This window comes from Parahoeflea halophila (assembly GCF_900220985.1).
GTDB classification, from domain to species: domain Bacteria; phylum Pseudomonadota; class Alphaproteobacteria; order Rhizobiales; family Rhizobiaceae; genus Hoeflea; species Hoeflea halophila.
In genome coordinates this window covers 185,674-300,513 of record NZ_OCPC01000006.1, presented here as the reverse complement: position 1 = coordinate 300,513, position 114,840 = coordinate 185,674, and the positions used below count along the sequence as shown (strand labels likewise).

Below are 114,840 nucleotides of genomic sequence, written 5' to 3'. Positions count from 1 at the left end.
TCGAACAGGGCAAAACGGTCGACCGTTCCCTCAGCGTCGAACAACACGGTTTCGAGTGACATTTGCTCGATCGATGCACCGGTCTTGTTGCTTGCGACGAAGACCAGCCGGCAGGCTTGCTCGACCTGTTCGAGTGCATTCAGATCGATGGAAAGCGACGGCTGGCTCTGGTCTTGCGCGGAGGCAGCCGTCGCGGCAAGCGAAAGCCCGAGAACGAGTGACAGAATTACAGGTTTTGGGCTTGCGAATGCCATTTCTTGGTCTCCTTGGGTGTTACCAGCCGAACTGCTTGGCCAGGGTGACCTTGAAGGTCCGGCCCTTGCCGTTGTCGTTAGACAGGAAGTCGCGATACTTGGTGTCAAAGACGTTTTCGACACGGAACGATGCTTCCCAGCCATTGAACTGGCTGTCCTGTTCCGGGCGCCAGTTGACGTAGAGATCGTGGGTGTTGAACGACGCGCGCCTGAGCGCTTCTGCGGCGAAATCGGTGGTGGCCGCCGTTGGGGTCGGGACCCGGGTTTTTGCGAACACGAAGCGGCCTTCCCAGCCGAAGGTCACGCCGCGATTGGGCAGCCGGTAACCTGCACCGATGTTGATTTCGGCCGGTGCAACTTCCGTCAGGGCGGTGTTGTTAGTCAGATCGTTGCCGACGGTCAGACCGAGGCCCGCATCGGCAAAGAAGTTGTAGCTTTCGTAGCCAGCCTCGTACTCCAGACCGTAGATCTCCGCCTGGCCGACATTGACATATTGCGGATACATGTTGCGCTGGCGGACGATGAGATCGTTGATCTTGTTGTAAAATGCCGTGGTCTTGAAATCGAAGCTGTCGCCTTCCTGGACCAGGTTGTTGGTCGTGACGACGAAGCCCATTTCATAGTTGTTGGACTTCTCCTTTTTCAGACCAAGGCTGTAATTTGGCCTGACACCGGCGCCGTAATCGTTGGAATAGATCTCGTCGATGGAGGGGAATCTTGCGGTGTGGGCGTATGAGCCGAAGACCGAGAATTTGTCGCTGAACTTGTAGAGCGCCGCCAGTTTCGGAGAGAACGCGGTGTCCGACTTGTCACCGGGGGTTGCACCGCCGTTGAGAGTGCTGACTGAATCGGCACTGCTCAGCTTCTGGTAGTCGAGGCGCACACCCGGAATGAGCGTCAGGCGGTCGTTCCAGATGAACTCGTTCTGGACAAAGATCCCGGCCTGAGAGTCGGTCCCTTCCGGGTGATGACCGAGAGGGGTGGCGGTGCCGGTGGTGCGGTTCTGACGGATCAGCTGGCCGCCTACGGTGAGATAGTTTTCGTAGCTATCGCCGCTCCACTCAAAGGTGTTCTGGGCCAGCAACTGGTAGCTCTCGTAGCCATAGGTCGAATCCTGACCGATCGAGCTGGACGCCCCCAGCGATGCGTTCGTCTGCTTGTTGGTGATGTCGTTGTAGGAGAGCGTGACCTTGAGATCCAGCCACGGGTTGTCGGTCGCCGCGTCTTCGTAGGAGATCTGTGCCTGGCGGTTGTTGACCACCCGGTCGACGGTTCCAAAGAAGCCGGTAGGCTGAAGCTGGGAATAGGCCTGGTTATCCTGGTCGCTGTTGAAGTGGCTGTAGCTAAGCTGGACTTTGCGTTCCTTCGCCTCGTCGAGATAGAAGGTTCCCTTTGCCAGGCCGTTCGGCGTGGTGAATTCGGAGCCCTGGACCTCGTTGCCCGCACCATCGGTAAAGGCGTTTGCCGTCCGGTAATTGCCGGTCAGCAGCACTTCCGCATAATCGCTCAGCCGAAGCGCCAGAATGGCGCTTGTCAGATAGCCATTGGGGTTGGAATCGTAGCTGCCCTTGAGCTTGAGCGAACCGCGTTCACCTTCCGCCAGAAAGTCCGATGCGTCCTTGGTGGTGAAATTGACGACGCCGCCCAGGGCGCCAGAGCCGTAAAGGGTGGACGATGCGGGTCCACGCAGCACCTCGACGCGCTCGAAAAGTTCCGGGTCGTTGAAGAACCCGCCCATGCGGTACTGTTCGAAGAACTGCGGCACGCCGTCGACATTGACCAGGATGCGGCCTTCGTCCGACGCCGATTCGCCCTTGCCGATACCGCGGATGTTGAAGGACTGGCCGAGGGCACGGTTGGCGCCGCCGACCACGCTGACATTGGGGATGTCCTTGAGAAGGTCGGTGACGGTCGCGGCCTGCTTGTCGTCGATGTTTTCCTGTTCGAGGGCCGTAACAGCCTGTGGCGTTTCCGTTGCCACCTTGGCGCGGCCGGCCCCGATGACAAGGCGCTGAAGCAAGGTGAAGCCGGTCTGCGGCTCGGATTCTTTCTGGGCCTGGGCCACAGGTACCGCCGTGAGGGCGGTTGTCGTGCACAGCGCCAAAGTCACCGCGGTGCGAGTCATGGTTGTTCTGATAGCAGTCATAACGCTCTTACCTGATCCATTTTTTGTTGAATGGCTGGCTGGCGTACCGCTTGCTTGCCCCCCTGGTGGTGCTGTCTCAATTTGACACCAACATCAAACTTGACATCTCCACTCAGCTTATGCGAGAGACCAACTACTAAATCTGGAGCTTTTTAGTCAAGTTAATTCGCACAGCAATTCACGCCAAGCCAGCTCGCTGCCAGCCAGGCCAACAAATGGATGTTGACTTTGGAAAAGAATCCAGCCGCACACCGCGCGCCCAATCCCCAGTTTGAGCCCCCCCACGACGATCGTGTGATCGAATCGCGGGACCTGTTCGGTGAGAGCAGGGAGGTTGCCATCGAGCATGATGGGGCCCTCTACCGCTTGAAAATCACCAAGCAGGGCAAATTGATACTCAACAAGTGAGCAGGCGCATGAACAGCACAAAACCCGACGCGGCAGCGATCAAGAACGTACGTCGCGACAATCCCAAGATGCGTGAACGTGACCTGGCTAATCAGCTGGGGATATCGGAAGCCGAATTCCTCGACGCTTTCGTCGGCGACCATGTCGAGCGTATCGAACCCTTGATCGACGTCTTTTTCCCCATGCTCAAGGATGCGGGTGTGGTGATGGCGCTCTCGCGCAATGCCAACGCAGTGCATGAAAAGACGGGGGTGTATGAGAATTATTCTGCCGGCAAACATGCCTCGATGGTGCTGGGACAGGACATTGACCTGCGCATTTTTCCCAAGCACTGGCAGCATGCCTATCACGTGACCAATCCGATGGGCGACGGTTCCACGCTGCAAAGCTTCCAGTTCTTCGATGCCCGCGGCGACGCCGTCCACAAGGTGTTCACCCGGGACGCGACGGACGTGGAGACATGGAACCTGATCCGGCAAAGGCTGCAGAAGGACACGCTGGGCCCGGCCTTCAAGGAAGCGACAGCCTGCAAGCCGGCCGCGCAGCCGAGCGCCGAAGTTTTGGCGGCACTGCGCGAGAGCTGGGCAAAGATGGAGGACACCCACCAGTTCCTGTCCATGCTGCGCAAGAGCAAGATTTCGCGCCATGACGCCATCCGCCTGGTTGGCGAGGATTATGCGCAGCCTCTGTCCTCCGAGGCAGCCGATCTGTTGTTTGAGCAACTGGCTGCGCAGGGCGTGCCGATCATGGCCTTCGTCCGCAATCCCGGCATTCTCCAGATCCATTCGGGTCCGGTGCGCAACATCAAACAGGTGGGCCCATGGCTTAACGTGCTGGACAGCGGGTTTCATCTGCATCTGCGCAAGGACCGCTTTGCCGCGATCTGGCTGGTGCGCAAACCCACCAGCAGCGGCGACATCCATTCAATCGAGATCTTTGACGACAACGATGACCAGATCATCCTGATCAATGGCGACCGTCGCGGGGGCGATCTGTCCGACTCCGTCGCGCAATGGGATGCGCTGGTTCAGGCCCTGCCGCGGGCCGAGTCCGCACCGGTCATGGAGCCAGCACAATGACACAGACGATGATGAAGAAGCCTCGCGGCCTCAAGCGCCGGTTCCTGCTTCAGTCCGCACTCGTTGCACTGCTGTCCTCGCCGCTTGCGACGTATTTGACCCATGCCGAGGGCACGGAGGCCAAAAGGGTGCTGGCGATCGGTGGCGCGGTGACCGAAATTGTCTATGCGCTTGGCGAACAGGACCGGCTCGTGGGCCGGGATTCGACCTCCAGCTATCCGCCCGAAGCCACCGCTCTGCCCGATGTCGGCTATATCCGTGCGCTGTCACCGGAGGGCGTGCTGTCGGTCAAGCCGGATCTCATCCTGGCGCGCGAGAACAATGGACCGCCCGAGGCCGTGGAAGTGCTCAGAAGCACCGGTGTCCGCTGGGTCGACGTTGCCGATGACTTCACACTCGCGGGGATCTCTGAAAACATCGCCATCATCGCCGCAGAACTGGGTGTGCCGGAGAAGGGCGAGGCCCTGAAGAAGAAGGTCGCCGCCGACATAGCCAGGGCCCGCGCGAAACTCGCCTCCATCGAGCGCAGGCACAAGGTGATGTTCGTGCTGGCGCTGACCGACGACAAGGTCAACGCGGCGGGCAAGAACACGGCCGCCGGCAACATCGTCGAGCTTGCCGGAGGCGACAATGTGATCACCGAATTCTCCGGCTACAAGCAGATCAGCAATGAAGCCGTGATCGAGGCCGCGCCCGAAGTCATCGTGATGATGAACGGGCGTGGAGACTCCGGAGATCACCAATCACCCAACGCGCTGCTTGAGGCGCACCCGGCGCTCTCGATGACACCGGCAGTCAGGAACGGACGCATCATCCGTATGGACGGGCTGTTGTTGCTTGGGTTCGGGCCACGCACGGGCGAGGCGATTTCGAAACTGGCGGACGCGTTCTACGGCCATGAGCATTAGTCTCGACGCGGTTGCTACACAGCGGGCGGGGTCGGATGCGGGCGACCGGTCGGTTTTTGCGCGCCGGATCATTCTTGTGCTGGCGGTCACCCTGTTGCTCACCGCCGTGCTGAGCCTGGCTTCGGGCGCCACCGACACCTCGGCTGTGTCGGTCGTCTGGGCATTGCTCACAGGCCAGGACGACCTTGTCAGCGCCGTCGAGCGCGTGGTGATCCTCGATATCCGCATGCCGCGCACCTTGCTCGGCATGATGATCGGTGCCTCTCTGGCGGTATCGGGGGCGACCATGCAGGGGCTGTTCCGCAATCCGCTGGCCGATCCGGGCATTGTCGGCGTTTCCGCGGGCGCGGGGCTGGGAGCGGTGACCTTCATCGTGCTTGGCGGCAGCGTGTTGGCGCCGGTGGCAGCACTTTTCGGGATCTACCACGTCCCCTTCGCAGCGTTTCTCGGCGGGCTGGCTTTCACCTTCGCGCTCTACCGGATTTCCACCAGCAATGGCCGCACCTCGGTTGCGACCATGCTGCTTGCGGGCATCGCGCTCGGTGCGATGGCTGGAGCCTTTATCGGCCTGTTGGTCTTCTGGGCCGATGACGAGCAGCTGAGGGATCTGACCTTCTGGGGTCTGGGTTCGGTGGCCGGGGCGACCTGGCCCAAAGTGCTGGCGGTGGCGCCGATCATCGTGCCGATCCTGGTCTTTGCTCCGTTCATGGCGCGCGGCTTGAACGCTATGACACTGGGCGAGGCAACGGCGCAGCATCTCGGGATTCACGTCCAGGTGTTCAAGCGCGTCGCCATCGTCATGGTCGCGGCGGCCACCGGGGCGGCTGTCGCGGTGTCAGGCGGCATCGGCTTTGTCGGCATCGTGGTGCCGCATCTGTTGCGGCTGTCGATCGGGCCGGATCATCGCTACCTGCTGCCTGCGTGCGCGCTGCTCGGCGCGATCATGCTGTTGTTTGCCGATGCGGTTGCGCGCCAGATCGTGGCGCCGGCCGAACTTCCGATCGGCATCGTGACGGCAACCGTCGGTGCGCCGTTCTTCTTGTGGATCCTGCTGCGCAGACGCGGATTGATGGATATCTGACATGCTCACGGCAAGAAACATTTACGTGCGGCTGGGAAAAAGCGAAATCCTGCACGGCATCGACATGCAAGCATCGCGGAACCAGTTCAGCGTCATCATCGGTCCTAACGGGTCAGGCAAGACAACCCTGCTACGCGCGCTGACTGGCGAGATCGCCTTCTCGGGCGATGTGCGTCTTAACGGCGTCGACATCGCCCGCGCGCGTCCGGCCGAGCTCGCCAGCCTGCGCGGGGTGCTGCCGCAAACGGCCAATCTGTCGTTTCCCTTCACCGTGCACGAGGTTGTCCGGCTCGGCCTGACGACGGGGATTCAGACCGGAACCAATGGTTCGGTACGGATCGCGCAGGCACTGGCAGCGGTGGATTTGGAAGGCTATGGCGCACGGCTTTATCAGGAGCTTTCCGGCGGCGAACAGCAGCGGGTTCAGCTCGCCCGGGTGCTGGCGCAGGTCTGGGAACCGGTGCTTGAGGGCATGCCGCGCTGCCTGTTTCTGGATGAACCGATCTCAAGCCTCGATATAAAGCACCAGCTGCAGATCATGCAAATCGCCCGCCGCTATGCCGATGCCGGCGGCGGCGTGGTGGCGATCCTGCACGATCTGAATCTGACCGCGCATTATGCAGACCATGTGGTGTTGATGCATCAGGGCAGGGTTCACGCCTGCGGCGCACCACGGCAGGTGCTGACACCGGACAATCTGGAAACTGTCTATGGCTGCCCGATGGCCGTCGGGCAGGTGCCGCACGGCATGGATTTCTTCGTTTTGCCGCTGATCGAAGCAGCGCATCAGGGAATACCTACGCCAAAACTGGCGGTTTCGAGTTAGACGGTGCTGCACTTCGACAATTCCTTGCGTTGAACGATTGCTCCCGGCGTCACCGCGCGATAGCTTCCGCGCGAATGACAAAAGGACCTCTCATGACTGCAGCGCCTCACCTGTTTCAACCGCTCACCCTTCGCGGCATCACCACCCGCAACCGGGTGGTGATTTCACCGATGTGCCAGTATTCGGCGCATGAGGGTCATATGGATGACTGGCATCTGACTCATCTCGGGCGCTTTGCCATCGGCGGGGCAGGGATCGTCTTCACCGAAGCCACGGCCGTGCAGAAACAGGGCCGCATCACCCATGGCTGCCCGGGCCTGTGGACCGACAGTCAGGTACCCGGCCATGCAAGGGTTGCGCAATTTGCGCTCAGGCACGGCGCCATTCCGGCAATCCAGCTCGGGCATGCCGGCCGGAAGGGGGGCATGCAGCGCCCCTGGTACGGCAACGGCCCGCTCAACGAGGCTGATTTTGCCCGCGGCGACATGCCGTGGACGCCGGTCGGGGCGTCAGCCATTCCAGTGGCAGAGGGCTGGCCGGTACCGCATGAGTTGACAGTGGAAGAGATCGCCGCGCTGCTGGACGACTACGAAGCTGCTGCAAGGCGGGCGCTTCTGGCGGGCTACAGGATTGCAGAAATCCATGGCGCGCATGGTTATCTGGTGCACAGTTTCCTGTCGCCATTGTCGAACCGGCGCACAGACCGGTACGGCGGAGATCTCGCCGGGCGAATGCAGCTGGCGCTGGAGATTGCCGAGAGGGTCCGTGCGGTCTGGCCCGAGGAACTGCCGCTGTTCTTCAGAACTTCCGCGGTTGATGGGGTGCCAGATGGCTGGACATTGGAGGACACTGTGGTGCTCGCGGGCGAACTCAAGCGTCGCGGTGTCGATGTCATGGATTGCTCGTCCAGCGGCATCGCCGGAGCGGCAACGGCGAGCGGCGGCCAGAAGCGCCAGCCCGGGTATCAAGTCGGCTATGCCGAGCGGGTGCGCAAGGATGTAGACATGAAGACCATGGCGGTGGGTCTGATCACCCATGCCGAGCAGGCGGAAGCCATCCTCCAAGGCGGCCAGGCCGATCTGATCGCCATCGGCCGTGAAGCGCTGGTCGACCCGAACTGGGCGCAGCACGCAGCACGCCATCTGGGCCATGACACAGCTTTCGAGACCTGGCCGCTGCAGGCCGGCTGGTGGCTTGCAGGCCGCGAGAGAACCTCGGATTTCTATCAGCCGAAAAACTGATGCCGCTGCCTGCAGCAATGTTCGTTCTGGCTTAGGCGGGCAGCGGTATACAGAACACCAGACACACGGAGCTTTTCTGGATGGCGGACAACAGGGTGATGATCGCTGGCGGCGGCATTGGCGGGCTGGCTCTTGCGCTGACCCTGCACCAGATCGGTGTCGACTGCGTGGTGTTCGAAGCGGTCAACGAACTCAAGCCACTGGGCGTCGGCATCAATATCCAGCCAAACGCCGTTCGTGAACTTCTCGATCTCGGCTTCACCACCGATGAACTCGACACCATCGGGGTGCCGGCGAAGGAGTGGGCGCTGGTCGGCAGAAAGGGCCAAGAGATCTATTCCGAACCGCGCGGCCTGCTGGCGGGTTACAACTGGCCGCAATACGCCATGCACCGGGGCGAATTTCACATGGCGCTCTACCGTCGCCTGCTCGAGCTGGCAGGTCCCGATGCGGTCCGGCTCGGGTGCCGTGCCAAGGGTTATGCGGTCAATGCCGATGGCCGCGTCACCGCAACGCTCGAAACCAGGACCGGCGAGTTCCAGGAAACCGGCAGCCTGCTGATCGGGGCGGACGGGATCCATTCGGCTATCCGGGCGCAGATGCATCCCGATCAGCCGCCCATTCACTGGGGCGGAGTGTTGATGTGGCGCGGCACTTCGCTTGCAAAGCCGATCCGTACCGGATCCTCCTTCATCGGGCTCGGCACGCACCGGCACCGGATGGTGATCTATCCGATATCGGCGCCGGATCCCGAAACCGGATTGGCGCTGATCAACTGGATTGCCGAGGTCACCTGTGACGATCCGTCTGCGCGCGAGACCACGGGCTGGTTCCGCCCGGTCGGCATCGACGATTTCCTCCATCATTTCGAGGACTGGACCTATGACTGGCTGGATGTGCCGGCGCTGATCCGCAGTGCCGACATTGCTTTCGAGAACCCCATGATCGACCGCGACCCGGTCCCGACCTGGGTGGACGGGCCGGTGGCGCTGATCGGCGACGCCGCGCATGCGATGTATCCGACCGGTTCGAACGGTGCCAGCCAGGCGATCATGGACGCGCGCATTCTGGGGGCCAAGTTGCTCGCGCACGGCGTGTCCCCGGAAGCACTCGCGGCGTTCGATGCCGAATTGTGCGAGCCGATTTCGGCGCTGATCCTGTGCAACCGGGGCGCGGGGCCGTTCGGGCTGCTGACCATGGTTGACGAGCGCTGCGGCGGCGAGTTCGACGATATCGACAGCATCATTCCCGCGGCTGAACGGGCCGAATTCATGGGCAAGTACAAGGCCGCTGCCGGGTTTGCCCGCGACACGCTCAATACGGCACCGCCAACGATTGCACTCCGCAGCCAACCGCAATGAGTGCGGGCATCTCAAGCCGCCGGATCGCGTTCCTATTGCAATGGCGGTTCAACGAACAAGTGACGCCGGTTGAAGCGGCCGAGATCGACAAAGCCAGCCTCCAGCCGGTCTTTCAGGCGCGGTATGTCGTGGCTGTAGACCGCGAGGGCATCCCGGACATCATTCGACTTCAAGGCCTCGAGCGTGGCTGAATCCGCAATGTAACGCAGGCGGCCTTGCGTATAAAACTCGGCGGAGTAGCTGCGATCACCCCAGTAATTGATCGCGATGTCAGGAGAGGTTTCCAGCGCCTTTTGCACCAGCTCCCGTTCCGATCTGACATTGAGGGTGTTGGGGAAGAAGAAGGCCACCGTCGTCAGGCCGAAAACAACAACCGCCACACCGATCATGGACACTGCCACCCACGCACGCGTCTTCCGGCCCGGTTGTCCGAAGATCCCAGCCCAGACAGATACCAGCAGGATTGCAGCGGCGGGAATTCCGGGCAGAACATAGGCGGGAAGAATGTTGGCAGCCGGCGTAAACAGAATCAAGGGTGACAGGGTCCAGGCCAGCAGGTAGCTGTGCCAACCGGTTCGATCCTTGCGGAAGATCTCCAGCACCTGCCTGCCTCTCGTCGCCAGTGCGGGAGCGAACAGGACCCAGGGCAGGAATGCAATGAAGCCATAGACCCAGATCATCCCCTTTGCACGCGCGTGAGCCGAGCCGTACAAATCACCCTGCCAGCCGGTTTCCAGGAACCTCTTGTAGTGTTCTCCGATGATGAAGTAGTTGAGAAAGCCTGGCGTCTTCGCTTCGGCCAGCAGATACCAGGGCAGGGCGATCAGACCCGTCAGCAGCGTCCCGGTAATCCATGGAAGACGCAGCAGCTGCCGCCAGCGATTGCCGATGACGACCCAGAGGAAAATCGGAATCCCCGTCAACACCACCGCGACCGGCCCCTTTGCCAAAAGGCCCACTGCCAGGCCGGCAAAGAACAGATAGCCCCATACGCGGTGAGAGGATTTGTCAGCGAGACAGGCGTAGAACCCGGCCATGCTCATGGTCGTTCCGAGCACCATTGCCATGTCGGTGACCACAAATGCCGAAGCCCCGTAAAACAATCCGGCTGATGCCATGACGGCGATGGCGACCAGGGCCAGGTCGTGGCCGCGCAGCTTGCGGACCCAGACGTAGCAGACAGCCAACAGGCCAAGTGATGCAATCAAGAAGAGGAACCGGGCGCCAAAATGGCTTACCCCGAATATCTTCATGCCAAGCGCGGACATCCATGTGTGCAATGGCGGCTTGCCCCAGAACGGGACGCCGTAGTCGAACTGAGGGGTTATCCAGTCACCCGTCTCCAGCATCTTGCGCGCGATCTCTGCGTATCGGGCTTCTGTCGAGTCGACGAAAGGATACCAGAACATGGCCAGGATGCGCACAGCCAGCAATGCGCAGAGGATCGTCAGCAAGGCCCGGCGTTCGGCGGGCTTGAGTGAAAAACCCGACATCTTCCGCACAGCACTCTCGGGCTCAAAGCCGGTTGCCTCAGGCTCTATCGCTGCCATTTTCAGTCTCGTTCCTTTTCACACATGCAAACGATTCGGACCCTAGAACATCTCGATGAGGCCGAACATATGATTCCGCTCAATCGACGCAGGGGGCTATGGCAGCTCGAACGTGCTGGAAGGACTTGGATGACCGGCCACGGGAGAGATCCGCAAGATCCGGGAGCATACGCGTCGAGCGCGCTGCGCAAATCATCGTATCGTTTGACCCAAGCAACAATTCCGAGAGGTGCGGGCGTAAGTTCATGGAGCCGTTCTTTTAACCGTAACTCGCGCGATACATTGCAGTTCTAGCCGCCGAGACAGAGACAGGTTTGGAACTCATTCCTTCGACACAACCGAAACCGAGCCATTCCGCTCGATATATGCGCGTGGCACGTCTTGAACCCGTGCAAAACCCTGCCCACGGAGCTTTTGTTCAAGATCGCGGCGCCCCATTTGCGCACGGCGGAGGACCGCTTCGTCGACGTTGCCATCTCGTATGACTTCGAGTGGACGTCCTTTCACGATACGAGAAACCAGGTCGTTGTGAATCGCAAGCCAGCCCATAGCAACCCAAAGCCCTGCGAGGGTAAGACAGCCCACCATGACTGGCCACATGGGGGCATTCCCCGTTAAAGTGCGGCTCAAACTCGAACCAATCAGTACTGTGAGCACCACATCAATTACCGAAGTGTTGGCTAAAGATTTTCGAGGCAGCAGTCGAAACAAGCCAACCGCGAAACAAAAGACCACGGCTGCACGCAAGGCGAGCTGTAAAGCGGTGAGATCTGTGGAGGTGTCCCCCAACAAGTCCGGAAAATTCATAGGGCGTTCCTTTTTTGACCGGCGTTTGGCATCAAAGGATAGTCCGCCACCTCCCGGCCGGCTACCGACCCTGGGAAAACCGGCTGCGGGCAGAGAGTGCCGCAACATGCCGTGCAGGCCGCTGTCCGCTTTGCCGCATGGCCATTCGGAGGGCAGTCTGACAGTTCTCGCCCCCTTTGAGCCATCAATTGGGTACGCGACAAATGACGCCTGCATGTTCCTATGCTGGCTCGCCATGCCAGAGGATACAGCAAGTACCACAGACGCCCGGCGAATCCGTTTCGGACGCTGCAGGATGTCGGACGCGACCAGCGGGAGGTGACTGGACGCCTGTTAACGAGCATATTTCGATAGAGCGGGCTGCCCAGCCATTAGGCGGAGTAAGACGGTTTTTGCTGCCCTCGTTGCGATAGACGCTGCTTGGTTTTCTATCGCTGGTCATACTTCCGTTGCCGGAAATGCCAACACCTGGCCTATACCAGCCAGGCCCAGGATGTGTGTGATTGTGCTTTTGCTAAGACCGTGGCTGAAATCTCGCGCAGTTGCTTACTATGCGCTCACCAATCGCGCTGATAGAGGCAGGAATAGCTGCTACGTCATTGATTTCGTGGTGAGAGCGCAGGGGTTCGAACCCTGGACCTACTGATTAAAAGAAAATTTATAGGGCGATTTTTTGATAATGAAATCAAAAGTCTGATAGATAATAATACTATGTAATCAATATTTTGCGCGGTATATGGTGATACTGGCTGATATTTGACATACCCGCAAGATACGCATATTCCGTGCATTGAGAGGACCCAATGCACGGAGACTAACCCCCGCCATGCCAATGCAGAAAATTAGCGACAGATGGCTTGCCAGTGTGCAGCCTCAGCCGAAGCAGATCGAATATTTCGACGCCGCGCCGGGCCACAAGGGGCTTAGCATCATGGTCGGCAAGTCAGGCTCGAAAGCTTGGTTCTTGAATTACACCGGCCCGAAGGATGGCAAACGCAAGCGCTACAAGATCGGCGCGTATCCGGGGGTAGGGCTTGCCAAGGCGCGGACTGAGGCGGCGAGGTTGCGCGCAGACATAGGTGAGGGCGCTGATCCGCTCGATAGCCGCCGCGCCGAAACTGTAGCCGCCAACGAGGCCCGCGCCGACACGTTTGCCAAGCTGGTCGAGGCGTACCTGCAAAGCTCAAAATTCAAAAGCACAAGCGCCAGCAACCGGCGTGACATTGAGCGCACCATGCGCAAGGACGTGTTGTCTTTGATTGGTGAGACGCCGCTCAGTGAGCTATCACGGCGCACCCTGCAAAAGCCGGTCGAGGCGAAGATCAATTCAGGTGCGCAGCGCATGGGTGAGGCGATCTTCCGCTACCTCAAGGTAGTCCTGAATTGGGGTGCTGACATGGGGTATATTGAGGCCAACCCGCTGCCGCGCCGCAACCCGAATGCAACGCCAATGGAGAACCGCGAGCGTGTCCTGACCAATGCTGAAATCAGCGCGTTGTGGAATGAGTTTCCAAATTGGACGGCAGGGCCGCGCCTCGTGGCGATCTATCGCTTGATAGTGTTGACGGGTCAGCGGTCAAATGAGGTTGCGGGCCTGATGCGCGACGAGATAGACACCACTGCCGCAATCTGGGCGTTGCCGCGTGAGCGCGCGAAGAATGGAAAGCCGAACATTGTGCCGCTGTCCGCGCCAGCCTTGGCGATTGTCCGCGAGGCGATGGCTGCCACCAACGGCGATCACCTATTCCCTACGGATGGCGGTGAGAAGCGCGCCCATATCGGCAATGACACAATCAGCAATACAATCCGCAAATGGCAAGAGGGCCGGGGCGTTGCCGACAGATGGACGCCGCACGATCTCCGCCGCACCGCCGCAACCCGGATGAACGAAATCGGAGTGCAGCCGCATATCGTGGAGGCGATCCTCAATCACGTATCAGGCGCAAAGGCTGGCGTTGCTGGCGTCTATAACCGGGCCGATTACATTGAGCAAAAGCGCGCGGCGCTGGACGCATGGGCGGCTGAACTTGGGCGGATCGTGGGATAGGGGGATCATTGGGAGCGCCCCGGCGATGAAAGCAGGGAGTAACCGGGGCGCTCAACCAACTAGGAGAGGCGGCATGAGCGAAATGCAGCCTGATCACTATGTAAGCCGCCGCGAGAGCCTGACAATCCCGCACGGAAAAGTGTCAAACTACCAATCGGGGGTTGACAAGTGTCAATACAGATGGTAAGGGGTGCAACATTGAAAAAATTGTAGCAACCGCCCGTGTGGCGGTTTTTTTGTGCCCGCTTGGCTTCCGCCCGGCGGGCTTTTGCATGGAGAAAACGAATGGCCGAAGCTGACAACCTGACAACCGAAGAGTTCGCCGCCCTCGCTGGCGTCCACCCCAACCACCTCACTTTGAACAAAGACCTATACCCGCCCCGCCATCGCGGCACCGGTCGCGGCTTCCGGTATGCCAAGGCCGACATCGCGATCTGGCAGAAGTTCAAAGGCGCGCTCCGCAGCGTCGATGAATACGAGGCGGCGATGGCGCATGAGCGCGCATCCGGTCGCGGCTAATCAATCCGGCGCTGGCATGTCTGCGTCTAGCGCCGCGCCCGGCGCGCTTTCTTCAAGGGGGGGAGGTGCGTCGGGTATTTTTTTGGACCTCACCTCTTGCGGGTATGGCACTCCAAACCATCTATTCACTTAGCTGCAAAAATGCACCCTTTTGAAAGGTGATGCATAGCATCGCACGAAACCGCACCCGCCCGGCACCCGCCGTTGGCGGGTTTTTTTATGGGGAAATCACCATGAGCGAAAGAGTATTCCTTACCCGCGCTGAAGTCTGTGAGCGGGCGGGCGTCAGCCATTCCTACTACACCAAAAACCTCGACAAGATGCCTGAGGAAACCCGCTTTGCTGAGGGCGGTAAAGCGTGGGTTCATATCGCAGACTTCACCGCATGGCATGAAAGCCGAGGCAAGCATCGGTCGGCAGCGGAGGCCGAACGGGCCGGGGCGTAACACCATGTTGCTTCCAACTCTCCCCGATCTGCCGTCCGAAACGGAGCGAATAAGCCCTGCCGACTTGAAAATGATTGCCGCGCCGTTTGCGCGCAACATCGCAACCGAATTGTGTGGCGAGCCGAACCGCCGCATGTCTAACGCTACCTGCCTTCGGTTTGGTCGGCGTGGTAGCCTCAGCGTTGACATTCGCCCCGCGACGGCTGGCGTCTGGTGCGACCATGAAGCGGGCGAGGGTGGCAGCATCATCGACCTTGCCGCCCGGCAATTGGGCCTCAGCTTCCCCGCCGCGTGCGACTGGATCGCCAATCGGTGCGGGGTTGGTGATGGCGCAATCGACGCCGACGACCTTGCTCGCCGCCGCGCCGAAATGGCCGCGCTCGCCGCCCTGCAAGACGCCGAGATTGCGCGAGAGCGCGCGGCGCGGGTGGATGCAGCATGGGCGATCTGGCAAGCCTCAGCGCCGCCCGGAGGCACCTTGGCGCAAGTGTACCTTACTGCCCGGCGGTGCTGGCACCCGTGGCTCGGCACCGGCCACGCGGTGCGGTTCACTCCGGCATGTCCGATGGACGACGGCGGAACCTATCCGGCCATGGTCGCCGCGATGACGGACGCGCTGACCGGCGAATTTACCGGCATCCATCGGACCCACCTCGCACCGGATGGCAGCGGCAAGGGCGCGAGGGAAAAGCGTATGCTCGGTACGGCGCGGGGCGCTGTCGTGCGGTTGCGGGATGAGCCGGGGTCGGCGGCATGTTTCGCAGAGGGGATTGAAACCACCCTCAGCACACCGGCCTTGATTGGGGCGTTGCCGCCGAAGGTGATTGCCACCTTGTCAGCCGGAACCATGCGCACCTTGCCAGCCATGCAAGGTGTCGAGAATGCCGTGATCATGGCGGACATGGATGAGGCCGGATTGGACGCCGCCGCGATGATGGCGGGCCGGTATGCCGACGCTGGCAAGTTTTGGAGCGTTTATGGCCCGCCGCAAGGTTTCAAAGATGCAAACGATGCTCTGACGGGATGCGGGCAAGAAAAAGCCCCGCCGAAAGCGGGGCATATCAAATGAAAGCAAAGGCATAATAAATGAATAATAGTCAAGTGTCAAGTGAAAACAACGAAACCGGCCAGAATATCCGGGCACAGTTGCTTGCTGGTGCGGGACATGTTGTCGCGTTGCAGGGGGTTAATGTTTCGGAGCAGGGGAAAAAATGCATCCATGACACAATAGAACTGCCGATTATTGATGAGACTGACAGGTTTCCTATCGAATATCTTCCGCCGATCATGGCCGATGCGATCCACGATGCAGCACAGATGACGCAGACCTCAACCGCGATGGCGGGCATGGTGGCGCTGACAACCGCCGCGTTTTGCGTCCAAGCCCACGCCAATGTCCGCCACTATAGAGGGCACAAGGATGATGTCACGTCGCTCTATTCGATGACGCTTGGCGAGACAGCGGCGGGAAAATCCGAAGTCTTTGGTTTGTTCATGGGGCCGATCCGCGAGCAGGTCAAAAGCAAGGCGGATGAGTTGCGCCACCAGCGGAAAATCTGGAAGGCGGCAAAAGAACTTGCCGACCACAATGAGGCGCAACGCCGCGCCCGTGGCGAGACGGTACCGGAAGACGAAGCCTTTACCGATCCTATGCCGTGGATGGCGAGCGGCGAGGTATCCGACGCTACGCTTGAGGCGCTGATCATGGGTTTGCACAGAAACCGCCCGTCAATGATCCTAGCAAACGATGAGGCAGGGGCTTTCTTTTCCGGCTACAGCATGACCGCAGAACAGCGCAACCGAACGCGGAGCGTCTACACAACCCTATGGGGTGGCGGCTCCTACACCTACAGCACAGTTAAGGGCGGTGAGACTGATTTGATCGATCGCCGCTTGACTTTGATGCTCGCCGGTCAGCCGGAAGTGATTGTGCCGGAACTCCGCAGGCGGGGCGATATGGCGCAAGGCTTCTTCCCGCGTATGCTTTTGGCGGTCCCGCCTTCAATGCGTGGCAAGCGGGATATGTCGGCATCCTATGAAATGACACTGCCGATCACCGAGTTTGCGAACCGGCTTGGCGCGATCTTTGAAGCGCCATCCGCGACGGATAGCACCGGTTTCCAGCTAAGACCATGCATTATCGAATGGAGTGACGAGGCGCGAGAGAAAGCGAAGGAAGTTGCGCAGGCAATTGAGGACCGGCAGGAGGAAGGGCGCGATTTGTGCGCTTACGGCGATATTGTCTCCCGCGTAATCCAAAACGCAGCACGGATTGCTGGCATCGTTCGCTTCATCCAAAGCGGGCAGTATGTCCACCTGAACATGAACGGGCAGGCGGGGCCGATCATGGGGATGAAGTGCGATCACCCGATAACGATCGATGACTTCCGCGCCGGTCTTGAGGTGGCGTGGTATTCGTTTCAGCAATGGCGGAGTGTTTTGGTCGGCGCTATCGATACGGCGCAACACCGTGACGCCATGAAGACGCTGAAAAAGATGAAGGACGCCTATGCGCGAGAGCGGGGCCGTGACCGCACGCCGGGCGCTAGCTTGCCGCCTGAGTATCATGGTCGCTTTACGTGGGGCGGCCTGAAACGTATCCACGTTCTCCGCGACCTCAAGGGCGCTCCCGCCGAAGGCGAGACGGAGTATGTTCTTGAGACCGTTCTCCCGTACCTTGTGGAGCGTGGCCGGTTGGCGGTTGGAAAGCAGCCAAGCGGCAAACAGGAATGGTCGCTGACCGAGGTTGATTAGATGGCCGACAGCCCCGGATTTTTGCACACCGAAGTGTGCAACGGTGTGCAAAGTGTGCAAACGGCACCGGTTTTGCACATCGTTTTGCACACGTTGCACACCGTTGTGCAACGGCGTGTGCAAAATATTCGGTGGTTAACCTATTGATAAATAAGGGTTTGGCGTGGTGAAATGGCAGTTTTGCACATTTGCACACATTCCCCGCGTTTGCACAGATTGTTCAGTAAAATCTTAATACAGCTATTTATTGTATTTGGAGTAGATATAGCCTGAAATGCAACCTATAATTTGCATTACCTATGCGCACCCCGAAGAATGTGTGCAAATGTGCAAAATCCCAAAATCAACCACCAAACCACACCCCGCCCCGGAACATGCGCAGCCGGGCGGCGGGCAATCTGATCAATATGGGGCGCTGGTCAAGATGATGATCCCTGTCCGCGCGGCACCGCTCCACTTACAGCGATCTGTAACAACCCCGGCCCGCAAACACCACCCGGCGCAAGATCGCGCCTGACGGGCTTCTCAGGCGCTACGCGAACAAACGGCTCTAAGCGCCCAACTTTTTTTGTCAAACTACCATTCGGGGCTTGACATTGACACACCAATGTGGTACGCAGTCCACAATGCAATAAATGCGTAACCCGCCCGGCAATGCCGCTGGCGGGTTTTTCATTTGCACCATCCCAAACAATCCAGATCGGCACCCGGCGCACCGCGCGCCGCCGGGGAGCGAAGCCGTGTTTGCGCGCGATGAAAGCAGGAACATCAATGAGCGAAGAATTTGAAAATATCGGAATGCGCCGCAGGCCGGTGATCAAGCCGGGCGAAGCCGTGATCGTGAGCGGCGATTGGACCGCAAAGGAAATCATTGCCGCCGGGGCGCTGGACACCATCAACCAGCGGATCGAGGAACCGGCGCTGCCGTTTATCCCCGTGTCGGCGCTGCACTACATTTACGATGACCTCCGCGAGAACGAAATGATCGCAACCGGCGTCCACAAACAAGCCGGGCGGCGTTGGGGTATGATCCGCGAGACACGCGGCCTGCAAACGCACGAGCTTCCGCACCGCGCCTTGAATTGGGACTTCATCGAGAAGGCGCTGATGGTTGCCAAGCCCGGCGAACTGATCCTGTTTGCCCGCACCTCGGCGGTCGGTGACAGCCTCGCCGAAGCCGCCGATCAGCTTCATATGCTGGCGCTGGACAGCGGGGCTGCCGTGGTCGCGATCAACGATTTTGAGCGGCAGCCGTTGCCCGGCAACGTCCGAAACCTGACGTGGTTTCGCCAATCGCCGCTGCATGTCTCCCGCGAGGGGCAGCTTTATGAGGGCAATCGCCTGATCTTCACAACCGCCGCCCGGATGATGGAGGCCGCGTGATGAGCAAACTCAAGAAGATCGACCGGGCGCTTGAGCGCATAGAGAAGGGGTCGCACAACTTCGCATGGCGCGTGATGCCTTTCAGCATCATGGCAATCATCGTTTTGGTGGTGCTGCTATGATCGCCAATTTCGTAGCCGCCGCCATAGGCGCGTTTGCTGCACTCCCCCTTATCGCGCTTGCTGCCATTCTAATCTGAGGAAATCGAAATGAACTACATGCTTGAACGCACCAACCCTGACGGGAACGTCGAAATCCCGATTGCCATCGCTGAGCTTCGCCGTATCTGGCGTGCCGAGGAAACCCCGCTGCCCGTCATCCGCGCCATGCTGGAACGGCAAGGGCTGCCGGTGATCGGTGTTGATGATGATGGCCGCGAAGTTGTTTGCGGCACATATCCGCCCGTCAGCACCGAACTGCACTGAGAGAGAGAAAATGAGAGACACTGTTACAATTCTATCACCGGTTCGGATCATCATCGATGATCGCCACACCATCGAATTCAAGCCCGGCGAACATCGCCAAGTGACATCAGCCGTGCGCCGGGCGCTGCTCGACGCTCAAGCTGCGAGCGACGACTGGCGGGCAAAGGTAAATGGAGATAACGAGCGCCGCCCTATGGTCGAGCTTTCCGGTTTTTCGCTGGACGAACTCAGCACCGACCGCGACGGGATGCGCCTTTGCTTTTTGAGCCGCCGGGCCTCGGTGAAGTACCACACCCCCGGCAAGCCCGCCGGGTTCGGCGCGTTCGAGGATCTCGGACGGTTTTCGCCGAACCACCCTGTTTGGCTCTCGCCGGAAGTCCACAAGTTGGCCCGCAAGGCGAAGATTGCGCACCTCGCCCCGCTCGGCGTCCGCAACTATCACTATTTCAGCGACGCCACCCGCGCCCCGCATTTGGAACTCGGATGGGCACCCCTCCCGGCCTCGAAACAGGTTGGGGACAGCACCGACGACGACATGGCGGCTTAAGCCGCCTTTTTCTTGAAAGGAACACGAATGCTTATCCGCACTCTTGCGCCGCTGGTTATCCAGATAGGCAGCTTCAACACAACGCTGCCCGCTGGCGACATCGAGCGTGCGCCGCCCGCCATCGGTAGGGCGCTGGTCAATGCCGGGCACGCAACGCGTGAACTGGAAGTGCCCGCCGGGTGGGCTGGCGACAAGCCCGCGCCGGTCACGATTACCGATCTGGCGCTTGAAGACGCCAGCGCATTCGGTGATAGCGTCAGGATCGCAGCAAGCCGTCGCGTCACTGCATCGACATACACAATCGGCACTGCGCCAACGCTGGCGAACCAGCGCGATTTGATCCGGCTTTCCAGTCGGGCCGAGTGGGTTCCGGTAACGGTCGCCGCCGAAATAATCGCGGCGGGCGCTGGCGAGAGGGTTCCATGGTTTGTTGACAAGGCAACCGCCTTCGATCACGCCGCCGATCCTGTAGAGGTATGGGCTGAGGACACGCCGACTGACCCGCACCGGGCGCGCCTTGGCAATGATCCGGCGGCGTCGGTGCACCCTTGGAGCGCGGACAATGGCGAGTTTGTTTGATCGCGCCGAAGCCCGCGCCAGCGTTGCTTTGGATCGGGTCTTTGCGGAACTTGTGACCCTGCAAGCCTTGATCAGCGGCGCAAATAGCCGCCCCCGGCCCGACACCTCCCGGCGGGATCAAACGGTCTATTGCGTTTTTATCGAGCAGCAAGACCGCGAGGCCGGGGAGGATGCGCGCCCCGGCGACAAAAAGCTGGACGCCATCGGCGCGGCGCATTGGCTCAGCATTGACCTTCGCAGCCTCACGCTTCCGATCAAACGCGGTGATCAATTGTTCAGGCATAAAACCGGGCACCGATACCGTGTCAAAGCTATAAATCCCGATGGTGAAGGACGTTTGAAATTTTACTTGCAGTTGCTTTCAGGTGAGGCTTTGTAAATTGTAATTACAAAATCAGTTGTGGCAAACGTAAATGATGCAACGATCATCAAGATTGCCGCAACTATACATCACGCGACCCCGGCGCAGTAGGTACCTTACTAGGGTTTTACTGCTTGCGGGGAACGCAGCCCCCGATTTCTGGCTAAATGACAGATTTTGCGAACGGGGTTGCGGTCGGAGCCGCCGGGAAAGCCTGTCCGAAACATAGGCAAAAATCCACAGAATAACAAGGGGATAGCGCAATGCCGCGAATAACACCGGATGGTCAATCGACCATCGGGCCGGGCGCGCTCGCCATCCTGCTCGGCATATCTGAAGCGAAGATCAGAGACTTGAATGGGCGCGGCATCATAACCCGCCCGGAAGGCGCAAGGGAATACCCGATGATCGCCGCCGTCAACGAGTACACGGCGCACATTCGGGAGCAGGCGGCGGGCCGCAACCTGCCCGAAGAAATGATGACGGCGAAGCTGGCGAAGGCCAAAGCCGACGCCGCCAAGGCGCAAATGATTGCTGCACGGATGCAGGGGACATTGATCTTCGCCGACAAGATCGAGACGCGATGGAACGCCGCCGGGCGCGTGATCCGGGCATCCATGCTGTCCCTTTCATCCCGCCTTGCGCAGCGGCTCAACCTCGGCCCGGAAGCGGCGGCAATCGTCAAAGAAGAAATCGTGGAGGCGCTGACCGCATTGGCCGACAACGGCGCGGATCAAGCGCACGCCGAAGAAGTCAGAGAGGCGGTCGAGAATGCCCGCAGTGATTGAAACAGATGCGCTTGCGAAGGCGATGCACGGATTTTTCGGGGCGCTTAGGCCGCCGCCAAATGTCCCGCCGTCAACCTTTGCTGAGCAGACCATACACCTTGACGAGACGCTGACAGCAACGCCGGGCCGCATGAAACTGCTGCCCTACCAAAAGGCGATGCTGGACATCATGACGGAGCCGGGAATTGAGCGGGTGACGTTCAAAAAATCGGCCCGCCTTGGCATGTCCACCGTCATTCAAGCGGCGGTCGCGCATTTCATTGAGAACGATCCTTGCCCGGTGCTTTGTGTGTTGCCGCGTGAGAGCGATGCGCGGACCTTTGCTGTTGCGCTTGAACGCCTGTTTGATGCCTCGCCGATGCTTGCCGGGATGCTGGCCTATCAGCGCAACGATACTGAAAACCGATCCAACCTGTTGACCCGCTACATACCCGGCGGATCAACCTTGCGGCTGGTCGGCGCGAACGCGCCTGCAAACTTGCGAGCCGTCACCGCCCGCGTGCTTTTCGCAGACGAGGTTTCCGCTTTCGGAACCACGGTTGAAGGCGACCCGATGGCGCTCGCCACCATGCGAACCGCATCGTTTCCGAACCGCCTGATTGTTGCTTGCTCGACGCCGACCGATGAACTGACGTGCGGGATCACGGCGCTTTACGATCAATCGGACAAACGGGTTTGGCAAGTGCCTTGCCAGCATTGCGGCGAACACTGGCAAATCCAGTGGGGTGATATGCGCTGGACGGATGGCGATCCAGACACGGCTCACGTGGTTTGCCCGTCATGCGGCGGCATCCACAGCGAAGCCGATAAGCTGGAAATGGTGTTGCATGGCCGCTGGCACGCGACAGCGCCGGAAGTCAAAGGGCACGCCGGGTTTCATATCAACAGCCTTGCCAGCCTTTTGCCTTCTGCGCGATGGCCGACGCTTGTGCGGGAGTTCCTAAAAGCCAAACAGGACACCGCCTTGCTGCAAGCGTTCGTCAACACCGTTCTCGGCGAGACGTGGCGCGAGCAGTCTGATGGTGACATCGATCCGGCAAGCCTTGAGGCCCGCCGGGAGCCGTTCGGTGAGGATGACTTGCCGCCGGAAGTGCTGGCGCTGACAGCCGGTGTTGACGTGCAGCGTGACCGCCTTGAGCGCACCATCATGGGTCACACCGAGAACGGCGTGCCGGTCATTATCGACCATACAGTCTTGTGGGGCGATCCGCTGCAAGATGAAGTCTGGCGCGATCTGCAAGACGATCTGAAACGCACATTCCCGCACCCCGGCGGCGGCAAGCTGCCTATCATGGGCGCGGCGCTGGACGCTGGCGATGGCGGCACGATGGCGGCGGTGATCAACTTCGCCGGGCCGCATTGGCGGCGGCATTGGTATGCGATCAAGGGCATGGGCGGCACGGGGCGATTGCCTTTCGATCTGCCGCGCAAGTCCAAGGGCAAAGCGCGCCTCGCGATCATCGGCGTCGATACCGTGAAGACCGAAGTCATCCGGGCTTACAGCAAGCCGGAAGGTGAGGCGGGCGCGATGCGGTTTTCAGACCGTCTGGACGGCGATTGGTTTGACCAGTTGACCGCTGAGCGCCGCGTGGTGCGGATGAAAGCGGGCCGCCCGGTCATTGCGTTTGAGCAGGTCAAGAAACGCAACGAAGCGCTTGATTGCGCGGGCTATGCGCTCGCCGTCTGGCACTTCCTGAAACCCCGCGTGAATTGGGATCGGCAACGTGAACAGGCAATCGCCACCGCCGAACCCGCAAAATGCAAAAAGCCAAGCTGGCAAGACAATCTCGCCGCGCTCGGCAATCTGTAAATAAGGAAATCCAAAAATGTTTGAACGTATGAAGGCCGCGCTCGGCATGGGCGGCGGCGGTGGTGAAGCCGTGGTAACGCCGGGCGCGAACCTGTCACGCGGGCCGGAAATCCCGGCAGGTAGCTTTGCAGGTGGCATTGAGACGGCGCACATCGACGGTATTTTCCGCGATACCGGCGATGCAGTGATGGACGCCGCGCCGCTGACCAACGCCCGCGCGGTTCGCGCCCTGTTTGACAGTGACCTCGGCGGCGCGGTTGACGTTGCTTTGGGGCAGATAGTCGGCACCGGCTTGCGCCCGAATGTCCAGCCGGTCATTGAACTGACTGGCATGACGCAGCGGGAGGCGGACGCTTGGGCGCGGCGCGTCGAACGCCTGTTCGCGCTTTGGGCTTCCGATCCCCGCGAGTGTGACGCCGCCGGGTCGCGGAGTTTTGGTCAGATGCAGCGCACCGCCGGGCGAGCCTATTTCGGACCCGGTGAAATCCTCGCCACGTTCCCGACGAAACGCCGCACAGGCAACTTGTTCTCGGCAAAGGTTTCACTTCTCGACGCGCACCGGCTCGCCGAAAACGGGATTGATGAGAGCGACCGGCACGGGTTGCGGTTTGCAGGCGGTGAGCCGGTCGGCGTGCGCATCCGCGACCGTGATCCGGCAACCGGCATGGAAGACTTTTCCGCCCGGTTTGTGCCGTTTCGCAGCCGGTCGGGTCGCCCGCTGAGCGCGTTGCTTTATGATCACGTCGCGCCGGTACAGTGGCGCGGTTTGTCGCCGCTGACGGCGGCGCTCAAGCCGCACTTCCAATACGGCAAGCTCGCAGACGCCACGCTGGCGACAAGCATTCTGCAAACCGTCCTCGCCGCCGTGGTGACATCAAACGCCACAAGCGAGGAAGTCATGCAGATGTTCTCGCATGGCGATGTCGATCAAACCGCGATGGACGCATACACCGCCACAAAAGTTGGCTGGTACCGCCAGAACAGCCTCAAAGGGCTGCCGAACGTCATCCATGCGCTGCCCGGCGAGCAGGTTGATTTCAAGTCTCCGACAACCGATCCCGGCGACCTTGGCACGTTTGCCCGGTTGTTGAAGCTGGAAAGCGCGCGCGCCCTTGGCATCGGGTATTCGGCAGCGACCGGCGATTACAGCGGGGCGACTTATTCCAGTGTGCGGATGGAAACGGCGGTCAATTGGCCGATTGTTTTGCAGCGCCGGGGCATCATCGGGCGGTTTTGCCAGCTTGTGTTTGAAGCATGGCTGGAAAACGCGATCCTCGACGGCACCGTGCCCGTGCCCGGGGGGTATCTTGCGTTTCTGGCGATGCGGCCCGCATGGACGCGTTGCGAGTGGCGCGGCCCGTCAATGCCGCAGGCGGATGAGAACAAATCGGCTTCCGCCGCCGCCAAGCGGCTTGAAACCGGCACCACGAGCCTTGCAACCGAATGCGAAGCCCTCGGCCTTGATTGGCAAGACGTTCTCGCTCAGCGCGCCCGTGAGAAGGAAATGGCGTCAAACCTTGGTTTGCCTGACCCGCATGTCGCGGACCCGAAGGCGGCACCGGCAGCACCGGCCCGCGCTACCCCGCAAGTCACGCTCGCCAGCGGCGAAGCAATGGATTTCACCGCAGCCGTCGAGCGCCTTGAACAGCTTGAGGCAAACCAGCCGCAGCGGGTGCGGACCGGCAGGGCTGAGGACGCCAAGGCCCGCCGGGCGAGGGACGCCGCACACAAGGCCGCAATAAACAAATGGAACGCCGAAAGGGCGGACCTTGAAGCCGCGCTTGCAGCGGCGCAGGAGTAACAGAAATGGCAAATCGCAACTTTGAAATTAGCGGATTGGACGGGCCGCTGACCATCATGGCGTCGGGCTTCATCAATGAAGCTGACAGCACAGTCACAGGACGCGTCACGCGGATTGATAGTGACACGCTGGCTGTGGAGACGGCGTCAATCACCGGCACCGTCACAGGCAGCGCGCCGGAAACGCTGGCGTTTGCCAGCATCGCGGCAACGCTTGATTTGAGCGTAACCGGCACCATCGCCGATGTCGGCATTATCGCCGCCGCCGCCACGCTGGACGGCGTGACGGTGATTGCTATGAGCGGCGCGAGTAACAATCGGATTGTCAGCCATGCAACAGCGCAACACGAGGCCGACGCGGCAGGCGTGACGGCGCTTGGCGTGCCCGCCGATGATCCTTGCGCGCTGCTCGCCGTGCTGAAAAAGGCGCGGTGGGAATTGCTTTCAGGGCAGGCGGTCAGTCGCGTGACCGCGCCGGGCGGACGGGACGTGACATTCCAGAAAGGCGATCTTGCCGAACTGGCGAAGGAAATCGCCCGGCTTGAGGCTGAGTGCCGCGCCGCCAACGGAGACGCCGCAGTCACACCATCCAATACCCCGCGCACCCGCCGCGCGATCCGCTTCAACCCCTATCTTTGATCCCGAAAGGAACACCCTATGAAGAACCTCAAAACCAAACTCGCCAAACGTTTCCACGCCGAAGCCATCGCCGCCGGGCACAACGCCGGGCAGGTTGAAACCATCTCCGCCGCGCTCGATGAAGGCCGCATGAAGATTGCCGATGCGCGCATGGTTGCCGCCATGACCGCCGACTGGACCGCCGCCACACTGAGCGACCTGCAATTGGACGCCAGCGTGCCCGGCAGCCCGGCGGCGGTTGCCAACGCGGAGGCTGCCGACGAAAAGGCGCTTCTTTCGCAAATGGCGGCCATGCACGGCAAGGCGCTCGGCGTTGATAAGCACGGCAACCCTGCGCTAGTCGAAAACACCGCATCACTGGCGACCGGCAATTCGCTCATCGACAATATGCGCCGCCGCCATGCGAAATAGGCCGGTTGGCCAGTTCGGTAACGCAAGGGCCGATGCTTTACCAATTCAGCAAGAAAGACGCCGCTAGCTTGCCGATTTAACGGCTTGTTTTTGTACAATATTTTCACTGTACTGTGAGCGTTGACACCCAATAGGAGCCATGAAATGCACATCAACATTATCAAAGAGGCAAACCGCCATTCGGACTTGCTCAAAGCGGCGGAACATGCCGTTACGGACGCCATCCGCGACGGCATTGTGGCTGAGGTGTCGCGGATCGAGGATCGCCTTAGCACAGCCAAGCCCCGCACCGCAGACGAGCGCCGGGCCATTTTGGAAACCGCTGAGCGCGCCATGACGGCTTTGCAGATCGAGCCGTATAGCTCGATGATCCGCGCTACCTTCTAGCCAACCAAATGCCCCGCATTTGCCTTCAAGGCTCGCCACCCGGCGGGCCTTTTTTGTTGCCCGCAACCAGCATGGGGACGCGATGCAATCAGAAATCTCAAAGCTCGCCCGCCGCCACGCCCGCCTTATGGAGCGCATAGCCATCACAATGGATGACGACGCCGCAACGGCGCTATGGCACCGCGCCCACGCCATCGAAACCACGCTCGCAAACACCACACCCCGCACCGCCGCAGACAAGGCGCACGCTCTGAGTGTCGTCACCAACGCATTGCAAGTCGGGCACGGCGAAACCGATCTGGCGCGCATCGTGCGCGGGGCAATCCTGTATTTTAGAAAGGACTGAAATGAATGACAAAATTCACCGCAGCAATTAAATTGACGGCGACGGATAGCACCTTAGCGGCCTTCCGATCCGTCGCGCAAAGCGCCAGCGGCCTTCATGGCACGCTTGCCCGCTTTGAAACCGGGGCCGCCCGGTTTGCTCACAAGACAGCAGCCGCAAGCGCCGCCGCAGCGGGCACAATCGTCGCCGCATCTCGTGATCTCATCACATATGAAAAAAATCTCGCTGGAGCCATCAAAAAACTCGGATACGATGAAGCCCGCGCCGGGCAAGCCGAGTTGCGGAAGGAAATCCAAGCGACAGGCAAAGACCTTGGCACCCTCAGCGCGATCTACTCGCAAGCCCTGACCAGCGGTGTCGATGCAGTTGACGCGCTGCCGTTCACCGTGCTTGCCGCCAAGACCGCGACTGCAATGGATATGAGCGCAGAGGAAAGCGCGAACTCCCTCGCCAAAATCCGCTCAGCCTATGGCCTGACGATTGCGGAAGTGCAACGGTACGCTGACGAGGTGAACTATGCCGCAGATGCAGAGGCCACCACAGCGGCCCGCGTGATCGAAGCCAACGCCCGCGCGGCGGCATACAGCAAGGGTGCGAACTTCGACACCACCGCCCTGACGGCGATCAACACTCAGATGACGGTCGCGGTCGAACCGGAAGTCGCCGCAACCGCGCTGAAAAATGCGACCCTTGCTTTGCAAGCGGGACAGACGGCGACCAAATCGCAGATTGCCGCATACAGGCAACTCGGCCTTGACGCTGAAAAGGTGCAAAAGGCCATGATGGTCGATGGCGACCGGACATATATGGAGGTGCTGAAAAAGGTTGCGGAACTCCCGAAGGAGTTGCAGCAAACCACCCTGACGCAACTGTTCGGCAAAGAGGGTGTCGCCGCGCATCTTGCCGTCCTCAATGATCTTGAGAAGGTTGCCGAGCGGGAGAAGAAACTCCGCGAAGGCGGCGCGGCTGGTAGCATCGACAAGGAGGTTGCATCGGTCAACGCAACCATGTCTCAGCGGTTGACCAACTCCATCAATTCCGTGAGGGCAGCGGGCGCAAGTTTGGCGGAAGCCTTCACACCCGCAATCGAGAAGTTCGCCGAGTTGACGGGTCGCGCTGCCGACTTCTTCAATGGACTTTCCGAGGGCCAAAGGCAGTGGTCAGCTTTCGCAGTCCTCGGTGTGGCGGCGCTATCCCCGGTCGGCTTTGCTCTCAGCGGTATCGCTGCCGCAACCCGCACCGTTACCACCGGCTTCGCCGTACTGGCACCGGTAGCAGCCCGTGTCGGCGTGGCGCTCCGTGGCGCTATGGTCGGCTTTGCCATGCTGTCCAGCGCAGGCGGTATCGGCGCAGCACTGGCAGCGGTCGGCACCGCAGCGGCGGCAGCGGCAGCCCCGATTGCCGCCATCGTCACGGGTGTCGCGCTTCTCGCCATCGGTGCGGGAGCGATCATCCGGCGGCGGGGTCCGATTAGCGACTTCTTTGCGAGCATTTGGCATAGCATCACCAGCGGCTTTTCCAGCGCCGTGAGCGCGGTTTCGGACTTTGCCGGGCAGATCGCCGCCGAAGTCGGCAGTATCGCCAGCAAGGCCGCTGAGGCGCTTGGCGATTGGGCTTACGATCTGGTCACGATGATTGTCCCGCCGGAAGTGCTGGATGGCGTGATTGCCAAGGCAACCGAACTCGGCACCAATATTGTCGAGGGTGTCAAGGCGGCCTTCACCGGCATCAAGGATTGGTTCGCCAACCTGTTCGGCGGCATCTTTGACGCCATCATGGGTGAAGTTGTCGCCAACCTGAAAGCCGTTGCTGAATTGATCCCGGCATGGGCGCGCCCGGCGGCGCTCGATGATTGGCTGAATGCCGATGCTGCCAATGCGGCGGCACCGGAGGCGAAGGCGGCGGCGAGCATCGCGCCGACGATCCCGGCGGCTGACCTTCCCGCGATCAATGGCGGCATTCCCGCACCGGCAACGGCAGCGGCGGTCGTGGCGCAGCCGACAGCGCCGGTTGCCAGCGGCCCGTCTGGCGCTGAGGCGGCAATGACCGCGATTGCCGCGAGCATTGACGCGCGGGCTGCCAGCATCGAGGCGGCACTCAGCAAGGGCGGCATCGTCAGGGTGGATACCAGCGTCCGCGTGAGCGGCGGGCAAGTGACCGGCAGCAAGACCAGCGCGTCGGGCGTTGCCCGCGCCGGGGATACAGGCGTTCAAGAACTAGGGTCGGATTGATCCGGGAAGGGGCGGGGCTTGTGCCTCGCCCCCCATTGGTGGTGATTGGGCTAAGCGTAGGAGAATTGCCATACGGAGAAGAATCAACGAATGGTGGATTATTATAGGCGCAACAAGGGAGAAGCGGCGGAATCAAAGGGGTATCTTTTCGCTGAAGCTTACTACAAGCTCAACGTGACATGGTCCCCGCCGAGCAGCCGCCGCTGACTGGGAAGAAAATGACCGCGGAAATCGCCATCCTTACCCGTTCAGCCGTTGCACTGGCTGCTGATAGCGCAGTCACTGTCGGAAAAGAGCGCGTATGGAAGAATACCAATAAATTATTTTCTGTTTCAATAAACAATGATGTCGGAATAATGATATGGAATTCGGGAGATTACTGCGGCGTACCGTGGGAAATTGTAATTAAGGCTTATAGAGCAAAAATTAGAGAAAGAATATTTGACTACCTTTATGAACTCAGGGAGGATTTTGTCGATTTTTTATCTGATTTTTCTGGACCTAGCAAAAATCTAAATAACCTCAACTTAATGACATGCTTTGTTAATAGTATTGTAGACTGCTGCGAGCATATAGATACCATCTCAGGAGGACTAAAGAAAAGAAAATCTTTTCTGGATTCAGTAGAATTACAAATTGAAAATGCCAAGGACCTGCCAATAATTAATGACAAATATGGTAGGGATGCCTTTGCTAGATTGTACTCAAAAATGATTAAATCATTCATGGTGGAGCTTGCAAAAATACATGTGACCTCAACCATGCATTCAAAGATGATTACATTATGCTACGAGAGATCTAGGCGTCAGTACATTTCATCATTCGAGACAGGGGTTGTCTTTGCAGGCTACGGCGACAAAGAGATTTTTCCTAGCCTTGAGGAGATAGTAGTTGATGGAAAATATGGGCAAGATGTCAGGTCGTGGGTAACGAGTACTCATAATCTCAACAAAGAGGAAAATAAGGCTTCTGTTGTTATTCCATTTGCGCAGTCAGACATTGCGTACCTGTTCATGGAGGGTATGCAATTGGACTACTTGGATTTTATACACGGCACAACCTTGGGCATATTGAATGAGAAAAGTAAAAGGATTGTCGATGAATACGTTCAGGAAAAAGATCGAATGGTTGAGCGCGCAAGGCAAGAGTCAGACAACAAAGTTCTAGTCAAGGGGCTAATGGACGAATTTAAGAAAATGCGCATTGAAGAGGTGATAAAACCGATGTTGAGGGTCGTTTCATCTCTGCCGAAGGAAGAGATGGCGGCTATGGCTGAAGCATTGGTGGAAATTACCTCTCTTCGTAGGAAAATAGATTCAAAGATCGAGTCGGTCGGCGGCCCGGTGGATGTAGCCGTAATTTCAAAATCTGATGGTTTTGTTTGGATTAAACGCAAGCATTATTTTGATTTAGAGATTAATCAGGATTTCAATTCGAGGCGCACAAGAAAGTACGGAGGTTCATCGACATGAGTGAAGCCATGGAAGATTTCTATAAAGAAAGTAAGCATGAGATGTCGTATGAAATGCTTGATTTTTTGCTTCCTGACCGGAGACGAAAATCGGTGTCTGAGCGCAGCGAAACGGCGGTGCGACAGATATTCGAAAAGCTGGACGCTGGAAAACTGGACATTGGTGTTGGCGGCGAAGCGCAATAGGTTTGTTTAGCGCCCAACCGGTTGTTGCGCCGCTCGGTATCTGTAGGCTGCATACGCGATGCATCTGTAAATGATCATCGCCCATGCACATCAACCCCGCCAAACCCGCGCCGCCATCCAAGGCGGATCGTCGCCGGTCGTCTCCCTGACCACACGCGCTAGCGCAGCGCTCAGTTCTATGATCGCCAGATAGTCGGGGCATTGCGGTTTGAGCGCCGCCATGAGCGGCACAAGATCATTGTGCAGATTGGCGACGCTGGCAATCAGGGCGGCGGTTTGAGCATCGGTAAGGCCAGGGTGGCGCTTTGGTCTTTTCGTCATGAGGCATCCTGTTGAGGTTGTCCCGTCCCGTGTTCTAGATAGCTGATTTGCGGATGGGGTCAAAGGGCGCGGAGTTGGGTTTCCAGATGGAGCGTCGTGCTCTCTCATTTTGAGGCGTAGGCCAAGTCTGGAAATGGCGGGAAGCTGCCGTTCGACGCAGAGACAACAGATGGCGGCTATGCGGACCTAGCTGACCTTCAGATTTGGAAGCCGAACGTCCGCTGTCACTAAAAAGCTCGCCACAGTGGCATAGGATTCGACTTACTCTTTAAGTCTGAGTATATTAGGAAATTCATTCACGCAGTGTTCTCTAATTCTTCCAATCAAGAATTCATCTCTGCCCTTCGCGGGGCGTCCAATTTTGTGGTAGCCGAGAGAAAGGTACAAATTTCCTGCATCTGATTTTGCGAAGATTATCCACTCCCCGGTCAACCTTTGATCAGCGCTTCGGTCCGCAAGAGAGTGCTTCACAAGTTTCATCGCTTCGCCTAGACATCTTCTGTTCTGCTCTTCTGGCGAAATGTCCTCTGTTTTTAGGTTCTCGACCAACTCTTTAAGCATTTCGTCTGGGAGATTATTCGCAACGTTCATTGGTAGATATGGACCGGAGTAATGGTGCTTATGCCAAAGACCTTTCAAAGGCGGACGTGTGAATTCTGAAGCTGGTCTTACGCCGTTTTTCGGCTCACCTTTTTCAAGGTTCTTGACCGTCTCCAACACAGATCGACAATCGAGTGACGAACGTTTGTAACCAACAAACATGTCCAACCAGAATAGTTCTGAAATTCGCTGAGCAAGATCGGAATCTACTGCCAGCCAATCTCGAAATTGCACATATTCGTCCTCGCCAGCTTCTAGGTGAGTTCCGTCACTGCATTGAATCATGGGCATAACGTTGTTCCGATTAGAATACCCAATACCAAAGACTAGAAAGCATGTCGTTTATGAGACAACCAGATCGATTTCTGTAAGCTGCCGTTTGCAGCACCGCGATAGCTCTGTAAGTTTGGGCTCGAAGCCGTTGTTCGCTGCGATCTGTATGGACGGCTGCTATGGGCTGACAGCGCCTACGCCGCAATCTCGTTAAGCGCCCAAACCGGGCGGAAGTATCCTGATCCCAAAGCGCCCCAGCCAAGCGTGAACGTATGACCCCGCCGTTTATTCCGCGATAACCGCTGATAATGCAGTGCCTCAGCCTATTCGCTATATGGCATTCTGTTGAGATTGCCCCCTACCGCCCCTATTGTCCCCATGTTGGCTTCTCCGATCAATCCCGGCCCCGCAAATGGGGTCGGGTGATTACTGGCGTTCATTGGTAATAAAAATGTGCGAGCGGTAGTTATATTTATTTGTTGACACGCTTTCACGTTATTCCGTGTCAAAAAATACAATTGGGTGCCGCATTAGCGAGTATATAACCTTGTAACAAGCAATATCCGGTTTAAGTCACCTTTGTAGGTTTCAACCATAATGAGCCAGCTTTGAGGGCTGGCTGGGAAGGGAGACGTAAATGGAAGGGAACATACTGATCAGCCGGGCCGAGGCTTCGCGCCGCCTTGGCGTAGCCGAAATCACATACCGCAAGCGCGAGGGTGACGGCACGTTGCCGCCGACGATGAAGGTGGGAACCAAGGTGATGGTCCGCGCCCGTGACGTGCAGCACTACATCAACACGCTTGGCGCTGAGACTGTCGCGCCGGTCGGCCCTCCCATGAAGGAGGCGGCGTAATGGCGAACAGGGCAATCAACGAACCAGCGCCATGCATTTCGGTTCAAGGGCTGTCGGTTGAGTTTTGGGGCATTACCGATGCAGTGCGATGGAACTCCACAGCCGCAATCGGCATACCAGACGGGGATTATACTTTCGGGTACATCTTCCCTGATGACAATGCCGTGTTCAACTTGCCAGACGCTTGGCTGAGCATCAGGGATGGCATCTTCGCCGACTATCAAGAGATTTGCGGCCACGCCGCCGCCGCACTTTTCGGTGTAGGAGTTGAAGCTGGCGACTTCGTAGTGAAGGGGCCGGTTGGCATTCACGGCGACGGAACGGTCATGTCATTCTTCATTTTGTCATTTGATGATGCACTCGCGCGCTTGGACTTAGCAGCCTGACCAGCCCCACGACCGCAAACAGATTAAGCCCGGCCATAGTGCCGGGTTTTTTACGTGCATTGGCGCGTGCATTGCGATTGCGGCCGGCGCACCAACGAGTGCACCGCCTAAAATGTTCCGTGCATTGTTCGTGCATTGCGCCGCTCGCCCGACGGCATGCCACATGGGACGGATGGTAAATTCTTGATTTTCTTATGTTTTTTGGTGAGAGCGCAGGGGTTCGAACCCTGGACCTACTGATTAAAAGTCAGTTGCTCTACCAGCTGAGCTACGCTCTCTCACATAGCGGGCCGGACGCTTGCGGCGTCGGCCCGAATGGCGCGGAACATAGGCAGGCATCTGTCCATGGTCAACCGCAAAAACAGCTGCATCAAGCTGTTTTTTCGCAGTGCTTGCGGCTTGCCGTCGAAAGGCACTCCGGCGGCCTGTTTTACAGTACATACCAGTGCCATGCGTACCGCGCCATATCCGGATGCGTCGGGCGAGGGGTCACGCGGTGCGCTCCAAAACGTGACTGGCGATTTGACGGATGGGCGGGTAGAGAGAGGCCTCGCCGCCGCAAGCGCCCGTTCGCGCCATCCAGTCCGTGTGACAGAGGATTCCTGATCTCGTGATGATTGCCGACATTTCGCTGCTCACCGTCATTTTCGCGGGAGCCTTGTCCTTCCTGTCGCCCTGCGTGCTGCCGCTGGTGCCGCCTTATCTGTGTTACATGGCCGGGGTATCGGTCGAGGATTTCCGCGGCAGCGGAGCCGAGGCCCGGGCCAGGGACACGCGGCGGGCGGTGTTTTTTGCCTCAGTCTTCTTTACCCTGGGCTTTGCCACCGTGTTCGTGGCGCTTGGCGCGGGGGCGTCGAGCATCGGGGTGGCGCTGCGTCAGCACATGGATCTTTTGGCCAAGCTCGGCGGCATCGTCATCATCCTGATGGGCCTGCACTTTCTCGGCGTTTTTCGTATTGGGCTGCTGGCCCGAGAAGCGCGGTTTGCCGGTGGCGGCAAGCCGGCCACGCTGTCGGGCGCCTATGTGATGGGGCTGGCGTTTGCCTTTGGCTGGACGCCCTGCATCGGTCCGGTACTCGGCGCGGTGCTTGGGGTTGCGGCCGGAAAGGAAACCGTGGGCGACGGGGCGCTGTTGCTGGCAGCATACTCGCTCGGGCTTGCGGTGCCATTCTGGATTGCTGGGTTGTTCTCCGAGCGGTTCATGCGGTTTTCGCAGAAATTCCGCAGGTATCTCGGTACGATCGAGAAGGTCACCGGAGCACTTCTGGTGCTGACCGGGATCCTGTTTCTGACCGGCGGCATGGCAACCATGGCGTACTGGCTGCTCGAGACCTTTCCTGCTCTGGGCATGATCGGCTGAACTAACAGCTGCTTGCCGGCAATCGCCTTCAGCGCTTTTTGCGCGGAGCCGTCGCCAGGACTAGTCCGGCCAGCACGGTGCAGATGCCGATGGCGTGGTGGGTTTCAAAAGGTTCCCCCAGCACCAGTACGGCTAGGCCGACGCCATAGGGCGGCAACAGATACATGAAGACGCTTGCCGTCGAAGCGCCCAACCGGGCGACGCCGTACTGATAGCCGGAAAACGCCAGCAGGGACGAGAACACGACGATGCCGGCAATGCCGCCCCAGGCGCTCCAGGTTTGCGGCATCATCGCGCCGGTGAGATACTCCCACAACGCAAACGGCGCCAGCAGCAGCGCACCCGAGAGCGTGACGATGGCAAACAGCGCCGAAACCGGCAGCCCATCGGTACGGTGCCCCTTGAGCAGCACCGAATAGCCGGCCCATGAGAGGGCCGCGGCGATAAACATCAGGTCGCCGAGGTTGAAAGACATCGTCGTCAGCACGTTCAGGTCGCCCTTAAGCACGATGATTGCCACACCGAGGAAGCCGACAACGATGCCGGCAATTTCGCGCCCGCTGGTCGGACGGCCGAAAAACAGGCGTTCGAGGATGATCACCATCAGCGGCGAGGTGGTGTAGATCAGTGTGCCATTGGTGGCGGTGGTGAACTGCAGAGCGTAATAGACCCCGGCGCCACAAATCCACATGCCGAGAAAACCAAGCACCAGCCAATGAACCGGCGAAGTGACGACATAGGCGCGAACACGCGTGCGCGCCATCCACAGGAAGGGCGACAGCAGCAGGCACGCAGCAGTCCAGCGCAGGAAAGCCAGCGTGAACGGAGCAACCTCGGGAATCGTCGAACGGCCGAAGACAAGGTTGGACGAGAAGAACAGCGGCGTAAGCAACATGACGAACAGCGGTACGAAGCGCGCAAGCGAAGGATTCGCGTCAGGCGCGGCATCGGTTGTCGTTGAGGCAGTCATCGGGGGGCTTCCAAATCGGGGCAATGTTTGCTTGAAGGGATCTGATTTAAGTTCCGGTGCTATAGCGTCGTGGGCGGGTAAACAAGCGATTCGATGATTGAGGTGATGGAATGGCGCGGACATGTCTGGCGGTCGTGCTTGCTGCGGGTGACGCGACACGGATGAAATCGTCCAAATCCAAGGTGCTGCATCCGGTTGGAAATCTGCCGCTGATTTCTCATGTGACACGGGCCGCGGCGGCGGCCGGGGTGACAAAGATCGCGCTCGTGGTAGGACGTAACGCGGAGCAGGTCACCAAGGCCGCGAGCGCCGGGATTGCCGTGCCGGTCACGCCGGTGGAGCAGACCGAACGCAAAGGCACCGGCCATGCCGTGCTGATGGCACGGGACGTGATTGCGGAAGGCTATGATGACGTGGTGGTGCTTTACGGCGATGCACCTCTGATCGATCCGAATAGCCTGGCTGCCGCTACCTCCGAGCGGCAGAAGGGTGCAGATGTCGTGGTGCTCGGTTTCCGCGCCCAGGATCCGACCGGTTACGGGCGGCTGCTCGAGCGGGAAGGTGAATTGGTGGCGATCCGCGAACACAAGGACGCCTCGGTCGAGGAGCTCGAAGTCGATTTCTGCAATGGCGGCATCATCACTTTTTCCGGGGCCAAGGCAATCGATCTGCTCGAAGCTATCGGCAACGATAATGCGAAGGGCGAATATTATCTCACCGACATCGTCGAGATTGCCCGGGCCGAAGGGCTGAAATGCGTCGCCATCGAAGCGCCTGAAGAAGACATGATGGGCTGCAACACCCGCGCAGAACTGGCCGAAATCGAGCAGGTCTGGCAGTCCCGGGCACGGCAGGCGGCGATGCTCTCGGGCGTCAGCATGGTCGATCCGGCAAGCGTGTTCCTGTCGCACGATACAGTGCTCGGCAGTGACGTTCTGATCGAACCCAATGTCTGGTTCGGGCCCGGCGTCAGGGTTGGCGCAGGCGCGTTGATCCACGGCTTCAGCCATCTCGAAGGGGCCGATATCGGTGCAAACGCCGTAATCGGGCCCTTCGCAAGACTGCGTCCGGGCACCGAACTGGGCGAAAGGGCAAAGGTCGGAAATTTTTGCGAAATCAAGAAGGCCAGGGTCGGCGATGGCGCCAAGGTCAATCATTTGAGCTATATCGGCGACGCGGTCGTCGGTGCCGATGCGAATATCGGCGCTGGCACGATCACGTGCAACTATGACGGCCAGAACAAGCACCTGACCGAAATCGGCAGCGGCGCGTTCATCGGCTCGAATTCGTCGCTGGTTGCTCCGGTCAGGATTGGCGAAGGCGCCTATGTCGGCTCCGGAAGCGTGGTGACCATGGATGTGCCGGACGACGCGCTGGCGATCGCACGGGCACGCCAGGAGACCAAGCCGGGGCGGGCGCAGCGACTGAGAGACAAGATCGCCGCGATCAAGGCGCTGAAGAAAAAGGCCGTAACGGAACCGGACACCTAGTTTCAGTTACGCCGTGTCACGCAAATTGAGCAGGCAGATTACATTGCGGCACTGGTTAATTCCCGCATTGCTGGGTAAGAGCTGTGCCAACACATTACCCAGGAGAAGCGCATGTGCGGTATAGTCGGGATAGTTGGTAGGGGCGAAGTGGCGCCTCTGCTGGTGGATGCGCTCAAGCGGCTCGAGTATCGCGGCTATGATTCTGCAGGTGTCGCCACCGTGCATGACGGCCGTCTCGACCGCCGCCGGGCCGAAGGCAAGCTTGCCAATCTGGACCACAAGCTGGGGCAGGAGCCGCTTGCTGGACAAGTTGGCATCGGCCATACGCGCTGGGCGACCCACGGTGCGCCGACCGAAAGCAACGCGCATCCCCATTTCTGCCATGGTGTCGCGGTCGTCCATAACGGCATCATCGAGAACTTCGCGCCGCTGCGTGCCGAGCTGACCGGCAAGGGCGCAACGTTTTACAGCCAGACCGACACGGAAGTGGTGGCGCAGCTCCTGGCAGCCTACCGCAGCGAGGGCCTGGCGCCGCGCGCGGCCATGCAAAAGGTGCTGAGCCGGCTCGAAGGCGCCTATGCACTTGCCGTCCTGTTCGAAGACCAGCCGGACATGATTCTTGGCGCGCGCTCCGGGCCGCCGCTGGCGGTGGGCCATGGCGAGGGTGAAATGTTCCTCGGATCCGACGCCATCGCGCTGGCGCCTTTCACCGACGAGATCACCTATCTCGATGATGGTGACTGGGCCGTGATCACCCGCGGCACGCTGGAGATCTACGACCAGTCCGGAACGCTGGTGGAACGCAAAAAACAGAAATCGCAAGGTGCGGCCTATGTCGTCGACAAGGGCAATCACCGCCATTTCATGGAAAAGGAAATCTACGAGCAGCCGGAAGTGGTTTCGCATACGCTGAGCCACTATATCGACTTTGCTGAAGGGCGCGTGAAGCTCGATGCCGCGCAGATCGACTTCGCCGCTCTCGACCGGCTGGCGATGTCGGCCTGCGGCACGGCCTATTATGCCGGCCTGATCGGCAAGTACTGGTTTGAACGCTTTGCCCGCCTGCCGGTGGAAATCGACGTTGCCTCCGAGTTTCGCTACCGGGAGATGCCGCTGCCGGGCAAGATGGCGGCGCTGTTCATCTCCCAGTCTGGCGAAACCGCCGACACGCTGGCGTCGCTGCGCTACTGCAAGGACAACCAGCTGACCATCGGTGCGGTGGTCAATGTACGCGAATCGACCATTGCACGTGAGTCCAATGCGGTGTTTCCGACCCTCGCCGGCCCGGAAATCGGCGTGGCCTCGACCAAGGCTTTCACCTGTCAGCTGTCGGTGCTGGCAGCGCTGGCGATGATTGCCGGACGGGCGCGGGGGACGTTGTCGAAAGAAGATGAAACGGCGATGGTACAGGCTCTGGTCGAGGCGCCACGGCTGTTTAACGAAGTTCTGAACGCGATCCAGCCGCAGGTCGAATCCCTGTCGCGGGAGCTGTCGCGGTTCAAGGACGTGCTTTACCTCGGCCGCGGCACCAGTTTCCCGCTGGCGCTCGAGGGTGCGCTCAAGCTCAAGGAAATCTCCTATATCCATGCCGAAGGCTATGCCGCGGGCGAACTCAAGCACGGCCCGATTGCGCTGATTGACGAAAACATGCCGGTGATCGTCATCGCACCGCACGACCGGCATTTCGAAAAAACCGTGTCGAACATGCAGGAAGTGGCCGCGCGCGGCGGACAGATCATCCTGATCACCGACGAAAGAGGGGCTGCCGCAACGACGCTGGAGACGATGGCGACGATCGTCGTGCCTGCGGTCAACGAGATCGTGGCGCCGATGCTCTATGCGCTGCCGGTGCAGCTGATCGCCTATCACACGGCAGTGTTCATGGGCACCGATGTCGACCAGCCACGCAACCTGGCCAAGTCGGTAACCGTCGAATAGCCGAAGCTTCCGGCGAAGTCCTTGTCTTTGCAGGCATGCGCTCCCTATATTGAGGGGGCGCATGACGCTGTGTCCTGTCTGCCATAACGCAAGGTGAAGAATGAGCGAGAAGCTGAAACGGCTCGGCGCTAGCCGACGGTTGAGAAACTACTTTCTTACCGGCCTGATCATCGTGGCGCCGCTGGCGATTACCGCCTATCTCACCTGGACCTTCATCGGCTTGGTCGACGGCTGGGTAAAACCCTATATTCCGCAGGTCTACAATCCGGACAATTACCTCCCGTTCGCGGTTCCCGGGTTTGGCCTGCTGACCGCGTTGTTCCTGATCACCATGATCGGCTTTCTGACCGCCAATCTGGTGGGCCGCTCGATCATCGGTTTTGGTGAATCGCTGCTTGACCGGATGCCGCTGGTGCGCAGCCTGTACAAGGGCCTGAAACAGATCTTCCAGACCGTGCTGGCCGAACAAAGCGGGTCGTTCAAACAGGCAGCGCTGATCGAGTATCCACGGCGCGGGCTGTGGTCGATCGTCTTTATTGCCACCGACACCAGGGGCGAGGTCAATGCACGGTTGCCGGAAGATGAGTCGATCTCCGTGTTTCTGCCTACGACCCCGAACCCGACATCCGGCTTTCTGCTCTTTGTTCCACGCAAGGATGTGATCATTCTGGATATGAGCGTCGAGGAAGCCGCCAAGATGGTGATATCGGCCGGTCTGGTCTCTCCCGATTACCCGAGAAAGCTCCCGGCACAGTCGAAATCCAAGACGAAGGCAATTCCGGAGACGGAGTGAGGTTCAACCGGCCCTGAGGAACCGGATCGCCTCGTCCCGCCGCATCAGGTAGAGCAGCATTCTCAAGGCCTCGCCACGCTGCGAACTCAAACCCGGATCGGCGTCGAGCACATTGCGGGCATCGCGGCGGGCGATCTCCAGCAAATCGGCGTGGGCGCTGAGATTGGCAAGCCGGAAGCCCGGGAGGCCGGATTGGCGTGTTCCCAGAACCTCGCCCTCGCCCCGCAGCTTCAGATCCTCTTCGGCTATACGGAACCCGTCCTCGCTTTCGCGCAGAACCGCAAGCCGGGCGCCCGCCGTTTCGCCGAGGGGGCCGTAGTAGAGCAGGATGCAGCTCGAGGCGCCCGAACCGCGTCCGACGCGCCCGCGCAACTGGTGCAATTGCGCCAGGCCGAAGCGCTCTGCATGTTCGATCACCATGATGGTGGCGTCGGGAACATCGACGCCGACTTCGACCACCGTCGTCGCCACCAGCAGCCGGCTTACGCCGTTCTTGAAGTCTCGCATCGCCTGGTCTTTTTCATCCGACGTCATGCGGCCGTGAACCAGTGAGACAAGCGGCGCCAGCTCCTTGCCAAAGGCTTTTGCCAGGCTTGCATGCCGGCTTTCGACCGACATCAGCTCGCTCTGATCGGAATCCTCGACAAGCGGACAGATCCAGTAGGCTTTCTTGCCGTCGAGAAGCGCACTCTTGAGACGTTCGACGATCTCTCCCAGGCGTTCGTCGGGGATGGTGACGGTGGCAATCGGCTGCCGGCCGGCAGGCTTCTCGGTAAGTTTGGAGACGTCCATGTCGCCGAACGCTGCCAGCACCAGTGTGCGCGGGATCGGCGTTGCCGTCATCACCAGCATGTGCGGCGCGGTGCCCTTGGCGGTCAGCCGCAGCCGCTGGTGGACACCAAAACGGTGCTGCTCGTCGACCACGGCCAGGGTGAGGTTGTGGTAGATGACCGCGTCCTGAAACAGCGCATGCGTGCCGATCACCACCTGCACCTTGCCATTGGCGATTCGCTCCAGCAACTCGGTCCGCTCGCGGCCCTTAGCGCGGGCGGTCAACACCGCGACTTCGATACCCGCCGCCTCGGCCATCTTGCTGATCGTGGCGTAGTGCTGGCGGGCGAGGATTTCGGTCGGTGCCATCAGCACGGCCTGACCACCGGCCTCGACCGCATCGGCCATGGCAAGCATCGCGACGGCGGTCTTGCCGGAGCCGACATCGCCCTGCAGCAGCCGCAGCATGCGATCCGACCCGGCCATGTCTGTGAGGATTTCCGCCACGGCGGTAGACTGGCTACCGGTCAGAGAGAAGGGCAGGGAGCCAAGAATGGCCTTGCGCAGTTTGCCGTCAGCGACCACCGGATGCCCCGGCAGCTTGCGCAGCGTCTGGCGCACCAGAGCGAGGGACAGCTGACCGGCAAGAAGTTCGTCATAGGCCAGCCTGCGCCGCGCCGGCGTTTGCGGCTCGATGTCGAGTGCGGCTTCTGGATGGTGCAGCTCGCGCACAGCGTCCGCGAACCCGGGAAAGCTGTTTTTCGCGACCAGATGCGGGTCGGCCCATTCCGGCAGCTCAGGCAGCAGCTCGAGCGCTGACTCGAGCGAACGCCGGAGGATCTTGGGCGACAGGCCTGCGGTCAGCGGGTAGACCGGCTCGACCAGCGGAAAACTTGCAGCATCGGCTTCCGCGACTATGTGGTCGGGATGAACCATCGAGGGACGTCCGTTGAACCATTCGACCTTGCCGCTGACCAGGACGGTCTCGCCGACCGGCAGGATCTTTTCCAGCCAGGCCGGCTTGGAGTGAAAGAAGGTGAGCGCCAGTTCGCCTGTGTCATCATGCACAAAAACCCGGTAGGGCACGTTCCGGCGTCCGGGCGGTGAAGCCTGGTGGCGGTCGACGCGGACCTTGAGCGTGGCAATGGTGGATTCAGGCGTCTCGGTGATGCCCTTGCGCAGGGTCCGGTCGATCAGTCCGTGCGGCGGCAACAGCAGAAGATCGAGCGCGCGGGTATCTTCGGGCCCTTCGCGTCCGGTTATCCGCGCCAGGGCTTCGGCCAGTTTGGGGCCGATTCCGGGCAGGCTTTCCACGGTCCTGAACAGGGGATCGAGTTGGAGAGGTCGCATGGATTGAGATGAACGGCAATTTTGAGCCAAAGGCAAGGCTGACATTTGCCCGATGACAGGATATGGAAACCGTCCAACCGAAAAAGGCTGATCATGACCGGTACAACACGTTCAAGCGCCGACCTGGATCCGCGCCGCCGCCGTATTCTCGTGCGCGCGTGGCGCCGCGGGATTCGCGAGATGGATCTGGTTATCGGCGGTTTTGCCGATGCAGAGATCGGCAGCCTCAACGATGCCGAACTGGACGAGCTGGAATTGCTGATGGCCGAGGACGACGGCGATATCCTGCGCTGGGTCACCGGCGAGGCAGAAACCCCGGAGCGGTTCCGCACGGCGCTGTTTGACCGGATGCGCAGCTATGTGCCCGATTTCGAGCCCGAACCCACACCCAAAGGGCAGGCCGCCGAGCAATGAAACCCGTTATCCCGGCCGCACAGATCGCCGGAGCCAAAACCCCGATCACCCTGTCCGGTGTACCGCAGGGCATGGAAGCCCTGGCGCTGGCCGAACTGGCGCGCACTGAGGGCCCGCTGGCGCATATCATTTCCGACGGCCAGCGAATGGCGGATCTCGAACAGAACCTGGCCTTCTTCGCCCCCGACATCCCGGTTCTGACGCTACCGGGATGGGACTGTTTGCCGTATGACCGGGTTTCACCGGGTGCAGATATCTCCGCCCGGCGGCTGGAAGCGCTGTCAGCCTTGGCGCAATTTTCGAGCAATCCGCATCCGGCGATCCTGCTTGTTACCGTCAACGCCATGCTGCAGCGGGTTCCGGCAAAATCGGTGGTGGCCGAACTCGGCTTCACGGCCCGGGCCGGCAACCACCTGAAAATGGAGGACCTGTCGCACCGCCTAGCCAAGAACGGCTTCGAGCGGGTGGACACGGTGCGCGAAGTCGGCGAATACGCCGTGCGCGGCGGGATTCTCGATGTGTTCGTGCCCGGCTCGGAAGAACCGGTTCGGCTGGATTTCTTCGGTGATACGCTTGAGAGTGTTCGGCATTTCGATCCTGCCTCACAGCGCACCACAAGCAAGGCCAGAGAACTGGCGCTCAACGCCATGAGCGAAGTGACGCTCGAACCCGAGACCATCAGCCGGTTCCGCAAGAACTACCTCTCGATGTTCGGCGCTGCGACCCGCGACGATGCACTCTATGTCGCCATCAGCGAAGGCCGGCGCTATCCGGGCATGGAGCACTGGCTGCCGCTGTTTCATGACGAGATGCAGACGGTGTTCGATTATCTCGAGGGATTCCGCATCTGCAGCGATCACATGCTGCCAGAAGCCGCCAGCGAACGCCGGGCCCAGATCGAGGACCATTACGAGGCACGCCAGGCGGCGCAGACAATCGAGAAGGGCCGCGGCGTCCAGGCCACGCCTTACAAGGCCATCGATCCGAACCTGCTCTATCTCGATGCGCCGGGCCTGGTGGCCATGCTCGAAGCCCTGAACGCCATCCGGCTGACCCCGTTCCACGAGCCGGAAAACTCTGCCCGGCGTGTGATCGACCTGCCGACGCGAACGGGGCCACGATGGGCGGCAGATGCGGAAGCCGACAAATCCGAAGACGGCAGCCGTGCCAACCTGTTCGAGAAGCTGGTCGACCATGTCGGGATCAAGCGCAGTGAAGGCCGCAAGGTGCTCATAACGGCCTGGACTGAAGGCTCGCTCGACCGGCTGTTGCAGGTCACCGACGAGCATGGCCTCAAGCGCGTGGTGCGGATCAACAGCCATGCCGAACTCGACAGGCTCAAGCCGGGCGAGGCGGCAGCCGCCGTTCTCGCCATTGAAGGCGGTTACGAGATCGACGATCTGGTCGTCATCGGCGAGCAGGATGTGCTCGGTGACCGGCTGGTGCGCCGGGCCAAGCGCAAGCGCCGCGGCGCTGACTATATTTCGGAAGTTTCAGGCCTGGACGAGGGCAATTACGTTGTCCATGCCGAACACGGCATCGGCCAGTTCGTCGGCCTGCGCACCATCGAGGCCGCAGGTGCTCCGCATGCCTGCCTGGAGCTGCATTATGCCGGCGATGCCAAGCTGTTCCTGCCGGTCGAGAACATCGAGCTCCTGACCCGCTACGGTTCGGACAGCGCCGATGTGCAACTCGATCGTCTGGGCGGAGTTGCCTGGCAATCGCGCAAGGCCAAGCTGAAGAAGCGGCTTCTGGACATGGCCGAAGGCCTGATCCGGGTGGCCGCCGAGCGGCACATGCGCTCTGCGCCGACGCTGGCAGCGCCGGAAGGGCTCTACGACGAGTTCTCGGCGCGCTTCCCCTATGACGAGACCGAAGACCAGTTGGCTGCGATCGAGCGGGTACGCGACGATCTGGCGGCCGGTCAGCCGATGGACCGGCTGGTCTGCGGCGATGTCGGCTTCGGCAAGACCGAGGTGGCACTGAGGGCGGCCTTCATTGCCGCCATGAACGGTGTACAAGTGGCCGTCGTCGTGCCGACGACGCTGCTGGCGCGGCAGCATTTCAAGACCTTTACCGAGCGGCTGCGCGGCTATCCGGTGCGCATCGCCCAGGCCTCGCGCCTGGTCGGGGCAAAGGAATTGGCGCTGACCAAGGCGGAGCTCACCTCGGGCAAGATCGACATTGTTGTCGGCACCCACGCGCTGCTCGGATCTTCGATCAAGTTTGCCAATCTGGGCCTGCTGATCATCGACGAGGAGCAGCATTTCGGGGTCAAGCACAAGGAGCGGCTGAAGGAACTCAAGAGCGACGTGCACGTGCTGACACTGTCGGCGACGCCGATCCCACGCACGCTTCAGCTGGCAATGACGGGCGTACGCGAACTCTCGCTGATCACCACGCCACCGGTCGACCGGATGGCGGTGCGCACCTTCATCTCGCCGTTTGACCCGGTAACCGTGCGCGAAACCCTCATGCGCGAGCATTACCGTGGTGGCCAAAGTTTCTATGTCTGTCCGCGGCTGGCGGATCTCGAAGAGGTCGCGGCCTACCTGCGCGACAGCGTGCCGGAGCTCAAGTTCGCGGTGGCGCATGGTCAGATGGGGGCCGGGGAACTCGACGACATCATGAACGCGTTTTACGACGGGCAGTATGACGTGCTGTTGTCGACGACGATCGTCGAATCGGGTCTCGACGTGCCCACAGCCAACACGCTGATCGTGCACCGGGCCGACATGTTCGGCCTGGCCCAGCTCTATCAGCTGCGCGGCCGCGTCGGCCGTTCCAAGGTCCGCGCCTTTGCGCTGTTCACGCTGCCGGTCAACAAGATGCTGACCACCACCGCCGACAAGCGGCTCAAGGTGTTGCAGTCACTCGACACGCTTGGCGCCGGCTTCCAGCTTGCGAGCCACGATCTCGACATTCGCGGTGCCGGCAATCTGCTGGGCGAAGAGCAATCCGGCCACATCAAGGAGGTCGGTTTCGAGCTTTACCAGCACATGCTCGAAGAGGCCGTGGCCGAGGTTCGCGGCGAGGACGAAGTGGTGGACACCGGATGGTCGCCGCAGATCACCGTCGGCACCCCGGTGATGATCCCCGAAGATTATGTCCCGGATCTGCATCTGCGGCTGGGTCTCTACCGCCGCCTCGGCGAAATCGTCGACGTGGCCGATATCGACGGCTTCGGTGCGGAAATGATCGACCGGTTCGGACCACTGCCGATCGAGGTGCAACACCTGCTCAAGATCGTCTTCATCAAGGCGCTGTGCCGCAAGGCCAATGTCGAGAAACTCGATGCAGGTCCGAAAGGCGTGGTGGTTCAGTTCCGCAACAAGGAGTTCCCCAATCCGGCGGGGCTGGTTGGGCACATTTCGAAACAGGGCAATCTCGCCAAGATCCGGGCCGATCAGAGCGTGGTCTTCATCCGCGATCTGCCGACACCGGAAAAGCGTCTCAACGGCGCCGCCGTGGTAATGACCCACCTGGCCGAGCTGGCAGGCAAGACCGGATGACGCGTGCACGGCGCTCCAGGCCATCGACGGCGTCCGCGAAATTCGCCGCGTTGCAAGTTCCGCATCAACAGGGGCGCATGTGATGTTCAAACTTGTCACCGGGATTTTGTGGCTGATCGTGTTTGTTCGCTTCATTCTGCCGCTGCCCTGGCCGTGGGCGCTGAAGGCGCTGCTTGCGCTGGTCCTGCTGATCGCCTCGCAGTATCACTATTTCAGCCGGCTCTCGTCCGGATCGGTATTTTCGCCAGAGTTCCCGAGACCGCTGGTGGTTGCATTCAACGCGTTGTTTGGCGCGATCCTGTTTCTGGCACTGTTCCTGCTGGCAATCGATGTGGTTTCGCTCGTAGTCCTGCCGTTTATCGGAGCGTTTCCCGACTTCACGGAACTTCGCTACGCAGCGGCACTTCTGGCGCTGGCGCTGTCGGCGTTCGGGGTCAGCCGGGCGATCATCGTTCCGCCGCTCAAGGATATCGAGATCGCCATTCCGCGGCTTGATGCGGCCTTTGACGGGTACAGGATCGTGCAACTGACGGATCTGCATATCAGCCGGCTGTTTCCTGCGGCCTGGACTGCAGCGATGGTAGAAAGAACCAACGCGCTTGAGTCTGATCTGATTGTCATTACCGGTGACTTCATCGATGGCAGTCTCGAGCACCGGCGAGATGATGTCGAACCGTTGCGGGGGCTCCGCGCGCGTGACGGGATCCTGGCCATTTCCGGAAACCACGAGTATTTTTTCGACGCGCAAGCATTCCTGATGCATTTCGAGGCCATGGGCATGCGAATGCTCAGCAACAGCCACGCTGTCATCGAGCGTGGTGATGCCAAGCTGGTGGTGGCCGGAATTCCCGATCGTTCGGCCAGACGCAACGGATTCGACGCCCCGGATCTTGGGGTGGCTCTCCGGAATGCACCGGGCGAGGCGCCGGTAATCCTGCTTGACCATCAGCCGATGCAGGCGCGGCACGCCGCGGCAGCCGGTGTGGCGCTGCAACTCTCCGGTCACACCCACGGCGGAATGATCCGCGGCATGGACCGGCTTATGGCGCGCCCCAACAATGGTTTCGTTTCCGGGCTTTACCAGGTCGGGCCGATGCAGCTTTACGTCAACAACGGCACGGCGCTCTGGCCGGGCTTTGCGCTGCGGCTGGGGCGACCGGCGGAACTGACCCGCATTACCCTGCGGCGGAAGGGCTGACCGGAGCATGAGGTAGCAGGTTCCGGCCTCGAAGCCTTGCCGCAGTTTCGGACGCGTCCAGGCGCGTCCTGAGTGCGGTTGTGAATCCAGGTCTTGTGCCAGAGGTGAACCGGGTTCGCACCCACGGGCACAATCACCGTGTCGACCATGCTCATGCTCGTGCAGTTACCGCATGGCGCAGTGCCGCGGCACTCGTGGGTACAAGGTTCGTGTCGACTTGTCTTCGGGCTCGTCCCGCTGGCAACGAATGTCGTTTCCGCCCGCGGGGTTCAGGGGACGGCGGGGCCTCGTCGTGGAGACTATGACTGCAACTTGTCGTCGTCGGCGGCGGCCTGCCTGTTCTTTTCCTGCACCACCTTGCGCATCGCATCGGCAAGGGCTTCGCCGGACTGAGCTCCGACAACGGCATATTGCATGTCGATGATGAAACAGGGCACGCCGGTCACGCCCATCTGCCTGGCCTGATCTATCTCGGCGGACACGGTGTCACGGTCTGCGTCGCCTGCCAGCAGGCGCTCAATGACGGGCATTTCAAGGCCCGCCTGTTCGGCAATATCCTTCAGCACCGCATCATCGCCAATATTCCTGCCTTCTTCAAAATAGGCCTTGAACAGCAGTTCCACGACCTCCTGCTGGGCGGTCAATCCGAGCATGCCGGCCCAGCGGATCAGCCTGTGAGCGTCGAGCGTGTTGGCCGAAACTTCGATCTTGTCGAAGGCGAAGGGGATCTCTTCCTCGGCGCCGGCAGCCCGAATGGCGGCATAGGCCTGTTCAGCGCCTGCGGCACCGCCAAATTTCTCCTCCAGATATTGCTGCCGGTCCTTGCCTTCCTTTGGCAGTGTCGGGTCAAGTTGGTAGGGCCGCCAGCGCACCTCGACATCCATTTCGGCGCGAACGTCATCGAGGGCTGCTTCAAGCCGGCGCTTGCCGATGTAGCACCAGGGGCACATGACATCGGAGACGACGTCGATGGTCAGGGAGGGAGCGGTCATGGCGTCACCTTTCGGGTGTTTTCATTGCGTCGTGCAGTCAGGGTGCTGCCGTCTTGTCCCACCAGGCCGGCAGATAATAGCCGTAGAGCGGGGCTTCGCCTTCAGGTTCCGCAATTCGGCTGCGGTGGGCCACCCAGGACTTGCCGAGATGGAAGGCCGGAATGACATAGTGGCCGGACAGCAACACGCGGTCATAGGCGCGCACTGCGGAGCGGAAGTCCTCGGCCGTCCGGGCATTGAGCAGAGCGTCAATAGCGGCATCGAGCGCTGGGCTGGCAGCACCTGAGAAATTGAACGAACCCTGCTGGTCGCGCGAGGCCGATCCCCAGCGGTTGATCTGTTCCGCACCGGGCGACAGCGAGGAAGAGAAGGATTTCATGATCATATCGTAGTCGAAGGTCTGCGAGCGCTGCTGGTACTGGGCGTCATCGACCGTGCGAATGGACATTTCAATGCCAAGCGCTGCCAGCGATCTCTGGAAGGCGATGGCAAGTTTTTCCTGGCCTTCATTCTGGGTCATCAGGTCAAAGGTGAAGGGCCGGTTATTGGCATCCAGCAATCTGCCGTTCTCGATCCGGTAACCGGCTTCCTGCAGAAGGGTCAGCGCCGCGCGCTGCACCTTGCGGTCGCGGCCCGAACCATCCGTGACGAGCAGCGTCCAGGTGCCATCCATGATCTCCGGCAGGACGGCTTCGGGGAAGGGCGCCAAGATCTCGCGTTCCCGCTCATCGGCAGGTTTGCCGTAGCTTGAAAGCTCCGAGCCGTCCCAGAACGAACGGGTGCGGGTATAGGTATTGTCATAAAGACTGCGATTGGCCCATTCGAAATCAAACAACAAGGTCAGCGCCTGGCGGACGCGGAGATCTTCAAACAGCGCTTTGCGGGTGTTGAAGACGAAGCCGTACATGCCCGAGGGGATCTTGCTCTCATATTCCTTGCGTACGATCTCGCCGGAGTTGACGGCTGGGAAATCATAGCCGCGCGTCCAATTGGTGGCACTGCCGTCGGGATAGATGTCGAACACGCCCTTCTTGAACGCCTCGAACTGGGCCGTTTCCGAGAGAAAGTATTCGACAGCGATCTCGTCGTAGTTGTCGATGCCCCGTTTTATCGGCAGGTCCCTGGCCCAGTAGTCCGGATTTCTGGTGTAGGTGATGCGCTCGCCGGGCTTGACGTCGCTGACCAGGTAGGGGCCCGAACCGATACCCGGCTCAAGCGTCGATTGATCGAAATTGTCGGCGTCGGTGGCATGTTTGGGCAGTACCGGGGTCAGCGACAGGATCAGCGGAAACTCACGGTTGGAGCTGTCGTTGAAGGTAAAGCGGACCGAAAGCGGGCCGAGTTTTTCCATTTTCTCGACGCGATTGAGCCGGGTGCTGTAGGGCGGACGTCCTTTCTCCTTGAACAGTTCCATGGTGAAGATGACGTCGTCGGCAGTGACCGGTTGACCATCGGACCAGCGCGCTGCGGGATTGATGTTGTACTGGATGAAGCTGCGCTCATCGTCCCATTCGACGGTCTCTGCTAGCAATCCGTAAAGGGTGAAGGGCTCGTCCTGCGAGCGTTGCATCAGCGGCTCGTAGACGAGATTGCCGAACACCGGATCGGCGAGACCCCGCGCGGTGGTGCGCATGCTCTTGACTATGAAGGGACGCACGCTGTCAAACGACCCCACTACCCCATAGGTGACCTTGCCGCCCTTCGGCGCGTCCGGATTGACATAGGGCAGGTGCGTAAAATCGGCTGGCAGCGCCGGTTCGCCGTGCATGGCTATGCCATGGAGCGGTTCCGCATGGGCTATGATGCCGCCCCCCAACAGCGCGGCCGCAAGCATGGCAAGTGTTCGCAGCAATTGTCTCATTCTCGCTCCTTAACGCGTAACGGGCGGCCAGGATGCGGAATTGACCACCAACGAATCCCGTCAGAAGAATATACGGGGGGCCTCACTCAGGCCACCGCTGAGGGAGCAGGGCACGTTTTTTTTGGCCCAATACGGCTGCCGGGCTGGATATTCAAGCTTTCACACGGTAACAGGGAGCCGAAACAAGCCTTGCTGTCGCCGCATTTCCAATCGAGAAGGCGCGGCATAGACACGAGGGCGCGGTGACCGCGCGAACCTACGCAGCCCAATGGCCGCCTATGAGGAGTACTGAAACCAAATGAACGCCATCACCAAGTCCCTTTCTGCAGCTGTCATGTCGGTTGGCGTCGCCGCTGCTTTCATGCCTGCAACCGCTTCTGCCCAGGGTGCCAACCAGGGCTGGTACAAGACCTGCACCAAGCAGGAAGACAATGACGTGTGCATCGTGCAGAACCTGGTCACTGCACCGACCGGCCAGTTGCTGACTGCCGTTGGCCTGATCACCGTGACCGGCAAGGTGAACCGTCAGCTGATGCAGGTGACCGTTCCCACCGCGCGCCTGATCCAGCCCGGCATCAATCTGCAGGTCGATGGCGGCCAGGCCCAGCGTCTGGAATATGCTATCTGCATGCCTGAAACCTGCGTTGCCGAGACGCTGCTGACCGATGCCATGATCAACTCCTTCAAGAAGGGCGGCGAACTGGTTCTGACATCGGTCAACTTCCAGCGCACCCCGAACCCGCTGAAGATTTCGCTCGAAGGCTTCACCCAGGCCTTTGACGGCGACCCGATTGCCCAGTCCGAACTTCAGGAGCGCCAGCGTCTGCTGCAGGAAGAAATGGCCAAGAAGGCCGAGGAAGCCCGCAAGAAGCTCGAAGACGCTCAGGCTGCCGCGAAGAAGAACTGACCGCACCTGGTCATCATGCATCGAAAAGGCCCGGATGCGTTGTCGCATCCGGGCCTTCTTCATTTCCCGGGGTCAACGGCCGGTGATCGAACGATCAGTGGCTCACGCGTTCCTTTGGCTTGTAGACACCGTCCACCTGCGCCTCGAAAAACTCCTTGAGCTGCGGATGGCGGACCGGATTGTCGCTGTCGTCGATCAGCAGGTTCTGTTCGGACACATAGGCCACGTATTCGGTCTCGTCGTTCTCCGCGAGCAGGTGATAGAACGGCTGGTCCTTGTTCGGGCGAACCGGTTCGGGAATCGCATTCCACCACTCCTCGGTGTTGGCATAGACCGGATCGACATCGAAGATCACGCCACGGAATGGGAAAATGCGGTGCTTGACGATTTGTCCGATGCTAAATTTGGCTTGTCTTAGCTGCATGTCTTTGTTCCTTTGGCCTTTTACATGGGACCTTTGACCAGAAGTTCAACTGTTTGAGCTTGACGCCGATGCGCCGGGAACCTACCCCCTGCAAGGGAGAAGTCATTGTATTAACCGGGGTCGCAAGGATCAAGCATGGCTGAAATAACGGGTCTTGTGCTGCCGTTCTTCGGCCTGATCCTGCTGGGCTACATTGCGGCACGCATTACCAAACAGCCACAGGAGGCGATGGGGTGGCTCAACACCTTCATCATCTATGTGTCGCTGCCGGCGCTGTTTTTCAAGCTTCTGTCGCGGACCCCGATCGAACAGCTTGCGCGCTGGGACTATGTGCTGACCAGCATGGTGGTGACCTACACGGTGTTTGCGCTTGTGTTTGCCGCTAGCATCCTGATCCGCCGTGCGGCAATCGGCGAAGCCACCGTGCAGGGACTGGCAGGTGCCTACGGCAATATCGGCTATATGGGGCCAGGCATCGCCATTCTGGCCTTCGGAGAGCCCGCTGCGGTGCCGGTGGCGCTGATCTTCTGTTTCGAAAACATCATGCACTTCACCATTGCGCCGATGATGATGGCACTCGCCGGCGGTGATCATCGCAGCCCGGGCGCGCTGGCACTCGGGGTAGCCCGCAAGATCGCATTTCATCCGTTCATTCTTGCCACGGCAGTGGGCGTCGCTGCCGCCTGGGTCGAGTTCGTTCCGCCACTGCCGGTCGGACGGTTGATCGATTACCTGGCGCAGGCGGCGGCCCCCTGCGCGCTGTTTGCGATGGGCGTCACACTGGCGCTGAGACCGCTCAAGCGGGTGCCGGTGGAACTGGGTTTCATCGTCCCGATGAAGCTGATCGCGCATCCGGTGATGATGTATCTCGGGCTCAGCCTGATGGGTGATTTCGAACCCGTCTGGGTCTACACTGCGGTGTTGCTGGCGTCGCTGCCGACCGCGACCAATGTGTTCGTCATCGCCCAGCAATATACAACCTGGGTTGAGCGCGCCTCGGCTACGGTTCTTGTGACCACGGTGTGCAGCGTCGGTTCCGTGTCCGCACTGTTGTGGCTGATCACCAGCGGCACATTGCCGCCGGACCTGTTTCCCGGGTGACTGCCAAGCATGAAACACAGGCAGCTAAAATAGTTAATTCTTATATTGCATTCAAGACCTTGCGAAAGGTTTTGATTGTATTGTCAGAAGCTGGACCTTGCCTGACCGGGCCGGGCCTTGCGCCAACCCGGCGTCATGCCCTCCCGCATCGCCAGAAGCCTGAGCGGGGGAATCGCCGACAAAGCCGCCAATCCACCGGCGCGCAATGCCTGAACCGGAAGGAACGAACTCAGCAATGTACGGTTGAGAAGGTCGACGCCTGCCGTACGGCTGGTGACGTCTCCCCGGCGCCGGCGGTTGAATGCCTCAACGGCCTGTGACGCGTTTTGCGGCCCGCCGGAATCGAGGATTGCCTGTATAGCCTGCATGATGTCTCGCAGGCCAAGATTGAGGCCCTGCGCGCCGATCGGCGGAAAGGCGTGACCGGTTTCGCCCACCAGCATGGTCCGCCCCTTGCCAAAGCTCTCGGCAATCAGGCCCGAAAGCGGCCAGGCCTGGACATCGCCTTCGACCTCGACTTTCCCCAGAATCGAACGCATCCGCGATTCCACCTCGTAATTGAGCTCTTCGCGGGGCAGGGCGAGGATCCCATCAGCCTCTTCCGGCTTCACTGCCCAGACCAGGCTTGAGCGCTTGCCCGGTAGCGGCACCTGGGTGAAGGGACCGCGCTCGGTGTGGAATTCGGTCGAGGTATCGGCGTGGGCGATGCTGTGCGAAAAGTTGAGCACCAGAGCCGTCTGCGGATAGGACCAGGTCTTGATCTTTATGCCGATGGCGTCGCGCATTTTCGAGCCTCGGCCATCCGCTGCAAGGGCTGCTAGCGCCGATACATCGGTGCCGTCGTCGAGCTCAAGACTCACCTGATCGCCGGATTGCTCGGCGTCGAGCAGCGGGCTTTCAAACCGGTCGATCAGGCCAGAGACGCGGGTTGCTGACTGAAGCACGTCAAACAGCGGTTGATTGGGAATGTTGTAGCCAAAGGCATCGAGATCGATTTCGCTCGACCGGAAGGAAACCGGCGGCGCGCGAAACAGCCGCGTTGTGCCGTCGAGAATGCGCATGGTGCGCAGGGGAGCCGAGACCGGGCGGATATCTTCCCAGACGCGTAGCCGGGCCAACAGATCGATCGATTCCGACAACAGCGCCGTGGTGCGCCCGTCCTGCCGGGGCGGCTCAGGCGCGATGAAGGCGACATGCCAGCCTTCGGCGGCCGCCGCAAGGGCTGTTACGGATCCGGCCAGGCCACCACCGATGACCGCGATGTCGTACTGCTTGCGCAAATCTTTGCCCTTTCACTGTGGAACCAATTGCCTTTGGACCGGTCCATCCTTTACATCGGCTGACCAACGAACTCCATGGGATGATTTGGCGCATGTTCAGCCCGAGGGCAAACACAGATCCGCTCGGCGGCCGGGTTGATCGGCTGGACCGCGCCGGGCGCGTGATTGCAGGACTGGCACACCGGCCGCTGTGGCCTGTGCTCGCCATGGTGCTTCTAACCGCCGGACTGGCCTGGTGGTTCCTGGCATCGATGGCGGGCTCGCTTGTTGACCTGCAGGGCACGGCGCGTCCGCTCGGGCCCGGCATGTCTCTGATTTCGCGCTTTCTTCCCGTGGATCACGGTTCTTTCGCAGCCGCCATTGCAGACCTGTGCCTGTCGGCGGATGCGGGATTGCTGCTTTCCGGTAGCTCCCTTCCTGCGCTTGCCATCGCACTGTTCCTGATGTGGTTTGCGATGTCGGCGGCGATGATGCTGCCGACGGCCGCGCCGATGATTCGCACCTATGCCGAGATCGCCGATACAGCTGCCGCACGTGGCGAGCCAGTGATCCATCCCGCGGTTCTGACAGCCGGCTATCTCAGCGTCTGGGCGCTGGCTGCCGCGGGTTTCACGCTCGTGCAGATGGGTATCGCCGAGATTAGCGGAAAGTCGGCTACCAGTCCGGTCAAAGGCGTGTTCGCCGGGCTCATCCTCATCGGGGCCGGTCTTTACCAGTTTTCGTCTTTGAAACAGGCCTGCCTGACCAAGTGCCGCAATCCCTTCACCACACTGTTTGCGCGCTGGAAAACCTCCGTGGCCGGCGTTTTCCGGCTGGGCATGGAACAGGGCGTCTGGTGCCTGGGTTGCTGCTGGGCCCTGATGCTGATGATGCTTGCAGTCGGCAGCATGAATGTGGTCTGGATGGCGGCACTCACCCTGTTCACATTTCTGGAGAAAACCGGAGCAGGACGGGTGACAACGCATGCCGGCGGCGCGATACTAAGTGCCTGGGGAGCAGCGCTGATTTGGAGCGCTCTGACATAACAAAAGCCAGCAACAGGGCTTGAGGGAGATGATGTGAATGGCTGATGTCGAGTGGGCCTTGAAGGGCGAATTGGTGCTGTCCTGCAACTGCACGGTCTTTTGTCCCTGCGTGCTGTCGCTCGGCCAGCATCCTCCGACCGAAGGCTATTGCCAGACCTGGGCTGGATTCAGAGTCGACCATGGCTATTACGGCGACACCGATCTCTCGGGGCTCAATCTCGGGCTGATCATGGAAATCCCGGGCTATATGAGCCGCGGCAACTGGACGGCAGGCCTGTTTGTCGACAAGCGCGCTTCGATCTATGCCACCAAGGCCTTTACCAGGATCTTCACCGGCAAGGCCGGCGGCACCACCTCGCTGCTCTCGATCCTGGTGGGCAACTTCTTGGGTGTGCAGCAGGAGCCCATCAGCTACGAGGTCGAAGACAAGAAACGCATCTTCAAGATTCCCAAGATCATCGATGGTGTGGTCGCGCCGATCCCGGGCAAGATCCACGGCGAAGACACCGTGATTTCCAACTCGGAATACTGGATCGCGTCCGATATCATCGTGGCCAAGTCGGAAAAGTCGAAGATGCGCGCCTTTGGCCGCAACTGGAACTTTGCCGGCCGCTCAGCCGAAATCTGTGCCCTCGACTGGAGCGGCCCCAACTGAAAGTGCGCTGGGAGGCGCAGGCGGCATGAAGCTTCCATTCAAATATCGCCGCGTTCCCTATGCGGAAATCCGGGCGTTTTCGGTTCACATCCTGACCGCCAGCGGTTCCTTCATGGCGTTTCTGGCGCTGGTGGCGGCGGCAGAGAGTCGGTTTGTCGACATGTGGTGGTGGTTGGCCGTCGCCATGCTGATCGATGGCATCGACGGGCCGATCGCACGCAAACTCAAGGTCAAGGAGGTGCTGCCGAACTGGTCCGGGGTAATGCTCGACAATGTGATCGACTATGTCACCTACGTGCTGATTCCGGCCTTCGCGCTCTACCAGAGCGGCATGATCGGAGAGCCGCTGTCATTCGTTGCCGCCGGGCTGATCGTTGTCTCGAGCGCAATCTATTATGCGGACATGGGAATGAAGACCGACGAGAACTTCTTCCTGGGCTTTCCGGTCGCCTGGAACATGCTGGTCTACACACTGTTTGTCGTCAACGCGTCGGAGGCGGTCGCCTTCGCCATTGTCCTGGCGGCGGTGTTCATGACGTTTCTGCCCATCAACTTTCTGCACCCGGTCCGGGTCGTGCGTCTCCGCTGGCTGAACCTGACCATGTTCGGGATCTGGTCGGTGTTGTCGGCTTTCGCGCTGCTGTTGCGGTTTGACAGCCCGGAATGGCTGATGTGGGCAGTTATGCTGACCAGTGGCTACCTGTTTGTCATCGGCGGGATCATGCAGCTGTTTCCCGCCATCGGGCGGCGCACAACCGAGTAACTGTGTTCGACACCGCCATCCGTGCGGTTCTCGTCAGGTTGGAGTATTTCGATATGAAAGCGATCCTTGTTTCACAGCATGGTGGCCCGGAAGCACTGGAGTGGCGCGACCATGAGGTGGGTGAACCCGGACCCGGTGAAGTAAAGCTGCGGCAGGAAGCGGTTGGCCTGAATTTCATCGATGTCTATTTCCGCACCGGGCTCTATCCGGCGCCAAACGGGTTGCCGCTGGTGCCCGGCAACGAAGCTGCGGGCGTGGTGACCGCGGTGGGCGAGGGGGTGAGCCTGTTCAAGCAAGGCGACCGGATCGCCTATGCTGGTCCCATCGGCGCCTATGCCGAGGAACGGCTGATCACCGCAGACAAGTTGGTCAAGGTGCCCGACGGTATCGCATTGGATGTTGCTGCTGGCATGATGCTCAAGGGCATGACGGCGGAGTACCTGCTCAGGCGCACCTATGAGGTCAAACCCGGCGACACGATCCTCTATCACGCCGCAGCCGGTGGTGTCGGACTCATCGTCGGCCAATGGGCCAAGGCGCTTGGCGCCATCGTGATCGGAACGGTCGGTTCGCCGGAGAAAGCCGAACTGGCTGCTGCCCATGGCTACGACCATGTGATCAATTACCGGACCGAGGACTTTGTCTCCCGCGTTAAGGAGATCACCGGCGGCAAGGGCGCCGACGTGGTCTATGATTCTGTTGGCAAGGACACGTTTCCCGGCTCGCTCGATTGTCTCAAGCCGCGGGGCCTGTGGGCCAGTTTCGGCCAGTCCTCCGGCCCGATCGAGCCCTTCAACATCGGCATCCTTGCGCAGAAGGGGTCGCTGTTTGCAACGCGGCCGACGCTGTTCACCTACATCGCCAGCCGACCGGAACTGGTCGCGTCGGCAGACGCCCTGTTTGACGTAGTCTCGCGCGGGGTCGTGAACATCGAGATCAATCAGCGCTATCCGCTCGCCGAGGCGGCGCAGGCGCACGAGGATCTGGAAGGACGCAGGACCACCGGCACCACTGTTTTGCTGCCTTAAGACAGGCAGCCATTGCACTGACGGGATCGAAAGCACTATCAAGATATTTTTGAGAAAGCGGCTCAGTCAACGTTGTTTTCGAAGGGTCCAATTTTTGGGACGTTGAAATTGCTTGCTGTTTTCTGATCCAACGGACTTGTGCAACGCACAATTGTTGCGTTTCATGTTGAAAACTCGACATTATTGCCAAAGTCAGAGCACTTGAATTTCGCAGGCATATGGTGAAGCTTGTTTCTTACGCTTCGGTCAAAAATGCCGCAAATCTAGGCGATTCCGGGGTCGGGGGAATTCAGGGGGTGACGTGCAAAACAAAAACACCGAAACGCCGCTTTTGGAAACAAGAGGGCTAACCAAGATTTTCGGAAGCCTGAGAGCCTGCGATGGTATCGACCTCGCAATTGCTCCGGGCGAAATTCACGCACTCCTGGGGGAAAACGGGGCGGGCAAGTCGACGCTGGTCAAGATGCTGTTCGGCGTTCTGGATCCGAGCGGCGGCGAGATCCTGTGGAAGGGCAAGCCGGTGAGCATCGGCAGTCCCGGCGAAGCGCGCGCCACCGGTGTGGGCATGGTGTTCCAGCATTTTTCGTTGTTCGAAGCACTGACCGTGGCGGAGAACATCGCGCTGGCGCTTGATGGGAATGTCGCGATCGACCGGATTTCCGAAGAAGCCCGCCGGCTTTCGCTCGAATATGGCCTGCCGCTGGATCCCTCGGCCCATGTCGCCGATCTTTCCGTCGGCGAACGGCAGCGCATCGAAATTGTCCGGTCGCTGTTGCAAAATCCGGAACTGATCATTCTTGACGAACCGACCTCGGTGCTGACGCCACAGGAAGCCGACAAGCTGTTTGAAACACTGGCCAAGCTCAAGGCCGAAGGCCGCTCGGTTCTCTATATCAGCCATCGTCTCGAGGAAGTGCAGCGCATTTGCGACCGCGCCACCGTATTGCGGCATGGCAGGGTCACCGGTGCCTGTGATCCGCGGCAGGAAACACCGTCGTCGCTGGCGCGGATGATGGTCGGCGGCGAAGTGGCGGAAATCTCCGGTGCCGGTCTCGGCGAACCCGGTGACATGCTGGTTGAAATCAAGAAGCTCAGCGCCCCGTCACGGACGCCGTTCGCGGTGGCGCTCAAGGATATCGATCTGGCGGTCCGCGCCGGCGAGGTGGTGGCCATAGCCGGTGTCGCCGGCAACGGTCAAAGCGAATTGTTCGATGTGTTATCGGGCGAAGACAAGGTTGCTGACGCCGAGGCGATCCTTATTCGCGGCAAACCGGTCGGCCGCATGGGGATCACCGAGCGGCGACTGCTTGGATGCGGGTTCGTTCCCGAAGAAAGGCACGGCCATGCGGCGGTAAGCGAAATGCCGCTGACGGCCAATCTGGTGCTGTCGCGGCACAGCTCCGACCGTGCAACGTTTCTCTCCGGCGGGCCGCTGGGGCTGATCAATACGGACGCGGTGGCAAAAGCCTGTAAACGGATCTGCGAGATCATGGACGTGCGCAAATCGGGTGACGACCCAGCCGCCGGCTCGCTGTCGGGCGGCAATCTGCAGAAATTCATTGTCGGGCGGGAGCTCGACCGAAAGCCGATGGTGCTGGTGGTCAACCAGCCGACCTGGGGCGTGGACGCGGGCGCCGCAAGCCGCATCCGCCAGGCCCTCATCGATCTGGCCAAGGCCGGGTCGGCGGTTGTAGTGATCAGTCAGGATCTTGATGAAGTCTTTGAAATCGCAAGCCGCATAGCGGTGATCAATGAAGGCCAGCTGTCGGTGGCCGAACCGGTTTCGACAATGACACGCGAACGCATAGGACTTCTGATGGGCGGGTTTCATGACGGTTCGGGACAGGCCGAAGTGGAGGCTGCCCATGCGCATTGAACTGAAAAAGCGCGAGAATATTTCGTCGCTGTTTTCGATCCTGTCGCCGTTCATTGCGCTTGGTCTGACCCTGATCGCAGGCGTCATCCTGTTTGTCTCGCTCGGCAAGGATCCGGTCTCTGCACTCTACAGCTTCTTCATCGAGCCGCTGACCGAGGTCTGGTCCCTGCATGAACTGGCGATCAAGGCGGCACCGTTGATCCTGATCGCTGTCGGGCTGTCGGTCTGCTTCCGTTCGAACAACTGGAACATCGGCGCCGAAGGGCAGTTCATCATCGGGGCGATGGCCGGATCGATCCTGCCAGTTGTGTTTCACGGCTGGGAGTCGCCGTTGATGCTGCCGCTGATGATAATTTCGGGGATGATCGGCGGGGCGCTTTATGCGGCCATACCGGCGTTCCTCAAGGCACGGCTTAACACCAATGAGATTCTGAGCAGCCTGATGCTGGTCTATATTGCTCAATTGCTGCTTGACTGGACGGTGCGCGGGCCGTGGCGGAACCCGGAAGGCTTCAATTTTCCCGAGACCCGCAATTTCGCGGACAATGCGGTGCTGCCGCGGATCATCGAGACCGGCAAGACCCATTGGGGCTTCGGGTTTGCGCTGATCGCGGCAATCGTGCTGTGGTTCGTTATGCGTCGGATGCTCAAGGGCTTCGAGATCAGCGTGCTTGGCCAGTCGGCGCGGGCAGGGCGATTTGCCGGGTTTTCCGACAAGAAGATGGTCTATTTCGCGTTCCTGCTTTCCGGGGCGATGGCCGGACTTGCCGGCATCTCTGAAGTCTCCGGCGCCATCGGACAGCTGCGTCCGGTGATCTCTCCGGGCTACGGCTTCACCGCCATCATCGTGGCGTTCCTCGGCCGGCTCAACCCGCTCGGCATCGTTGCGGCGGGCCTCATCCTGGCACTGACCTATCTGGGCGGGGAGGCGGCGCAGATATCGATCGGTATCACCGACAAGGTCACGCGGCTGTTCCAGGGGCTGCTGCTGTTCTTCGTGCTCGGCTGCGACACGCTGATTCATTACCGTATCCGGCTGGTCTTTGGAGCGGCGCGCAAGGGGAGTGCTGCCTGATGGACATGACACAGGCTATTATTCTGACAATCATGACCGCGGCCACGCCACTGCTGCTGGCTGCAATCGGCGAACTGGTGGTGGAACGTTCCGGCGTTCTCAATCTGGGTGTCGAAGGCATGATGATCATGGGTGCGGTTGCGGCTTTCGCGATTGCACAATTGACCGGCTCTGCAGGGCTCGGCGCTCTCGGCGGGCTGCTGGCGGGCATACTGTTTTCACTTCTGTTCGGCTTTCTGACGCTAACACTGGTAGCCAACCAAGTGGCTACCGGGCTTGCCCTGACCATTCTGGGGCTCGGTCTTTCGGGCATGATCGGGGAGGCATTCATCGGGCTTCCCGGCCTGAAGCTGGCAGCCATTGAGATCCCGTTCCTCTCAGACATCCCCTTTTTCGGGCGGTTGCTGTTTGCGCAGGATCCCATCTTCTACATCTCGATCATCGCGGTGATCGGCGTGAACTGGTTTTTGTTCAGAAGCCGTGCGGGCCTGAGGCTCAGGGCCATCGGCGACAGTCATACCTCGGCCCATGCGCTGGGTGTAAACGTGGTTCGGACCCGCTATCTGGCGGTTATGTTCGGCGGTGCCTGCGCGGGGCTTGCCGGCGCGCACCTTTCCATCGTCTACACGCCGCAATGGGTGGAGAACATGACAGCCGGGCGCGGCTGGATCGCGCTGGCCCTGGTCGTGTTCGCTTCCTGGCGACCGGGGCGGGCACTGGTCGGCGCCTATCTGTTCGGAGCCGTGTCGATCGGGCAGCTGTTTGCGCAATCGCGCGGGATCGGAATCCCGTCGCAGTTCCTTTCGGCTCTTCCCTACCTCGCCACGATTGCGGTACTGGTTATCATATCGTTAAATCGCAGGATGACGCTGATCAACACGCCGGCCTCGCTCGGCAAACCTTTTGTGCCGGAAAGGTAGTCAAAAGCCACCGGCATGATGTCAACAACCAACCAGACAGGGTGAACCCAATGAAAAAAACACTTCTTTCCCTTGCCGCGGCCACTGCGCTCGCCGGCATCGCCGCTCCGGCACAGGCCGCGGGCATGGACAAGGTCAAGGCCTGCTTCGTCTATGTCGGTCCCGTGGGCGACTTCGGCTGGTCCTATCAGCACGACCAGGGCCGCAAATACGCCGAAGAAAAACTCGGCGACAAGCTTGAAACCGCCTATCTCGAAAGCGTGCCGGAAGGTGCCGACTCCGAGCGCGCCATCGAGCGGTTTGCCCGTTCCGGCTGCAACATCATCTTCACCACATCCTTCGGCTACATGGACCCGACCAACAAGGTCGCCAAGGATTTCCCGGATGTGAAGTTCGAGCACGCCACCGGCTACAAGACCGAGCACCCGAACGTTGCAACCTATGATTCGAAGTTCTTCCAGGGGCGTTACGTGATCGGCCAGATCGCTGCGAAGATGTCGGAAACCGGCTCGGCAGGCTATATTGCCTCGTTCCCGATTCCGGAAGTGGTTCAGGGCATCAACTCGTTCATGCTCGGCGCCCAGTCGATCGACCCGGATTTCAAGCTCAAGGTCGTGTGGGTCAACACCTGGTTCGATCCCGGCAAGGAAGCCGATGCCGCCAAGGTGCTGCTCGACGGCGGGGTCGATATCCTGACCCAGCACACCGATTCCACCGCTCCGATGCAGGTTGCCGCCGAGCGCGGTGCGCATGCATTCGGCCAGGCTTCCGACATGATTGCGTTCGGTCCGGAAACCCAGCTGACGGCAATCATCGACGATTGGGGCCCGTACTATTACGAGCGCATCAAAGCCGTGCTTGAAGGCACCTGGGAACAGTCGCGGACATGGGACGGCATGGCCGAAGGCCACGTCGTGATGGCGCCTTACACCAACATGCCCGACGATGTGAAAGCCATGGCTGAAGAAACCGAAGCCAAGATTACCTCGGGCGAGCTTCACCCGTTCACCGGCCCGATCATGAAGCAGGACGGCACCGAGTGGCTGGCGGATGGTGAAGTCGCCGAAGACGGCGAGCTGGCTGGCCTAAACTTCTACGTCAAGGGCATCGACGACCAGCTGCCGCAGTAAGCGGCGCGATACCGAGACCCAGACAGAGGCGGGGGCGGCTACATCGGCCGCCCCTTCTCGTTATTCCCCACGTCTTATCGCCATTGTTCGGCTGGCGCGGGGTATCGGTTGAAGGTGCGGGGCAGATAGCTGGCAACCGGCGAAAACAGCCTGCGAATGATGGCGCGTCCCACAGGTTCAATCCGCGCATAAATCCACCAACTTGTTGCAATGGTGAGGACAAGAGCCAGTGCAACCGCATTCCATTTGCCGATCGCCGGTGCCGTGACATTGATCAGAATGTATCCGGCATTCTGATGGATCAGGTAAAACGGGTAGCTGATGCCTCCGAGCGCAAGCACCCAGGGACCTGCCTTGATATGGCGGCCCAGTCCGGCGGCAAGCAGGAACAGACCGATAATTCCGGCGTTTGCCAGTGCCACGAGCGGCGCGCTTGAGGCTTCACCGAGACGGAAGATGACATCGAGCCGCTGCACTTCGGCGGCATGAAAGGTCATCAGCAGGGCAAGCGCCGCCACCAGAAGGCGCAGGTTGCTCGTACCTTGCGACGAGATGCGCCAGGTCATGGCGCCGAATGCGAAATAGCTGCCGTATTCGGTGAGAAAAAGGAGTTCCACCGGGCGGGATCCGAGCATTGTATTGTTGATCATCACCAGCAGCATCCAGATCGCCACCGCAGCATCGGTGTGGCGCGGGATGAAGCCTGAAAACAGCCCGATGGCCACCCAGCCGTAAAAGATGATCTCGATGACAATTGACCAGTAGGCTCCATCCATGAAATCGGTTCCGAACAACGGCGCCAGCATGGTCAGGTTGGCCAGCCACTGGGAAATGCCGGTTTGGTAGGGTGGCTGCGCCCACCAAAGCATAACGAGGAAGGTAATGGTCATGGCAACAAGGTGCGCGGGATAGAGCCGCGCCAGCCTGCCAACGGAGAAGCCGTACCAGTCACGGCCCGAAGCCGACCAGATGATGACGAATCCGGAGATCATGAAGAACAGGTTGACGCCGAGATAGCCCAACGAAACAGCAATGCCTGCCGAACCGAAGGCATGATCAAGATAGCCGCCATCCAGCGCGCCGCGATAGAGAAAATGATAGAACGCCAGCATCAGCGCAGTGGAGAAGCGCAGCAGATCGAGCAGCCCGTTGCGTGAACCATTCTGATCTTCGAGAGATGTCGGTTGATCTTCTCGCATCGTGATCTCCTTGAGAGAGCCCGACCATAGCGCAAATGCAAACGCCGGGTCTGATAACCCGGCGTTAAGCTTAAGCGTAAAGGTTAAGTCCGGCTGCCAGCGGGATCACGCCAGACCCTGCTTGCGGACATCATTCCAGGCGTCATCAAGCGTCTTTCTGGTCGAAGCGATCAACAGGTCAACCTCTTCCTCACTGATGCTGAGCGGCGGCGAGATGATCATTGAATCGCGGACTGCGCGCATCACCAGCCCGTTGGAAAAGGAATGATCGCGGGTAATCGTGCCGACCTTGCCCTCGTTGGCAAAACGCTTCTTGAGGTCGTTTTCGTCAGGTACCAGTTCCAGCGCGCCGAACAGGCCGACCATGCGGGCCTGACCGACCATCGGATGGGATTCAAGCGCTTTCCACTGCTTCTGGAAATAGGGGCCGATCTGATCGCGAACCCGTTCCACCAGGCCCTCGCGCTTGAGGATGGTGAGATTGGCGATGGCTGCAGCGCAGCAGGCGGGATGGCTGGCATAGGTATAGCCGTGGAAAAACTCGACGTTTTCCCGGTGCAGGACCTCGGCGATCTCGTCCGAGACCAGCACCCCGCCCAAGGGCAGATAGCCGGAGGTCAGGCCCTTGGCGATCGTCATCAGGTCGGGCTTCAGGTCATAGTAACCCGAGCCGAACCACTCGCCGGTACGGCCGAATCCACAGATGACTTCGTCGGCGATGAACAGGATGTTGCGGCTTTCGAGAATGCGCTTGACCTCCGGCCAGTAAGTGGAGGGCGGCACAATGACGCCGCCGGCGCCCTGGATCGGCTCGGCGATGAAGGCGGCGACGTTTTCCTCGCCGATCTCCTCAATCGCACGCTCAAGCTCACGGGCGGCCCAGAGACCGAACTCGTCCTCGTTCATGTCGGTCATCATGCCTTCACCAAACCAGTAGGGCTGGTCGATGTGGTGGATGCCGGGGATCGGCAGACCGCCCTGGGAATGCATGGGGCCCATGCCACCGAGCGAAGCGCCGGCCATGGTCGAGCCGTGATAGGCGTTCTTGCGGCTGATCACCACCTTCTTGTCCGGCTGTCCCTGCAGTGCCCAGTAGGTCCGGACCAAACGCAGAATCGTGTCATTGGCATCCGACCCGGAGCTGCCATACATTACCATATTGATATGATCCGGCGTCAGACCGGCCAGCATCTCCGACAGTTCGATTACCGGCGGATGCGAGGTCTTGAAGAAGGTGTTGTAATAGGACAGCTCGCTCATCTGCGCACGAACCGCCTCGACGATCTCTTGACGACCATGACCGGCATTGACGCACCACAGGCCTGCCATGCCGTCCAGAATGCGATTGCCGTCGGAGTCCCACAGCCACACCCCGTCAGCCTTGGCAATCACCCGCCGTTCGTCGACGCCAAGCGCGCCATGATCGGTAAACGGGTGAAGATGGTGCTTGTGGTCTAAGACCTTCAGATCGTGGGAGGACACGTTGACGCGCATGGTTTCATTCCTGATTGATTTTAACAGAGGCCGCGATGAAATCGGTTTGACCTTTGATTGAGTGTGTGCACAAAACTCGGGTGCGGACAAGCGTCGCAATATCCGCTTTGTGCGGCAACAGATAGTCCTGAAAGGGCATGGTGATATCATGCGCGAGAGCGCCTGTACGGAAAATCCAGACAACAGCCTTCCAAGCAATGAAGAAGCCGAGCGCTTCCTGGCCGAACACCCAGACATTGAATCGGTCGATTTCCTGATTCCAGACATCAACGGCGTCATGCGCGGCAAATGGGGCCCGACCGAGGCTCTGGCGAAGGCAGGTTATCCCGGCATCAACATGCCGCTGTCGATCTTCGGACTGGACATCTGGGGAAGGGAGGTGGAATCCACCGGCATTCACATCGACACCGGCGACACCGACGGTTATTGCCGCGCCATTCCGGGCCGGATCAATGTCGCGCCCTGGTCGCCGCGGCCTTCAGCTCAGGTGCTGATGTCAATGTACACCGAGGCCGGCGAGCCGTGCGAATACGATCCGCGCAATGTCCTCAAGAAGCTGATGGACCGGTTTGCCGAGAAGGGGCTGCGGCCGGTCACAGCGTTCGAACTCGAGTTCTACCTGGTCGACCCAAACGTGTTCCAGCGTTCCGGGCGCATGGGCAAGGATCTTGGTCCGGGCCCAGAGCAGCAGCAGATGTATTCGCTGTCGGAACTGCGTGGCCAGAGCGAGCTGTTTGCCGAAATTCGTGCTGCGGCAATCGCGCAGGGACTGCCGATCGACACCATCATCAAGGAAGCCGCGCCCGGGCAGTTCGAGGTCAATCTCAAACACCGCGACGATGCGATGGCGGCGGCCGACGACACGGTGCTGTTGCGCCGACTGATCACCGAATCGGCACACAAGCACGGGCTGCGTGCCACATTCATGGCCAAACCGTTTCTGGAATGGCCGGGCAATGGCATGCATGTCCATGCCAGCATTCTCGACAAGGACGGCAACAACATCTTTGCGGGCGAAGCGGGCGACATGAGACTGCAACACGCAGCCGCCGGCCTGCTGCAGACGCTGAAGGACACACTGCTTCTCTATATCCCGGGGTTCAACGGATACCGTCGCCTGCAACCGGGCTCTTACGCCCCGACCCGGATTGCCTGGGGCCGCAACAACCGCTCGGTCGTGGTGCGGGTACCGGCGTCCGATGACAAGGCCCGGCGGCTTGAACACCGGATGTCGGGTGCGGATGCCAATCCTTACTTTGTACTCGCGGGCGTGTTGGGCGGCATGCTGGAAGGGCTGGAAAACGGCAAGCTGCCGCCGCCACCGGTGGAAGGCAACGCCTATAATGTGCCGTTGCCGCAGCTCTCCGACGACATGGATGACGCGATCGAGGATTTTGAGCGCTCTGATTTCATCCGCCGACTTTTCGGCCCGGAACTGCGCCGGATCTTTGCCGAGATCAAGCGCGAAGAGCTCAAGGCGTTCGACAATGAAATCACGCCGCTGGAACGCTCGACCTATCTTTGAGGGGCATTTTTCGACGCCGCTTGGAAAAAAATGGAGCCTCCAAACAGGTTTTGCGAACGATTTGACATAGGACAAGGATTTCCTTTCGCGGCCCATGCGACCATATGACTGCCTTCCAACACTCCGAATTCGGGTTGACGGAAGCGGCGATGTTTCGCATGTTGGAAGTGACACATAGGACTAATGCAATGGATTTTGAAGCGTTCTTCGAGGAAAAGCTTGGTGGCCTGCACGAAGCGGGGAATTACCGGGTGTTTGCAGATATCGAACGTCACGCTGGCGGATTTCCGCGGGCGACGCGGTATCGTGCGGACGGTTCCACCCAGGGCGTGACGGTCTGGTGCTCGAATGACTATCTCGGCATGGGCCAGAATCCGCTCGTCACCAATGCCATGAAGGAAGCGATCGAGCGCTGCGGCGCCGGTGCTGGCGGAACCCGCAACATCTCGGGTACGAATCATTATCACGTCCTTCTCGAAGAAGAGCTCGCCGATCTGCACGGCAAGGAAAGCGCCCTGATTTTCACATCGGGCTATGTTTCCAACTGGGCGGCGCTCGGCACTCTGGCGGCCAAGATCCCGGGAATCATCGTCTATTCGGACGCGCTCAACCATGCCTCGATGATCGAGGGCATTCGCCACTCGCGCTGCGAAAAACGGGTCTTCAAGCACAATGATCCGGAAGACCTGCGCCGTCTGATGGCGCTCGACGATCCGGCGGCGCCGAAAATGGTGGCATTCGAAAGCGTCTATTCCATGGATGGCGACGTGGCACCGATCGCAGCGCTTTGCGACGTAGCCGATGAATTTGGCGCCATGACCTATCTCGACGAAGTTCATGCCGTCGGCATGTACGGCCCGCGCGGCGGCGGTATTGCCGAGCGTGAAGGCCTCATGCACCGGCTGACGGTGATCGAAGGTACGCTGGGCAAGGCGTTCGGGGTGATGGGCGGCTATATCACCGGTTCGCGCCATCTGTGCGATTTCGTGCGCAGCTTTGCCTCGGGCTTCATCTTTACCACGGCCCTGCCGCCGGCGTTGGCCGCGGGAGCTGCAGCATCGATCCGCCATCTCAAGGCCAGCCAGCTCGAGCGTCGCCGGCACCAGGATGCGGTTGCGAAGGTGCGTCGCGCTCTCGATTCCCATGGCATTCCGCACATGGAGAACCCGAGCCACATCGTTCCGGTGATGGTTGGCAATGCATCCAAGTGCAAATGGATTTCGGATGTGCTGATGGACAATTACGGGATCTATGTGCAGCCGATCAACTATCCGACAGTGCCGGTAAAGACCGAGCGTCTTCGGATCACGCCGACGCCGATGCATTCGGATGCCGATATACAGCATCTTGCCGGTGCGCTGAGCGAATTGTGGTCGCAATGCGCCCTGGCACGGGCGGTGGCGTAGAACTCCGAACAGGCGGCCCATTCCGGCAAACACCAAAATAGAAGAAGCTGGTCAGGCACCTGACCGGCTTCTTTCCTGTTTGACGACCGACCACGCCTTGGTATCGCATGTCCAAATGCAATGTTACGGACTAGCGTAATCCATGAAATTCTGTCTGGCAGCTGGAGAACGTCTACAGCGCCGCGCGTCCGAGCGGACGTGGGGAGCGGCGCTGTAACGCTTTTAAATGATGCATCTTCGTTTTCGCTCAAATGAATTCATTTGAACGCGACATGCATCGGCGGCGAGGCTCGTCAGCCGGTCCGATCGGCACCATCGCGCACCGGTGCGCAAAACAGCGAGTAGAGCGTGCCGATGACGGACGAGACTTCCTGATTGAGGATAGAGTAGTAGATCATCCGTCCCTCGCGCCTGGTGTCGACGAGGCCATCCAGGCGAAGCCGCGCCAATTGCTGCGAAACAGCGGCCTGCGGCATGGCCAGGATTTCCTCGAGTTCAGACACCGATTTCTCGCCTTCCGACAGAATGCACAAAATCATCAGCCGGGTTTCGTGGCTGAGAGATTTCAGCAGGTCGCTGGCCTTGCGCGCCTGGACAAGCAGGAGATTCATTTCTTCCGGGCTCATGTCGGACTTGATGCGAGGCAATGTCATTTCGGTGCGTGCTCGATAGAATGGATAACCAACATAATGCGCATGTGCATTCGGGAAGTGCAACGCCGGTGGCGCTGGAAACTCCAATGCCGGGGAACCTGGCATTGTTGTGCGAGAGTTACACATTTCCGGAGCACATATTCTCCATACCGCATTTGTCCTGTGCATTGCAACAATCCGGAGCGGTTTGTCCGGCAGCACCGGAAAGCACTTGCTCCCGCAGCCACTCCGGTCCTACTCTAGCTACCGACATCAGTCCCGCGGTGAGGCTTGTCGAGGGCCATGGGAGGCGGCATTCGATGTTGCGACATGCCTGATCCGGAATCGGGCGCGGGAGGTTTTGATGTCTGAATTCAATCGTTTCCTGGCTTTTCTTATAGTGCTTTTCATGGCGAGCGCGGTCCTGGCACAGGACGGGTCGCGGCGGATCGAGACGACGATCAACGCGGACTATTTCGGGTTCGACCTGCGCACGGTTCAGGATGTCGATCTGGATCAATGCAAGGCTGCGTGCCTGGACGATGCGCAGTGCCGGGCGTTTACCTACAACATCAAGGCGGGCTGGTGCTTCCTCAAATCAGACTATGAGCGCATCAACCAATTTGACGGTGCAGTCGCGGGCAGGGTGGTCAACACTGGCGAACCCGATCTGGGTGCCGCGCCAGACCTGAGTTTTGTCTCCGCATCGCTTCTCGACGAGGCCCGTGCCTACCGTGAGCGCACCCTGACGCGGTATGCGAGCAGTGGCAGGGGCGTTGCGAGCCTGACCCGGTTTGCTGAGGAGTCGCTTGCCGCTGGCGACATGGAAGGCGCAGTGCGGAATTTTGCCATCGCGGTCGCAGCCAGCCCGGACCGCAGCGATCTCTGGTCCGAGCTATCACGAACGGCACAGGCCTACACACCACAAGACCCCAATCTCCGTCGAAGCCTCCTGTCGGTCTCGCTGTCATCCGCGATCAACGCCTACCAGATGTCCCGCACAACGACCGAGCGTGCCGATGCGCTGGCCGCGCTGGCCGAAGCTTTTGCTGGCGTTGAGAACTGGCGGCCGGCCCTGTCGGCCTACAAGGCAGGTCTTGCGCTGAGGGAAGTGCCCGCCCTCCGCGCCGCCTATGACGAACTCCGCGCCACACGCGGATTTCGCGTGGTCGACAACACGCTGGATGCCGACAGCGCAACGCCGCGGATCTGCGTCCAGTTTTCCGAAGACCTGATCAAGGGCCAGGACTACTCGGGATTCGTCAGCATCGATGGTGCACGTGATGCCGCAATCGACACCGACACAAGGCAGATCTGCGTCAACGGTCTCGCCCACGGCGAGCGCTACCGGCTGGTATTGCGGCAGGGGCTGCCGTCCTCGGTTGGTGAAGTGCTTGAGGCTCCCGTCGAATTGTCGCTCTATGTCCGGGACCGGGCGCCTTCGGCGCGGTTTACCGGCTCCAATTTCGTGCTGCCGGCAAAGTCGAGGCTTGGCATCCCGCTGGTGACCATCAACGCACCGTCGGCGGAACTGAAACTGTTCCGGGTGGGGGACCGGGCGCTGTCACAGATCCTCACCCGGCAGGACTTTCTCAGACAGCTCAACAGCTACTCCATCGACTACATTCTGGAGGATCTTGGAGCCTCCGTGTGGGACGGCGCGGTTGAAATTGCCAATGAACAGAATCGCGAGGTGACCACCAGCATCCCAATCGACACCGTGCTGCCGGAACGCCAGCCAGGTGTTTACGTGCTGACCGCGACGCCGCTTGGCGACAAGAGCGAGAGCTGGGAATCCCGCGCCACCCAATGGTTCGTGATAACCGACATCGGGGTGACCACCTTTGCCGGCGAGGACGGGCTCTCGGTATTTTTGCGTTCCCTCGATACGGCGAAACCTCTCGGCGCTGTGTCGCTGACCCTGCTTGCGCGCAACAACGAGGTGCTGGGTGAAGCGGTGACGGATGGCGACGGGCGCGCAACGTTTCAGCCAGGCCTGATCCGCGGCCAGGCAAGCCTGGCGCCGGCGGCGCTCCTGGCCAAGGGGCCGGATGGGGATTTTGTCTTTCTCGATCTCACACGGGCAGGATTCGATCTATCCGATCGCGGCGTTGCGGGCCGGGCCTCGGGCGGTGGCGTCGACGTCATGGCGTGGAGCGAACGCGGCATCTACCGGGCCGGCGAGACGGTTCATCTGTCGGCGCTTGCCCGTGACGCAAAGGCGGAAGCACTTGCCAACCTGCCGCTGACACTGATCCTGCAACGGCCGGACGGCGTCGAAGACCGGCGGCTGATCTCGGACGGGGCCGCGCTTGGTGGCCACGCCCTGGCGCTCGGTCTGCCGGACAATGCGATGCAGGGCGCCTGGCGGGCGGCGCTGCATACCGACCCGAAGCGGCCCGCAGTGGCGGAAGTGACCTTCCTGGTCGAGGATTTTCAGCCTGACCGCATCGAGATCGATCTGGATGCCGGGGACGGCGTGGTCAGTCCGGACGCTCCCACGGAGATTGCGGTCACCGGCCGCTATCTCTACGGCGCACCTGCGGGCGGGCTGGCATTGGAAGGCGACCTGGTTCTGAGCCGAACCCGCACATTCGGCGGGTATGACGGCTTCGAGTTCGGGCTTGCCGACGAAGAGTTCGAGAATTCCCGGATTTCGCTCGATGGTCTGCCGGTGCTCGATCAAGCGGGCAGGGCAATGGTTAAGGTTGATGTGGCGGCGTTGCCGGATACCACGCAGTTCCTGACGGCCACAGTGACAATCCGTGCCGCAGAGGGCGGTGGCCGCGCTGTCGAACGCGCGCTGGATTTGAAGGTCGCAACGAAGGGCGCGCGGATCGGCATCAAGCCGCTGTTCGAGGACGGCCAGGTGCCGGAGAACAGCGAGGCCGGGTTCCAGGTAATCGGTGTCGATGCGGAGGGTGCGCGCATAGCGATGCCGGGTGTCTCCTGGTCGCTGGTAAAAGTGGAACGGAACTACCAGTGGTACCGACAGGGCAATTCCTGGAATTACGAGGTTGTCGATTTCACCACGGAAATTGCCGACGGTACGATCGATATCGCAAATGACACGCCCGCGACCGTCTCGGCGAATGTCGATTGGGGCCGCTACCGGCTCGATGTCGTTGCAGCCGACGGTACCGAGACCAGCGTGCTGTTTGATGCCGGCTGGCATGTGGAAAGCAAGTCGATCGAAACTCCCGACGGGCTGGAGATCGCACTCGACAAGGACAGCTACAGGATCGGCGATATCGCGCAGTTGCGGATTTCGCCGCGCTTTGCCGGCGAGGCGCTGATCACGGTCGGCTCGGAGCGCTTGATCAAGACTCTCACCGCGACGGTGGAAGAAGCCGGCACCACCATTGAGCTGCCGGTCACGAACGATTGGGGTGCCGGGGCCTATGTCACCGCCACGCTCTTCCGTCCGGGCGACGCGCAATCGCGGATGCCGATGCGGGCAATCGGCGTCAAATGGCTGGCGGTCGATCCGGAAGAGCGCAAACTCTCGGTAAGCCTCGACCTGCCCGAGCAGACCACGCCGCGCGGCGCGTTTACAATCCCGGTGAGGGTTGCCGGCGTCGAACCGGGTGAGCCCGCCTATGTCAGCGTCTCGGCAGTCGATGTCGGTATTCTCAACCTGACCCGCCACGAAGTCGCCGATCCGGAAACCTGGTATTTCGGTCAGCGCGCACTTGGACTGGAGATCCGAGATCTCTACGGCCGCCTCATCGACGGCTCGGCCGGCGTAACCGGGCGGATCCGCTCGGGCGGCGACGGTGCGATGATGCGTTCGGAAGGCAGCCCGCCACGGGAGAAGCTGGTTGCATTCTTTGAAGGTCCTGTCAAAGTCGGCCCCGACGGGACGGCAAGCGTCACTTTCGACATGCCGCAATTCAACGGAACCGTCCGCGTCAATGTCGTGGCCTGGAGTGCGACGGCACTGGGGCACGCGACCCGCAACGTGGTGGTTCGCGATCCCGTTGTCATCAGCGCCAGCCTGCCGCAATTTCTCGCCCCCGGCGACCGGTCACAGGTTCTTGTCGAACTGGCCAACACTGACGGCCCCGCCGGAGACTATTCGGTCGAGTTGTTCACCTCTCAGGGCCGGGTGCAGGCCGGCAGCGGGTTGCGCCAGACGGTCAATCTGGCGCCGGGAGCGCGCAGCAGCCTGGTCCTGCCGCTTGAGGGCCACCGCACCGGTTTGGACACTTTGACCATTGCGCTTACCAGTCCGGATGGATTGCCGCTCGACCGCGAGGAAAGCATCTTGGTGCGCCCCGGTGCAATGCCGGTCACCACCAGGCGCGTCATCAGTCTCGCAGCTGGCGGCGGCACCTTGCGCATCGACGGCGAGTTGCTCGCCGCCAGCCTGCTTGACGGCGCTTCGGTGACCGTTGGCGTCACCCGCAACGCGGCCTTCGATGTGGCATCACTGCTGATGGCGCTTGACCGCTATCCCTATGGCTGCGCGGAACAGACCACCAGCCGGGCGCTGCCGCTGCTCTATCTGAGCGAACTCGGAGACGCGCAGGGCAGCAACGATACAGCGATCGCCAAACGCATCGATGATGCCATCACACGGCTCGTGGCCTACCAGTCAGCATCAGGCAGTTTCGGCCTCTGGGGGCCAGGAACGGGTGATCTCTGGCTTGATGCCTATGTCACGGATTTCCTGACCCGTGCCATGGAGAAGGGCTTTTCGGTTCCGCCGGTGGCGAGCCGGCTGGCGCTCGACAATCTGCAGAACGCACTCGCCTATACAACGGATGTGAGCTCTGAGGGCAGCTCGATTGCCTATGCGCTCTACGTTCTGGCGCGCAACCGCAAGGCTGCGGCAACCGATCTGCGCTATTACTCCGACAGCCAGATCGACGCCTTCGCCCAACCGCTGGCGCGAGCCCAGATCGGGGCGGCGCTGTCGCTTTATGGCGATCCGCAACGGGCAGCGGAAAGCTTCCGTTCGGCGTTCAACCATGCGCGCTCGACGGCGATGCTGATCGGCGGACGCGACGACTATGGCTCAGCCCTGCGCGATGGCGCGGCGATGCTGGCGCTGGCAGCGGAATCGACCCCGAGGCCGGGCATCGTGCCCGAGCTGATCCGCTTTGTCGGAAATGCGAAAATCGCGCGGCAATCGACCAGTACCCAGGAAGACGCATGGATGGTGCTGGCGGCCCGGGCGCTGGCCGCCGGCAACAAGTCCATCTCGGTCAATGTCAACGGTCGCGCCTTTGCCGGTGCCTATGAGGCCCGGCTCAGCGGCGAGGAGATCCGGGACAAGCCGCTAACCATCGTCAATCAGGGATCCGATCCGGTCGACGCGGTGGTGACCACGATAGCGGCGCCGGTGCAGCCGCTCAGTGCCGGTGGCAACGGGTTCGAGATCAACCGCAGCTATTACACGCTGGATGGCCAGCCGGCCTCGATCTCATCGGTTCGGCAGAACGAGCGCTTCCTGGTGGTGCTGCAGATGCGCGAAATCAATGCCTGGACTTCGCGCGTGGTCGTCACCGACCTGCTGCCGGCCGGGGTCGTGATCGACAATCCGCGGCTTGTCGGAAGCGCCGAGCTTGGCAACTTCCCCTGGCTGGGTGAGATCTCCGCAAGTCACGCCGAGTTCCGTTCAGACCGCTTCATGGCGGCATTCGACCGGCGCAGCACATCCAACCGCGATTTCGTGGCAGCCTATGTGGTGCGCGCGGTGACGCCCGGGATCTACACCCATCCGGCGGCAGTGGTGGAGGACATGTACCGGCCCGAGCTGGCAGCCCGTACGGCGACCGGGTTCATGGAGGTGCTTAGCAGCCCATGATGGTTCTGCGCAGCATCAGGCATCGGTGGCGGCTGGCTGCGGGGAGCCTTGTAGGCTGCTTGGTGATCATCGTTGCGGCCTGGTTCACGCTCGACCGGCTCGACAAGGCCTACCCGCCACCGCTCGACACCGCGACCGATGTCTCCCGTGACGTCATTGCCCGGGACGGGACACTGTTGCGTGCCTACACCACGCAATCAGGCATTTGGCGGCTGCCTGTAACGCTGGATGCCGTCGATCCGGATTATATCAGGATGCTGATCGCCTATGAGGACCGTCGCTTCCGCTCCCATTTCGGCGTCGACCTGCTGGCGGTCAGCCGTGCCACGATGCAGCTTGCACTCAATGGCGGACGGATCGTCTCGGGCGCATCGACCATCACCATGCAGCTGGCGCGATTGATCGAACCGCGCAGCGAGCGGTCGATCACCGCCAAGCTGAGGCAGATGGCGCGGGCGCTGCAGATCGAACGCCGCCTGAGCAAGGATGAGATTCTGGCGCGCTACCTGATGCTGGCGCCCTATGGTGGCAATCTGGAGGGAGTGCGCGCAGCGAGCTTGGCCTGGTTCGGGCGCGAGCCGAAGAAACTCTCTCTGTCGCAATCGGCACTGCTTGTGGCCCTGCCACAGTCACCCGAGGCGAGGCGACCCGACCGGCATCATGCAACGGCAGTTGAGGCGCGCAACCGGGTGCTTGGGCGAATGGCTGACGCCGGCCTGATCCCGCAAAACGAGATTGCACGCGCTTCAACCGCAAGACTGCCGGGTCAGCGACTGGCGATGCCGGACCTGGCCGCCCATACGGCGGATGCCGCGATGCAGGCGCAGCCTGAGGCAACAACCATCCGGCTGACCCTTGATGCCCACGTCCAGCAGCGGCTGGAGCAGCTTGCGACTGAAAGTGCCGGCCGTCTCGGTCCGAAACAGTCCCTCGCCATGCTGCTTGCCGATGGCCGCACGGGTGAGATCCTTGCCAGCGTCGGCTCCACCGGATATCTCGACGCCTCTCGCGCCGGAGCGGTCGACATGAGCCGCGCCGCCCGGTCGCCGGGCTCGGCGCTGAAGCCGTTCATCTATGGGCTGGCTTTCGAGGACGCGCTGATTGCCGCCGATACACTGATCGACGATGCGCCGGCGGATTTTTCCGGCTACCGACCACGCAATTTCGACCGGGGATACATGGGTGAGGTAAGCATACGCGAGGCGCTTGCCCTGTCGCTCAACGTGCCTGCGGTTCGGTTGCTGGAGGCGGTCGGGCCGCAACGTCTGCTCTCGCGAATGCGGCGCGGCGGGTCTGAGCTGGACCTGCCACCCGGCGGCGCGCCGGGGCTGGCCATCGGGCTTGGCGGAGCCGGTATCAGCCTGCGCGGGCTGGTGCAGCTCTATACCGCCTTCGTCAACGAGGGCATGGCGCGCAGGCTGCATGACGGTTCCGAACCGGGTCTGAGTGCTTACCTGGACCAGCCGGTGTTGGCGGCGGGTGCCAGCTGGCAGGTGGCCGATATCCTTGCGGGCGTCAACCCGCCGCAGGGCGTGCCGCGCCTGGCGATCGCCTACAAGACGGGAACGTCCTACGGCTACCGCGATGCCTGGGCGATCGGGTTTGATGGCCGCCACGTGCTCGGGATCTGGGTCGGGCGACCGGACGCCGCGCCGGTTCCAGGCCTTTCCGGCATCGACACCGCTGCACCGCTGCTGTTCGAGGCGTTTGCCCGGGCCGGGATCGACCGGGTCGATCTTGCATCGCCACCGGCCGGTGTTGCAGTGCAGGCCCGCGCAGCTTTGCCCTACGCGCTGAGAAAATTCAGGCCACGCACAGAACCATCAACTGCAGCCGCCGCGGATGGGTCGCTGCCGCCGCGCATCGTCTACCCGCCGCAGGGTGCGCGCGTGGTGCTCGGCTCCGGCGGGTCGGGACCGCTGATGCCGCTGGTGATCAAGCTGCAGGACGGGGCAGGGCCTTACCGGTTGATCGCCAACGGCTATGCGCTGCCGAAGCCCACACGCCGGCGGGTGCTCAACTGGACACCAGACAGCCCGGGGGCTTCAACCCTCACGGTGATGGACGCCGAAGGCCGTGCGGCAAGCGTCAGCGTCTTCATTGAGAACGATTGAACGAAGCGGCCGATCCGCGCCGCGATCAAGCCGGCCGGCAGGCCAGTTCGTTGCGGCATGAACCAGACCGCGCAGCCGGGTTGTCAGCGCGGTGATCCTCACATTTCTGCGAGTGATCAGGAAATAGAGCTTTTTGCCTGCCGATGGATGTGTTCGAGCAACGGGATCTTCTGGTCCGGATCAATCGTCGTCACCTCTGCTGCGAGCTCACTGTCAACACACAGTTCCGCGTTCTGTCGAGGTGCTCCGTTTGAATCAAGGCGAGACTTTGCTACAGCACGGCTATGACAAAGCCTGTTTTCTATTCCTTCCGCAGATGTCCCTATGCAATACGGGCGCGTCTGGCGCTTGCATCGGCAGGCCTTGACGTCGAATTGCGGGAAGTCGTGCTGCGTGACAAACCCATGGCGTTTCTGGAAGCCTCGCCAAGCGCGACCGTGCCGTGTCTGGTGACCTCGGACGGCGTCCTTGACGAAAGCCTTGATGTGATGATCTGGGCCTTGAAGCAAAACGATCCGGAGGGATGGCTGAACATGCCGGAGGCCGGGTTTGACTGGATTGCCCGGACGGATGGACCGTTCAAGCATGCGCTCGACCGGACCAAATACGCCAATCGCTATCCGGGCGTCGACGCAGCCAGCCAGCGGGATATCGCCGCGGATTTCCTCGCTGAGCTTGATGCCGCAATGGGCGAATGGATCTTCGAGAAGGCATCGCTCGCGGATTTTGCCATCCTTCCGTTCGTCCGCCAGTTCGCCTTTGTCGACAAGGACTGGTTTGACGCCCAGCCGTGGCCGAAGCTGCAGGGCTGGCTTAAGCGGTTTCTGGCGTCCGAGCGGTTTGCCCATGTCATGATGAAGTATCCGCAATGGCAGCCGGGCGATGCGGCTGTCACCTTTCCGTGACCCGCGTCAGCGGGTGCAAATGAGTCCGTTGACCTGTCACCTCCGTCAGAACCGGTTCGGTTCAGGTGGTGTAGCGATTAGAGCCGGAGAGGATCGACCGCTTTGCGGCGGTACCAGTCGAAGCGCGCAACAGTTCGGCGATGGTGTCGCCGTCAACCGGGCGGAAGTAACGATAGCCCTGTCCCAGCAGGCAACCGATCTCAAGCAGCCGGGCTGCCTGCTCCGCGGATTCAATGCCGGCCACTGCATTATAGTATCCGGTAAGTCCTCGCGGTCCGAGTACATGCTCGCCAATGTCCACGAGAGTGTAGCAAATCCGCTGACCACCTCGGCAGCAATATTTCAAAGTCCGCGGGGATGATGTGTTGCACCGAAGTCATTTTCGTTACCTGCGTCCGGCGACATGTTCTCTCACGACGCTCCGGCCAGCGCAGTGTTGACGTCCTGCCAGGTGAGACAAACCACATGGCCGGGGAGGAAGCTATTACCCTGGAAGCGCAGTGTTGAGCCGAAGACTGTTCCTGTGTCCAGGCAAGGCATTTCGGTCAAGCACCGGAATCTCCCAAAGCGGCGGCAGCGCTACGAGCTCGACGGTACCGGGTTCTTGCATCCCGTTTCCTTATTTCGATCGTCCCGACCCGGCCCGGTAGGATTGCAGATCCTCGAGCGTATCTAGGTCGGTGAAATAGGCCGGATCCGCAAGCGCAACCAGATTGACCTTGTCAGGGTGTTCGCGGGTGAACTTGCGGCATCCGGGATTTTTCTTGTCAGCCATCAGGGACCGTTTCAGCGGCAGCGGGATCAGCAGCGGATTGCCGCGTTCATCGCCGTTCACCGGCAGGGTGATCCGGCTTTCATCACCGGCGTGGTGTGCGGCGAGCAGCTGTTCCAGCGCCGGGCCATCCAGAAGCGGTTGATCTCCCAGCACAATTAGCGTCGTGCGGGCTTCCGGCGCAGACCGCAGACCCACAGCTACCGAGCCCTGCTGCCCATCGGCAAAGCCCGGATTGTGGGTGAAGCCGACTACAAGCCCCTCGAGCACCCGCTCGATGTTTTCAGACTGATGGCCGGTGACGACCGTCACCGGTGCGTCGCAGACCGCGGCACAGGCAGCCACGGTTCTGCGGATCATCGGCATGCCATCGATTTCGATCAGCAGTTTGTTGATATCCCCCATCCGGCGCGACAGGCCGGCAGCCAGAACGATCGCTGCGGTGTCATACATCGATACCCTTTCCGCCAGACTGACTGCTTTCAGGCGCAAGCCGAGGGCAGGCCAGTGAAAACATGGATGGCACCGCGCGGATGCACCTTGTCACGAGGAACTGCGTAGTCGGCCGAACCAGCCCTTGCCAGCATTCGCATCTTCGGTGGGCAGATCAACCGGCTGCGGCTGCGGACCGACGATCTCGCTGAACCGGGAAAAGAACTCGCCGGCCAGTTTCTTCGCCGTGCCATCGATCAGGCGGCTGCCGAGCTGGGCAATCTTGCCGCCGATCTCTGCCGCCACCGTGTAGTTGAGTATGGTCGCCTCGCCATCGGGCACTAGGTCCACCTTGGCGCCGCCCTTGGCAAACCCCACCATGCCGCCGGAGCCTTCGCCGCTGATGGTGTAGCCATTGGGCGGATCGAGGTCCGACAGCGTCACCTTTCCGTCGAATTTCGCCTTGACCGGTCCGACCCGCAGCGTGACCTTGGCATTCATTTCGGTCTCGGAGACCTTCTCGATAGACTCGCAGCCGGGAATGCATTTGCGCAATACGTCGTCGTTATTCAGGGCTGCATAGACAACTTCGCGAGGCGCTTCGATGCGCTGTGAACCATTCATTTCCATCTTGCTGTGTCCTTTTGCCTGGTTGGGGCCTGAATGCGGCTTAGAGGGTGCGTTGGCCACGACGTCGGATCTCGATCATTTCCGCGACGATCGAAAAGGCGATTTCGTCGGGGGTGATGGCACCAATGTCGAGGCCGGCCGGAGCGTGAATGGCAGCAATTTGCGCCGATGGGGTTCCGGATTGCTCCAGATCAGCCTTCAGGGCGGCTGCCTTTTTCCTAGAGCCGACAAAAGCCAGATATTTTGCGGGCACCCGCACCGCGGCCTTGAGTGCCGCGCTGTCACCGCGCCCCTGCGTGGCGATCACCACATAATCGCGCTCGCCAGCACCAGCGGGCAGTTCGTAGCCGTCGATCAGGCGGTCGGTTTCGCCGAAGCTTTCGTGATCCGCTGCCGGGGCGCAAACGGTGATGAAGAACCCCATGCGCCGGGCCAGATCGGCAAGCGCGACAGCGACGGGTGATGCGCCGCAAATGAGAAGGCTTGGCCTTGGCAAGACCGGCTCCACGAATACATCCATCGTTCCCTGGCTGGGGCAATGGTTGCTCGCGTAGAGAACCCCTTCACGCAACTCTCCGGGCTTGACCTGGTGTTCACTCAGCTGGTCTTCAGGCTGGATGCTGACAAGCCGCGACTGACCGTCAGAAAGCGCTTCCCGCGCCGCCTTGAGTACGGCCCCGCGGGCGCAGCCACCACCGATCCAGCCGTCCGTGATGGTACCGTCGGCCAGGATCACCGCCTTGGCGCCGGCCTTGGCTGCGGTGACGGACACGGTTCTCACGACAGTCGCCAGCGCGAAAGCTTCGCCCCTGGCTTTGTAATCATTCATCAGATCCAGAATGTCGGACTGGTGCGGCATGATCATATCCTCGCCAGATAGGGTTCTAGGGATTTGAGGCTTTCAAGATTATGGGCCGGAGCAAACAGATCGACATGGGGAAGGGCTGCCTTCATCCCCTGAGCTTCGGGTGCATAGCCTTGCCAGCCGATCATCGGATTGAGCCAGGCGATGCGGCGGCAGCGGCGGCGCAACGCCTGCATCTCGGCGCCCAGGTCTTCGGCCGCTCCGGTATCGTAACCATCGGACACGATCATCACACAGGTACGCGAATGAATGCAGCGCCGGGCGTGCCAACGATTGAAGGTCGCCAGGCTCTCACCGATCCTTGTACCGCCGCCTGTGCCCTGCGCCAGCAAGGACATGCGCTCTACAGCGCGTTGCGGGTTCCGCTCCTTCAGCGCCGGCGAGATGTGAATCAGGCGGGTGTGAAAGATAAAGGCCTCGGCCTCGCGAAAACTGTCGAGCACGCCATGCATGAAACGCAGGAACACAGCGGAATAAAGGCTCATGGATCCAGATGCGTCGAGCAGCATGACCAGCCGCAGCGGCTTGTCCTTGCGCTTTCGCCAGACCAAGTCCAGGGGCGTGCCGCCATGGGCGATGCTCTTGTGGATCGTCCGGCGCAGATCCAGCCTCTGACCGGTTCGCCGCGCATGCATCCGGCGTGTCAGCCGCGCACGCATGCTCTTGGCCAGATGTTCGGCGAGCCGGTGTGCTTCTGCCAGATCCTCAGGATTGGTGAGATGCCTGAAGTCTGTCTTTGACAAGAGTTCGGTGCGGGAGGCGCCTTCGCGCCTGGACTGCCCGGCTTCCGAAACCTCGCTGCCTTCGCCACGCTCGACGTGGTCGGCCTGATCGCTTTCGCCGGAGCTGCGGCGGCCTGCCGTCTCTGTCTGCAGACCCGGCGGTGGGGTTTGCGGTACACCTGAAACCCGGGTTGCCGATTTCATGCCGCGCTGCAGCCACCAGGCATCAAACAGCTCGTCGAATTTCTGCCAGTCCGATTGGCGGCTGCAGAACAGGGATCTCAGCGCCGGCCGCAGACGCGAGGGGCGGGCCGCCCCGCCGCTTGCCACAACTTTCAGCGCATCGCGGGTTTCGGCCAGGCCGAGGATAAAACCGTTGTCGCGCAGGATCTGGGCAAAGCCGTTGAGCTTTGTCATGGCGCCCGCACCGACCGGATTTGCCGTCGTCTCAGCCAGGTTCATCTCAGGCCACCTTGCCCAGAAGACGATCGCTGACCTCACGGGTCATGCGGGATTTGTCCTCTGCCGTCTTGATCAGGCACATCAGCGTCTCGAACACCGCTTCCGGCTCATCGTGGAGGTGACGGATGTTCAGCCCGGCAAGCGTTGCGGCCCAGTCGAGGGTTTCAGCGACGCCCGGCGACTTGCGCAGGTCTTCCTTGCGGATCAGGCTCACCATATTGGCGATCTGAAGCGCCAGATCGGTGTCGATGCCGGGCAAGCGCGACAGGATGATCCGGGCTTCGCGATCGACATCGGGATAATCGACATAGTGATAGAGACAGCGTCGGCGGAGCGCGTCGCTAAGTTCGCGGGTGCCGTTCGAAGTCAGAATGACACGGGGGATCGTGGTCGCCGTGATTGTCCCCAGCTCCGGGATCGAGACCTGGAAGTCCGACAGCAGTTCGAGCAGGAACGCCTCGAATTCCTCGTCCGCCCGGTCGACCTCGTCGATGAGCAGCACCGGCGGCTTGTCCTGCCGGATCGCTGACAGGAGCGGCCGTTCCAGCAGATAGGTCTCGCTGAAAACATGTTCTTCGACCGCAGAGGCGTCGGTGCCGTCGCGCGCCTTGATGGCGAGCAACTGCCGCTGATAGTTCCACTCGTAAAGCGCTGCACTCTGATCCAGCCCCTCGTAGCATTGTAGCCGGATCAGCTTGGTGTCGTGAAACTGTGCTAGAGCACGCGCTACCTCGGTTTTGCCGACGCCAGCCTCGCCTTCAAGCAACAACGGACGCTTGAGGCTGTCCATCAACCACAGCGCCGTCGCCAGGTCGCGATCGGGGATGTACCCGACCGCAGCGAGCTCTGTGGCGACTTTTTCCTGAGGGATATTCACCGGACAGTCCCCGACCTTACGCGTGCAGACCCAGTTTCTCGCCAACCTGCCAGAGCCGCCACGCATCATGCGGCATCTGGATGTGTCCGGCGCCGAGGAACGCGTAGGCGTCGTTCACCGCGTTGGAGAAGCAGGGTACGCCGCCGACATGCGGGCTTTCGCCCACACCTTTGGCACCGATGGGATGGTGCGGCGAGGGGGTCACCGTATGATCGGTTTCCCAGTGCGGTGTTTCCACGGCAGTGGGCAGGAAGAAATCCATGAAGGACGCGCCCATGACGTTGCCGTGCTCGTCATAACGGATCTCCTGGCCCATGGCGCAGGCGAAGGCTTCGGTAAGGCCGCCATGCACCTGGCCCTCTATGACCATCGGGTTGATACGGGTACCGCAGTCATCCAGCGCATAGAAGCGCCGGGTCTTGGCGACACCGGTGTCCACGTCGATGTCCATGACGCAGAAATAGGCGCCGAAAGGGTAGGTCATGTTCGGCGGCTCGTAGTAGTTCACCGCCTCCAATCCCGGCTCCATGTTCGGTGGCGGAGCATTGTAGGACGCCCAGGCGATTTCCTTCATGGTCTTGAACTTTTCCGGCAGACCCTTGACCCGGAAGCGGTCGACATCCCACTCGAGATCACCTTCATGCACTTCCAGCATGTGGGCGGCGATCATCTGCGCCTTCGCCTTGATCTTGCGTGCCGACACGGCGGTCGCGGCACCCGCCACCGGGGTCGAACGCGAGCCATAGGTGCCGAGGCCGTAGGGCGCGGTGTCGGTGTTGCCTTCTTCGATCATGATGTCGTCGGCAGGTATGCCGATTTCGGTGGCGATGATCTGGGCGTAGGTGGTCTCGTGACCCTGGCCCTGGCTCTTTGTGCCCATGCGGGCAATGACCGAACCGGTGGGGTGGATGCGGATTTCGGCCGAGTCGAACATGGCGACACCGAGAATGTCGCAGTTCTTCGAGGGTCCCGCGCCGACGATCTCGGTGAAGAAAGAGATGCCGATGCCCATGATTTCTCGCGTTTCGCCACGCTTGAAGGCTTCGCGTTTCTTTGCCTGCTCCGCGCGCAGCTCCTTGTAGCCGACGGTGTCCATCGCCTTCTTCATGGCAGTGTGATAGTCGCCGCTGTCATATTCCCAGCCAAGGGCCGATTTGTAGGGGAATTGCTCGGGCTTGATAAAGTTCTTGATGCGCAGTTCCGCTGCGTCCATGCCGAGCTTTTCTGCCAGCAGTTCCACAGCGCGCTCGATAGCAAACACCGCTTCGGTGACGCGGAACGAGCAGCGATAGGCCACACCGCCCGACGCCTTGTTGGTGTAAACACCGTCTACGACCAGGTGTGCGGTGGGGATGTCATAGGATCCGGTGCAGATATTCATGAAACCGGCCGGCCATTTGGATGGATCGGCGCAGGCGTCGAAAGCGCCATGATCGGCCAGAACGTGCACCCGCATACCCTGGATCTTGCCATCCTTGGTGGCGGCAAGCTCGGTGGTCATGTGGTAATCGCGGGCAAATGACGTGGTGGAGAGATTTTCCATCCGGTCCTCGACCCATTTGACCGGAACGCCGAGCACGATCGAGCCGACTACCGAACAGACATAGCCGGCATAGGCGCCGACCTTGTTGCCGAAGCCGCCGCCGATATCGGGGGCGATGACGTGAATCTTGTGTTCGGGCAGACCGGAAATCAGCGAAACGACAGTTCGGATCACATGCGGCGCCTGGAAGGTGCCCCACAGCGTCAACTCGCCTTTGACCTTGTCGAAGGAGGCCACCGACTGGCAGGTTTCCAGCGGTGAGGGATGGGTGCGGTGATCGACCAGCATTTCCTTGATGGTCACGTCGGCTTCGGCAAAAACCTTGTCCGTGGCGTCCTTGTCGCCGATCTGCCATTCGAAGATGTGGTTGGGATGTTTGCGCGGGCCGTGGGCTCCTTCCATCTTGTCCTGAATATCCTCGCGCAGGATTGGCGCATCCTCGTCCATTGATCTGAACGGATCGACGATGCAGGGCAGGGCCTCGTAATCGACGTCCACCAGTTCGGTGGCATCGGATGCGATGTAGCGGTCCTCGGCGATGACGAAGGCCACTTCCTGGTTCTGAAACAGTACCTTTTCCTCGGCGAGCACCGCCTGCACGTCGCCGGCGAGCGTCGGCATGTAATGCAGGCCCAGCGGCTTCAGGTCGGCAGCAGTGAGCACGGCGACCACGCCCGGCAGCGCCTTGGCGCGGCTGGTGTCGATGCTCTTGATGCGTGCGTGAGCGTGAGGAGAGCGGACGAAATCGCCAAACAGCATACCCGGCAGTTTCAGATCATCGACATAACTGCCCTTGCCTTGCGTGAAGCGGATGTCTTCGACCCGTTTGCGCTTGCAGCCCATGCCCTGGAGTTTTTCGGTCCGTTCGGCGCGATCCTGATCAATCTTGGTCTGGTCGTTCATTCTGCGGCCTCCTGATACGGGGTTCCGTTGATCTTGGCTGCGGCATACTGAATCGCCTTGACGATGTTGACGTAACCGGTGCAGCGGCAAAGATTGCCGGCGATGCCATTGCGGATTTCATCTTCGGTCGGGGTCGGGTTTTCTTGCAGCAGGCGGTGCGCCCGCAGGATCATTCCCGGCGTGCAATATCCGCATTGCAGGCCGTGCATCATGCGGAAGCCTTCCTGCAGCGCGCTCAGTGTCCCGTCGGGATTGGCCATTCCTTCGATGGTGGTGATCTCGGCGCCATTGGCCTGGACCGCGAAGGTCATGCAGCTTTTCACCGACATGTCGTCCATCTCGACTGTGCAGGCGCCGCAATGCCCAGTGTCACAGCCGATATGGGCGCCGGTGAGATCTTGCTGTTCGCGCAGGAAGTGGATCAGCAAGGTGCGAGGCTCCACGAGCGCCTCGACCTTCTTTCCGTTGATGGTCAGTTCAATTTGCGATTTCGTCATTGGTGTTCCCCTCAACCCTTGGCCCGCGACTGCGCCCGTTCGAGTGCGCGCCGCATCATGACGCCCGCCATCTTGGTCCGGTATTCGGAAGGCCCGCGCATGTCGGTGGCCGGCTCGGTGATGGCTTCGGCGGCCGCTACCGCGGCATCGACCGATGCCTTGTCGAGGTTGGTGCCGACCAGCAGCTCGGCGGCCGCGGACGCCCAGAGCGGCGTTTCCGAGACGTTGGTCAGCCCGATCGAGGCGCTGGTGCATTTGCCATCGGCCATGGTGATGGCGACGGCTGCAGCAGCGGTGGCATAGTCGCCGACCTTGCGCTTGAGCTTCTCATAGGCATAGCCGTGATCTGCGGGCGGGATCGGGATGCGGACCTCGGTCAGGATATCGCCATGCTCGAGGGATGTGAAATAGGCGCCTTGATAGAAGTCACGGGCGGCGATATCGCGGCTGCCACCCGGGCCGGTGACCGCATAGGTCGCCCCGAGGCACATCATCAGCGCGGGCATGTCATTGCCCGGATCGCCATTGGCGACATTGCCTCCAAAAGTTCCCTTGTAGCGGATTTGCGGATCGGCGATCAGCCGCGAGGTTTCGGCAATGACAGGCAGGTGCTTTTCCAGGTCGTGCGATGTGATCAGCTCGAATTGCGTGGTCATGGCGCCGATGACGATCTCCTCGCCCCGAACGGCAATCCCCTTGAGATCTCCAATGCCTGAAATGTCGACCAGATGTTCGGGTGAAGCAAGCCGCGTCTTCATGAGCGGGATCAGGCTGTGTCCGCCGGCAAGAATATTTGCTTCTTCGCCAAGCTTTGCAAGCAGGCCCACAGCATCTTCCACGGTTGCAGGTCGATGATAATCGAATGCGCCAGGTATCATTTAGTCTCCTCCCAAACCACGCCGAATGAAAGTCCGGTCAAGCGGCCTGTCGCAAAGGACATTGTATTGAGCGGTCTCGGCTGACCATAGAAGAACGGCAATTGGATCGAAGCGAAACAGCCTGGCGGTGCGATGACTGCTTATTTTCACGAAATACGTGCTGCTCGCACGAACTGCGTCAACACGGCTGACATAAATTTCAGGCGGCACCCGGGTTCTGGAGCGCCTGATAGCTTACAAGTTCCTGCCGGAGCTCGCCCACACGGGCGCGGCTTATCGGCACGGTCCGGCGTACCGGGGAATCGAGTTCGGCAATGGCCGCGTCGCCCGATTTCTTCACCCGTCCGACACGATCCAGATTGACGATGTAGCTGCGGTGGGTGCGGTAGAATGGTGGCTTGGGCAGGCGCTCGAAGATCTCGCTTATGGAGAGCGAGCAGAACAGGTCGTCGCGGCCATTGAAGATGTAGGTGTAATGGGCGTTGGCATGCACGGACACAACTTCGCTGGCCGCGATATGAAAGCGGTTTCCGTTCTTTTCGATGGGCAGAAGGATGGTCGAACGCGATTCCGCCTGAATAGCCGCTTTCACGCCGGCGGACGTATTGTCCGGGGTGCCGCCGTCAATCGTGCGTGCACTGATCTTATCTGCGCGCTCATCTTCACTGCCGTGCCCGGTCTCGTCCGGGTCCAGCCGTCTCTGTTTGGGGACCAGCGTCAGCATGAAGATGCCGGAGACGGCAAAGGCGACGATGCTGACGATCAGGGCCAGGGTGTCGCTGGAGATGAAGGAGGTCGACGTCAGCGGTGAAGCCAGTGCGAAATCGAAGCTGGTGCCTTCCATCGCCGTGTAATGCATGCCGGACACCGCGCAGCCGAGAAACACCGCACAGAGGAACAGCGGTGGCCGCCGGTCGGCCGAAAACGCCAGCCAGAGGGCCATGCCGGAAGCGGTGACGGCAATGAAGAAGCTGACGATGACATAGACCGGATCGTAGCTGATCCGCGCGCTCGAATGCAGCGCGATCATGCCGACATAATGCATGGTGGTGATGCCGATGCCCATCACTGCCGCGGCGATTGCAAGCAGATGCGGTGAGCGCAGGCTCGCCAGAAAGATGGCCACACCGGTCACCAGCACACACAGCAGGAACGACAACAGAGTGGGCAGCACCAGGTAGTCGACCTCTGCCGCCGTGCCCATCGACAACATGCCGATAAAATGCATGCCCCAGATGCCGACCGCCAGGGTGATCGCCGAGGCGGCGATCAGCAGCCGGCGGTTGAGCGCGAAGGCGCCGGGAATGCGCAGCGCCAGATTCAGGCCGACATAGCTGGCCTGAATGGCAACAAGGATCGAAAGCGCGATCAGATAGAGGTTGTGATGAGACACCATTACCGGCTGGCCTCGTCAGCTTGGCACGGGTCTTGTTCCAGGATCATGAATCGAAGCTAGCATACTTCAAAGCCCGATTTCCATCACGCCACAGGGTTGCGGCCACTGGATGTTCAGGCGGTCAGCACGCTCATGTCGCCGATGCGAGAGAGCGACAAGAGCTTCCCCTGAATGTCTCCGGCCTTCGGCGCTGTGGCTGCTCTCGAATGTCGTCGGCACGGTGGGCGACAACATCGGCACACACATCATGCTCATCCACCATGGGTTGCGCGCGAATGAACCGCGATGCTGCTACGGCAGGCAAAGCATACATGCTGAGACGGCCCGATGCCGGCAGCGTTCGACGATGATAAAGACAGGAAACTTCTGGCTTGTGGAGGCAACAATTAGTCGCAAAGCCTCAATCCGATACAGCAACTTTGAATAAAAATTTAATTGTACAACACCACGAGCCCGAGATGCGGTCGAAGGTAGGTAAAGGTCAATTAAAAACTCCCGGTCATGACAATCTTTTGCATGGAAACTTTATTGCATCAGGGGTGATGTCTTACAAGGCCGCTTGTCTTCCCCGGTTTGGATATCGGCCGAGATGACGAGATCATGATCCGTCGGCCGCTAACCATAGTGGGTGAATGCGGACGCTTGTTCCCGGAAGCTGTGTTTTTTGACACGACGCACCATCCCCGCTGGCCGTACTCAGGCACGCCCGCCGGAAAATCCGGCCGCCAGGGGGAGGGCGCTTTGTTGAAAGAGAGATTGCGCTTATGGGTACTTCAGATTTTGCAGGCTGGGATCATGGCCGCCATCAGTCGCCGGAAGAAGAGCTTCCCAGGCTGTTCATCTGGTTCGCGAGTCTGTCATCGGTCTCAGTCGTTTTGCGCATCTTCGCCTGAGTCTATCTGTCGCCCGCCGACGATCCGACCTTTCAGTTCTCGGAGGAGGGCATCAACACGGCACTCTCGGCCATCTGCATGGCCATGGCCGGGGTGAGCGCGGTGCTGGTGTTTTATCTGCGTGCCAGGACCTTCGATTACGGGGCACTTTTCTGGTAGCTGCTGGCCGCGGGCTGCGTTTTCCTGTCGATTGACGAGCAGCTGGGTTTTCATGAACGCGGCGGGACAATGCTCGATACAAGCAGCCTGGGCGGGCTGGAGAGTTTTCGCAACTGGAACGACATCATCGTGATTGCCTATGGCTTTGTCGTGCTGGCGGTGGCCGGCCTGTTCCGCCGTGAAGTCCTCCGCTCTAAAACCTTTGCAACGCTGCTCGCCATCGGCTTCGGGTTCTTTGTCATTCACACCGCGGTTGACAGCATCGTTGCAAGCTCCTTTGTCTGGAAGGATGTGCCGGAGGAGGGCAGCAAGCTGCTCAGCGTATACTTGCTGTTTCTGGCCACCACTGCCCGGCTGGTGCTGCTGATCGAAGAGATGCTGTCCGCGCACCGCTAAGCGATCGACCCGGTTGACGTCAGCGTCCACGGCGGAGGGCGCAGTTCCTCGCCAGGCCTCGTCGTTGCCGGAGACGATGGCTGTGACACGGACTTTGGTCTTCTTGCAGACGAGTTCGGAGATCTTGTAGTCGTCGAGTTCACGCTGACCTGATCGGTCCGGCACTGCCGCCCCTGCTGCAAAACCCTTGCATCTGATGGATAAAATACGGCCGTGGGCGAGCCAGCAGAAAGTTTTCTCAAGGGCAAGTGGCGGAGGGGGTGGGATTCGAACCCACGGTACGGTCTCCCGCACGCCGGTTTTCAAGACCGGTGCCTTAAACCGCTCGGCCACCCCTCCAAGACATTGATATGTTGAAGCATTCGGGACAAACAAACGCGCGGTTTCAGCCGCCTGCGTCCATCCTGCTACCAATCGTCCTTCGGAGGCGCTTCTACAGCTTCCATAGAACTCCAGTCAATCTCTATCGAAATCGGTGCCCGCTTTTTCCGGTTTGCACGGCGCCCCGAACCAGACAACCGGTCGAGTTCATGGCGCGGATCAAGGCGATGAGCCAGTGTCAGGTTGCGAGCACCCCCATTATCAGCTTTGCGGTGATGGGAAGCAGCGTTGGTTTCAGTGCTATTCGGCTTCGCTGGCGACGAGGTCTAGCACGGATGTTGTTGCGCTGATTTGAAAAAGCCAGCATGACCGCAGCAGTTTTCCAGCGATCCACCGGCTCGGGCAAGGCACGTCACAGAGGTTTTTTTGCACTGGAATGAAACCAATTGAACTGGTGAAGCGTATCGGTTGATATGTACACTGTTCCGGAGATCAACAATGCACGCTAAAACATCACTGTTCGGTGCCCTGTCGGCACTTGCGCTTTTACTTGCCCCGGTTTCTGCAAATGCCGAACAACTCACAGGTGGCGAGCTCAAACAGTTCGTCAACGGCAAGCGCGTGTATCTGGCAACACCATTCGGCGGCGAGTTTCCGCTCAACTACAAGCGCTCTGGCGTGGTGACCGGCGACGGCACGGCACTGGGACTTGGCAAGTTCTTCGCCCCTAAGGAAAGCGGGCGCTGGTGGGTGAAGGGTGAAAACCTGTGCCAGCAGTGGCCAACCTGGTACGACGGAAAGACCACATGCTTTCAGATCCGGAAAACGGGCGAGAACTCGCTCAATTGGGTTCGCGATGACGGCCGTAGCGGCAAGGCCAGAATTGAGGGCTGAGATTCATCAATAGTTTACCACGCTGGCCTCAATAAGCCGTTTCGCCGGGTCGCTGATCGCAATTTTGCCATGTTGCCCGGCGAGTTAAACCTTCGATTAGGACATAAGACGCTTTGATCGAAGGGGACGGCTTTGCAGGGGACTGACTGCCAGGCCATAATGGCGACCGCCAGAATATCGGGTAGCGGTGTGGGACACAGATTGATGGATCGAACCGGGGCAGGGTTGCGTTCAGCGGCCGGCGTGGGAATCGTGGCGTTGCTTGCACTTGGGCTCGCCGGATGCAGTTCGTCATCCAGCTCGAAAAGCAAATCCTCACCGTCGCACATCAACACCAAATCTAAATTCTCCGTCTCCGAATATGGTGTAGCCGCAAGCCCGCGGATCACCACGGCCAAGCGGCCCGAGAAGGGCGGCGGGCGGGCGATGGTCGGAAAGCCCTACCGGGTACGTGGCAAGTGGTACACGCCCAAGGAAGAGCCGAACTACGACAAGGCCGGACTGGCTTCCTGGTACGGTCCCAATTTCCACGGCCGGCTGACGGCAAATGGCGAGATCTACGACCAGTTCCACCTCTCTGCGGCGCATCCGACATTTCCGCTGCCAAGCTATGCCCGGGTGACCAACAAGAAGAACGGCAACACCGTGATTGTCCGCGTCAATGATCGCGGACCGTTTGCCCATGGGCGCATCATCGACCTTTCGAACAAGGCTGCGGAACTGCTCGACATGAAACAGGAAGGCGTTGCAGCTGTCCGCGTTGAATATGTCGGCCGGGCGCCTGTCGAAGGCGATGACACGCGCTACCTCATGGCGAGCTACCGACCCGGCGGGTCCAGTGAACCGGCCGGCGGTGTGATCGCCACCGGTGTCATGATGGCAATGAACGCTGTCGATACAGCGCTTCCGGGCGTCGGTTCCGCACAGGCATCGATCGCGCCGCCTGCGGTTCTCGCCTCGGCCCCGGTATCCGCGCTACAGGCAGGTACGGTCGCTGGCCTTACGTCTTCTGCGCTGGACATTCCAGCTGGATTCGCGCTTCCCGACGTGGGACCGGTGCTTCCCGAAAGACCGACTTTCGGAATGCCGATCGCCGCCAATTCCGGGGCACGAATGCAGGATGTCGGCATGGCCTTCTGGGGAGCCCGCCTGGTCGTGGAGAAAACTCCGTTCGACCGCCTGCTGGGCGCAGCCTCCGAACAGCGCTGAAGCCCGGGACGCTACTGCAGGTTCACGCAAATCAGATCATTTCAACCTGCGGACTGACGAGCGGCCTGGGCTGCCGGAGTGCTTTAAAGCATTGATCCGGCGTGGCCTGGTTGCTAGTCTGGTGAAATATCCCAATTTCTTCGTTGATGGATGGCCCTATGACCCGGTCGGTTTTCGCCCGCCTGTTTTTCGTCTTGGTGCTGCTGGTTGGCGGCTCGGTGTCGCCGGTATTGGCGCAACTTTTCGAGACGCGCGCCAAACAGGCCTATCTGATCGATGCCGATACCGGCACGGTGCTGTTCGCCAAGAATGAAGACGAGACTGTGCCGCCCGCATCGCTGGCCAAGCTGATGACGATGGAAGTCGTGTTCAACGCCATCCGCAGCGGCCGCTTGACGCTGGACGACACGTTCCAGGTGTCGGAGAATGCCTGGCGTACCGGGGGTGCGATATCGCGCACCTCGACGATGTTTGCCGAGCTGAAATCATCGATCCGGCTGGAAGACCTGATCCAGGGCGTGATCGTTCAGTCGGCCAATGACGGCTGCATCATCATTGCCGAGGGTATGGCGGGCTCGGAGGAGAATTTTGCCAGGCTGATGACCGAGCGCGCCCGCGAGATCGGCCTGACCACCTCGGTGTTCGGGAATTCCAACGGACTGCCGCATCCTGATTCCAAGGTGACGATGAAGGATCTGGTTACGCTGGCCCGGCACATCCAGTCCACCTATCCGGAGTTCTACAAATATTACTCGCAACCGGAATTCACCTGGAACAACATCAGGCAACGCAATCGCAACCCGCTTTTGGGGCTCGGTATCGGCGTGGACGGGCTGAAGACCGGTTTTACCGAGGAGTCAGGCTACGCCATCGTCTCGTCGATCAAGCGCGATGGTCGACGGCTGTTTCTGGCGATGAGCGGCATGGCGACCGAGCGGGAACGGGCCGAGGAATCGCGCAAGATGCTCGAATGGGGCATTCGCGCGTTCGAACGCAAGACATTGTTTGCCGAGGGTGAAACCATCGGCGAGGTCAGCGTGTATGGCGGTGGGGAGAGTGCAATTGTAAAGGCCAAAGGCGCGGTCGATATTCTGCTGCCAATCACCAATCCGGACCGGCTGGCTGCGCGAATCACCTACCGCTGGCCGCTGCGTGCGCCGATTGAGGCGGGCGCCCAGGTCGGCGTTCTCAAGGTTTATATCGGCGATACGCTGTCCCAGGAGCAGCCACTTTATGCAATGGAGGCCGTGGACAAGGGGCCATTGCACACCCAGGCGCTCGATGCGCTGATTGAACTTGCGCAATTCTGGCTGTAACGGCCCTGCCAGCGTTCATTTCCGGATTGAATTGCTTTAGACAATGGCGAACCGGTAACTTCCGGTGACCTCATCAACATGTTCCGTGCGCGATCAAGCCTGCGGCGACAGGGAAAATGACACGTGACGAAAAGTGCAGGTCTGTTCATAACCTTTGAAGGCGGAGAAGGGGTCGGCAAGTCGACTCAGATCAGCCGTCTGGCCGATGTTCTCAGGCGCCGGGGACACGATGTGCTGGTCACGCGTGAACCCGGCGGCTCTCTCGGTGCCGAAGCGGTGCGGCACGTGCTTCTGTCAGGTGCTGCGGAAGAATTCGGCGTGCGCATGGAAGCCATGCTGTTTGCGGCAGCGCGCAGCGACCATATTGAGCAGGTGATCCGCCCCGCAGTTGCCGAGGGAACAATCGTTCTGTGCGACAGGTTCATGGACTCGAGCCGGGTCTACCAGGGGGTGACCGGCAATCTTGAGCCGCAATTCATCGAGCATCTCGAACGCATAGCCGTTAACGGCATGATCCCGGATCTGACGCTGGTGTTCGACCTGCCCGCATCGGTCGGATTGGGACGGGCCAAGGCGCGCGAAGGCAAGGATGCAGCCCCCGACCGGTTCGAGAAGGAAGAAGTGTCCACCCACGAGAAGCGGCGCGAAGCCTTTATCGACCTGACACGCACGGAGCCTGAGCGATGCAAGCTCATCGATGCCAACAAGGCCGAAGATCTGGTGGCACTCGCTGTTCTCGCCGCAGTCGATCCAATCCTGCATGAGGGAGCAGCAGACGAAGCTGTGAAGGGCCAAAAGGCATGAGTGGAGAGCAGCCAGGCTTGCTCGAAGGTGCCATTCCACCAGAGCGCAACACGGTGCTTTATGGCCATGATTTGCAGCAGGAATTCCTGGCCACAGCCTATCGATCCGGCCGCATGCATCACGCCATTCTGATCGAGGGTGCAGAAGGAATTGGCAAGGCCACGCTGGCCTACCGCTTTGCCCATCACGTGCTGACCCATCCCGACCCGCTGAAGGCGCCTGATCAGATTTCCGATCCGGATCTCGACGTTCCCGTCGGGCGCCAGATTTCATCCGGCGCCTCACACAGTGTGCTGCATCTGGCACGGCCGGTGGATGAGAAGACCGGCAAGGCGAAATCCGTCATCACCGTGGACGAGGTGCGCCGGGCGGGCAAGTTCTTCGGCCAGACCTCGGGCACCGGCAACTGGCGGGTGGCGATCATCGATCCGGCCGACGATCTCAACCGCAATGCCGCCAACGCCATCCTGAAAATCCTCGAGGAACCGCCGAAACGGTCGCTGTTCCTGGTGCTGTCGCATACGCCGGGCCGGCTGCTTCCGACCATTCGCTCGCGCTGCCTGTCACTGAAACTCAATCCACTGTCTGCCCCGGACCTCAACCGTGCGCTCGGACATCTGGGAGCAGCACCGGGTGAAACCGATGCAATCATCCGGCTGAGCGAAGGCAGTGTTTCTCGCGCGCTGTTGTTGCGGAACTACGGTGGCGTCGAGATCGCCGAAGCCTTTGTCGACATTCTCGAACGCGGCAGCCTCGACAACCGCGAACCGATCTACAAGCTTGCCGAAACGCTGGCCGCGCGCGATCGCGACGTGGCCTATGACTTCTTCACCGGTTTCGCCGTCGACCGCGTGCAGCAGATGGCACGGGAGGCGGGCGCTGCCGGAGACCTGGCGGAGGCCGACCGGCTGGCACGAATGTCGGTCACGTTGTCTGACCATTTCGCCACGGCGGCAGCCTTTAATCTTGATCGCAAGCAGACCGTGCTGCACGTGTTTTCGATATTCTTCGGGTAACGCACGCCGCACTCGCTTGGTTCGAGTTGGGTGAGAACCTACATGCGTTTCATCGACTGGCGGAGCGACCGGTGCGTGTCCATCTTAAGGTACGGCGCTCCGGCGGGTTGCGCCGCGACGCTTTACGCCGGAAAGGCATGCCATCCTATGGCATCCGGCGGCTTGATCGCCTATGACCACAGCGCGTATAGACCGATCTGTCGATCCAGACCCGGACATGGAATTCGAAGGCAAACATGAGCACCGAGCGTTATTACATCACCACACCGATCTTCTATCCCAACGGGGTGCCGCATATCGGTCACGCCTATACGGCAATTGCGACGGATGTGCTGGCGCGGTTTCAGCGGCTTGACGGCAAGGACGTCTTCTTCCTGTCGGGCACCGACGAGCACGGCCAGAAGATGCAGCAGACGGCAGAGAAGGAAGGTGTCAAGCCGATCGAGCTCGCCGACAAGAACTCCGCCGTGTTCCGCGACATGCTCTCCCAGCTCAACTGCTCCAATGATGATTTCATCCGCACCACCGAAGAGCGCCACAAGCGCGCGGTGCAGGAATTGTGGAAGCGGATGGAAGCCAATGGCGACATCTATCTGGGCAATTACGGCGGCTGGTATTCGGTTCGCCAGGAAGCCTATTTCGACGAGGCGGAAACCACAGTCGGCGAAGACGGCGTGCGGCGTGAACCGCTTGGCTCTCCGGTCGAATGGGTGGAGGAAGAGAGCTATTACTTCAAGCTTTCGGCCTATGGCGAAAAGCTGCTGGAACTCTACGAGACCAATCCGGATTTCGTGGCTCCGAGCGAACGGCGCAACGAGGTTGCGAGCTTCGTCAAATCCGGTCTGAGAGACCTGTCGATCTCGCGCACGACCTTCGACTGGGGCGTGCCGGTTCCCGGCGATGAAAAGCACGTCATGTATGTCTGGGTGGACGCGCTGACCAATTACATCACCGCCGCCGGCTTCCCTGACGAAGCTTCCGACCGGTGGAACCACTGGCCCGCAATCCACATGATCGGCAAGGATATCGTCCGCTTCCACGCCGTCTACTGGCCAGCATTCCTGATGTCAGCCGGGCTCGCGCTGCCGGAAAAGGTGTTCGCCCACGGCTTCCTGCTGGTCAAGGGCGAGAAGATGTCGAAATCCATCGGCAACGTCGTCGATCCGTTCGCGCTGATCGAAGCCTATGGGCTCGACCAGGTGCGCTACTTCTTCATGCGTGAAGTGCCGTTCGGTCAGGATGGCAGCTACAGCCCCGAGAGCATCGCCACCAGGATCAATTCCGATCTTGCCAACGGCATCGGCAATCTCGCCAGCCGTTCGCTGTCGATGATCAACAAGAACTGCGACGGCAGGATGCCTGAATGCGGTGTGCTGACCGATGAGGACAAGGCTCTGCTGACCACCATCGACACGGTGATCGAGAGCGTGCGCACCGACATGGCGAATTTCCAGATCCACAAGGCGCTTGCCTCGATCATCGACGTGGTTGCCGATGGCGACCGCTATTTTGCCAACAACGAGCCTTGGGCGCTGAAGAAGACCGATCCGGCGCGGATGGAAACAGTGCTCTACGTTACCGCGGAAACGGTGCGGCAGATCTCGATCCTTTTGCAGCCCTTCATGCCGGAATCGGCGGGTAGGCTGCTCGATCTGGTAGCGGCTCCCGCCAACAAACGCGATTTCAAGGCCCTGGGCGAAGCAGGCCGGTTGCAGGCAGGCACGCCGATCGACAAGCCTGCCCCGATCTTCCCGCGCTACGTTGCGCCGGAAGAGGCATGAGACCAATGCTGATTGACAGCCATTGCCACCTCGATTTTGCCGATTTCGACGCGGAACGCGACGAGCTTGTGGAGCGCGCCCACGCTTCCGGCGTAAAGCAGATTGTGACGATTTCGACCCGTGTCAGGAAGCTCGACACGTTGCTGGCGCTGACCGAGCGCTATCCAAGCGTGTTCTGCTCCGTCGGCACCCATCCGAACAATGCCGATGAAGAGCTGGACGTAACGGCAGACCAGCTGGTGGCGCTGGCCGAGGCGCATGAGAAGGTGGTGGCGATCGGTGAGGCCGGGCTCGACTATTTCTACGAAACGCAGAAACCGGAGGACCAGAAGACCGGACTCAGGCGTCACATCGAGGCTGCCCGCCGCACGCAGCTGCCGCTGGTCATCCACAGCCGCAGCGCCGACGACGACATGGCTCAAATCCTGACCGAGGAAACGGGGAAGGGGGCCTTTCCCTTCATTCTGCATTGCTTTTCCTCCGGGCAGGCACTGGCCGATACCGGCGTGGCGCTTGGGGGCTATGTCTCGTTTTCAGGCATCCTGACCTTTCCGAAATCAACGGAACTGCGGGACATCGCCAAGAGCGTGCCGATGGACCGGCTGCTGGTTGAGACCGATGCGCCATATCTGGCGCCCAAGCGCTGGCGCGGCAAGCGCAACGAGCCATCCTATGTGGTCAACACCGCGGAAGTTTTGGCCGAAGTCAAAGGCGTGTCCTATGAGGAGATCGCCCGGATCACAACCGAGAACGCCTTCCGTTGTTTCTCGACGATGCCTAAGCTGTGACGGTACCGGTACGCCGCCAATTCACAATTCTCGGTTGCGCCTCGTCTCCGGGCGTGCCGCGGGTCAATGGCGACTGGGGCGCCTGCGATCCGGACAACCCTAAGAACCGGCGCACCCGGGCGGCCTTCCTGATCCGCCAATTCAGCGCCGATGGCGGTGAAACCACGATCGTGGTCGATACCGGGCCGGATTTCCGCGAGCAGATGATCGCCAGCAAGGTTCGAAGCATCGATGCGGTGCTCTACACTCATTCGCATGCCGATCACGTGCACGGCATCGACGATCTGCGCGGCTTTGCGCTGACGCAGCGCAGGCAGATCCCGATCCACGCCGATCCTGAAACCATGGCACGGATCCGCGCCGGCTTCGGCTATTGCCTGGAAACACCTGCAGGCAGCAACTATCCGCCGATCACAACGCCGGTGCTGATCAATTCACTGGACAAGCCGATCACGATCACGGGCGAGGGCGGGGCGGTCGAGGTGCAACCGCTCGACCAGGCGCATGGATCGATCCGGTCGCTGGGCTTTCGCATCGGTGATGTCGCCTACTGCTGCGATGTCAGCGATTTTCCCCGCTCGACTGTCGAGAAGCTGCAGAACCTCGATGTGCTGATCATCGACTCGCTGCAATACAAGCCGCATCCGAGCCATTTGTCGATCGATCAGGCGCTGTGGTGGGTCGAGAAACTCGACCCGAAACGCGCCATCCTGACCCACATGCACGTGCCGCTCGACTATCAGACCGTACTCAACGAGACACCGGAACGCGTCGAGCCGGGCTATGACGGATTGACCATCGACATAGAGCTTTGAGCATGAGCGAAACCGCCACGGAAATGACGCCGGACCTGATCCCTGCCGGCTCGAGCATGGCCCGGGTGGCGCAGGCCGCTGCGGCCTCCGGGCTGCAGATTCGGATCCTGAAAATGGCGCAGTCCACACGCACGGCGCAGGAAGCTGCAGTTGCTGCCGGCTGTGATGTCGGGCAGATCGTGAAATCGCTGGTCTTTGAAAATGCCGCTACCAGGCAGCTCAATCTGATGCTGGTCTCGGGCGGACACAATGCGGATATGGACTACATTTCAGAAGCTTACGGCTTGAAATTCTCCCGCTGCGATGTGCGCCGTGTGCGCGACGAAACCGGTTTTGCCATTGGCGGTGTAGCGCCGATCGGGCATTTGAACCCGATTTCGGTCTATATGGACCGCACGCTGCTCGTTCATGCCGAAGTCTGGGCTGCCGCCGGCCGGCCCGACAGCATCTTCAGCGTCGATCCGCGGGCTCTGGCCACAGCGATCGGCGCTAGCGTGATCGATGTGCGCGCAGACAAGGCAGGCTCTCAAAGCTGATCCCGTCACACTGGTGTGTCGCGCGCCAGCCATTCTAGAATGGACTGCGAGTGCTCACCACGCGCCGGGATTTTTCGGCCTGCCGCATTAACCGGTGCGGTTGAGAAGCGTGGCGCAGGTGCGGCCTGGAGCACACCATCGGTCTCAAGCCAGACACCGCGCGCCGCCATGTGCGGATCGCTGGCCGACTGCTTCGGATCAAGGGCAGGGGCCACGCAGGCATCTGATCCGGCAAACAGCTCCTCCCAGTGCCGCCGCGGCTGTCCGGCGAAAATACCGGCCAGCAACGCAGTCTGCCGCGGCCACTTTAAGGCATCGAATTGCGGCTTGAAATCAGGGTCCTCCTGCAATCCGAGAACCGCGATGAACGTGGCGTAGAATTTCGGCTCCAGGCATTGCACCGAGATGTAGCCGCCGTCCGAACAGACGTAGCAGCGGCTCCAGTGTGGTCCGTCGAGCAGGCTTTGTCCGCGTCTCATTGAAAGTCCACCGGTTTGAGCGAGCGTCATCAGCAGGTTCATCATATGCGCCGAACCGTCGACGATGGCCGCATCGACAACGGTGCCGCCACGGCCTGCGCGCGCCGCCATGACGCCCGCCAGCAAGCCGGCAACGAGGTAGAGCGCACCACCGCCGATGTCACCAACCAGCGTCGGCGGCGTGAACGGCGCTTCACCCTGGTTGCTGGCATACCAGGCAGCGCCAGACAATGAGACGTAATTGAGGTCGTGACCTGCCGTCTGTGCGCGCGGACCGGTCTGGCCCCAGCCGGTCATGCGGCCATATACCAGGCCCGGATTGACTTCAAACAGATCGTCCGGCCCGAGCCCCAGCCGCTCCATCACACCGGGCCTAAATCCTTCCACCAGCGCTTCCGAGCGGCGCACTAGATTTTTCAGCACAGCGATGTCATCGGCCGATTTCAGATCCAGCTCGATCGAACGCTTGCCGCGATCGATCAGCGAGCGTTCCGGCATGCCGGGTGCCGGAGCGCCGTTCTTGCGGTGAACCACGATGACGTCGGCGCCGAGATCGGCCAGCATCATGCACGCAAACGGTGCCGGCCCAAGTCCTTCAATCTCGATGACCCGAAGACCTTCAAGCATTTTTGTTCCTCGCTTGCTCGACGACCGCCGGAACCGAGTCCACGGCAACGGATGCGACTAGACCAGATTCGGGTTTATGTTACACGCATCAGAGACACACGGGGCGCAGTTCGCTGGTTCGGGCATCGTGCGGTTCACTTAGAACAAGAACATCCGGCTCCAACGCGTTGATTCACTTGATCACCTTGACCTGTTGCTATCTCTGGTCTGAATTGTCAACAGTTCCATAATCCATCTTATGCGATTTTGATGTGCACGAGTTGGGCGAACCGAAATGGCTCAGAAGAACAAAGTTGTCGTGGTCGACTGCTCGGCTGGAACCTGATCGACAAACATCTGCCAGGCCTTCTGGTAGGCTGGCAGATAATTGAGCTCGTGCCCTTCACCCTTCTGCTCCAGCTCGCGATAGGCCTGCAACAGCATGTCGACGAAGTTGAATCCGGATGACAGGTCCTCAGGCTTGACGCCCGCTTGCTCGGCACCGCTCTCATAGAGATACTGGGCCGCAGCGCGCTGCTCCATCCACTCCCACGATGTGGTCTTTTCCTCGAGGCTGACCTGATCGAGCCACAGAGCCCCGGCCTTGCCAACCGCCATATGATCGGATGGGTCGATGCCTTCCTTTCCGGCAAAGCTGCCGGCCAGCCGGGTCGGACCATGATAAAGCCCCATGGCCAGTGACTGTTGCTGGATCATGATCGACTGGGCGATCGCTTTTTCCTCCTTGGAGAAAAAGCCGGTTTCATCGGTGCGTATGGCGGACAAGGCGCGCCGGTCCAGATCGCCGAAGACCGTGTACCAGTCCACGGCCTCGTTGCTCTTGGGCCGGAATGGCTGACCGCTGTCAGCCATCTTGATGTGGCGCGCGTCAATTGCCTTGCGGGCCGCGTCGGCGATTTCGGACTTGGTCTTGCCGGATGAAAACGGTTCGGCCGATGGTTCGGTAACGGCCAGGGCAAGATTGTTGGATGCAAAGCCCGGCCGCACCGGCATATAGATTTCAAAGCCGTTGGGTGCGGCAACCGTGTATTCATGGGTCGCGGGTGCGACTTTTCCGGAAAAGTCATAGGTGCCCGTGGCTTCGCTCGGGCCCGCTGGCCCCAGTTCCTGATAGGACTGGATAACATAGGCATGAATCGTCGGCGCGGATTCCTTGACGGATCCCGCGCGGCCGACAGTCCGAATATGCGAATGGCTGATGCCTTCGATATTCATGCCCTAATGGCTCCCAACGAATGATTCTGACATTCGGTGCACAGGCTTGCTCGAACCTGTCGAAACCCGGCAATTTGACAGCCTGCATAAGAGAATCGCTGGCTTCTTGCGGTAAGCCGGCAGCCTTGCCACGCCCTGCCCTGCCTGGCCTGTCCGGACGGCGCCGGAGCGGAACCATTGCTGCAGCTACGCGTTGGCGGCAGCCTTGCAGATGATGTTGGCTTGGCCTATCGGATGGCCAACACCCATTGACCGGAGATTACCGCCATGTCCTATGCCAAGCTCGATGCCCATTGCCGCTCACTGGGAGCGTTGGAACACGCGCTTGCCATCCTGGGAACCGATGAAGCCACCCACATGGCGCCCGGAGGTGGCGAGCAGCGGGCGGAGGCGATGGCCTCGCTCTCCGGGATGCATCATCGCCAGGCCACGACGCCCGAAGTCGGAGACTGGATTGAAGCCGCCAAGGCCGAAGCACTTGATCCGGAACAGAAAACTGCGGTTTCAGAGTTGGAGCGCAGCTACATAAACATGACCTGCCTGCCCTCGGACTTCGTCGAGCGCAAGATGCGAACCAGCATGCGTTCGGAGCAATTGTGGCGCGCCGCCCGCCCCAATGGTGACTGGAAGACGTTCGAGCCCGCCTTGCAAGAGGTTGTCGAGATGACGCGCGAAGAGGCATCCATGCGCGCAGACGTGCTCGGTCTTGCCCCCTATGACGCGCTGATGGAGCAATTCGATCCCGGCAATCGAACGGAGACCGTCACGCCGGTGTTCGAGGAACTGAAGAGCTTTTTGGTGGAGTTCCTGCCCCGGGCGCTCGACGCACAGGAACAACGTCATGCCAAATGTCCGTTGAAAGCGCTGTCGGGCGATTATCCGGTTGAGCGACAGAAGGCGCTCGGCATTGCGATGATGAAGGCTGTCGGCTTCGACATGAACCATGGCAGCCTGTCGATTTCCGATCACCCGTTTTGCGGTGGTGTGCCGAGCGACGTTCGCATGACCACGCGCTACCGCACCGACGAATTTCTCTCGGCGCTGATGGGCATTCTGCATGAGACCGGTCACGGCCTTTATGAGCAGAACCTGCCGAAGCAATGGGCGCACTGGCCATCGGGCAAGGCGCGCGGCATGTCGATCCACGAAAGCCAGAGCCTGTTTGTCGAAAAACAGATCGGCCGCAACCCGGCATTCTGGACCTTTGCGCTGCCGCTGGTCGACCGGTACCTGCAGGAAAACTGGAGCATGGAAGATCTGCTGCCGCACGTGCATCTGATCAAGCGCGGCAAGATCCGGGTCGATGCCGATGAGGTCACCTACCCGCTGCACGTGATTCTGCGCTACGAGCTGGAGCAGGAGCTGCTCGCGGGCCGGCTTGAGGTTAAGGACCTGCCCGAAGCTTGGGACATCAGGATGCAGGCGTCGCTCGGAATTTCGACGCTGGATGATCCGAAGAACGGCCCGATGCAGGATGTTCACTGGCCATCGGGCGCCTTCGGCTATTTCCCCTCCTACACGCTGGGCGCGCTGATGGCAGCGCAGCAATGGGCGGCAATCGTCAAGATCAATCCCGATGTCGACAGGCAGATTGCGGCAGGCGATTTCGAAGCCGTCAACGCCTGGCGGCGCGACAATATCTGGTCAAAGGCCTCCACTGCCTCGACACCGGAGATCCTGCGCCAGGCCACCGGCGAAGTGCTCAACCCGGCCTATTTCATCGCCCATCTGGAAGCCCGCTACGGCGGGTGATGTCCAAGAAACGGGGGAGCCCTGCCCGGTTCTCCCGTCTCGTCACAAACCGGCGGACGCCGCCTTTGCCAGAGTGGCTTCCTGGCGGCGGCGCTTGCGTTCGCGCATGATCGTGTAGATTCCTGTCGCGATGATGATGGCAGCTCCGATCAGCGTGTAGCTGTCTGGATATTCCGAAAACACCAGCGCACCGACGACCATCGAGAACAACAGCCTCGAATAACGAAACGGCATGACCACAGAGATTTCACCGACCCGCGTGGCCTCGGTCAGGGTCCAGTAGGCAAAGGTGCCGATCAGCAAGGCGCCGGTGAGATAGATGGTTTCGGCCATGGTCGGAATTTTCGCGCCACCTGTCACGGCTAGCATCAGCAGTCCAGTGATTCCGACAGCGAAGAAGCCCCAGACGGCGAGCTGCAGCGACAGGATCGATTTTGGCACCTTGCGGCTCGCCAAATCACGGGCCGAAAGTGCGACAACACCAAGCACAGCCCACAGCACATTCGGCTCAAAACCTTCGAGCCCGGGCCGGATGACCAGCACCACGCCGCCAAAACCCACCAGGATTGCACTCCAGCGCCGCCAGCCGACAGGTTCGCTGAGAATCAGCGCCGCCCCCATGGTGACGAACAAGGGTGCTGCCTGCAGGATCGTTGTCGCTGTCGCCAGCGGTATCAGCGCCAGCGCGGTGACAAAGCCGATGCTGCCGATCATCTCGCTGGCATTGCGGACCAGCACGGCGGGATGAAAAAAGGCAGCGGAAAAGGGATCAACCCCGCGCGATTTCGCAATAACCGCAAACAGCGCCGCGCCGGGCAGCCCGAGAATGACGAGAATTTCTCCCACAGGCAGGCTGCCCGATGAGAGCTTGATGAACATGTCCTCGGCGGCAAAGCCCGCCATCCCGAGAACCATCAGGATGATCCCGCGCATATTGTCCATGTGGGTGTTTTCCGGTCAGTTTGAGAAACGTAGGGCCAGGAGCCTCCGACCTGCCTATCCGCTTTGCCGCGAGCAGGAAACCCCCGGCAGCCATCGTGCACAGTGCGAACGACGAGGATCAGCCGGTCTTGCCGCTGCGCAGGTTTGCCGTCACGCGCGAGAGCATGCTCAAAAAGAGTTCACGCTCGGCAGATGGCAGGGCCGCAGCCAAAAGGCCGTCGGCCTCGAGTGCTGCCCGTGAGGCAGGGTCTCTCAGATCCCTTGCCCATTCTGTCAGCCAGATCTGTTGCGAGCGTCCATCGTCGGGATGCGGCTTTCGCGTGACCAGACCGTCGCGCTGCATCCGTGCCAGCGTATTGGCCATCGTCGCCTGCTCCAGCCCCAGACCATTGGCCAGCTCACGCTGGGTCATGCCGTCGGCAAGCCAAAGCTCACAGAGAACCACGAATTGCGCCCGCGACAGCCCCAGCGGGGCGAGTGCGCGCTGCTGCTCAGCCGCATGGAGGCGGGCGATGTCGCTGACCAGCGCACCGGCCGAACGGGATTTGTCGAACATCATGACTCATCCTATCATTACATAGCTTGCTATGCAAATACATATAGCAAGCTATGTATCGTCGGTGAATTCATACTTCGACAGAATACGTGCCTGAAAGATTTGTCGAAACGCCCGGACTCCCGCATACCTCTTGGCGGCAGGTCATCAGTCGGATACTGACTCCGATTGACCTTAGCGCCGAAAGGCTTGTGACCGCATGACCGATCTCGCCGCCTATAGCAGCCTGTTTCTCGCGGCCTTGCTGGCCGCGACGCTGATCCCTGCGCAGTCTGAAACCCTGCTGGGCGGGCTGTTGTTGCTCGGTCAGCAGCCTGCTGTTGCGCTCGTCGCGGTCGCCAGCTTCGGCAACATTCTGGGCTCGGTGCTGAACTGGCTGATCGGCCGCGGAGTCGAGAGATTTCGCGACAGGAAATGGTTCCCCGCCAGCGACGCGCAGCTCGACAGCGCGCAAGGTTACTACCAGCGTTTCGGCTACTGGTCGCTGCTCCTGGCCTGGGTGCCTGTCATCGGCGACCCTCTGACCCTGGTGGCGGGCATCATGCGCGAACCCCTGTGGCGGTTTCTGATCCTGGTCTCGATCGGCAAGGCCGGACGCTATCTCGTACTGGCTGCGGGTCTTGGTGCGTGACATAAACGAGTGGGGCTGCGCTGCGGAATCTGGCACTATTGTCCTCCCTGCCCTCGCTTCACAGGTCTCGCCGATGCTTTCTGCCCTTACCCTGATATTGAGTTGCCAACTGGTTGGCGAGCTTGTGACGCGCTTTCTCGGCCTGCCGGTTCCAGGACCGGTCGCCGGTATGGTGCTGCTGTTTGTGCTGCTTCTGGTCAAGGGGACGGTGCCAAAGGATGTCGGCGCAGTGGCCGACAGTCTGCTCAGGCACCTGGCGCTGCTGTTCGTGCCCGCTGGCGTCGGTGTCATGGCGCATCTGGATCTGCTCGGCCAGGACTGGCTGCCGATCACGGCGGCTCTTGTCGGCTCAACCCTGGCAACCATTGCGGTGACGGCGCTGGTGATGAGCTGGCTCGCCCGTCCTATATCCACGGACAATCCGGAGAAGGAGAATGGCTGATATCTCCGAAGTCTGGGTCTATCTCAGCGCCAGCCCGCTGATGTTCCTGACGCTGACGCTGGCGGCGTTTCAGTCCGGAAGCTGGCTCTATGACCGGTCCGGGCAGAAACCGTTTCTCAATCCGGTGCTTACCGCCGTCATCGCTGTGGTCACGCTGCTGACGCTGAGCGGCACCAGCTATCAGACCTATTTCGAGGGCGCACAATTCGTCCATTTCCTGTTGGGCCCGGCAACGGTGGCGCTGGCGATCCCGCTTTACCGTCAGTTCGAGCGGGTCCGGCGCTCGGCACTGGCGCTTGTCGCCAGCCTGCTCTGCGGCTCGCTCACCGCCATCGGCACCGCTGTCGGCTTCGGCTTGCTGCTGGGTGCCAGCCGGGAAACACTGGTGTCATTGGCGCCGAAATCCGCAACGGCACCGGTCGCCATGGGCATCACCGAGCAACTGGGCGGCTTGCCCTCGCTGACCGCCGTGCTGGTGATCCTGACCGGAATCCTGGGCGCCATCCTCGGCCCGCCGCTGCTTTCTCTGATCGGCATCAAGGACTGGCGCGCCCGCGGCCTGGCGCTCGGTACCGCCAGCCACGGCATCGGAACCGCACGGGCGCTGCAGGCGGGCGAACTTGCCGGCGCCTTCTCCGGCCTCGCCATGGGCCTGAACGCGCTGGCGACTGCGATCCTGCTGCCTGTTTTGTGGCGGCTGTTTTTCTGAAAGAGAGGTTTGAATGGACCATGATTTCTGGCATGACCGTTGGCAGAGAGGCCGCATCGGCTTTCATGAAAGCAAACCCAATCCGCTGCTGGTCAAGCATTTCCCAGCCCTGTCCCTGGCAGAGAGTTCACGCGTCTTCCTGCCGCTCTGCGGCAAGACACTCGATATCGGCTGGCTTCTTTCCAGAGGCCACCGGGTGGTTGGGGTTGAACTCAGTGAGCTGGCGATCATGCAATTGTTTGAGGAGCTCGACGTCAAGCCGGCTGTGGCGGCCCTCGGAAACCTGAAACGCTACAGCGCAGACAACATCGACATCTTTGTCGGCGACATTTTCGACCTCACCCCTGCCCTCCTCGGCCCGGTCGATGCCGTGTTTGACCGGGCTGCGCTCGTGGCGCTGCCGAGCGACATGCGATCAGGCTACGCGTCCCATGTCGCCGGTATCACCAGCACAGCGCCTCAGCTGCTCGTCACATTCGAATACGACCCGGAGTTGCTGAAGGGGCCGCCCTTTTCGGTCCCGGCGGACGAGATCAAGCAGCACTACTCAAGGCGCTATGCCGTTTCAACCCTGAGCATCACTGACATCTCGGGTGGCTTCAAGGGTGTGGATGCAAAGGAACACGTCTGGCTGCTCACGCCACGGGAATGCTAAGCGCCCTCAGTCTCTGCCTACCGCTGCCCCCGTCCAGGCCAAGCCGATAGGTCTCGCCTGTGATCAACCAAGCTTTCCTCACCCTTTGCGGGTTCACCCAACCGAGCCGAACTGTCCCGGCCGGTTTATCTTTTGCAGTGCTGCGACCAGCGTCGGTTTGAAGCCTTCGGTGCTTTCGTCTGCCATTTCAAACAGTTTTGCCCGCATGCGCGGATCCCAGAACTTGTTGATGTGATCGGCAACGCCCTCTACCTGCTCGTCCTCCGGCTGCGAGGCAAAGAAGGTGGCGATCTGGTTGGCCTGGTAGCGCATCTTGTCAGGCGACATCGCTCTCAACTCCCTTGGAAATCCGGTTGGGCCGGGTGAAAACTTCAAAATCGGCGCCGCGGGCGATTGCAACAAGCGTCAGGCCGGCGGCTTCGGCGGTCCGAACAGCAAGCGCCGTCGGTGCCGACACCGCGATCAGCACGCCGGTGCCGGCGATCACCGCCTTTTGCACCATGTCGACGGAGACGCGGCTGGTGATCACGATCGCGCCCTCGGCTGAATTTTGGCCATTGCGTGCCATGGCGCCGATCAGCTTGTCGAGCGCATTGTGGCGGCCGACATCCTCGCGCACGCAAAGCATACCCTCGTCCGGACGATAGAAGCCGGCTGCATGCACCGCACCGGTCTCGGCCCGAAGCTTCTGCTGCATCGACAGCGCCCGCACAGCCTCGCGTACATCCCCGGGGGTCAGTTCCAGCTCGACCGCGCTGCGCGCAGGCAGGGCGCGAAGCGCCTCGTCGATTGATTCGATGCCGCAAAGGCCGCACCCCACGGGGCCGGCCATCTTGCGGCGGCGGGCGGCAAATGCTGTCTGCACTTGGTCCGCCAGCCGCATCTGGACATCAAAGCCCTGATCAGCCTCGACAATCTCGAGCTCAATCACATCGGCGGCAGAGTGGACAATGGCTTCGGACAACGCAAATCCGATGCCGAAATCCTCCAGATCCGATGGCGTCGCCATCATCACCGCCTGGGTGGTTCCGCCAAAGGACAGCGCCACCGGCACCTCTTCGGGCAGGTCCCGGTGTCCGGGTGTGTCCACCCCTGCCCTCACAGCGATGCGCTTTGCCCTGTTTGTGCTGGGGATCGTACCGGGTCTGCTACCGGCCATCAGACTGATCCTTTCGCCGGCGCCATCGCCGGCCTACTCTGCCGGTTCCAGCGCATCAAGTGGCAGGATGCGGCGCGCCTGCGTGGCCTGCGCATCATATTCCTCCTGCCAGACCGTCGGGCCGTTGGAGGGCGACACCTGCACCGCCGTCACCTTGTATTCCGGGCAGTTGGTGGCCCAATCGGAGTAATCGGTGGTGATCACATTGGCCTGGGTGCCGGGATGGTGGAAGGTTGTGTAGACCACGCCGGGCGCCACGCGTTCGGTGATCGTCGATCGCAACGTGGTCTCCCCGGAGCGGCTGGCGAGCTTGACCAGATCACCCTCGCGGATGCCGCGCTGTTCGGCGTCATGCGGGTGGATTTCCAGCCGGTCTTCGGCGTGCCAGGCCACATTGTCGGTGCGCCGTGTCTGGGCGCCGACATTGTACTGGCTCAGGATCCGGCCGGTGGTCAGAAGCAGCGGGAAGCGCGGTCCGGAGCGCTCGTCGGTCGCCACGTATTCGGTGCGGATGAACTTGCCCTTGCCGCGCACGAAACCGTCGAGATGCATGACCGGCGTACCATCAGGTTTCGCTTCGTTGCAGGGCCACTGCACCGAGCCCTTCTCTTCCAGCAACTGATAACTCACTTTGGCGAAGCTCGGTGTGGTGGCGGCGATTTCATCCATGATTTCAGATGGATGACTGTAATTCCAATCAAGCCCCATGGCCTGCGCCAGCTTCAGCGTGACTTCCCAATCGGCCAGCCCGTTCTTCGGGCTCATCACCTTGCGGACGCGGTTGATGCGCCGCTCTGCGTTGGTGAAGGTGCCGTCCTTTTCAAGGAAGGTCGAACCGGGCAGGAAGACATGAGCGTAATTGGCGGTCTCATTGAGGAACAGGTCATGGACGACAACGCATTCCATCGCCTCGAGCCCGGCCTTGACGTGCTTGGTGTCAGGGTCGGACTGCAGAATATCCTCGCCCTGGATGTAGATGCCGCGAAACGTACCGTCGACCGCCGCATCGAGCATGTTCGGGATGCGGAGACCGGGCTCGTGATTGAGCTCCACGCCCCACAGTTTCTCGAACACGTCGCGGACTTCGGCCCCGGAAATGTGGCGGTAGCCGGGCAGCTCGTGCGGGAACGAGCCCATGTCGCAGGCACCCTGGACATTGTTCTGGCCGCGGAGAGGGTTCACGCCGACACCGGGGCGGCCGATATTGCCCGTCGCCATGGCCAGGTTGGCGATCGCCATCACCGTGGTCGAGCCCTGGCTGTGCTCGGTAACGCCAAGCCCGTAATAGATCGCGCCGTTGCCGCCGCGCGCATAAAGCCGGGCTGCACCGCGCAGCTCGTCTGCCGGCACTCCGGTGAAGGCTTGCGTTGCTTCGGGTGAATGGACAGGGTCGGCGACGAACGCGGCCCAATCCTCGAACTCCGACCAGTCGCAGCGTTCGCGAACAAACGCCTCGTCGCACAGGCCTTCGGTGACGATCACATGCGCCAGAGCGGTGAGCACGGCGACATTAGTGCCGGGTTTCAAGGGCAGATGGTGGCTGGCCTCAACATGCGGGGAGCGGACCAAATCGATGCGGCGCGGATCGATGACGATCAGCTTGGCGCCCGCACGCAGGCGTTTCTTCAGCCGCGAGGCAAATACCGGGTGGCCGTCTGTCGGATTGGCGCCGATCAGGATCACCACATCGGTGTGCTCGACGGAATCAAAATCCTGGGTGCCGGCCGATGTACCGAAGGCCTTGCCGAGGCCGTAGCCCGTGGGTGAATGGCAGACGCGGGCGCAGGTGTCGACATTGTTGTTGCCGAAGCCGGCGCGCACCAGTTTCTGCACCAGGAAGGTTTCCTCATTGGTGCAGCGCGACGAGGTGATGCCGCCGATGGCGCCCTTGCCATACTGGAACTGAATGCGGCGCATTTCCTTGGCGACATGGGCAAAGGCCTCGTCCCAGGTCACTTCACGCCACGGATCGGTGATCTTCTCGCGCACCATCGGGTTGAGAATGCGGTCCTGGTGGGTGGCGTAGCCCCAGGCAAAGCGACCCTTGACGCAGGAATGGCCGCGATTGGCCTTGCCATCCTTCCAAGGCACCATGCGGACGACTTCCTCGCCGCGCATTTCGGCCTTGAACGAGCAACCGACGCCGCAATAGGCGCAGGTGGTGACCACCGAATGCTCCGGCTGGCCGATCTCGATCACGGATTTTTCCTGCAGCGTCGCCGTCGGGCAGGCCTGCACGCAGGCGCCGCAGGACACGCATTCGGAATTCATGAAGCTCTCGTGCATTCCGGGCGAAACGCGGCTTTCAAAGCCCCTGCCCTCGATGGTCAGCGCAAAGGTGCCCTGCACTTCCTCGCAGGCGCGCACACAGCGCGAACAGACAATGCATTTGGACGGATCATAGGTGAAATAGGGATTGCTCTCGTCCTTCGGCATGTAGCGGGGATTGGCTTCGCCGTTCTGCCGCGCCTTGACATGGTTTTCGCCGTCATAGCCGTAGCGCACATCGCGCAAGCCAACCGCACCGGCCATGTCCTGCAGTTCGCAATCGCCATTGGCGGCACAGGTCAGGCAGTCGAGCGGATGGTCGGAAATGTAAAGCTCCATCACGCCGCGGCGGATGTCCTTCAGCCGCCCGGTCTGGGTGTGGACCACCATGCCTTCGCTGACCGGTGTGGTGCAGGAGGCCGGCGTGCCGTTGCGGCCCTCGATCTCGACCAGGCAGAGCCGGCAGGAACCGAAGGCATCGACCATGTCGGTGGCACACAGCTTCGGTACCTTGATACCGGCCTCCATCGAAGCGCGCATCACCGAGGTGCCTTCGGGCACCTCCACCGTGTTGCCGTCAATCACGAGGCGAACGGTTTTTTCAGCGGTCGAAGCCGGAGTGCCGTGGTCAATTTCCTGTATCAGCGCCATTCTGTTCACTCCGCAGCCTGGGTCATCGACCCTCTCATGCTAGGATCCGGACGAAAATCCTCCGGGAAATGCGTCAGCGCGCTCATCACCGGGTATGGCGTGAAGCCGCCAAGCGCGCACAGCGAGCCAAACTTCATTGTATTGCACAAATCTGTCATTAACTTGATCTGGCTTTCCGGCTCGATGCCGTCACGGATCTTGTCGGTCACCTCGACGCCGCGGGTCGAGCCGATGCGGCAGGGGGTGCACTTGCCGCAGCTTTCAACGGCACAGAATTCAAAGGCGAAGCGTGCCTGCTTGAGCATGTCCGCACTGTCGTCAAACACCACGAGGCCGGCGTGTCCGATCAGGCCGTCCTTGCCGGCGAAGGCTTCATAATCAAATGGCGTGTCAAACAGTGCGCGCGGGAAATAGGCGCCGAGCGGCCCACCGACCTGAACCGCTTTCACCGGGCGTCCGCTGGCGGTTCCACCTGCAATGTCATCCACCAGCTCGCCGAGCGCCATGCCGAAGGCGGCTTCGAACAAACCGCCATGCTTGACGTTGCCGGCAATCTGGATCGGAATCGTGCCACGCGAGCGGCCCATCCCGAATTCGCGGTAGTACTCGGCGCCCTTGTCCAGGATGATTGGCACCGAGGCGAGCGAGATCACGTTGTTGATCACCGTCGGGCGGCCGAGAAAACCCTTGTGCGCGGGCAGAGGGGGCTTGGCGCGCACGATGCCGCGGCGGCCTTCAAGGCTTTCGAGCAAAGCCGTTTCCTCGCCGCAGACATAGGCCCCTGCGCCGACACGGATCTCCATGTCGAAGGCGTGATCGGAGCCGAGTACGGATGTACCCAGTATGCCTGCCTCGCGGGCGATGACGACAGCGCGGTTCATAGCCAGAATGGCGTGGGGATATTCCGAGCGAAGATAGACATAGCCCTTGGTCGCTCCGGTGGCGATACCGGCAATGATCATGCCCTCGATCACCACGAACGGATCGCCTTCCATGATCATCCGGTCGGCAAAGGAGCCGGAATCGCCCTCGTCTGCGTTGCAGACGATGTATTTCTGCGGCCCTTCGGCCTCCAGCACAGTGTTCCACTTGATGCCGGTGGGAAAGCCAGCGCCGCCACGACCGCGCAGGCCGGATTCGGTCACCTGGGCGACGATGGCCCTGGGCTCCATAGCAACGGCATTGGTGAGGCCGGCGAGGCCGCCATGCCTGCGGTAATCCTCCAGCGACAGCGGATCAGTGACGCCGCAGCGGGCAAAGGTAAGTCTGGTCTGACGTCTGAGGAACGGAAGCTCTTCCGGATCGCCGAGCCGCAACGGGTGATCGCCGCCCTCGAGAAGGCCCGCGGCAAGCAGGCCGTCGACATCGGCGGCCCTGACCGGACCGTAGGCAACCCTGCCCGCCTCCGTTTCGACCTCGATCATCGGCTCGAGCCAATAGAGACCACGCGACCCATTGCGGACGATCTTGGCCCCGAGACCTTGCGCCCGAACCGCTTTCTCCATCGCCAGCGCCAGCCGGTCGGCGCCAACTGCCACCGCACCGGAATCGCCGGGAACATAAATCTTCACGCTCATGCCTTCACCGCCCGGGCCAGTTCGGTCACCATCCTGTCGTCGAGTCTGCCGATCACCTGTCCGTCGACCATCGCCGCAGGCGCGCAAGCACACAGGCCGAGGCAATAGACCGGCTCTATCGTGACCGCGCCATCATCGCTGGTTCCGTGCCAATCCAAGCCAAGCAGATCAAGCAGCCGCTCACCGAGTTCGTCGCCGCCCATCGACTGGCAGGCTTCCGCCCGGCACATCTTGATGACATGTCGGCCCGCAGGTTCCTCGCGGTAGTCGTGATAGAAGCTGACAACGCCGTGCACCTCGGCGCGCGACAGGTTGAGGCCGTTGGCGATCACCGGAAGTGCCGCCTTCGGCACATAGCCGAATTCCTTCTGCACATCATGCAGGATCGGCAGCAGCGGCCCTTCAAGCGGCTTCAGCCGTCCGACGATGGCCTCGGTCTTCAACGCGATTTCGGCGTCCATGCTGCGTGATTCCATGCCAAAACCCTCCAACGATGTGGCAGAGTACCCACTACGCACCCAACAAAGCATTGAATCAAGACAGCATATTCGTTGCGCGATAGAAAACATCTATCGTTCAGCCAGCGCCTTCGCGAAGACCCGCGCCTCATGCAACAGCGCCGAAACGATGGGGGTATGCGGCTCGCGTGGCGCTGCAATCATGCCGACCACGTGATGCGCATCCGGTTCGACGATCGGGATCGACTTGATATCCTCGTCAAACCCCAGCGTCTCAGCCAGGTTGACCGGCATGATCGAGGCCCAGCGGCCGGTGCGGATGTGGGAAAACAGCACGATCATCGAGTTGGATTCCAGCGTCGGCTTTGCGGTGGCGCCAGCCTCGGCCAGATGCTGGTTGATGATCCTGCGGTTCTGCATGTCCGGTGTCAGCAGGCACAGCGGCAAGGTGGCGACCTCCGCCCAGCTGACCGAGGACCTGTCGGCGAACTCCTGACCCTCGGATGTGATCAGCTGGTAGCGCTCGGCATAGAGCGGCACGGTGGCCACCCGGCCGGTAGGCTCGTTCTCCAGATAGCTGATCCCGACATCGATCTCGAAATTTTCCAGCCGCGACAGCACCTCGTAGCTGGTGCAGGACGTGACAGAGAGCGTGACTGCCGGGTGTTTTTCGGTGAAAGCGACAGTCAGATCTGTGACCATATAGGTGGCGGTTGGAATGACCGCGATGCGCGCGTGTCCCGACAGGCCCTTGCGGGCGGCCTTCATCTCCTCGCGCATGGTGCGGGCATCGCCGACAATGCGCCGCGCCCATTCGAGCACGCGCTGGCCTTCCGGCGTCAGCCCCTGGAACCGCGATCCGCGCTGCACCAGAACGACGCCAAGCTGGTCTTCGAGCTGCTTGAGCGATGCCGAAAGTGTCGGCTGGGTGACGCCGCAGGCGTCCGCCGCGCGGCCAAAATGGCGCTCGCGCGCCAGCACAATGAAGAATTCAAGTTTGTCGATCATGGACCGCAAACTGGCATGAGCATGTCACTTCGCGCAAGCAGCGCCAACGACAGGCAAATGTCGGAATCCAGCGCGTACGGCCCGGGTCAGGCGGCGGCGCGATCCTTGGCCTCGGTGCCCGGCGCCAGCGTGACTTCCAGGCCGTCGAGTTCCTCGCTCATCAACAGCTGACAGGACAGCCGGGAATTGTCGCGAACGTCAAAGGCCTGGTCGAGCATGTCCTCTTCCTCGGCCTCGATCGGGTGCAGCTGTTCGGTCCATTCCGGTGCGACATGGACATGGCAGGTGGCGCAGGCACAGGCGCCGCCGCATTCGGCCTTGATGTCCAGGCCCCAGTCGCGAATGATTTCCATCACCCGGAATCCCTCAAGCGCTTCGAGCGTATGACGGACTCCGTCCTGATCGGTTACGTGAATGTGCATGGCGAGCCCCCGGTTCAGCCGTTCAACATCGCCGTACGGCGCCAGCTGTAGCCAGGCCCGGCATGTGTCTCGTCAGCCGCCGGCTGGTAATGCAGGTCGATGCCCGGAAGCCGCTTTTCCGCCAGCCGCTTGATCGTCGGTGCATGCGCGACTTCGAAACTGTCGAAGCCGGTCCGCAGCATTAGTGGCACCTGATCAAGCAGGACGGTGCCGACTGCGCGCATCTCGCCCTGATAGCCGAGCCGCTCGCGCAGCAACATGGCCTGGGAAAATGCCCGCCCGTCGCTGAAAGCCGGAAAGGTCAACGCGATGATTGCCACACGGTCGAGGATCGGGGCCAGAGCCCGTACATCGTCGGCCGGCTGCAGCACTACACCAAACGCCGCATTGTCCCGGGCGTGTTCCAGGGCTTCGGCCAGTGGCAGCAGCTTCGATCCACTGTCGCTACCGGGTTGCGCCCAGGGATCGTTTTCGACAATCCCGTCCTGGGTCCAAATCACAGTCATAAAACTCTCCGTGCCCTGTTTCAGGCAGCTTCTGCTTCGCTGGCGTAGAGCGCAGCCTTGAAAGGTTCGGCGCCGATGCGGCGATAGCAGGCGATGAAGGTCTCTTCGCTGCTGATGCGCTCGGTCAGATAGGTGTCGACAATTGTCTCGATCGCATCGGTGATCTGGTCCGGCCCAAAGCCGCGGCCGGTGATCTGACCGATCGAGGCGTTCTCGTCAGCCGATCCGCCAAGCGAAATCTGATAAAGTTCCGCGCCCTTCTTTTCAACACCCAGAATGCCGATATGACCGACATGGTGGTGACCGCAGGCATTGATGCAGCCGGAAATCTTGATCTTCAGATCGCCGATTTCAGCCTGCCGCGCCGGATCGCCGAAGCGGTTGGAGATTTCCTGAGCCACCGGGATCGAACGGGCATTGGCGAGTGCGCAATAATCGAGCCCCGGGCAGGCAATGATGTCGGTGATCAGACCGGCATTGGCAGTCGCCAGCCCTTCGACGAGAAGCGCACGGTAGAGTGGCTCGAGATCAGCCAGCGCCACATGCGGCAACACCAGGTTCTGCTCATGCGTCACCCGGATCTCATCATGGCTGTAGTCCTCGGCCAGCCGCGCCACCGCGTCCATCTGCTCGGCGGTTGCATCGCCGGGAATGCCACCGATGGGTTTCAGCGAAATTGTCACCATGCCGTAGTCCGGGTGCTGGTGTGGCGCGACGTTGCGGCCAACCCA

General features: G+C 60.7%; 105 protein-coding genes and 2 tRNA genes (2 of these 107 cut by a window edge). 67 read left to right on the top strand and 40 right to left on the bottom strand.

The window, feature by feature from the left end; genetic code table 11:
• Both CRO46_RS18760 and CRO46_RS18755 read right to left on the bottom strand, forming a co-directional pair.
• On the bottom strand, nt 1-254 hold the 5' portion of the coding sequence (locus tag CRO46_RS18760; protein ID WP_097109324.1) for a hypothetical protein. The gene continues 187 nt to the left of window position 1, outside the view; only the first 254 of its 441 coding nucleotides appear in the window; it begins with the start codon at nt 252-254; its stop codon lies off the left edge, out of view.
• A gap of 19 nt (nt 255-273) precedes the next feature.
• On the bottom strand, nt 274-2,379 hold the full coding sequence (locus tag CRO46_RS18755) for a TonB-dependent receptor domain-containing protein (protein ID WP_097109323.1): 2,106 nt from the start codon (nt 2,377-2,379) through the stop codon (nt 274-276).
• 240 nt (nt 2,380-2,619) lie between these two features.
• Here CRO46_RS18755 and hemP point away from each other — a divergent pair, with 240 nt between their 5' ends.
• The 7 genes from hemP (at nt 2,620) to CRO46_RS18720 (ending at nt 9,304) form a co-directional block, all read left to right on the top strand.
• The gene (gene hemP, locus CRO46_RS18750; RefSeq protein ID WP_097109322.1) at nt 2,620-2,808 is read left to right on the top strand and encodes a hemin uptake protein HemP; all 189 of its coding nucleotides are present in this window, start codon (nt 2,620-2,622) and stop codon (nt 2,806-2,808) included.
• A gap of 8 nt (nt 2,809-2,816) precedes the next feature.
• Nucleotides 2,817-3,887 carry a hemin-degrading factor gene (locus CRO46_RS18745; RefSeq protein ID WP_097109321.1) on the top strand — a complete coding sequence of 357 codons (1,071 nt, stop codon included), beginning with the start codon at nt 2,817-2,819 and terminating at the stop codon, nt 3,885-3,887.
• Nucleotides 3,884-4,795, top strand: coding sequence for a heme/hemin ABC transporter substrate-binding protein (locus CRO46_RS18740; RefSeq protein ID WP_097109320.1), 912 nt, complete (start codon nt 3,884-3,886; stop codon nt 4,793-4,795). Before CRO46_RS18745 ends, CRO46_RS18740 begins: the two co-directional genes overlap by 4 nt.
• Nucleotides 4,785-5,876, top strand: coding sequence for a FecCD family ABC transporter permease (locus tag CRO46_RS18735; RefSeq protein WP_097109319.1), 1,092 nt, complete (start codon nt 4,785-4,787; stop codon nt 5,874-5,876). The genes CRO46_RS18740 and CRO46_RS18735 overlap by 11 nt, the downstream gene beginning before the upstream one ends.
• A gap of 1 nt (nt 5,877) precedes the next feature.
• Complete coding sequence (locus CRO46_RS18730) at nt 5,878-6,702, top strand: heme ABC transporter ATP-binding protein (protein WP_097109318.1); 825 nt, start codon at nt 5,878-5,880, stop codon at nt 6,700-6,702.
• A 92-nt stretch (nt 6,703-6,794) separates the two neighbouring features.
• Nucleotides 6,795-7,943 (top strand): NADH:flavin oxidoreductase/NADH oxidase, encoded by a 1,149-nt coding sequence (locus CRO46_RS18725; protein ID WP_097109317.1) that lies wholly within the window; start codon nt 6,795-6,797, stop codon nt 7,941-7,943.
• 80 nt (nt 7,944-8,023) lie between these two features.
• The gene (locus CRO46_RS18720; RefSeq protein ID WP_097109316.1) at nt 8,024-9,304 is read left to right on the top strand and encodes a flavin-dependent oxidoreductase; all 1,281 of its coding nucleotides are present in this window, start codon (nt 8,024-8,026) and stop codon (nt 9,302-9,304) included.
• Nucleotides 9,305-9,336: 32 nt separating this feature from the next.
• On the opposite strand, the gene CRO46_RS18715 is transcribed toward CRO46_RS18720, so the two are convergent.
• Together CRO46_RS18715 and CRO46_RS18710 are read right to left on the bottom strand one after the other, a co-directional pair.
• Nucleotides 9,337-10,854: an ArnT family glycosyltransferase gene (locus CRO46_RS18715; RefSeq protein WP_210421545.1), complete on the bottom strand. Its 1,518-nt coding sequence runs from the start codon at nt 10,852-10,854 to the stop codon at nt 9,337-9,339.
• Nucleotides 10,855-11,175: 321 nt separating this feature from the next.
• The gene (locus CRO46_RS18710) at nt 11,176-11,661 is read right to left on the bottom strand and encodes a DUF421 domain-containing protein (protein WP_179759121.1); all 486 of its coding nucleotides are present in this window, start codon (nt 11,659-11,661) and stop codon (nt 11,176-11,178) included.
• Nucleotides 11,662-12,487: 826 nt separating this feature from the next.
• On the opposite strand from CRO46_RS18710, the gene CRO46_RS18705 reads away from it, so the two are divergent.
• The 21 genes from CRO46_RS18705 to CRO46_RS18615 all read left to right on the top strand — a co-directional run bounded on the left by CRO46_RS18705 (nt 12,488) and on the right by CRO46_RS18615 (nt 30,791).
• A complete protein-coding gene (locus CRO46_RS18705) occupies nt 12,488-13,708 on the top strand; it encodes a tyrosine-type recombinase/integrase (protein ID WP_097109314.1) in 1,221 nt (406 codons plus the stop codon).
• A 285-nt stretch (nt 13,709-13,993) separates the two neighbouring features.
• Nucleotides 13,994-14,227 (top strand): hypothetical protein, encoded by a 234-nt coding sequence (locus tag CRO46_RS18700; RefSeq protein WP_097109313.1) that lies wholly within the window; start codon nt 13,994-13,996, stop codon nt 14,225-14,227.
• Between the two features lie 233 nt (nt 14,228-14,460).
• The gene (locus tag CRO46_RS20025) at nt 14,461-14,673 is read left to right on the top strand and encodes a hypothetical protein (RefSeq protein ID WP_179759120.1); all 213 of its coding nucleotides are present in this window, start codon (nt 14,461-14,463) and stop codon (nt 14,671-14,673) included.
• A gap of 4 nt (nt 14,674-14,677) precedes the next feature.
• Nucleotides 14,678-15,742: a DUF7146 domain-containing protein gene (locus tag CRO46_RS18695; protein ID WP_179759119.1), complete on the top strand. Its 1,065-nt coding sequence runs from the start codon at nt 14,678-14,680 to the stop codon at nt 15,740-15,742.
• Nucleotides 15,743-15,759: 17 nt separating this feature from the next.
• The gene (locus tag CRO46_RS18690) at nt 15,760-17,427 is read left to right on the top strand and encodes a DUF3987 domain-containing protein (RefSeq protein WP_097109311.1); all 1,668 of its coding nucleotides are present in this window, start codon (nt 15,760-15,762) and stop codon (nt 17,425-17,427) included.
• A 654-nt stretch (nt 17,428-18,081) separates the two neighbouring features.
• Nucleotides 18,082-18,810, top strand: a complete 729-nt coding sequence (locus tag CRO46_RS18685; protein WP_143439071.1) for a hypothetical protein — start codon at nt 18,082-18,084, stop codon at nt 18,808-18,810.
• Complete coding sequence (locus tag CRO46_RS20275; protein WP_280176275.1) at nt 18,810-18,932, top strand: hypothetical protein; 123 nt, start codon at nt 18,810-18,812, stop codon at nt 18,930-18,932. Before CRO46_RS18685 ends, CRO46_RS20275 begins: the two co-directional genes overlap by 1 nt.
• An 87-nt stretch (nt 18,933-19,019) precedes the next feature.
• Entirely contained in the window at nt 19,020-19,235 is a 216-nt protein-coding gene (locus tag CRO46_RS18680; protein WP_097109309.1) for a hypothetical protein, read from the top strand.
• Between the two features lie 10 nt (nt 19,236-19,245).
• On the top strand, nt 19,246-19,782 hold the full coding sequence (locus tag CRO46_RS18675) for a hypothetical protein (RefSeq protein WP_097109308.1): 537 nt from the start codon (nt 19,246-19,248) through the stop codon (nt 19,780-19,782).
• A gap of 27 nt (nt 19,783-19,809) precedes the next feature.
• Nucleotides 19,810-20,361 (top strand): hypothetical protein, encoded by a 552-nt coding sequence (locus CRO46_RS18670; RefSeq protein WP_097109307.1) that lies wholly within the window; start codon nt 19,810-19,812, stop codon nt 20,359-20,361.
• Entirely contained in the window at nt 20,345-20,740 is a 396-nt protein-coding gene (locus CRO46_RS18665) for a hypothetical protein (RefSeq protein ID WP_097109306.1), read from the top strand. The genes CRO46_RS18670 and CRO46_RS18665 overlap by 17 nt, the downstream gene beginning before the upstream one ends.
• Before the next feature lie 245 nt (nt 20,741-20,985).
• Nucleotides 20,986-21,510 carry a hypothetical protein gene (locus tag CRO46_RS18660; RefSeq protein ID WP_097109305.1) on the top strand — a complete coding sequence of 175 codons (525 nt, stop codon included), beginning with the start codon at nt 20,986-20,988 and terminating at the stop codon, nt 21,508-21,510.
• Nucleotides 21,494-23,320, top strand: coding sequence for a phage terminase large subunit family protein (locus CRO46_RS18655; RefSeq protein WP_097109304.1), 1,827 nt, complete (start codon nt 21,494-21,496; stop codon nt 23,318-23,320). Before CRO46_RS18660 ends, CRO46_RS18655 begins: the two co-directional genes overlap by 17 nt.
• 16 nt (nt 23,321-23,336) lie before the next feature.
• Nucleotides 23,337-25,121: a phage portal protein gene (locus CRO46_RS18650; RefSeq protein WP_097109303.1), complete on the top strand. Its 1,785-nt coding sequence runs from the start codon at nt 23,337-23,339 to the stop codon at nt 25,119-25,121.
• A 5-nt stretch (nt 25,122-25,126) separates the two neighbouring features.
• On the top strand, nt 25,127-25,759 hold the full coding sequence (locus CRO46_RS18645; RefSeq protein ID WP_097109302.1) for a hypothetical protein: 633 nt from the start codon (nt 25,127-25,129) through the stop codon (nt 25,757-25,759).
• Nucleotides 25,760-25,777: 18 nt separating this feature from the next.
• Entirely contained in the window at nt 25,778-26,170 is a 393-nt protein-coding gene (locus CRO46_RS18640) for a hypothetical protein (protein WP_097109301.1), read from the top strand.
• A gap of 144 nt (nt 26,171-26,314) precedes the next feature.
• Nucleotides 26,315-26,557 carry a hypothetical protein gene (locus tag CRO46_RS18635; protein ID WP_097109300.1) on the top strand — a complete coding sequence of 81 codons (243 nt, stop codon included), beginning with the start codon at nt 26,315-26,317 and terminating at the stop codon, nt 26,555-26,557.
• Between the two features lie 82 nt (nt 26,558-26,639).
• Nucleotides 26,640-26,903, top strand: a complete 264-nt coding sequence (locus CRO46_RS18630; protein ID WP_097109299.1) for a hypothetical protein — start codon at nt 26,640-26,642, stop codon at nt 26,901-26,903.
• 5 nt (nt 26,904-26,908) lie between these two features.
• Nucleotides 26,909-29,134, top strand: a complete 2,226-nt coding sequence (locus CRO46_RS18625) for a phage tail tape measure protein (RefSeq protein WP_097109298.1) — start codon at nt 26,909-26,911, stop codon at nt 29,132-29,134.
• A 218-nt stretch (nt 29,135-29,352) separates the two neighbouring features.
• Nucleotides 29,353-30,606 carry a hypothetical protein gene (locus tag CRO46_RS18620; RefSeq protein ID WP_097109399.1) on the top strand — a complete coding sequence of 418 codons (1,254 nt, stop codon included), beginning with the start codon at nt 29,353-29,355 and terminating at the stop codon, nt 30,604-30,606.
• A complete protein-coding gene (locus CRO46_RS18615; RefSeq protein WP_097109297.1) occupies nt 30,603-30,791 on the top strand; it encodes a hypothetical protein in 189 nt (62 codons plus the stop codon). The genes CRO46_RS18620 and CRO46_RS18615 overlap by 4 nt, the downstream gene beginning before the upstream one ends.
• A gap of 90 nt (nt 30,792-30,881) precedes the next feature.
• Here the strand turns inward: CRO46_RS18615 and CRO46_RS18610 are convergent, their stop codons facing one another.
• Both CRO46_RS18610 and CRO46_RS19885 read right to left on the bottom strand, forming a co-directional pair.
• On the bottom strand, nt 30,882-31,112 hold the full coding sequence (locus tag CRO46_RS18610; RefSeq protein ID WP_097109296.1) for a hypothetical protein: 231 nt from the start codon (nt 31,110-31,112) through the stop codon (nt 30,882-30,884).
• A 261-nt stretch (nt 31,113-31,373) separates the two neighbouring features.
• The gene (locus CRO46_RS19885; RefSeq protein ID WP_143439070.1) at nt 31,374-32,003 is read right to left on the bottom strand and encodes a hypothetical protein; all 630 of its coding nucleotides are present in this window, start codon (nt 32,001-32,003) and stop codon (nt 31,374-31,376) included.
• 619 nt (nt 32,004-32,622) lie between these two features.
• On the opposite strand from CRO46_RS19885, the gene CRO46_RS18600 reads away from it, so the two are divergent.
• Together CRO46_RS18600 and CRO46_RS18595 are read left to right on the top strand one after the other, a co-directional pair.
• Entirely contained in the window at nt 32,623-32,841 is a 219-nt protein-coding gene (locus CRO46_RS18600) for a hypothetical protein (RefSeq protein WP_097109294.1), read from the top strand.
• The gene (locus CRO46_RS18595) at nt 32,841-33,227 is read left to right on the top strand and encodes a hypothetical protein (protein ID WP_097109293.1); all 387 of its coding nucleotides are present in this window, start codon (nt 32,841-32,843) and stop codon (nt 33,225-33,227) included. The genes CRO46_RS18600 and CRO46_RS18595 overlap by 1 nt, the downstream gene beginning before the upstream one ends.
• Nucleotides 33,228-33,429: 202 nt before the next feature.
• Here CRO46_RS18595 and CRO46_RS18590 read toward each other — a convergent pair.
• A tRNA-Lys gene (locus tag CRO46_RS18590) sits at nt 33,430-33,505 on the bottom strand.
• A gap of 332 nt (nt 33,506-33,837) precedes the next feature.
• Between CRO46_RS18590 and CRO46_RS18585 the strand changes: the two genes are divergently transcribed.
• A complete protein-coding gene (locus CRO46_RS18585) occupies nt 33,838-34,587 on the top strand; it encodes a cytochrome c biogenesis CcdA family protein (RefSeq protein WP_097109292.1) in 750 nt (249 codons plus the stop codon).
• A gap of 28 nt (nt 34,588-34,615) precedes the next feature.
• On the opposite strand, the gene CRO46_RS18580 is transcribed toward CRO46_RS18585, so the two are convergent.
• Complete coding sequence (locus CRO46_RS18580) at nt 34,616-35,557, bottom strand: DMT family transporter (RefSeq protein ID WP_097109291.1); 942 nt, start codon at nt 35,555-35,557, stop codon at nt 34,616-34,618.
• 110 nt (nt 35,558-35,667) lie between these two features.
• Between CRO46_RS18580 and glmU the strand changes: the two genes are divergently transcribed.
• The 3 genes from glmU to CRO46_RS18565 all read left to right on the top strand — a co-directional run bounded on the left by glmU (nt 35,668) and on the right by CRO46_RS18565 (nt 39,778).
• Nucleotides 35,668-37,047 (top strand): bifunctional UDP-N-acetylglucosamine diphosphorylase/glucosamine-1-phosphate N-acetyltransferase GlmU, encoded by a 1,380-nt coding sequence (glmU, locus tag CRO46_RS18575; protein WP_097109290.1) that lies wholly within the window; start codon nt 35,668-35,670, stop codon nt 37,045-37,047.
• 111 nt (nt 37,048-37,158) lie between these two features.
• The gene (glmS, locus tag CRO46_RS18570; RefSeq protein WP_097109289.1) at nt 37,159-38,985 is read left to right on the top strand and encodes a glutamine--fructose-6-phosphate transaminase (isomerizing); all 1,827 of its coding nucleotides are present in this window, start codon (nt 37,159-37,161) and stop codon (nt 38,983-38,985) included.
• A 100-nt stretch (nt 38,986-39,085) separates the two neighbouring features.
• Nucleotides 39,086-39,778, top strand: a complete 693-nt coding sequence (locus tag CRO46_RS18565; RefSeq protein ID WP_097109288.1) for a DUF502 domain-containing protein — start codon at nt 39,086-39,088, stop codon at nt 39,776-39,778.
• Nucleotides 39,779-39,781: 3 nt separating this feature from the next.
• Here CRO46_RS18565 and recG read toward each other — a convergent pair whose 3' ends face one another.
• Nucleotides 39,782-41,899, bottom strand: coding sequence for an ATP-dependent DNA helicase RecG (recG, locus tag CRO46_RS18560; protein ID WP_097109287.1), 2,118 nt, complete (start codon nt 41,897-41,899; stop codon nt 39,782-39,784).
• 93 nt (nt 41,900-41,992) lie between these two features.
• Between recG and CRO46_RS18555 the strand changes: the two genes are divergently transcribed.
• The 3 genes from CRO46_RS18555 (at nt 41,993) to CRO46_RS18545 (ending at nt 47,023) form a co-directional block, all read left to right on the top strand.
• On the top strand, nt 41,993-42,313 hold the full coding sequence (locus CRO46_RS18555; RefSeq protein ID WP_097109286.1) for a succinate dehydrogenase assembly factor 2: 321 nt from the start codon (nt 41,993-41,995) through the stop codon (nt 42,311-42,313).
• Nucleotides 42,310-45,825, top strand: coding sequence for a transcription-repair coupling factor (gene mfd, locus CRO46_RS18550; RefSeq protein WP_097109285.1), 3,516 nt, complete (start codon nt 42,310-42,312; stop codon nt 45,823-45,825). Before CRO46_RS18555 ends, mfd begins: the two co-directional genes overlap by 4 nt.
• Before the next feature lie 82 nt (nt 45,826-45,907).
• Nucleotides 45,908-47,023: a metallophosphoesterase gene (locus CRO46_RS18545; RefSeq protein WP_097109284.1), complete on the top strand. Its 1,116-nt coding sequence runs from the start codon at nt 45,908-45,910 to the stop codon at nt 47,021-47,023.
• A 299-nt stretch (nt 47,024-47,322) separates the two neighbouring features.
• On the opposite strand, the gene CRO46_RS18540 is transcribed toward CRO46_RS18545, so the two are convergent.
• Both CRO46_RS18540 and CRO46_RS18535 read right to left on the bottom strand, forming a co-directional pair.
• Nucleotides 47,323-48,015 carry a DsbA family oxidoreductase gene (locus tag CRO46_RS18540; protein WP_097109283.1) on the bottom strand — a complete coding sequence of 231 codons (693 nt, stop codon included), beginning with the start codon at nt 48,013-48,015 and terminating at the stop codon, nt 47,323-47,325.
• Nucleotides 48,016-48,052: 37 nt separating this feature from the next.
• Complete coding sequence (locus tag CRO46_RS18535; protein WP_097109282.1) at nt 48,053-49,876, bottom strand: extracellular solute-binding protein; 1,824 nt, start codon at nt 49,874-49,876, stop codon at nt 48,053-48,055.
• A 298-nt stretch (nt 49,877-50,174) separates the two neighbouring features.
• Between CRO46_RS18535 and CRO46_RS18530 the strand changes: the two genes are divergently transcribed.
• Entirely contained in the window at nt 50,175-50,783 is a 609-nt protein-coding gene (locus CRO46_RS18530) for an invasion associated locus B family protein (protein WP_097109281.1), read from the top strand.
• 94 nt (nt 50,784-50,877) lie between these two features.
• Here CRO46_RS18530 and hspQ read toward each other — a convergent pair whose 3' ends face one another.
• Nucleotides 50,878-51,207 (bottom strand): heat shock protein HspQ, encoded by a 330-nt coding sequence (hspQ, locus tag CRO46_RS18525; protein WP_097109280.1) that lies wholly within the window; start codon nt 51,205-51,207, stop codon nt 50,878-50,880.
• 135 nt (nt 51,208-51,342) lie between these two features.
• On the opposite strand from hspQ, the gene CRO46_RS18520 reads away from it, so the two are divergent.
• Nucleotides 51,343-52,308 carry an AEC family transporter gene (locus tag CRO46_RS18520; protein WP_097109279.1) on the top strand — a complete coding sequence of 322 codons (966 nt, stop codon included), beginning with the start codon at nt 51,343-51,345 and terminating at the stop codon, nt 52,306-52,308.
• Between the two features lie 83 nt (nt 52,309-52,391).
• Here the strand turns inward: CRO46_RS18520 and CRO46_RS18515 are convergent, their stop codons facing one another.
• Nucleotides 52,392-53,588 (bottom strand): UbiH/UbiF family hydroxylase, encoded by a 1,197-nt coding sequence (locus CRO46_RS18515; protein WP_097109278.1) that lies wholly within the window; start codon nt 53,586-53,588, stop codon nt 52,392-52,394.
• Between the two features lie 92 nt (nt 53,589-53,680).
• On the opposite strand from CRO46_RS18515, the gene CRO46_RS18510 reads away from it, so the two are divergent.
• From CRO46_RS18510 to CRO46_RS18475, 8 genes are all read left to right on the top strand, one after another.
• Entirely contained in the window at nt 53,681-54,613 is a 933-nt protein-coding gene (locus CRO46_RS18510) for a DUF2182 domain-containing protein (RefSeq protein ID WP_179759118.1), read from the top strand.
• 37 nt (nt 54,614-54,650) lie between these two features.
• Nucleotides 54,651-55,268, top strand: a complete 618-nt coding sequence (locus tag CRO46_RS18505) for a DUF1326 domain-containing protein (RefSeq protein ID WP_097109276.1) — start codon at nt 54,651-54,653, stop codon at nt 55,266-55,268.
• 25 nt (nt 55,269-55,293) lie between these two features.
• Nucleotides 55,294-56,031, top strand: coding sequence for a phosphatidylcholine synthase (gene pcsA, locus CRO46_RS18500; RefSeq protein WP_097109275.1), 738 nt, complete (start codon nt 55,294-55,296; stop codon nt 56,029-56,031).
• Nucleotides 56,032-56,084: 53 nt separating this feature from the next.
• Nucleotides 56,085-57,059: a quinone oxidoreductase family protein gene (locus tag CRO46_RS18495; protein WP_097109398.1), complete on the top strand. Its 975-nt coding sequence runs from the start codon at nt 56,085-56,087 to the stop codon at nt 57,057-57,059.
• A 301-nt stretch (nt 57,060-57,360) separates the two neighbouring features.
• Entirely contained in the window at nt 57,361-58,935 is a 1,575-nt protein-coding gene (locus tag CRO46_RS18490) for an ABC transporter ATP-binding protein (protein WP_097109274.1), read from the top strand.
• The gene (locus CRO46_RS18485; protein ID WP_097109273.1) at nt 58,925-60,010 is read left to right on the top strand and encodes an ABC transporter permease; all 1,086 of its coding nucleotides are present in this window, start codon (nt 58,925-58,927) and stop codon (nt 60,008-60,010) included. Before CRO46_RS18490 ends, CRO46_RS18485 begins: the two co-directional genes overlap by 11 nt.
• Nucleotides 60,010-60,930, top strand: a complete 921-nt coding sequence (locus CRO46_RS18480) for an ABC transporter permease (RefSeq protein ID WP_179759117.1) — start codon at nt 60,010-60,012, stop codon at nt 60,928-60,930. Before CRO46_RS18485 ends, CRO46_RS18480 begins: the two co-directional genes overlap by 1 nt.
• Before the next feature lie 50 nt (nt 60,931-60,980).
• A complete protein-coding gene (locus CRO46_RS18475) occupies nt 60,981-62,060 on the top strand; it encodes a BMP family ABC transporter substrate-binding protein (RefSeq protein WP_097109271.1) in 1,080 nt (359 codons plus the stop codon).
• 74 nt (nt 62,061-62,134) lie between these two features.
• Here the strand turns inward: CRO46_RS18475 and CRO46_RS18470 are convergent, their stop codons facing one another.
• Together CRO46_RS18470 and CRO46_RS18465 are read right to left on the bottom strand one after the other, a co-directional pair.
• The gene (locus CRO46_RS18470; RefSeq protein ID WP_097109270.1) at nt 62,135-63,259 is read right to left on the bottom strand and encodes an acyltransferase family protein; all 1,125 of its coding nucleotides are present in this window, start codon (nt 63,257-63,259) and stop codon (nt 62,135-62,137) included.
• Between the two features lie 105 nt (nt 63,260-63,364).
• A complete protein-coding gene (locus CRO46_RS18465) occupies nt 63,365-64,753 on the bottom strand; it encodes an aspartate aminotransferase family protein (protein WP_097109269.1) in 1,389 nt (462 codons plus the stop codon).
• A 148-nt stretch (nt 64,754-64,901) separates the two neighbouring features.
• Between CRO46_RS18465 and CRO46_RS18460 the strand changes: the two genes are divergently transcribed.
• Nucleotides 64,902-66,278: a glutamine synthetase family protein gene (locus tag CRO46_RS18460; protein WP_097109268.1), complete on the top strand. Its 1,377-nt coding sequence runs from the start codon at nt 64,902-64,904 to the stop codon at nt 66,276-66,278.
• A gap of 188 nt (nt 66,279-66,466) precedes the next feature.
• On the top strand, nt 66,467-67,684 hold the full coding sequence (gene hemA / locus CRO46_RS18455; protein WP_097109267.1) for a 5-aminolevulinate synthase: 1,218 nt from the start codon (nt 66,467-66,469) through the stop codon (nt 67,682-67,684).
• Nucleotides 67,685-67,977: 293 nt separating this feature from the next.
• On the opposite strand, the gene CRO46_RS18450 is transcribed toward hemA, so the two are convergent.
• Nucleotides 67,978-68,337: an ArsR/SmtB family transcription factor gene (locus tag CRO46_RS18450; protein ID WP_097109397.1), complete on the bottom strand. Its 360-nt coding sequence runs from the start codon at nt 68,335-68,337 to the stop codon at nt 67,978-67,980.
• A 343-nt stretch (nt 68,338-68,680) separates the two neighbouring features.
• Between CRO46_RS18450 and CRO46_RS18445 the strand changes: the two genes are divergently transcribed.
• From CRO46_RS18445 to CRO46_RS18435, 3 genes are all read left to right on the top strand, one after another.
• Nucleotides 68,681-74,128, top strand: a complete 5,448-nt coding sequence (locus CRO46_RS18445) for an alpha-2-macroglobulin family protein (protein WP_097109266.1) — start codon at nt 68,681-68,683, stop codon at nt 74,126-74,128.
• Between the two features lie 62 nt (nt 74,129-74,190).
• On the top strand, nt 74,191-76,242 hold the full coding sequence (gene pbpC, locus CRO46_RS18440) for a penicillin-binding protein 1C (protein ID WP_342171172.1): 2,052 nt from the start codon (nt 74,191-74,193) through the stop codon (nt 76,240-76,242).
• A 284-nt stretch (nt 76,243-76,526) separates the two neighbouring features.
• Nucleotides 76,527-77,147 (top strand): glutathione S-transferase, encoded by a 621-nt coding sequence (locus tag CRO46_RS18435; RefSeq protein WP_097109264.1) that lies wholly within the window; start codon nt 76,527-76,529, stop codon nt 77,145-77,147.
• A gap of 61 nt (nt 77,148-77,208) precedes the next feature.
• Here the strand turns inward: CRO46_RS18435 and CRO46_RS18430 are convergent, their stop codons facing one another.
• The 10 genes from CRO46_RS18430 to CRO46_RS18385 all read right to left on the bottom strand — a co-directional run bounded on the left by CRO46_RS18430 (nt 77,209) and on the right by CRO46_RS18385 (nt 87,124).
• Entirely contained in the window at nt 77,209-77,391 is a 183-nt protein-coding gene (locus CRO46_RS18430) for a hypothetical protein (RefSeq protein ID WP_097109263.1), read from the bottom strand.
• Between the two features lie 375 nt (nt 77,392-77,766).
• Nucleotides 77,767-78,372 carry a nucleotidyltransferase family protein gene (locus CRO46_RS18425; protein WP_097109262.1) on the bottom strand — a complete coding sequence of 202 codons (606 nt, stop codon included), beginning with the start codon at nt 78,370-78,372 and terminating at the stop codon, nt 77,767-77,769.
• A 90-nt stretch (nt 78,373-78,462) separates the two neighbouring features.
• Nucleotides 78,463-78,981 carry an SRPBCC family protein gene (locus CRO46_RS18420; RefSeq protein WP_097109261.1) on the bottom strand — a complete coding sequence of 173 codons (519 nt, stop codon included), beginning with the start codon at nt 78,979-78,981 and terminating at the stop codon, nt 78,463-78,465.
• A 40-nt stretch (nt 78,982-79,021) separates the two neighbouring features.
• Complete coding sequence (locus tag CRO46_RS18415) at nt 79,022-79,840, bottom strand: XdhC family protein (RefSeq protein ID WP_097109396.1); 819 nt, start codon at nt 79,838-79,840, stop codon at nt 79,022-79,024.
• A gap of 2 nt (nt 79,841-79,842) precedes the next feature.
• Nucleotides 79,843-81,030 (bottom strand): vWA domain-containing protein, encoded by a 1,188-nt coding sequence (locus tag CRO46_RS18410; protein ID WP_097109260.1) that lies wholly within the window; start codon nt 81,028-81,030, stop codon nt 79,843-79,845.
• 1 nt (nt 81,031) lies between these two features.
• Nucleotides 81,032-81,907 carry an AAA family ATPase gene (locus tag CRO46_RS18405; RefSeq protein ID WP_244577962.1) on the bottom strand — a complete coding sequence of 292 codons (876 nt, stop codon included), beginning with the start codon at nt 81,905-81,907 and terminating at the stop codon, nt 81,032-81,034.
• Between the two features lie 16 nt (nt 81,908-81,923).
• Nucleotides 81,924-84,353: an aerobic carbon-monoxide dehydrogenase large subunit gene (locus CRO46_RS18400; protein WP_097109259.1), complete on the bottom strand. Its 2,430-nt coding sequence runs from the start codon at nt 84,351-84,353 to the stop codon at nt 81,924-81,926.
• The gene (locus CRO46_RS18395) at nt 84,350-84,850 is read right to left on the bottom strand and encodes a (2Fe-2S)-binding protein (RefSeq protein WP_097109258.1); all 501 of its coding nucleotides are present in this window, start codon (nt 84,848-84,850) and stop codon (nt 84,350-84,352) included. The genes CRO46_RS18400 and CRO46_RS18395 overlap by 4 nt, the downstream gene beginning before the upstream one ends.
• Before the next feature lie 11 nt (nt 84,851-84,861).
• Entirely contained in the window at nt 84,862-85,728 is an 867-nt protein-coding gene (locus CRO46_RS18390) for an FAD binding domain-containing protein (RefSeq protein ID WP_097109257.1), read from the bottom strand.
• 199 nt (nt 85,729-85,927) lie between these two features.
• Complete coding sequence (locus tag CRO46_RS18385; protein ID WP_097109256.1) at nt 85,928-87,124, bottom strand: MHYT domain-containing protein; 1,197 nt, start codon at nt 87,122-87,124, stop codon at nt 85,928-85,930.
• A gap of 1,121 nt (nt 87,125-88,245) precedes the next feature.
• Between CRO46_RS18385 and CRO46_RS18380 the strand changes: the two genes are divergently transcribed.
• The gene (locus CRO46_RS18380) at nt 88,246-88,572 is read left to right on the top strand and encodes a hypothetical protein (protein ID WP_097109255.1); all 327 of its coding nucleotides are present in this window, start codon (nt 88,246-88,248) and stop codon (nt 88,570-88,572) included.
• Between the two features lie 249 nt (nt 88,573-88,821).
• On the opposite strand, the gene CRO46_RS18375 is transcribed toward CRO46_RS18380, so the two are convergent.
• Nucleotides 88,822-88,911: transfer RNA gene (locus CRO46_RS18375), tRNA-Ser, on the bottom strand.
• A gap of 480 nt (nt 88,912-89,391) precedes the next feature.
• Here CRO46_RS18375 and CRO46_RS18370 point away from each other — a divergent pair.
• From CRO46_RS18370 to CRO46_RS18330, 9 genes are all read left to right on the top strand, one after another.
• Nucleotides 89,392-89,787 carry a hypothetical protein gene (locus CRO46_RS18370; protein WP_097109254.1) on the top strand — a complete coding sequence of 132 codons (396 nt, stop codon included), beginning with the start codon at nt 89,392-89,394 and terminating at the stop codon, nt 89,785-89,787.
• 204 nt (nt 89,788-89,991) lie between these two features.
• Nucleotides 89,992-90,996 (top strand): septal ring lytic transglycosylase RlpA family protein, encoded by a 1,005-nt coding sequence (locus tag CRO46_RS18365; protein WP_097109253.1) that lies wholly within the window; start codon nt 89,992-89,994, stop codon nt 90,994-90,996.
• A gap of 158 nt (nt 90,997-91,154) precedes the next feature.
• A complete protein-coding gene (locus CRO46_RS18360; protein WP_097109252.1) occupies nt 91,155-92,312 on the top strand; it encodes a D-alanyl-D-alanine carboxypeptidase family protein in 1,158 nt (385 codons plus the stop codon).
• 123 nt (nt 92,313-92,435) lie between these two features.
• Nucleotides 92,436-93,116 carry a dTMP kinase gene (gene tmk, locus CRO46_RS18355; protein WP_097109251.1) on the top strand — a complete coding sequence of 227 codons (681 nt, stop codon included), beginning with the start codon at nt 92,436-92,438 and terminating at the stop codon, nt 93,114-93,116.
• Nucleotides 93,113-94,132, top strand: a complete 1,020-nt coding sequence (locus tag CRO46_RS18350) for a DNA polymerase III subunit delta' (protein WP_097109250.1) — start codon at nt 93,113-93,115, stop codon at nt 94,130-94,132. The genes tmk and CRO46_RS18350 overlap by 4 nt, the downstream gene beginning before the upstream one ends.
• Before the next feature lie 236 nt (nt 94,133-94,368).
• Complete coding sequence (metG, locus tag CRO46_RS18345; protein ID WP_097109249.1) at nt 94,369-95,913, top strand: methionine--tRNA ligase; 1,545 nt, start codon at nt 94,369-94,371, stop codon at nt 95,911-95,913.
• A 5-nt stretch (nt 95,914-95,918) separates the two neighbouring features.
• Nucleotides 95,919-96,701 carry a TatD family hydrolase gene (locus CRO46_RS18340; protein WP_097109248.1) on the top strand — a complete coding sequence of 261 codons (783 nt, stop codon included), beginning with the start codon at nt 95,919-95,921 and terminating at the stop codon, nt 96,699-96,701.
• Nucleotides 96,698-97,516 carry an MBL fold metallo-hydrolase gene (locus CRO46_RS18335; protein WP_097109247.1) on the top strand — a complete coding sequence of 273 codons (819 nt, stop codon included), beginning with the start codon at nt 96,698-96,700 and terminating at the stop codon, nt 97,514-97,516. The genes CRO46_RS18340 and CRO46_RS18335 overlap by 4 nt, the downstream gene beginning before the upstream one ends.
• A 2-nt stretch (nt 97,517-97,518) precedes the next feature.
• A complete protein-coding gene (locus CRO46_RS18330; protein ID WP_097109246.1) occupies nt 97,519-98,052 on the top strand; it encodes a YbaK/EbsC family protein in 534 nt (177 codons plus the stop codon).
• 5 nt (nt 98,053-98,057) lie between these two features.
• Here the strand turns inward: CRO46_RS18330 and CRO46_RS18325 are convergent, their stop codons facing one another.
• Entirely contained in the window at nt 98,058-99,158 is a 1,101-nt protein-coding gene (locus CRO46_RS18325) for a CaiB/BaiF CoA transferase family protein (protein ID WP_097109245.1), read from the bottom strand.
• Nucleotides 99,159-99,437: 279 nt separating this feature from the next.
• A complete protein-coding gene (locus CRO46_RS18320) occupies nt 99,438-100,373 on the bottom strand; it encodes a hypothetical protein (RefSeq protein ID WP_097109244.1) in 936 nt (311 codons plus the stop codon).
• Nucleotides 100,374-100,640: 267 nt separating this feature from the next.
• Between CRO46_RS18320 and CRO46_RS18315 the strand changes: the two genes are divergently transcribed.
• Nucleotides 100,641-102,125 carry a carboxypeptidase M32 gene (locus tag CRO46_RS18315; RefSeq protein WP_097109243.1) on the top strand — a complete coding sequence of 495 codons (1,485 nt, stop codon included), beginning with the start codon at nt 100,641-100,643 and terminating at the stop codon, nt 102,123-102,125.
• 42 nt (nt 102,126-102,167) lie between these two features.
• Here the strand turns inward: CRO46_RS18315 and CRO46_RS18310 are convergent, their stop codons facing one another.
• Nucleotides 102,168-103,067, bottom strand: a complete 900-nt coding sequence (locus CRO46_RS18310) for a DMT family transporter (RefSeq protein ID WP_179759116.1) — start codon at nt 103,065-103,067, stop codon at nt 102,168-102,170.
• Between the two features lie 118 nt (nt 103,068-103,185).
• Nucleotides 103,186-103,626: a MarR family winged helix-turn-helix transcriptional regulator gene (locus CRO46_RS18305; RefSeq protein ID WP_097109242.1), complete on the bottom strand. Its 441-nt coding sequence runs from the start codon at nt 103,624-103,626 to the stop codon at nt 103,186-103,188.
• Between the two features lie 196 nt (nt 103,627-103,822).
• Between CRO46_RS18305 and CRO46_RS18300 the strand changes: the two genes are divergently transcribed.
• The 4 genes from CRO46_RS18300 (at nt 103,823) to tmpT (ending at nt 106,060) form a co-directional block, all read left to right on the top strand.
• Nucleotides 103,823-104,254, top strand: a complete 432-nt coding sequence (locus tag CRO46_RS18300) for a YqaA family protein (protein ID WP_097109241.1) — start codon at nt 103,823-103,825, stop codon at nt 104,252-104,254.
• A 73-nt stretch (nt 104,255-104,327) separates the two neighbouring features.
• A complete protein-coding gene (locus CRO46_RS18295) occupies nt 104,328-104,696 on the top strand; it encodes a CidA/LrgA family protein (protein WP_097109240.1) in 369 nt (122 codons plus the stop codon).
• On the top strand, nt 104,689-105,405 hold the full coding sequence (locus CRO46_RS18290; protein WP_097109239.1) for an LrgB family protein: 717 nt from the start codon (nt 104,689-104,691) through the stop codon (nt 105,403-105,405). The genes CRO46_RS18295 and CRO46_RS18290 overlap by 8 nt, the downstream gene beginning before the upstream one ends.
• A 13-nt stretch (nt 105,406-105,418) precedes the next feature.
• A complete protein-coding gene (gene tmpT, locus CRO46_RS18285) occupies nt 105,419-106,060 on the top strand; it encodes a thiopurine S-methyltransferase (RefSeq protein WP_097109238.1) in 642 nt (213 codons plus the stop codon).
• Nucleotides 106,061-106,153: 93 nt separating this feature from the next.
• Here the strand turns inward: tmpT and CRO46_RS18280 are convergent, their stop codons facing one another.
• From CRO46_RS18280 to CRO46_RS18240, 9 genes are all read right to left on the bottom strand, one after another.
• The gene (locus tag CRO46_RS18280) at nt 106,154-106,387 is read right to left on the bottom strand and encodes a formate dehydrogenase subunit delta (RefSeq protein ID WP_097109237.1); all 234 of its coding nucleotides are present in this window, start codon (nt 106,385-106,387) and stop codon (nt 106,154-106,156) included.
• A complete protein-coding gene (gene fdhD / locus CRO46_RS18275) occupies nt 106,377-107,219 on the bottom strand; it encodes a formate dehydrogenase accessory sulfurtransferase FdhD (RefSeq protein WP_097109236.1) in 843 nt (280 codons plus the stop codon). Before fdhD ends, CRO46_RS18280 begins: the two co-directional genes overlap by 11 nt.
• A gap of 33 nt (nt 107,220-107,252) precedes the next feature.
• Complete coding sequence (fdhF, locus tag CRO46_RS18270; protein WP_097109235.1) at nt 107,253-110,138, bottom strand: formate dehydrogenase subunit alpha; 2,886 nt, start codon at nt 110,136-110,138, stop codon at nt 107,253-107,255.
• A 5-nt stretch (nt 110,139-110,143) separates the two neighbouring features.
• A complete protein-coding gene (locus CRO46_RS18265; protein WP_097109234.1) occupies nt 110,144-111,715 on the bottom strand; it encodes a formate dehydrogenase beta subunit in 1,572 nt (523 codons plus the stop codon).
• Entirely contained in the window at nt 111,712-112,191 is a 480-nt protein-coding gene (locus CRO46_RS18260) for a formate dehydrogenase subunit gamma (protein ID WP_097109233.1), read from the bottom strand. The genes CRO46_RS18265 and CRO46_RS18260 overlap by 4 nt, the downstream gene beginning before the upstream one ends.
• Before the next feature lie 93 nt (nt 112,192-112,284).
• Nucleotides 112,285-113,181, bottom strand: coding sequence for a LysR family transcriptional regulator (locus CRO46_RS18255; RefSeq protein WP_097109232.1), 897 nt, complete (start codon nt 113,179-113,181; stop codon nt 112,285-112,287).
• A gap of 86 nt (nt 113,182-113,267) precedes the next feature.
• On the bottom strand, nt 113,268-113,603 hold the full coding sequence (locus CRO46_RS18250) for a 2Fe-2S iron-sulfur cluster-binding protein (protein WP_097109231.1): 336 nt from the start codon (nt 113,601-113,603) through the stop codon (nt 113,268-113,270).
• A gap of 14 nt (nt 113,604-113,617) precedes the next feature.
• Complete coding sequence (locus tag CRO46_RS18245; RefSeq protein WP_097109230.1) at nt 113,618-114,109, bottom strand: DUF934 domain-containing protein; 492 nt, start codon at nt 114,107-114,109, stop codon at nt 113,618-113,620.
• A gap of 20 nt (nt 114,110-114,129) precedes the next feature.
• On the bottom strand, nt 114,130-114,840 hold the final stretch of the coding sequence (locus tag CRO46_RS18240) for a nitrite/sulfite reductase (protein WP_097109229.1). Its footprint extends 960 nt past the window's final position; the window shows 711 of its 1,671 coding nt (coding positions 961-1,671); its start codon lies off the right edge, out of view — the gene reads right to left on this strand; its stop codon occupies nt 114,130-114,132.

Coding starts and splice junctions, on each gene's coding strand:
- CRO46_RS18755 (WP_097109323.1), bottom strand. CDS start 2,379: ATGACTCGCACCGCGGTGACTTTGGCGCTGTGCACGACAACCGCCCTC.
- hemP (WP_097109322.1), top strand. CDS start 2,620: ATGTTGACTTTGGAAAAGAATCCAGCCGCACACCGCGCGCCCAATCCC.
- CRO46_RS18745 (WP_097109321.1), top strand. CDS start 2,817: ATGAACAGCACAAAACCCGACGCGGCAGCGATCAAGAACGTACGTCGC.
- CRO46_RS18740 (WP_097109320.1), top strand. CDS start 3,884: ATGACACAGACGATGATGAAGAAGCCTCGCGGCCTCAAGCGCCGGTTC.
- CRO46_RS18735 (WP_097109319.1), top strand. CDS start 4,785: ATGAGCATTAGTCTCGACGCGGTTGCTACACAGCGGGCGGGGTCGGAT.
- CRO46_RS18730 (WP_097109318.1), top strand. CDS start 5,878: ATGCTCACGGCAAGAAACATTTACGTGCGGCTGGGAAAAAGCGAAATC.
- CRO46_RS18725 (WP_097109317.1), top strand. CDS start 6,795: ATGACTGCAGCGCCTCACCTGTTTCAACCGCTCACCCTTCGCGGCATC.
- CRO46_RS18720 (WP_097109316.1), top strand. CDS start 8,024: ATGGCGGACAACAGGGTGATGATCGCTGGCGGCGGCATTGGCGGGCTG.
- CRO46_RS18715 (WP_210421545.1), bottom strand. CDS start 10,854: ATGGCAGCGATAGAGCCTGAGGCAACCGGCTTTGAGCCCGAGAGTGCT.
- CRO46_RS18710 (WP_179759121.1), bottom strand. CDS start 11,661: ATGAATTTTCCGGACTTGTTGGGGGACACCTCCACAGATCTCACCGCT.
- CRO46_RS18705 (WP_097109314.1), top strand. CDS start 12,488: ATGCCAATGCAGAAAATTAGCGACAGATGGCTTGCCAGTGTGCAGCCT.
- CRO46_RS18700 (WP_097109313.1), top strand. CDS start 13,994: ATGGCCGAAGCTGACAACCTGACAACCGAAGAGTTCGCCGCCCTCGCT.
- CRO46_RS20025 (WP_179759120.1), top strand. CDS start 14,461: ATGAGCGAAAGAGTATTCCTTACCCGCGCTGAAGTCTGTGAGCGGGCG.
- CRO46_RS18695 (WP_179759119.1), top strand. CDS start 14,678: ATGTTGCTTCCAACTCTCCCCGATCTGCCGTCCGAAACGGAGCGAATA.
- CRO46_RS18690 (WP_097109311.1), top strand. CDS start 15,760: ATGAATAATAGTCAAGTGTCAAGTGAAAACAACGAAACCGGCCAGAAT.
- CRO46_RS18685 (WP_143439071.1), top strand. CDS start 18,082: ATGCCGCTGGCGGGTTTTTCATTTGCACCATCCCAAACAATCCAGATC.
- CRO46_RS20275 (WP_280176275.1), top strand. CDS start 18,810: ATGAGCAAACTCAAGAAGATCGACCGGGCGCTTGAGCGCATAGAGAAG.
- CRO46_RS18680 (WP_097109309.1), top strand. CDS start 19,020: ATGAACTACATGCTTGAACGCACCAACCCTGACGGGAACGTCGAAATC.
- CRO46_RS18675 (WP_097109308.1), top strand. CDS start 19,246: ATGAGAGACACTGTTACAATTCTATCACCGGTTCGGATCATCATCGAT.
- CRO46_RS18670 (WP_097109307.1), top strand. CDS start 19,810: ATGCTTATCCGCACTCTTGCGCCGCTGGTTATCCAGATAGGCAGCTTC.
- CRO46_RS18665 (WP_097109306.1), top strand. CDS start 20,345: ATGGCGAGTTTGTTTGATCGCGCCGAAGCCCGCGCCAGCGTTGCTTTG.
- CRO46_RS18660 (WP_097109305.1), top strand. CDS start 20,986: ATGCCGCGAATAACACCGGATGGTCAATCGACCATCGGGCCGGGCGCG.
- CRO46_RS18655 (WP_097109304.1), top strand. CDS start 21,494: ATGCCCGCAGTGATTGAAACAGATGCGCTTGCGAAGGCGATGCACGGA.
- CRO46_RS18650 (WP_097109303.1), top strand. CDS start 23,337: ATGTTTGAACGTATGAAGGCCGCGCTCGGCATGGGCGGCGGCGGTGGT.
- CRO46_RS18645 (WP_097109302.1), top strand. CDS start 25,127: ATGGCAAATCGCAACTTTGAAATTAGCGGATTGGACGGGCCGCTGACC.
- CRO46_RS18640 (WP_097109301.1), top strand. CDS start 25,778: ATGAAGAACCTCAAAACCAAACTCGCCAAACGTTTCCACGCCGAAGCC.
- CRO46_RS18635 (WP_097109300.1), top strand. CDS start 26,315: ATGCACATCAACATTATCAAAGAGGCAAACCGCCATTCGGACTTGCTC.
- CRO46_RS18630 (WP_097109299.1), top strand. CDS start 26,640: ATGCAATCAGAAATCTCAAAGCTCGCCCGCCGCCACGCCCGCCTTATG.
- CRO46_RS18625 (WP_097109298.1), top strand. CDS start 26,909: ATGACAAAATTCACCGCAGCAATTAAATTGACGGCGACGGATAGCACC.
- CRO46_RS18620 (WP_097109399.1), top strand. CDS start 29,353: ATGACCGCGGAAATCGCCATCCTTACCCGTTCAGCCGTTGCACTGGCT.
- CRO46_RS18615 (WP_097109297.1), top strand. CDS start 30,603: ATGAGTGAAGCCATGGAAGATTTCTATAAAGAAAGTAAGCATGAGATG.
- CRO46_RS18610 (WP_097109296.1), bottom strand. CDS start 31,112: ATGACGAAAAGACCAAAGCGCCACCCTGGCCTTACCGATGCTCAAACC.
- CRO46_RS19885 (WP_143439070.1), bottom strand. CDS start 32,003: ATGCCCATGATTCAATGCAGTGACGGAACTCACCTAGAAGCTGGCGAG.
- CRO46_RS18600 (WP_097109294.1), top strand. CDS start 32,623: ATGGAAGGGAACATACTGATCAGCCGGGCCGAGGCTTCGCGCCGCCTT.
- CRO46_RS18595 (WP_097109293.1), top strand. CDS start 32,841: ATGGCGAACAGGGCAATCAACGAACCAGCGCCATGCATTTCGGTTCAA.
- CRO46_RS18580 (WP_097109291.1), bottom strand. CDS start 35,557: ATGACTGCCTCAACGACAACCGATGCCGCGCCTGACGCGAATCCTTCG.
- glmU (WP_097109290.1), top strand. CDS start 35,668: ATGGCGCGGACATGTCTGGCGGTCGTGCTTGCTGCGGGTGACGCGACA.
- glmS (WP_097109289.1), top strand. CDS start 37,159: ATGTGCGGTATAGTCGGGATAGTTGGTAGGGGCGAAGTGGCGCCTCTG.
- CRO46_RS18565 (WP_097109288.1), top strand. CDS start 39,086: ATGAGCGAGAAGCTGAAACGGCTCGGCGCTAGCCGACGGTTGAGAAAC.
- recG (WP_097109287.1), bottom strand. CDS start 41,899: ATGCGACCTCTCCAACTCGATCCCCTGTTCAGGACCGTGGAAAGCCTG.
- CRO46_RS18555 (WP_097109286.1), top strand. CDS start 41,993: ATGACCGGTACAACACGTTCAAGCGCCGACCTGGATCCGCGCCGCCGC.
- mfd (WP_097109285.1), top strand. CDS start 42,310: ATGAAACCCGTTATCCCGGCCGCACAGATCGCCGGAGCCAAAACCCCG.
- CRO46_RS18545 (WP_097109284.1), top strand. CDS start 45,908: ATGTTCAAACTTGTCACCGGGATTTTGTGGCTGATCGTGTTTGTTCGC.
- CRO46_RS18540 (WP_097109283.1), bottom strand. CDS start 48,015: ATGACCGCTCCCTCCCTGACCATCGACGTCGTCTCCGATGTCATGTGC.
- CRO46_RS18535 (WP_097109282.1), bottom strand. CDS start 49,876: ATGAGACAATTGCTGCGAACACTTGCCATGCTTGCGGCCGCGCTGTTG.
- CRO46_RS18530 (WP_097109281.1), top strand. CDS start 50,175: ATGAACGCCATCACCAAGTCCCTTTCTGCAGCTGTCATGTCGGTTGGC.
- hspQ (WP_097109280.1), bottom strand. CDS start 51,207: ATGCAGCTAAGACAAGCCAAATTTAGCATCGGACAAATCGTCAAGCAC.
- CRO46_RS18520 (WP_097109279.1), top strand. CDS start 51,343: ATGGCTGAAATAACGGGTCTTGTGCTGCCGTTCTTCGGCCTGATCCTG.
- CRO46_RS18510 (WP_179759118.1), top strand. CDS start 53,681: ATGTTCAGCCCGAGGGCAAACACAGATCCGCTCGGCGGCCGGGTTGAT.
- CRO46_RS18505 (WP_097109276.1), top strand. CDS start 54,651: ATGGCTGATGTCGAGTGGGCCTTGAAGGGCGAATTGGTGCTGTCCTGC.
- pcsA (WP_097109275.1), top strand. CDS start 55,294: ATGAAGCTTCCATTCAAATATCGCCGCGTTCCCTATGCGGAAATCCGG.
- CRO46_RS18495 (WP_097109398.1), top strand. CDS start 56,085: ATGAAAGCGATCCTTGTTTCACAGCATGGTGGCCCGGAAGCACTGGAG.
- CRO46_RS18485 (WP_097109273.1), top strand. CDS start 58,925: ATGCGCATTGAACTGAAAAAGCGCGAGAATATTTCGTCGCTGTTTTCG.
- CRO46_RS18480 (WP_179759117.1), top strand. CDS start 60,010: ATGGACATGACACAGGCTATTATTCTGACAATCATGACCGCGGCCACG.
- CRO46_RS18475 (WP_097109271.1), top strand. CDS start 60,981: ATGAAAAAAACACTTCTTTCCCTTGCCGCGGCCACTGCGCTCGCCGGC.
- CRO46_RS18470 (WP_097109270.1), bottom strand. CDS start 63,259: ATGCGAGAAGATCAACCGACATCTCTCGAAGATCAGAATGGTTCACGC.
- CRO46_RS18465 (WP_097109269.1), bottom strand. CDS start 64,753: ATGCGCGTCAACGTGTCCTCCCACGATCTGAAGGTCTTAGACCACAAG.
- CRO46_RS18460 (WP_097109268.1), top strand. CDS start 64,902: ATGCGCGAGAGCGCCTGTACGGAAAATCCAGACAACAGCCTTCCAAGC.
- hemA (WP_097109267.1), top strand. CDS start 66,467: ATGGATTTTGAAGCGTTCTTCGAGGAAAAGCTTGGTGGCCTGCACGAA.
- CRO46_RS18450 (WP_097109397.1), bottom strand. CDS start 68,337: ATGACATTGCCTCGCATCAAGTCCGACATGAGCCCGGAAGAAATGAAT.
- CRO46_RS18445 (WP_097109266.1), top strand. CDS start 68,681: ATGTCTGAATTCAATCGTTTCCTGGCTTTTCTTATAGTGCTTTTCATG.
- CRO46_RS18435 (WP_097109264.1), top strand. CDS start 76,527: ATGACAAAGCCTGTTTTCTATTCCTTCCGCAGATGTCCCTATGCAATA.
- CRO46_RS18425 (WP_097109262.1), bottom strand. CDS start 78,372: ATGTATGACACCGCAGCGATCGTTCTGGCTGCCGGCCTGTCGCGCCGG.
- CRO46_RS18420 (WP_097109261.1), bottom strand. CDS start 78,981: ATGGAAATGAATGGTTCACAGCGCATCGAAGCGCCTCGCGAAGTTGTC.
- CRO46_RS18415 (WP_097109396.1), bottom strand. CDS start 79,840: ATGCCGCACCAGTCCGACATTCTGGATCTGATGAATGATTACAAAGCC.
- CRO46_RS18410 (WP_097109260.1), bottom strand. CDS start 81,030: ATGAACCTGGCTGAGACGACGGCAAATCCGGTCGGTGCGGGCGCCATG.
- CRO46_RS18400 (WP_097109259.1), bottom strand. CDS start 84,353: ATGAACGACCAGACCAAGATTGATCAGGATCGCGCCGAACGGACCGAA.
- CRO46_RS18395 (WP_097109258.1), bottom strand. CDS start 84,850: ATGACGAAATCGCAAATTGAACTGACCATCAACGGAAAGAAGGTCGAG.
- CRO46_RS18390 (WP_097109257.1), bottom strand. CDS start 85,728: ATGATACCTGGCGCATTCGATTATCATCGACCTGCAACCGTGGAAGAT.
- CRO46_RS18385 (WP_097109256.1), bottom strand. CDS start 87,124: ATGGTGTCTCATCACAACCTCTATCTGATCGCGCTTTCGATCCTTGTT.
- CRO46_RS18380 (WP_097109255.1), top strand. CDS start 88,246: ATGCTCGATACAAGCAGCCTGGGCGGGCTGGAGAGTTTTCGCAACTGG.
- CRO46_RS18370 (WP_097109254.1), top strand. CDS start 89,392: ATGCACGCTAAAACATCACTGTTCGGTGCCCTGTCGGCACTTGCGCTT.
- CRO46_RS18365 (WP_097109253.1), top strand. CDS start 89,992: ATGGATCGAACCGGGGCAGGGTTGCGTTCAGCGGCCGGCGTGGGAATC.
- CRO46_RS18360 (WP_097109252.1), top strand. CDS start 91,155: ATGACCCGGTCGGTTTTCGCCCGCCTGTTTTTCGTCTTGGTGCTGCTG.
- CRO46_RS18350 (WP_097109250.1), top strand. CDS start 93,113: ATGAGTGGAGAGCAGCCAGGCTTGCTCGAAGGTGCCATTCCACCAGAG.
- metG (WP_097109249.1), top strand. CDS start 94,369: ATGAGCACCGAGCGTTATTACATCACCACACCGATCTTCTATCCCAAC.
- CRO46_RS18340 (WP_097109248.1), top strand. CDS start 95,919: ATGCTGATTGACAGCCATTGCCACCTCGATTTTGCCGATTTCGACGCG.
- CRO46_RS18330 (WP_097109246.1), top strand. CDS start 97,519: ATGAGCGAAACCGCCACGGAAATGACGCCGGACCTGATCCCTGCCGGC.
- CRO46_RS18325 (WP_097109245.1), bottom strand. CDS start 99,158: ATGCTTGAAGGTCTTCGGGTCATCGAGATTGAAGGACTTGGGCCGGCA.
- CRO46_RS18320 (WP_097109244.1), bottom strand. CDS start 100,373: ATGAATATCGAAGGCATCAGCCATTCGCATATTCGGACTGTCGGCCGC.
- CRO46_RS18315 (WP_097109243.1), top strand. CDS start 100,641: ATGTCCTATGCCAAGCTCGATGCCCATTGCCGCTCACTGGGAGCGTTG.
- CRO46_RS18310 (WP_179759116.1), bottom strand. CDS start 103,067: ATGGACAATATGCGCGGGATCATCCTGATGGTTCTCGGGATGGCGGGC.
- CRO46_RS18305 (WP_097109242.1), bottom strand. CDS start 103,626: ATGATGTTCGACAAATCCCGTTCGGCCGGTGCGCTGGTCAGCGACATC.
- CRO46_RS18300 (WP_097109241.1), top strand. CDS start 103,823: ATGACCGATCTCGCCGCCTATAGCAGCCTGTTTCTCGCGGCCTTGCTG.
- CRO46_RS18295 (WP_097109240.1), top strand. CDS start 104,328: ATGCTTTCTGCCCTTACCCTGATATTGAGTTGCCAACTGGTTGGCGAG.
- CRO46_RS18290 (WP_097109239.1), top strand. CDS start 104,689: ATGGCTGATATCTCCGAAGTCTGGGTCTATCTCAGCGCCAGCCCGCTG.
- tmpT (WP_097109238.1), top strand. CDS start 105,419: ATGGACCATGATTTCTGGCATGACCGTTGGCAGAGAGGCCGCATCGGC.
- CRO46_RS18280 (WP_097109237.1), bottom strand. CDS start 106,387: ATGTCGCCTGACAAGATGCGCTACCAGGCCAACCAGATCGCCACCTTC.
- fdhD (WP_097109236.1), bottom strand. CDS start 107,219: ATGGCCGGTAGCAGACCCGGTACGATCCCCAGCACAAACAGGGCAAAG.
- fdhF (WP_097109235.1), bottom strand. CDS start 110,138: ATGGCGCTGATACAGGAAATTGACCACGGCACTCCGGCTTCGACCGCT.
- CRO46_RS18265 (WP_097109234.1), bottom strand. CDS start 111,715: ATGAGCGTGAAGATTTATGTTCCCGGCGATTCCGGTGCGGTGGCAGTT.
- CRO46_RS18260 (WP_097109233.1), bottom strand. CDS start 112,191: ATGGAATCACGCAGCATGGACGCCGAAATCGCGTTGAAGACCGAGGCC.
- CRO46_RS18255 (WP_097109232.1), bottom strand. CDS start 113,181: ATGATCGACAAACTTGAATTCTTCATTGTGCTGGCGCGCGAGCGCCAT.
- CRO46_RS18250 (WP_097109231.1), bottom strand. CDS start 113,603: ATGCACATTCACGTAACCGATCAGGACGGAGTCCGTCATACGCTCGAA.
- CRO46_RS18245 (WP_097109230.1), bottom strand. CDS start 114,109: ATGACTGTGATTTGGACCCAGGACGGGATTGTCGAAAACGATCCCTGG.